At 41.7% G+C, this 115343-nt stretch carries 94 protein-coding genes, 1 riboswitch and 3 other annotated features (1 of these 98 only partly in view); of the genes, 15 read left to right on the plus strand and 79 right to left on the minus strand.

Annotated features, from left to right (window positions below):
* The 13 genes from NST81_RS12955 to zapA all read right to left on the minus strand — a co-directional run.
* On the minus strand, window positions 1–390 hold the beginning of the coding sequence (locus NST81_RS12955) for an aspartate kinase (protein ID WP_048623792.1). Its footprint begins 846 nt before the window's first position; the window shows 390 of its 1236 coding nt (coding positions 1–390); it begins with the start codon at window positions 388–390; the stop codon falls past the left edge of the window.
* A gap of 101 nt (window positions 391–491) precedes the next feature.
* Window positions 492–671: riboswitch (Lysine riboswitch) on the minus strand.
* A 69-nt stretch (window positions 672–740) separates the two neighbouring features.
* The gene (gene uvrC, locus NST81_RS12960; RefSeq protein WP_048623793.1) at window positions 741–2510 is read right to left on the minus strand and encodes an excinuclease ABC subunit UvrC; all 1770 of its coding nucleotides are present in this window, start codon (window positions 2508–2510) and stop codon (window positions 741–743) included.
* A gap of 133 nt (window positions 2511–2643) precedes the next feature.
* Window positions 2644–2814: a hypothetical protein gene (locus tag NST81_RS12965; RefSeq protein WP_156179253.1), complete on the minus strand. Its 171-nt coding sequence runs from the start codon at window positions 2812–2814 to the stop codon at window positions 2644–2646.
* 300 nt (window positions 2815–3114) lie between these two features.
* The gene (trxA, locus tag NST81_RS12970) at window positions 3115–3429 is read right to left on the minus strand and encodes a thioredoxin (RefSeq protein ID WP_003355576.1); all 315 of its coding nucleotides are present in this window, start codon (window positions 3427–3429) and stop codon (window positions 3115–3117) included.
* Between the two features lie 213 nt (window positions 3430–3642).
* Window positions 3643–4623, minus strand: coding sequence for an electron transfer flavoprotein subunit alpha/FixB family protein (locus NST81_RS12975; protein ID WP_048623794.1), 981 nt, complete (start codon window positions 4621–4623; stop codon window positions 3643–3645).
* A 32-nt stretch (window positions 4624–4655) separates the two neighbouring features.
* Window positions 4656–5429, minus strand: a complete 774-nt coding sequence (locus tag NST81_RS12980; protein ID WP_048623795.1) for an electron transfer flavoprotein subunit beta/FixA family protein — start codon at window positions 5427–5429, stop codon at window positions 4656–4658.
* A 68-nt stretch (window positions 5430–5497) separates the two neighbouring features.
* Complete coding sequence (locus NST81_RS12985; RefSeq protein ID WP_003355580.1) at window positions 5498–6271, minus strand: enoyl-CoA hydratase; 774 nt, start codon at window positions 6269–6271, stop codon at window positions 5498–5500.
* A 30-nt stretch (window positions 6272–6301) separates the two neighbouring features.
* Window positions 6302–6889, minus strand: coding sequence for a TetR/AcrR family transcriptional regulator (locus tag NST81_RS12990; RefSeq protein ID WP_328203637.1), 588 nt, complete (start codon window positions 6887–6889; stop codon window positions 6302–6304).
* A gap of 117 nt (window positions 6890–7006) precedes the next feature.
* Window positions 7007–8701: a long-chain-fatty-acid--CoA ligase gene (locus NST81_RS12995; protein WP_048623797.1), complete on the minus strand. Its 1695-nt coding sequence runs from the start codon at window positions 8699–8701 to the stop codon at window positions 7007–7009.
* A gap of 288 nt (window positions 8702–8989) precedes the next feature.
* Window positions 8990–11344, minus strand: a complete 2355-nt coding sequence (locus tag NST81_RS13000) for an endonuclease MutS2 (protein ID WP_341030051.1) — start codon at window positions 11342–11344, stop codon at window positions 8990–8992.
* A gap of 112 nt (window positions 11345–11456) precedes the next feature.
* Complete coding sequence (gene polX / locus NST81_RS13005) at window positions 11457–13172, minus strand: DNA polymerase/3'-5' exonuclease PolX (RefSeq protein WP_341030052.1); 1716 nt, start codon at window positions 13170–13172, stop codon at window positions 11457–11459.
* Between the two features lie 151 nt (window positions 13173–13323).
* Window positions 13324–13875, minus strand: a complete 552-nt coding sequence (locus tag NST81_RS13010; RefSeq protein WP_341030053.1) for a CvpA family protein — start codon at window positions 13873–13875, stop codon at window positions 13324–13326.
* Window positions 13868–14140: a cell division protein ZapA gene (zapA, locus tag NST81_RS13015; RefSeq protein ID WP_048623800.1), complete on the minus strand. Its 273-nt coding sequence runs from the start codon at window positions 14138–14140 to the stop codon at window positions 13868–13870. Before zapA ends, NST81_RS13010 begins: the two co-directional genes overlap by 8 nt.
* 84 nt (window positions 14141–14224) lie before the next feature.
* Here zapA and rnhC point away from each other — a divergent pair, with 84 nt between their 5' ends.
* The gene (rnhC, locus tag NST81_RS13020) at window positions 14225–15148 is read left to right on the plus strand and encodes a ribonuclease HIII (RefSeq protein WP_341030054.1); all 924 of its coding nucleotides are present in this window, start codon (window positions 14225–14227) and stop codon (window positions 15146–15148) included.
* Between the two features lie 851 nt (window positions 15149–15999).
* Here rnhC and pheT read toward each other — a convergent pair.
* From pheT to NST81_RS13040, 4 genes are all read right to left on the minus strand, one after another.
* Complete coding sequence (pheT, locus tag NST81_RS13025) at window positions 16000–18414, minus strand: phenylalanine--tRNA ligase subunit beta (protein ID WP_341030055.1); 2415 nt, start codon at window positions 18412–18414, stop codon at window positions 16000–16002.
* Window positions 18415–18513: 99 nt separating this feature from the next.
* Window positions 18514–19554, minus strand: coding sequence for a phenylalanine--tRNA ligase subunit alpha (gene pheS / locus NST81_RS13030; protein ID WP_003355591.1), 1041 nt, complete (start codon window positions 19552–19554; stop codon window positions 18514–18516).
* Between the two features lie 53 nt (window positions 19555–19607).
* Window positions 19608–19848: a binding site (T-box leader), on the minus strand.
* Between the two features lie 138 nt (window positions 19849–19986).
* On the minus strand, window positions 19987–20757 hold the full coding sequence (locus NST81_RS13035; RefSeq protein WP_341030056.1) for a TrmH family RNA methyltransferase: 771 nt from the start codon (window positions 20755–20757) through the stop codon (window positions 19987–19989).
* A gap of 230 nt (window positions 20758–20987) precedes the next feature.
* Window positions 20988–22355 (minus strand): ISLre2 family transposase, encoded by a 1368-nt coding sequence (locus tag NST81_RS13040; protein ID WP_003355652.1) that lies wholly within the window; start codon window positions 22353–22355, stop codon window positions 20988–20990.
* A gap of 385 nt (window positions 22356–22740) precedes the next feature.
* Between NST81_RS13040 and sspI the strand changes: the two genes are divergently transcribed.
* Window positions 22741–22947: a small acid-soluble spore protein SspI gene (gene sspI, locus NST81_RS13045; RefSeq protein WP_048623804.1), complete on the plus strand. Its 207-nt coding sequence runs from the start codon at window positions 22741–22743 to the stop codon at window positions 22945–22947.
* Window positions 22948–23208: 261 nt separating this feature from the next.
* Here sspI and NST81_RS13050 read toward each other — a convergent pair whose 3' ends face one another.
* From NST81_RS13050 to NST81_RS13150, 21 genes are all read right to left on the minus strand, one after another.
* Window positions 23209–24294 (minus strand): M42 family metallopeptidase, encoded by a 1086-nt coding sequence (locus tag NST81_RS13050; RefSeq protein WP_003355594.1) that lies wholly within the window; start codon window positions 24292–24294, stop codon window positions 23209–23211.
* Window positions 24295–24368: 74 nt separating this feature from the next.
* On the minus strand, window positions 24369–24860 hold the full coding sequence (locus NST81_RS13055; protein ID WP_003355595.1) for a dUTP diphosphatase: 492 nt from the start codon (window positions 24858–24860) through the stop codon (window positions 24369–24371).
* Window positions 24861–25713: 853 nt separating this feature from the next.
* Entirely contained in the window at window positions 25714–26073 is a 360-nt protein-coding gene (gene rplT, locus NST81_RS13060; RefSeq protein WP_003355596.1) for a 50S ribosomal protein L20, read from the minus strand.
* A 31-nt stretch (window positions 26074–26104) separates the two neighbouring features.
* Complete coding sequence (gene rpmI / locus NST81_RS13065) at window positions 26105–26305, minus strand: 50S ribosomal protein L35 (RefSeq protein WP_048623805.1); 201 nt, start codon at window positions 26303–26305, stop codon at window positions 26105–26107.
* 23 nt (window positions 26306–26328) lie between these two features.
* Window positions 26329–26847 (minus strand): translation initiation factor IF-3, encoded by a 519-nt coding sequence (gene infC, locus NST81_RS13070; RefSeq protein WP_169799153.1) that lies wholly within the window; start codon window positions 26845–26847, stop codon window positions 26329–26331.
* A 73-nt stretch (window positions 26848–26920) separates the two neighbouring features.
* Window positions 26921–27060 (minus strand) — a sequence feature (ribosomal protein L20 leader region).
* Window positions 27061–27255: 195 nt separating this feature from the next.
* On the minus strand, window positions 27256–29199 hold the full coding sequence (thrS, locus tag NST81_RS13075; RefSeq protein WP_341030057.1) for a threonine--tRNA ligase: 1944 nt from the start codon (window positions 29197–29199) through the stop codon (window positions 27256–27258).
* Window positions 29200–29741: 542 nt separating this feature from the next.
* Window positions 29742–30602 (minus strand): putative sporulation protein YtxC, encoded by an 861-nt coding sequence (locus NST81_RS13080; RefSeq protein ID WP_048623808.1) that lies wholly within the window; start codon window positions 30600–30602, stop codon window positions 29742–29744.
* Window positions 30603–30899: 297 nt separating this feature from the next.
* Complete coding sequence (dnaI, locus tag NST81_RS13085; protein WP_003355602.1) at window positions 30900–31832, minus strand: primosomal protein DnaI; 933 nt, start codon at window positions 31830–31832, stop codon at window positions 30900–30902.
* The gene (locus NST81_RS13090; RefSeq protein ID WP_048623809.1) at window positions 31829–33238 is read right to left on the minus strand and encodes a replication initiation and membrane attachment family protein; all 1410 of its coding nucleotides are present in this window, start codon (window positions 33236–33238) and stop codon (window positions 31829–31831) included. Before NST81_RS13090 ends, dnaI begins: the two co-directional genes overlap by 4 nt.
* A gap of 143 nt (window positions 33239–33381) precedes the next feature.
* Window positions 33382–33840, minus strand: a complete 459-nt coding sequence (nrdR, locus tag NST81_RS13095; RefSeq protein WP_003355604.1) for a transcriptional regulator NrdR — start codon at window positions 33838–33840, stop codon at window positions 33382–33384.
* A gap of 149 nt (window positions 33841–33989) precedes the next feature.
* Window positions 33990–34370, minus strand: a complete 381-nt coding sequence (gene speD / locus NST81_RS13100; RefSeq protein WP_003355605.1) for an adenosylmethionine decarboxylase — start codon at window positions 34368–34370, stop codon at window positions 33990–33992.
* A 498-nt stretch (window positions 34371–34868) separates the two neighbouring features.
* On the minus strand, window positions 34869–35900 hold the full coding sequence (locus NST81_RS13105) for a glyceraldehyde-3-phosphate dehydrogenase (protein WP_040342004.1): 1032 nt from the start codon (window positions 35898–35900) through the stop codon (window positions 34869–34871).
* Between the two features lie 185 nt (window positions 35901–36085).
* A complete protein-coding gene (coaE, locus tag NST81_RS13110; protein WP_003355608.1) occupies window positions 36086–36688 on the minus strand; it encodes a dephospho-CoA kinase in 603 nt (200 codons plus the stop codon).
* Between the two features lie 53 nt (window positions 36689–36741).
* Window positions 36742–37446, minus strand: coding sequence for a sporulation membrane protein YtaF (gene ytaF, locus NST81_RS13115; RefSeq protein WP_255287949.1), 705 nt, complete (start codon window positions 37444–37446; stop codon window positions 36742–36744).
* Between the two features lie 23 nt (window positions 37447–37469).
* Entirely contained in the window at window positions 37470–38288 is an 819-nt protein-coding gene (gene mutM / locus NST81_RS13120; protein ID WP_003355610.1) for a DNA-formamidopyrimidine glycosylase, read from the minus strand.
* Window positions 38289–38309: 21 nt separating this feature from the next.
* Window positions 38310–40940 (minus strand): DNA polymerase I, encoded by a 2631-nt coding sequence (gene polA / locus NST81_RS13125; protein ID WP_003355611.1) that lies wholly within the window; start codon window positions 40938–40940, stop codon window positions 38310–38312.
* A gap of 326 nt (window positions 40941–41266) precedes the next feature.
* Window positions 41267–41977 carry a response regulator transcription factor gene (locus tag NST81_RS13130; RefSeq protein ID WP_003355612.1) on the minus strand — a complete coding sequence of 237 codons (711 nt, stop codon included), beginning with the start codon at window positions 41975–41977 and terminating at the stop codon, window positions 41267–41269.
* Between the two features lie 197 nt (window positions 41978–42174).
* Window positions 42175–43113 (minus strand): malate dehydrogenase, encoded by a 939-nt coding sequence (gene mdh, locus NST81_RS13135; protein WP_003355613.1) that lies wholly within the window; start codon window positions 43111–43113, stop codon window positions 42175–42177.
* 85 nt (window positions 43114–43198) lie between these two features.
* The gene (gene icd, locus NST81_RS13140) at window positions 43199–44470 is read right to left on the minus strand and encodes an NADP-dependent isocitrate dehydrogenase (RefSeq protein WP_048623814.1); all 1272 of its coding nucleotides are present in this window, start codon (window positions 44468–44470) and stop codon (window positions 43199–43201) included.
* A gap of 182 nt (window positions 44471–44652) precedes the next feature.
* Complete coding sequence (citZ, locus tag NST81_RS13145; protein ID WP_327824337.1) at window positions 44653–45768, minus strand: citrate synthase; 1116 nt, start codon at window positions 45766–45768, stop codon at window positions 44653–44655.
* Between the two features lie 257 nt (window positions 45769–46025).
* Complete coding sequence (locus tag NST81_RS13150; protein WP_048623816.1) at window positions 46026–46487, minus strand: DUF441 domain-containing protein; 462 nt, start codon at window positions 46485–46487, stop codon at window positions 46026–46028.
* Between the two features lie 250 nt (window positions 46488–46737).
* On the opposite strand from NST81_RS13150, the gene ytvI reads away from it, so the two are divergent.
* On the plus strand, window positions 46738–47871 hold the full coding sequence (gene ytvI, locus NST81_RS13155) for a sporulation integral membrane protein YtvI (RefSeq protein ID WP_048623817.1): 1134 nt from the start codon (window positions 46738–46740) through the stop codon (window positions 47869–47871).
* A gap of 908 nt (window positions 47872–48779) precedes the next feature.
* On the opposite strand, the gene pyk is transcribed toward ytvI, so the two are convergent.
* The 7 genes from pyk to dnaE all read right to left on the minus strand — a co-directional run bounded on the left by pyk (window position 48780) and on the right by dnaE (window position 59591).
* Window positions 48780–50540: a pyruvate kinase gene (pyk, locus tag NST81_RS13160; protein ID WP_048623818.1), complete on the minus strand. Its 1761-nt coding sequence runs from the start codon at window positions 50538–50540 to the stop codon at window positions 48780–48782.
* Between the two features lie 24 nt (window positions 50541–50564).
* Window positions 50565–51524, minus strand: a complete 960-nt coding sequence (gene pfkA / locus NST81_RS13165; protein WP_048623819.1) for a 6-phosphofructokinase — start codon at window positions 51522–51524, stop codon at window positions 50565–50567.
* Window positions 51525–52019: 495 nt separating this feature from the next.
* A complete protein-coding gene (gene accA, locus NST81_RS13170) occupies window positions 52020–53000 on the minus strand; it encodes an acetyl-CoA carboxylase carboxyl transferase subunit alpha (protein WP_003355621.1) in 981 nt (326 codons plus the stop codon).
* Window positions 52994–53863, minus strand: a complete 870-nt coding sequence (gene accD, locus NST81_RS13175; protein WP_003355622.1) for an acetyl-CoA carboxylase, carboxyltransferase subunit beta — start codon at window positions 53861–53863, stop codon at window positions 52994–52996. The genes accA and accD overlap by 7 nt, the downstream gene beginning before the upstream one ends.
* A gap of 83 nt (window positions 53864–53946) precedes the next feature.
* Window positions 53947–54591 (minus strand): FadR/GntR family transcriptional regulator, encoded by a 645-nt coding sequence (locus NST81_RS13180; protein WP_003355623.1) that lies wholly within the window; start codon window positions 54589–54591, stop codon window positions 53947–53949.
* Entirely contained in the window at window positions 54588–55826 is a 1239-nt protein-coding gene (locus NST81_RS13185; protein ID WP_048623820.1) for an NAD(P)-dependent malic enzyme, read from the minus strand. Before NST81_RS13185 ends, NST81_RS13180 begins: the two co-directional genes overlap by 4 nt.
* Window positions 55827–56174: 348 nt before the next feature.
* Window positions 56175–59591: a DNA polymerase III subunit alpha gene (gene dnaE, locus NST81_RS13190; protein ID WP_341030494.1), complete on the minus strand. Its 3417-nt coding sequence runs from the start codon at window positions 59589–59591 to the stop codon at window positions 56175–56177.
* Between the two features lie 170 nt (window positions 59592–59761).
* Here dnaE and NST81_RS13195 point away from each other — a divergent pair, with 170 nt between their 5' ends.
* Entirely contained in the window at window positions 59762–60091 is a 330-nt protein-coding gene (locus tag NST81_RS13195) for a YtrH family sporulation protein (protein ID WP_003355629.1), read from the plus strand.
* A gap of 3 nt (window positions 60092–60094) precedes the next feature.
* On the plus strand, window positions 60095–60601 hold the full coding sequence (gene ytrI / locus NST81_RS13200) for a sporulation membrane protein YtrI (protein WP_328203480.1): 507 nt from the start codon (window positions 60095–60097) through the stop codon (window positions 60599–60601).
* 31 nt (window positions 60602–60632) lie between these two features.
* Here ytrI and NST81_RS13205 read toward each other — a convergent pair whose 3' ends face one another.
* Complete coding sequence (locus tag NST81_RS13205) at window positions 60633–61568, minus strand: DHH family phosphoesterase (protein WP_048624511.1); 936 nt, start codon at window positions 61566–61568, stop codon at window positions 60633–60635.
* A gap of 92 nt (window positions 61569–61660) precedes the next feature.
* On the opposite strand from NST81_RS13205, the gene NST81_RS13210 reads away from it, so the two are divergent.
* On the plus strand, window positions 61661–61969 hold the full coding sequence (locus NST81_RS13210; RefSeq protein WP_003355632.1) for a YtpI family protein: 309 nt from the start codon (window positions 61661–61663) through the stop codon (window positions 61967–61969).
* Between the two features lie 38 nt (window positions 61970–62007).
* On the opposite strand, the gene NST81_RS13215 is transcribed toward NST81_RS13210, so the two are convergent.
* Window positions 62008–63324 (minus strand): DRTGG domain-containing protein, encoded by a 1317-nt coding sequence (locus NST81_RS13215; protein ID WP_040341853.1) that lies wholly within the window; start codon window positions 63322–63324, stop codon window positions 62008–62010.
* Window positions 63325–63482: 158 nt separating this feature from the next.
* Complete coding sequence (locus NST81_RS13220; RefSeq protein ID WP_003355634.1) at window positions 63483–64163, minus strand: metal-dependent hydrolase; 681 nt, start codon at window positions 64161–64163, stop codon at window positions 63483–63485.
* A gap of 226 nt (window positions 64164–64389) precedes the next feature.
* Between NST81_RS13220 and NST81_RS13225 the strand changes: the two genes are divergently transcribed.
* Both NST81_RS13225 and NST81_RS13230 read left to right on the plus strand, forming a co-directional pair.
* On the plus strand, window positions 64390–65487 hold the full coding sequence (locus NST81_RS13225; protein WP_003355635.1) for a M24 family metallopeptidase: 1098 nt from the start codon (window positions 64390–64392) through the stop codon (window positions 65485–65487).
* A 1060-nt stretch (window positions 65488–66547) separates the two neighbouring features.
* Entirely contained in the window at window positions 66548–66994 is a 447-nt protein-coding gene (locus NST81_RS13230; RefSeq protein WP_003355638.1) for a universal stress protein, read from the plus strand.
* A 113-nt stretch (window positions 66995–67107) separates the two neighbouring features.
* On the opposite strand, the gene argH is transcribed toward NST81_RS13230, so the two are convergent.
* The 12 genes from argH to sppA all read right to left on the minus strand — a co-directional run bounded on the left by argH (window position 67108) and on the right by sppA (window position 80183).
* Window positions 67108–68523, minus strand: a complete 1416-nt coding sequence (gene argH, locus NST81_RS13235; protein ID WP_048623821.1) for an argininosuccinate lyase — start codon at window positions 68521–68523, stop codon at window positions 67108–67110.
* Entirely contained in the window at window positions 68520–69731 is a 1212-nt protein-coding gene (locus NST81_RS13240) for an argininosuccinate synthase (RefSeq protein WP_048623822.1), read from the minus strand. Before NST81_RS13240 ends, argH begins: the two co-directional genes overlap by 4 nt.
* Before the next feature lie 122 nt (window positions 69732–69853).
* The gene (locus NST81_RS13245) at window positions 69854–71215 is read right to left on the minus strand and encodes an IS4 family transposase (protein WP_003353499.1); all 1362 of its coding nucleotides are present in this window, start codon (window positions 71213–71215) and stop codon (window positions 69854–69856) included.
* 266 nt (window positions 71216–71481) lie between these two features.
* Entirely contained in the window at window positions 71482–72849 is a 1368-nt protein-coding gene (locus NST81_RS13250) for an ISLre2 family transposase (protein WP_003355652.1), read from the minus strand.
* A gap of 807 nt (window positions 72850–73656) precedes the next feature.
* The gene (locus tag NST81_RS13255) at window positions 73657–74175 is read right to left on the minus strand and encodes a MogA/MoaB family molybdenum cofactor biosynthesis protein (RefSeq protein ID WP_327824332.1); all 519 of its coding nucleotides are present in this window, start codon (window positions 74173–74175) and stop codon (window positions 73657–73659) included.
* Window positions 74172–75017 (minus strand): EcsC family protein, encoded by an 846-nt coding sequence (locus NST81_RS13260; protein WP_234395503.1) that lies wholly within the window; start codon window positions 75015–75017, stop codon window positions 74172–74174. Before NST81_RS13260 ends, NST81_RS13255 begins: the two co-directional genes overlap by 4 nt.
* A 370-nt stretch (window positions 75018–75387) precedes the next feature.
* Window positions 75388–76368 carry a class I SAM-dependent methyltransferase gene (locus NST81_RS13265; RefSeq protein ID WP_341030496.1) on the minus strand — a complete coding sequence of 327 codons (981 nt, stop codon included), beginning with the start codon at window positions 76366–76368 and terminating at the stop codon, window positions 75388–75390.
* Between the two features lie 302 nt (window positions 76369–76670).
* The gene (tpx, locus tag NST81_RS13270; protein WP_048623825.1) at window positions 76671–77171 is read right to left on the minus strand and encodes a thiol peroxidase; all 501 of its coding nucleotides are present in this window, start codon (window positions 77169–77171) and stop codon (window positions 76671–76673) included.
* A 198-nt stretch (window positions 77172–77369) separates the two neighbouring features.
* Window positions 77370–77852, minus strand: coding sequence for a GerW family sporulation protein (ytfJ, locus tag NST81_RS13275; RefSeq protein ID WP_341030058.1), 483 nt, complete (start codon window positions 77850–77852; stop codon window positions 77370–77372).
* Between the two features lie 17 nt (window positions 77853–77869).
* Window positions 77870–78565 carry a DUF2953 domain-containing protein gene (locus NST81_RS13280; RefSeq protein WP_341030059.1) on the minus strand — a complete coding sequence of 232 codons (696 nt, stop codon included), beginning with the start codon at window positions 78563–78565 and terminating at the stop codon, window positions 77870–77872.
* 59 nt (window positions 78566–78624) lie between these two features.
* A complete protein-coding gene (locus NST81_RS13285) occupies window positions 78625–79170 on the minus strand; it encodes an RDD family protein (RefSeq protein WP_048623828.1) in 546 nt (181 codons plus the stop codon).
* Complete coding sequence (gene sppA / locus NST81_RS13290; RefSeq protein ID WP_048623829.1) at window positions 79167–80183, minus strand: signal peptide peptidase SppA; 1017 nt, start codon at window positions 80181–80183, stop codon at window positions 79167–79169. Before sppA ends, NST81_RS13285 begins: the two co-directional genes overlap by 4 nt.
* Window positions 80184–80420: 237 nt before the next feature.
* Here sppA and NST81_RS13295 point away from each other — a divergent pair, with 237 nt between their 5' ends.
* Window positions 80421–81617: an MFS transporter gene (locus NST81_RS13295; RefSeq protein ID WP_341030060.1), complete on the plus strand. Its 1197-nt coding sequence runs from the start codon at window positions 80421–80423 to the stop codon at window positions 81615–81617.
* A gap of 1009 nt (window positions 81618–82626) precedes the next feature.
* Here the strand turns inward: NST81_RS13295 and rarD are convergent.
* The 7 genes from rarD to ezrA form a co-directional block, all read right to left on the minus strand.
* Window positions 82627–83562, minus strand: coding sequence for an EamA family transporter RarD (gene rarD / locus NST81_RS13300; RefSeq protein WP_327824324.1), 936 nt, complete (start codon window positions 83560–83562; stop codon window positions 82627–82629).
* Between the two features lie 129 nt (window positions 83563–83691).
* On the minus strand, window positions 83692–85263 hold the full coding sequence (locus NST81_RS13305) for an amidohydrolase (protein WP_341030061.1): 1572 nt from the start codon (window positions 85261–85263) through the stop codon (window positions 83692–83694).
* 66 nt (window positions 85264–85329) lie between these two features.
* A complete protein-coding gene (gene mbcS, locus NST81_RS13310; RefSeq protein WP_327824322.1) occupies window positions 85330–86916 on the minus strand; it encodes an acyl-CoA synthetase MbcS in 1587 nt (528 codons plus the stop codon).
* Between the two features lie 382 nt (window positions 86917–87298).
* A complete protein-coding gene (locus NST81_RS13315) occupies window positions 87299–87502 on the minus strand; it encodes an alpha/beta-type small acid-soluble spore protein (RefSeq protein WP_003355662.1) in 204 nt (67 codons plus the stop codon).
* Window positions 87503–87576: 74 nt separating this feature from the next.
* Window positions 87577–88779, minus strand: coding sequence for a tRNA uracil 4-sulfurtransferase ThiI (gene thiI / locus NST81_RS13320; RefSeq protein WP_048623834.1), 1203 nt, complete (start codon window positions 88777–88779; stop codon window positions 87577–87579).
* Between the two features lie 2 nt (window positions 88780–88781).
* Window positions 88782–89924, minus strand: coding sequence for a cysteine desulfurase family protein (locus NST81_RS13325; RefSeq protein WP_341030062.1), 1143 nt, complete (start codon window positions 89922–89924; stop codon window positions 88782–88784).
* Window positions 89925–90136: 212 nt separating this feature from the next.
* Complete coding sequence (ezrA, locus tag NST81_RS13330) at window positions 90137–91834, minus strand: septation ring formation regulator EzrA (protein WP_341030063.1); 1698 nt, start codon at window positions 91832–91834, stop codon at window positions 90137–90139.
* Window positions 91835–92483: 649 nt separating this feature from the next.
* Here ezrA and hisJ point away from each other — a divergent pair.
* A complete protein-coding gene (gene hisJ, locus NST81_RS13335) occupies window positions 92484–93311 on the plus strand; it encodes a histidinol-phosphatase HisJ (protein WP_341030064.1) in 828 nt (275 codons plus the stop codon).
* Here hisJ and refZ read toward each other — a convergent pair.
* Window positions 93304–93951 (minus strand): forespore capture DNA-binding protein RefZ, encoded by a 648-nt coding sequence (refZ, locus tag NST81_RS13340; RefSeq protein WP_003355667.1) that lies wholly within the window; start codon window positions 93949–93951, stop codon window positions 93304–93306. The genes hisJ and refZ overlap by 8 nt on opposite strands.
* Window positions 93952–94263: 312 nt before the next feature.
* On the opposite strand from refZ, the gene NST81_RS13345 reads away from it, so the two are divergent.
* Window positions 94264–94749, plus strand: a complete 486-nt coding sequence (locus tag NST81_RS13345) for a GAF domain-containing protein (protein WP_341030497.1) — start codon at window positions 94264–94266, stop codon at window positions 94747–94749.
* Window positions 94750–94821: 72 nt separating this feature from the next.
* On the opposite strand, the gene NST81_RS13350 is transcribed toward NST81_RS13345, so the two are convergent.
* On the minus strand, window positions 94822–96651 hold the full coding sequence (locus NST81_RS13350) for a sensor domain-containing diguanylate cyclase (RefSeq protein WP_341030065.1): 1830 nt from the start codon (window positions 96649–96651) through the stop codon (window positions 94822–94824).
* A 980-nt stretch (window positions 96652–97631) separates the two neighbouring features.
* Here NST81_RS13350 and rpsD point away from each other — a divergent pair.
* Window positions 97632–98234, plus strand: coding sequence for a 30S ribosomal protein S4 (gene rpsD, locus NST81_RS13355; RefSeq protein ID WP_003355671.1), 603 nt, complete (start codon window positions 97632–97634; stop codon window positions 98232–98234).
* A 176-nt stretch (window positions 98235–98410) separates the two neighbouring features.
* Here the strand turns inward: rpsD and tyrS are convergent, their stop codons facing one another.
* Both tyrS and acsA read right to left on the minus strand, forming a co-directional pair.
* Window positions 98411–99667: a tyrosine--tRNA ligase gene (gene tyrS, locus NST81_RS13360; RefSeq protein WP_327797785.1), complete on the minus strand. Its 1257-nt coding sequence runs from the start codon at window positions 99665–99667 to the stop codon at window positions 98411–98413.
* A 59-nt stretch (window positions 99668–99726) separates the two neighbouring features.
* Window positions 99727–99937 (minus strand) — a binding site (T-box leader).
* A gap of 301 nt (window positions 99938–100238) precedes the next feature.
* Entirely contained in the window at window positions 100239–101957 is a 1719-nt protein-coding gene (gene acsA, locus NST81_RS13365) for an acetate--CoA ligase (protein ID WP_048623841.1), read from the minus strand.
* Between the two features lie 257 nt (window positions 101958–102214).
* Here acsA and NST81_RS13370 point away from each other — a divergent pair, with 257 nt between their 5' ends.
* Genes NST81_RS13370 through NST81_RS13380 form a run of 3 tightly spaced genes read left to right on the plus strand, consistent with a single transcriptional unit; the run spans window position 102215 to window position 104682 of the window.
* Window positions 102215–102847 carry a GNAT family N-acetyltransferase gene (locus tag NST81_RS13370; protein ID WP_048623842.1) on the plus strand — a complete coding sequence of 211 codons (633 nt, stop codon included), beginning with the start codon at window positions 102215–102217 and terminating at the stop codon, window positions 102845–102847.
* A gap of 33 nt (window positions 102848–102880) precedes the next feature.
* On the plus strand, window positions 102881–103528 hold the full coding sequence (locus tag NST81_RS13375) for an acetoin utilization AcuB family protein (protein ID WP_040342025.1): 648 nt from the start codon (window positions 102881–102883) through the stop codon (window positions 103526–103528).
* Window positions 103525–104682, plus strand: coding sequence for an acetoin utilization protein AcuC (locus NST81_RS13380; RefSeq protein WP_341030066.1), 1158 nt, complete (start codon window positions 103525–103527; stop codon window positions 104680–104682). The genes NST81_RS13375 and NST81_RS13380 overlap by 4 nt, the downstream gene beginning before the upstream one ends.
* Window positions 104683–104949: 267 nt before the next feature.
* On the opposite strand, the gene ccpA is transcribed toward NST81_RS13380, so the two are convergent.
* The 8 genes from ccpA to NST81_RS13420 form a co-directional block, all read right to left on the minus strand.
* The gene (gene ccpA, locus NST81_RS13385) at window positions 104950–105948 is read right to left on the minus strand and encodes a catabolite control protein A (RefSeq protein WP_327797784.1); all 999 of its coding nucleotides are present in this window, start codon (window positions 105946–105948) and stop codon (window positions 104950–104952) included.
* Window positions 105949–106393: 445 nt separating this feature from the next.
* The gene (locus NST81_RS13390; RefSeq protein WP_048623844.1) at window positions 106394–107470 is read right to left on the minus strand and encodes a bifunctional 3-deoxy-7-phosphoheptulonate synthase/chorismate mutase; all 1077 of its coding nucleotides are present in this window, start codon (window positions 107468–107470) and stop codon (window positions 106394–106396) included.
* Between the two features lie 405 nt (window positions 107471–107875).
* The gene (gene ytxJ / locus NST81_RS13395; RefSeq protein ID WP_082142326.1) at window positions 107876–108190 is read right to left on the minus strand and encodes a bacillithiol system redox-active protein YtxJ; all 315 of its coding nucleotides are present in this window, start codon (window positions 108188–108190) and stop codon (window positions 107876–107878) included.
* A gap of 172 nt (window positions 108191–108362) precedes the next feature.
* Entirely contained in the window at window positions 108363–108842 is a 480-nt protein-coding gene (locus NST81_RS13400; RefSeq protein WP_048623845.1) for a YtxH domain-containing protein, read from the minus strand.
* 43 nt (window positions 108843–108885) lie between these two features.
* The gene (locus NST81_RS13405) at window positions 108886–109368 is read right to left on the minus strand and encodes a DUF948 domain-containing protein (protein ID WP_048623846.1); all 483 of its coding nucleotides are present in this window, start codon (window positions 109366–109368) and stop codon (window positions 108886–108888) included.
* A gap of 767 nt (window positions 109369–110135) precedes the next feature.
* A complete protein-coding gene (gene fadH / locus NST81_RS13410; RefSeq protein ID WP_174521046.1) occupies window positions 110136–110927 on the minus strand; it encodes a 2,4-dienoyl-CoA reductase in 792 nt (263 codons plus the stop codon).
* A 206-nt stretch (window positions 110928–111133) separates the two neighbouring features.
* Complete coding sequence (gene murC / locus NST81_RS13415) at window positions 111134–112447, minus strand: UDP-N-acetylmuramate--L-alanine ligase (RefSeq protein WP_003355686.1); 1314 nt, start codon at window positions 112445–112447, stop codon at window positions 111134–111136.
* Window positions 112448–112707: 260 nt separating this feature from the next.
* Window positions 112708–115167, minus strand: coding sequence for a DNA translocase FtsK (locus NST81_RS13420; protein WP_341030067.1), 2460 nt, complete (start codon window positions 115165–115167; stop codon window positions 112708–112710).
* Window positions 115168–115343 lie beyond the last annotated feature (176 nt).

The raw sequence follows: 115343 nt of genomic DNA on the forward strand, positions 1-115343 counted from the left end.
TATCTTTCCTTCTTCAAGCAAACTAGTCAGCTTTTTTGTTTCAATATTGAGTATACGCGCATTCCCGTGAAGTTTTTCCGTCTGAATGCCGGCTTGCCATCCAGTGAATGAAATGGCCTCAAACCCTTTTTTGATCAAAGCAGTTGTCAAAAGCGAAATCGTCACCTGTTCTCCAGTCGACAGCAACATATCCATTTCCCTTTTGGGAGGATGATCATCGATGGCCTTAGCGAGTTGGACAAGCTGGTCGGTCGTTTTCCCCATTGCGGAAACGACTACCACCACATCATTTCCTCTCTTTTTTTCTTCGATTACACGATTGGCCACATTGAAAATTCTGTCTATATCACCGACAGATGTTCCTCCAAATTTTTGAACAATGAGTCCCAACAAAGATCCCCTGCCTTTTCATTGATTCACTTCTAAAACGCAAACAGGCAATGAGAACCAAATCTCATTGCCTGTGAAGATGTAATAAGAAAATACATCAAGCGTGAGATAGCTCTCCAAGACGATACCATCTTGACAGTTCTGCATTTCTTAAACACAGAACCAGCAGAAAAAGGAATGAGCCTTTCACTGCTTCGGCGGCCGTCCCCTTTCCAAACTTTTCATGGAAGCTCATTCTTCTCCAAGCTTGTACTCTTGAACTCCGCGCCTCTATCATCACTTTTACGTATGAAAGTGATTTTATTTAATTTTAGGATATTATAGCATAATGGGATTTTTATGACAACGCGCTATTTCAACTTTTTCTTAATGTTGCGGGCGATCTTTTCGGGAATACCGATTTTCGTAAACTCTTCTAATTCTGCTTCTTTCATTCTTTTTAATGATCCGAAATGTTTTAGCAGAAGTTTTTTCCTTTTCGGTCCGACTCCCTCAATATCATCAAGTGCGGATCGAAAAGCTGTTTTTCCCCTCAGCTGCCGATGAAAGGTAATGGCAAAACGATGCACTTCATCCTGAATTCTTTGCAGCAAATAAAACTCTTGACTGTTCCGCTCTAATGGGACAATCTGCAGAGGATCGCCAAATAATAACTCTGATGTGCGGTGCTTTTCATCTTTAGCAAGCCCTGCAACCGGTATCGACAAATTGAGTTCATTTTCCAATACATCTTTTGCGGCTTCGACTTGCCCTTTTCCACCATCGATCAAAATTAAATCGGGAAGCGGCAATTGTTCCTTTAATACCCTTGTATATCGTCTTCGAACCACTTCTCGCATTGATTCATAATCGTCCGGACCTTGAACAGATTTAATCTTATATTTGCGATACTCCTTCTTTTCAGGTTTTCCATCGATAAAAACAACCATGGCGGAAACAGGATCCGTGCCTTGAATATTCGAATTATCAAATGCTTCAATTCGCAATGGGGTGGATATTCCCATCGCTGCCCCTAGTTTTTCAACAGCTTTGATCGTTCTTTCTTCGTCTCTTTCGATAAGCGAGAATTTTTCTTGAAGAGCGATCGCCGCATTTTTTACCGCCATCTTAACTAATTCTTTTTTTTGCCCTTTTTTCGGCTGAATCATTTTGACTTGAATCAGTTGTTCCGCCAACTCGATGTCCACGTTTTCAGGCAGCAAAATTTCTTTCGGTTTTATATGATGGGCTTTGGAATAAAATTGTCCGAGAAAGGTTAAAAATTCTTCCTCATCTTCATTGTAAATGGGGAACATCGAAACATCTCTTTCGATCAGCTTCCCCTGTCTGACGAAAAAGACTTGAACACACATCCAGCCTTTGTCAACGGCATAACCGAATACATCACGATCCGTAAAGTCGTTTGTTGTTATTTTTTGTTTTTCCATCGTCGCCTCGATATGGGCAATTTGATCCCGATATTCTTTTGCTCGTTCAAATTCGAGATTTTCCGCCGCTTCAGACATCTTTTTCATCAATTCATCTTTAATCTCTTGATAGCCGCCATTTAAGAAACGGGTAATTTCCTCCGTCATTTTTTTGTATGTTTCTTCTGGGACATGATTGACACAAGGAGCTAGACATTGGCCCAAATGATAATATAAGCAGACTCGATCGGGAAGAGTGGAACATTTTCGCAAAGGGTATAGCCTATCGAGCAGCTTTTTCGTATCATTCGCCGCTCCCACATTGGGATATGGTCCAAAATATTTGCCTTTATCTTTTTTTACCTTTCTTGTTGTAATCAGGCGAGGATGCCGTTCCGCCGTCAATTTTATATAAGGATAGCTTTTGTCATCCTTGAGCATGACATTATATTTCGGATCATGCTTCTTTATTAAATTCATTTCCAATATTAACGCTTCAATGTTAGAAGAGGTTACAATATATTCAAAGTCTTCAATCTCGTTGACCAGCCGCTGGGTTTTCCCGTCATGAGACCCGGTGAAATAAGAGCGCACCCGATTTTTCAACACTTTTGCTTTTCCGACGTAAATGATCGTTCCATGACGGTCTTTCATTAAATAGCAGCCAGGCTGGTCGGGAAGAAGAGCTAATTTATGCTTGATTATATCGTTCATGATCGCCACCTCCTGGACCACCTGGTGAACCAATCTCACTTTCATCTGTTTGTAGTGAGAGCTTCTTTAAAGACTCGTATATTTTAGCTGAACGATTGCCTATATACAAGAACCATTTTATGTTTTCCCATGTTCAAAAACGTTCATGTTCATACATTGGATCGCCGACACCATTTTCGTTTCTTCTGTATTGATTCGTTTCACCGTGAAAATGGGAGACTTCTCGCAAACGAATGGAGAAAACAATCACGCACCCGCTTTTTTCTTGCTTTGGCTGTTTTGGCATGCATACTCGGCGATTCACCCGCCATTCTTCTCATTTTAAGAAGGCTACCCTTTCCAAATGAAACGGGTCACCCTATTTCATTTGGAAAAAGTAAAACAGTCATTTTCAAGAAAACGGTTGTCATCGTCCTGTTGAGACACTCGTTAATATTCCTTTCATTGAAAAAAGTTAAGTCTTTTCCATTTCATAAAAAACCAAAATCATGCTGATCCAAAATAAAAAGGCAAGCCCTCAACTCAATAACATTGAGATGCTTACCTTCGATTTTACCGCATTCCTCGAAATGACGGAGAAGAATTATGAGTGCGGCAACATTCATTAAGCGTGTTTATTAATGAGTTCAGTTAACGCTTCTTTCGGTTGATATCCGATGACTTTATCCACTATTTCTCCATCTTTAAACAAGAATAAAGTCGGGATACTCATAACACCGAATTTTCTGGCCGTTTCTTGGTTTTCATCCACGTCCAGTTTCACGATCTTTAATTTATCATTCATTTCTGCATCAATTTCTTCCAAAACTGGAGCAATCATTTTACAAGGTCCGCACCACGGAGCCCAAAAATCAGCTAAAACAAGACCGCTGCTTGTTTCAGAATCAAATGTTTGATCAGTAGCTTTAACAATAGCCATTATTACCAATCCTCCTTATTTCCTTTCAGGTACTAGGGACAGTATACCATCCTTTAAATTGGAATGCTAATTTTTTGTTTGCAATTTGCATTTTCCCCGATCTACTTGAATTCTATTCTTTATCTCTATTACAAAAGCAGCGGACGAACGTTTTTAATCAAACATCCAATCAAAAAACGGCCTCGACAAATCCATGGCCGTTTTTTGATTGGATTACGAAGAAGCTATCTTTAATTTTTTGAATTCTTCTGTCAATATCGGCACTACTTGAAACAAGTCTCCAACGATTCCGTAGTCGGCTACGCTGAAAATATTTGCTTCCGGATCTTTATTAATGGCTACAATCACTTTTGAGTTGGACATCCCGGCCAAATGCTGAATGGCTCCCGATATGCCGCAAGCAATATAAAGATCAGGCGTAACCACTTTTCCCGTTTGTCCAATTTGCATAGAGTAGTCGCAATATCCCGCATCACACGCTCCTCGAGAAGCTCCCACCGCACCGCCAAGGACATCCGCCAGTTCTTTCAGCACTTTAAAGCCCTCTGCGCTTTTTACGCCGCGTCCCCCGGAAACAATCACTTTAGCTTCCGTTAAATCTACTCCTTCGCTCGCTTTCCGCACCACTTCTTTTACCACGGTGCGTATGTCTTTAATATCGGCTTGAACAGATGTGACTTCGCCGGTCCGGGATTCATCTTTTTCAAGAGGTATAATATTATTCGGGCGGACTGTAGCAAAAACGATTCCATCCGTGACTATTTTCTTTTCAAACGCTTTTCCCGAATATATCGGGCGAGTAAAGACGATGTTTCCCCCTGCAATTTCGACCGCCGTCGCGTCGGAAATCAGCCCTGTATTCAGTTTGCTGGCGATCTTAGGGGACAAATCTTTCCCCAGTGCCGTATGGCCAAAAACAATGCCATCTGGCTTTTCTGATTCGACCACTGCCAAAAAAGCTTGAGCATATCCATCTGGTGTATATTGTTTTAATTGTTCATTCTCAACCACAACCACTCGATCCGCTCCGTAATGGATGAGCTGTTCCCCTAAGTTTTTTATCGAATCACCTATGATGACGCCAACTACTTCTCCGCCTTCCGCTATTGTTTTACCCGCAGACAAAGCTTCAAACGAAATGTTTCTGAGTGCTCCTTCACGAACTTCTCCTAATACCAACACTTTTCGTGCCATATTCGACCCTCCTGTTTCTTGTTCCCTTTCCATTACACTACTTTTGCTTCCGTATGCAGCAATTGAACCAGCTCTTTTACTTGATCACTTAAATCGCCTTCCAATATTTTTCCTGTTTCTTTTTTTGGAGGCAGAAACACTTCAATCGTTTTCGTTTTTGGTTCAACATCCTCTTCTTCAAGATCCAAATCATCCAGTTCTAATTCATCAAGCGGCTTTTTCTTCGCTTTCATGATTCCGGGAAGCGACGGATAACGAGGTTCGTTTAATCCTTGCTGTGCCGTTACGAGCAACGGCAGGGAAGTTTCAATGACTTCCGAATCCCCTTCCACATCACGGATCAATTTTGCTTGCGTCCCCTTTATTTCAATCTCAGTGATCGTTGTCACATATGGAATGCCTAATAGTTCTGCTACACGCGGCCCCACTTGCCCGCTGCCGCCGTCTATCGCCACATTCCCCGCTAAAATCACATCCGCCTCTTTATCTTTTAAAAATTCAGCCAAAATTTTCGCCGTTGTAAATTGGTCCCCGTCTTCTAAATCGTCTTCAACATTGATTAAAACCGCTTTGTCAGCTCCCATCGCAAGAGCAGTGCGCAGTTGTTTTTCACTTTCTTCGCCTCCGACGGTTACAACAGTCACTTCTCCGCCGTGAGCATCACGGATTTGAATAGCTTCTTCAACGGCGTATTCATCATATGGATTGATGATGAATTCCGCACCCTCTTCATCAATGGATCCATTGGTAATCGTGATTTTTTCTTCCGTGTCAAACGTTCTTTTTAACAACACAAAGATGTTCATTCGTCTCCCTCCAATATCATAATATTCATCCTTTTAATAATGTTCGGATAATTAAATGGACAAAATGTCTACTCTCCTTTAAAAACAGGAGCTCGTTTTTCGATAAAAGCTTTTATCCCCTCTTGCCCATCTTTCGATTCAAAAACTTTGCCGAACCATTCAGCTTCTTTCTCCATCCCTTTTTGAAAATCGCCTTGCTTGGAATAATTTAATAGTTCAATAGCCGCTTTCAGTGAAAGCGGACTCTTCTTCGCAATTTTTGCTGCTAATTCCCGTGCCCGCGGTAGAAGTTCTTCCTCCTTGCAAACATCGTTGGCAAGCCCCCATTGAACCGCTTCACTTCCCGAAATCGGTTCACTTGTAAAAAGCATCTCGGCTGCCTTTCCGGTACCGACATAACGAGGCAGTCGCTGGGAGCCGGCAAAACCAGGGACTAACCCAAGGCTAAGCTCCGGTAAACCTAATTTGCTATTTTCCGTCACAAGGCGAATGTGGCAGCTCATGGCTAATTCCAAACCTCCGCCCAATGCCGCTCCATGAATAGCGGCAATTACAGGTTTGGAGAAATGTTCAATGCGATTAAACACTTGCTGCCCATGAGAAGCGAGAGAAGAAAATTTTTTGCCATCTTTGACAGTTGCAAATTCCTTAATATCCGCTCCCGCGGAAAAAAATCTCCCTTTTCCGTAAATAAGTACCACTCGGACATTCTGCTCGTTCTCCAATTCATCCAAGAGCAAATCCAATTCTGAAATGACCTCATTCGCTAAAGCGTTTGCAGGCGGGCGATCCAAAATCACTTCCGCCACATTTCCTTGTCGTTGCCATGAAAGATATTCCATTTCCTTACCATCCCCTTATACAACGGAAAATCATTTTTCTCCTAAAAACCCCTTTAATAACAGTTTGGCTACAGTTGGTGTGAGAGCCACAAGGTCATATTTTTGTTTGTTCATGACCCATGTTGTAGCGATTTCATCGATCGTCCCAAACAGCATTTGACGAGCTATGCGAGTATCAAGATCAGGAGCAAATTCCCCGCTTTCCACTCCTTCGTGAAGAATTTGCTCTATAAAATCTAAATATTCTTTCAACACATTATTGATGCGTCGGCGTAATTCTTGATTGGACTGCCTTAGTTCCAGCTGCGTTACTACTGCCAATTTCGGGTTTTGAGAAAGAATTCGAAAATGATTTTCTATCATCATGAATATTTTCTCTGCAGCCGTTTGTTTCCCTGCTATGACTTCTTTAATTTTTTCGATGAAATTCGCCATTTTTTCTTGAAACAATGAAATTAAAATGTCTTCTTTATTTTTAAAATACAAGTAAATGGTGCCGTCGGCTATTCCCGCCTGCTTGGCGATCTTTGAAACTTGTGTTTGATGATAACCGTTTTCGGCAATCGTAATCACGGCCGCGTCAATGATTTGATGGTATTTCGGTTTGTTTCTTCTCAAGACAATCCCCTTTCAAACTACACATCATCATTTATGAATGATCATTCATTCATAAATGAATCTTATCTTTTTTCTCCCATACTGTCAATAGAAAGGTTCATCATTATTTTTTCTTATTCAGCTTTCTTTTTCGTTTTTGCCTAAATTTTCTTTTTCTTCTTCTGTAAGAGCACGCCGCAATATTTTTCCCATTGCGGTTTTCGGCAATTCTTCCCGAAACTCGTAAATTCGTGGTACTTTGTAGGCTGCCAAACGTTTTCTGACAAAAGCATCCAACTCTTTTTCCGTTGCAACCGCGCCTTTTTTCAGTACAACATAGGCCTTGACAGTTTCCCCACGGTAAGGATCCGGAACCCCGGCTACGACAGCTTCCTGAACCGCTTCATGTTCGTACAGAACTTCTTCCACCTCGCGAGGATAAATATTATAGCCTCCTGCAATAATGATATCTTTCTTGCGGTCGACGATGTAAAAAAATCCTTCTTCGTCCATGTAACCGATATCCCCTGTCAAAAGCCAGCCGTTTCGCAAAACGGCCGCTGTCTCCTCGGGACGATTCCAGTACCCTTTCATCACTTGCGGCCCCTTTACAGCCAACTCGCCAATTTCATGAGGGGGAAGCGGATCTCCGGTTTCCAGCGATAAAATAGCTGCATCTGTATCCGGCCAAGGGAGCCCTATGCTTCCTTCCGCCTTTCTGCCCCACAGTAAATTGGCATGGGTAACAGGAGAAGATTCGCTTAATCCGTAACCTTCCACTAATTTTCCGCCTGTCACTTCTTCAAATTTTTTCTGGACTTCTAACGGCAATGGAGCCGATCCGCTAATACAGCATTTAATGGAGGAAAGATCATATTTGCTGATATCAGGATGGTTGAGCAAACCAATGTACATCGTTGGCGCACCGGGAAACAAAGTGGGACGTTCTTTTTCAATCGTCTTTAGTGTCGTTTTGACATTAAATTTCGGCAATATAATCATTTTATAAGCTTGCATAACGGATAAAATCATGACAGCCGTCATTCCATAAACATGGAAAAATGGGAGCAGCGCCAATACCGATTCTTCCCCTTTGCGGCACTTGTACAGCCAAGCGTCAATCATGGAAGCGTTTGCAACAAGGTTTTTATGAGTCAGCATGACCCCTTTTGGGAATCCCGTTGTTCCCCCCGTGTACTGCAAAAGAGCAAGATCTTCTTCAAAATCGAAATCTTCATCGATTTCATTCGCCGTTTCGTTTTTCAAAACCACATCAAATAAATGAATATTCCCTCTATGATGCACTTTTACCAATATTCCTGTTTGTTTTTTTTGCATTTGAGAATAGATAGTATTTTTAGGAAAGGGTAAATAATCTTTGATAGCTGTGACAATGACATGTTCAATGTCCGTCTTGTCCATGATCTTCGCCACTCGAGGGTAAAGAACATCCAGCGTAAAAATCACTTTTGCACCTGAATCCTCCATTTGGTATGCCAATTCTCTTTCCATATAGAGCGGATTTGTCTGTACGACGACGCCACCAGCGTATAGTACACCGAAGTATCCGATCACGCTTTGGGGACAATTAGGAAGCATGATCGCCACTCTGTCTCCTTTTTGCACGCCAATTTTGCGCAAATATCCCGCTAACTTTAAAGCAGATTCATACACTTCTAGAAAGGTCATTTTCTTCCCCATAAACTGGATGGCCGTGTTCTCGGCATATTCTTCGGCTGCTCGAGTTAAATAGGATTGAATCGGAATAGGCTCATATGAAAGTGTAGCAGGAATTTCCTCCGGATAATGTTTAAGCCATGGTTTATCCGTCATCGAACTCCCCCTTCGATATTTTTTGGAAAATTTAAAATATTATATACGAATTATACAATATATTTATCCTATTTACAATCAAAGAAAAAAGATCGAACCTCCCTCCAAAATCGAAAGAGGTTCGACCTTTTTAAGCAAAAAAGACTAAATATATGATTCCAAGAATAAAAAATGCTCCGCAGCAAACAAGCAGCACTTTGGCCAATTTTTCCATTGTTTCATCTCCCCAATACGTTGTGGAGCTTGTTTAAAGAGAAGGAAAAAGGTGAAGACTTGCCAATATGGATTTTACTTCAGTTCAACCACTGTGACGCCGCTGCCGCCTTCCCCCGCTTCTCCGAGACGGATGCTTTTCACTGATCGATGACGCTTCAACAGCTCTTGTACTCCTTTTCTTAAAGCCCCTGTTCCTTTCCCGTGAATAATGGAAACACGCGGATATCCGGCCAATACGGCATCGTCAATGTATTTTTCTACTTTTATCAAAGCATCTTCATAGCGTTCCCCGCGCAAATCCAGTTCTAAGCCCACATGATAATCTTTTCCCTTTACGGTAGCCAACGGTTTCGGATCGACCTTTTTTTGCAAAGGAATGTATTCAAGATCCGATTCATTGACATTCATTTTTAAAATGCCGACTTGAACGAGCCATTCGTTCCCGTCGACTTTTTCGAGTATCGTTCCTTTTTGACCGAAGGACAACACTTTTACTTCATCTCCCGGCATAAAGGAACGGCTCCTTTTCGCTTTTGGTTGCGGTGTTTTTTTGTCTATCTCCGGCATGGCATCAGACAACCGCTTTCTCGCTTCGATCAATTCATGCTCTTTTACTTCTGCATTCTTTTCCAAGCGCAGTTTTCTTAAATGGCGAATGATTTCTTCCGCTTCTTCTTTCGCCTTTTCGACAATTTTGGAGGCTTCTCTTTCAGCGCGGCTGTACATTTCTTCTTTTTTCTCATAAAACTCTTGCATCTGGTTTTGCAAATCTTTTAAAAGCTTTTCAGCCGATTTTAAATAATCTCTTGCCTCTTGTTCTTCTTTTTCGGCCAATTTTCTGCTTCTCTCTAAAGAAGCAATCATATTTTCTACTTCGTTTGTATCGTCACCCGTATATTGTCTTGCCCGTTCAATGATCTTATGATTTAATCCTAAACGCTCGGAAATTTCAAAAGCGTTGCTGCGTCCGGGAACGCCGATGAGCAAACGATAAGTTGGGCTTAATGTTTCCACATTAAACTCAACACTGGCATTGATGACTCCGTCTCGGTTGTATCCATAGGCTTTCAATTCAGGATAGTGGGTGGTTGCCACTACCCTGGCCCCTACTTCAAGCACTTCATCCAGGATCGAAATGGCCAGAGCCGCTCCTTCCTGCGGATCAGTTCCTGCCCCGAGTTCATCAAACAGAACCAAGCTCTCCCCCGTCACTTCCTTTAAAATATCTACAATATTCACCATATGGGAAGAAAACGTACTTAAGCTCTGTTCAATGGATTGTTCATCCCCGATATCGGCAAATACGGAATGAAAAACGGCCATTTCCGAACCTTCCTGAGCCGGTATTTGCAGACCAGATTGTGCCATTAACGTTAAAAGACCGATGGTTTTCAGCGTAACGGTTTTTCCTCCGGTATTCGGTCCGGTAATGACGATCGCTGTATAATCTTTCCCCAGTTCAATATCGTTGGGTACGGCTTCCTCTATCGGCAGCAAGGGATGACGCGCTTGATGAATCCTTATATATCCTTCTCGATTCATCAACGGTTTAGAAGCTTTCATGCTCTTGGCCAATTTCGCTTTGGCAAAAATAAAATCCAAATCACCCATCACTTGAACAATGACCAGCAGTTCATCGGCATTTTCCTGTACTTTCGCCGACAACTCTCTTAAAATTTTTTCGATTTCTTCCTGTTCTTTCAGCTTCAATTGCTTTAATTGGTTATTTAATTGAACAATCGATTCCGGTTCAATAAAGAGAGTTTGTCCTGAAGATGACTGATCATGGACAATCCCGCCATAGTGGTGGCGATATTCTTGTTTCACCGGGATGACGTAGCGATCATTCCGAATCGTAACGATGGCATCCGAAAGCATTTTCTGCGCATTTTTGGATCGAATCATGCTTTCCAGACGTTCGCGAATTCTTCCTTCATGAATCCTGATTTGACTACGGACCTCTCTTAATGTCGAACTGGCAGAATCCAAAATCTCTCCGTTTTCATCAACAGCGCGTTTAATGTCATGCTCCAACTCCGTCAACACAGGAATCTGTTCTGTTTGTTCTGACAAAATAGGTAACTGTTCCCCGTTCTCAACCAGTTCGGCGATAAACTTTTTCATCATTCGTCCTGAGTATATCGTTCCAGCAATTTGAATCAACTCTTCGCCATTGAGCAATCCCCCGATTTTGGCTCTTTGCACGTGTGGACGGATATTATGCAGCCCATCTAGAGGAGCATGTCCTGCTACTCGTAAAACGGTTGCCGCTTCATCCGTTTCCTCCTGCCAGTGAACCACTTCAGAAAAATCAGCAGAAGGAAAGAGAGCGTCGATTTTTTCAATTCCCAATGAAGAAGAGGCGTGCTGTTCCAATTGTTGCTTAATTTTATCAAATTCTAACGTTGCCAATACTTTCTTATTCAATGAGCAATCTCTCCCATCAAGCATCATTCGATTTGTATAAGGCTATGCTGAAAAAGGTTGATGGATCTCATACCATAAGTATTCTCCAAAATGAACCATCCAAATGACAATATTAAGGGATCTGTAAAAAGCGTTTCATCTGTTTTGCATCCAATGTATTCAATATATTTTCCCGTTTGATCCAGCCCTTTCTTGCCGCTTTCACTCCGATTTCCATAAACCGCAATTGGTCAACGGCATGGGCATCCGTGTTGATAAAAAATTTCACACCTGCTTCTTGAGCTTTTCGCAAATGATCCGCAGATAAATCCAAACGGTGCGGATTGGCATTCAATTCTAAAGCCGTATTCGTTTCTTTCGCCCATTCAATCAATAAATCGATGTCGACATCATATCCTTGTCTTCTGCCAATCAGTCGGCCAGTCGGATGAGCAATTAATCGGACATACGGATTTTCCAAAGCCGTCCGCAGCCTTTTCATAATAGTAGAACGGGATTGGGAAAAATGCGAATGAATGGATGCAATGACGAAATCCAGCTGCGATAATAATTCATCGTCGAAATCTAGCGTTCCATCCGGTAAAATATCCATTTCAATACCGGAAAAAACTTCAATATCCGTATATTTTTCGTTTAATTTTTTGATTTCTTCTATTTGTCTCTTGAGCCGATCAGGCGTTAAACCGTTTGCCACTTTTAAATATTGGGAATGGTCGGTAATGGCCATATATTGATACCCTTTCTTTCTGCACGCTTCCACCATATCCTCCAAGGAATAAGCCCCGTCCGACCACGTAGTGTGCATATGCATATCGCCTTTCAAATCTTCCATTCTCACTAGATCCAAGCTTTCACGATAATGGTCGACTTCGGTTCCGTCCTCTCGAATTTCAGGAGGAATCCAAGGCAAGCCAAAATGGCGGTAGAAGTCCTCTTCTGTAGAAAAGGTCACAGTTTCTCCTGTTTCCTTGTTTTCGATGCCATATTCGCTAATTCGTTCTCCTCGTTGTTTGGCAAGCTGTCTCATCCGAACGTTGTGATCTTTTGAACCTGTAAAGTGATGAAGCGCCGTGGCAAATTGTTCCGGTTCCACAATTCGGAAATCAACCGAAACACCATATGAATCCTCAAGCACAACCGACACTTTCGTTTTTCCGGCTGCTGTTACTTCTTTGATTCCCGGAAGATGGATCAGTGCATCCGCAACCTTTTGTGGATCAGCCGCAGCGATGATAAAATCCAAATCTTTCACCATTTCCCGTAACCTGCGAATGCTTCCGGCACGGGAAAATTGTAGGATTCCATCGATGTTTGCAAGGTTCTTCTCGATTTGTTCGCACAGTTCAAGCATATGCCAGATGGGTAGTCGTTCCGGTCGATCGCCAACTTGCTTTATGGCCGCTAAAATTTTTTCTTCCGTTTTTTTCCCGAATCCAGGAAGATTTTGCACCTCCCCTTTTTCACAAGCGGTCTTTAGTTCCTCCGCATTCGTAATCCCAAGCTCTTGATAAAGTTTGGAAATTTTTTTGCCTCCAAGACCCGGAATCTGCAAAAGAGGAATTAAACCTTTCGGCACTTCCTGCTGCAATTGTTCCAAAACAGAGGAGGTTCCCGTTTCTATAAATTCCTCGATGACACTGGAAGTAGCCTTTCCAATGCCGGGGATTGATGTAAAGTCTTTTATCTCATTTAAACCGCGTTCATCTTTTTCAAGGGCGGCCGCGGCCTTTCGAAAAGCGGACACTTTAAAGGAATTTTCCCCTTTCAGCTCCATATAGATCGCAATATTTTCCAGAAGCCGAACAACGCTTTTTTTATTGTTGATCATCCATTCTCACCCGCAATTTGGAAAAAATCGATAAATATTTCATCTATCGGCTGTACATATCATGCCATTATGTCTATTGAAAACTTGGTATTCTTCCTATATACTATCAGAAACACAGGAAATGAAAAACTTCTCCTATTCAGAGAAGTTTTTACAACGTTGTTGGGTTGAATGCAATCAGCTGTTTCACATAGTCCGAAACAATCGGCGTATGGTTGATCATCGCTCCGGCAATGACAGATTGCTGCAGCTGAGCTTGAATACTGTCAACCGGGAGGAATGTGCCTAGAACGATGAGCACAAGCAAAACAACATATATTTCTAAAAAACCGAGGATTCCCCCGCCGATCATGTTGAACTGACGAATAACGGGCAGATTGGCCACAATGCTGAGCATGGAAGCTAAAAAGGAAAGAGCGATTTTGACAGCAACAAAAATAATCACAAAGGCAATGGCTCCATAAAATAATTTATCCACGTTGACAGCATGGGCAAAAAAGAGAAGGCCGCTGCTGCCGTTTCCATCCAATGAAGGAGCAGGAAATAATCCGGAAAGCCTTGCTGCGACAGCATCATGCGCAGCATAAGCCGCGATTAGAGCGAGAATCGAACTGGTCATATGGAAAAGCTGGCTAATCAACCCGCGTTTTAAGCCGATCACAATACCGCTGATGAGAAAAAAAGCCAGAAGCAAATCAAGCATTGTCATCACCCTTTAACTTATTGAATTCTTCTTTCAAACGGAGATATTCTTCTTGGAGTTTTACATAATCATGTATGGCATTAACGGCTGTTAAAACCGCTAATTTACTAGTGTCAAGGGAAGGATTCTTGGAGTTGATTTCGCGCATTTTTTCATCGACCAGCTCTGCGACATGCCGAATATGACTGGCTGATTCCTCGCCAACAATGACGTACTGCTGTCCATATATGTCAACGGTAATTCGGTTTTTTTTCCTTTCAGACAATGTAGAATGCCTCCATTCTAAAAGAATCCTAACCTTTATATTAACATCAACATTCATCATTTGAAAAGAAAAAGGAGAATTATGTTGTCGAATATAGTACTGAAAGTATCTCATTCTGTTCTTTCGTCCATGAAAACACACTATGCAGACGATTTAACCGCAAAACTGCCGACAGGTGCTGTTTTTTGCGCTAAACGAAATGGATGCACAATCACCGCTTACAAAAGCGGAAAAGTCCTTTTTCAAGGAAACAGCGCCGAGCAAGAATCCAAAAAGTGGGAACAAGACTCCCTTCCATCTGAAAAAAAATCATCCATGAGCAAAAGTTCTGTCTTGCCTTCCGGTTTTTCATCGCTTTCCGTTATCGGCAGTGATGAAGTCGGTACAGGGGACTATTTTGGCCCGATCACTGTTGTTGCGGCCTTTGTCCGAAAAGATAAGATCCTTGATCTTAAACATTTAGGTGTGCAAGATTCGAAACAGCTCAGCGATCAGCGTATTATCGATATCGCAAAACAATTGGTCCACACCATTCCATACAGTTTATTGGTGTTGCATAACGAAAAATATAATGAGCTTCAGAAAAACGGAATGTCCCAAGGCAAAATGAAAGCTCTTCTTCACAATCGCGCCCTTTTAAATGTATTGCACAAAATTTCTCCTGAAAAACCAGACGCCATACTGGTCGATCAATTTGCGGAAGAGCCTCTTTACTTCCGATATTTAGAAAAAGAAAAAGAAATTTGCAAGGAAAACGTCTATTTTCAAACGAAAGGTGAAAACGTCCATATTGCTGTGGCTGCCGCTTCCATTCTCGCCCGCTTTGCATTTTTAAGAGAAATAGAAAAATTATCAAAGGAAGCTGGCTTCACCCTTCCAAAAGGCGCCGGTTCCATCGTCGATGAAGCAGCCGCTCGACTCATCGCCGAAAAAGGCGAAGAAAGCTTAAATTATTTTGCCAAAAGGCATTTTGCAAATACGGAAAAGGCTTTGCGGTTGATAAAATAAGCGAAACTTCTGTCATCGATAAGAGAATATCCGCTAATAGAAGTTCGCTTTTTTATTTTTCAGGCTGTTGTTTTTCTCGGCGGTGAAATCTTAACTCCTCCGCTTTCAATGCATGATTTTACGCTAACAAGAGAAAATCCTTCCTTAATCGAGTAGGAGGGAGCGATTAACTCCCGTCCTCTCACACCACCGTACGTACGGTTCCGTATACGGCGGTTCAATTAAGATAATTGACGCAAGTCTTTATAACTTCCGTGAATAGCTGTTCTCTTTATGCCAGTGGTCACTCCACCCTCCAAGAGGTCTCCCACGGGATTCACCGCTTCCTCCCTCAAGTGAGGTACTACGTTTTCTGTGTTCATCATGACTCACTGAATACCAAGGGCTATTCTCTCTTAATTGTTCGGTCCTTCTTAGTTGTTCTAGACCAACTAATACTATGACCTCTGCTGACTTCTGACGGTTCAGCTACTTATCACTAAGTAGGTTATGAAGAGTACTTCACATATCCGCCAGACCTCCCCGGGTAAGTACATGCACTTTCACACCATCTATCCGCCTCATTTACTCGATATGACCTTCGACAGAAAGAGCTTTGTTTTGTTATGCAAACTCACTCAATCATACCTAGCCTTATATGAGGTTCGTGTTCCTCGGACCGGTGTTTTGCCTCCAGCTTCCTTCAGATTCCGCGTCACCACGGACACCCTTGCTCTTGGCTAACCTCTACTTCTGTCTTCGGGGTTCGGGACTTACACCCTATAGTTCATGTACATGCCGGGCGCACATAAAAGCAGACTCAACATCCAAAGAAACGGTGATGTTGAGTCTGTTTTCATGTAATGATCCTTTTAACTTCTTAATTCTGCTCCTGTTTTTTCTTTTACGGCAGCAAGCACCTTTTCATGGACATTCATGACTTCTTCATCTGTTAACGTTTTATCCGGATCATAGTATTTAAGAGAAAAAGCAATCGACTTCTTGCCTGGTTGTAAATGTTCCCCTTCATATAAGTCAAAAATGCGGACTTCCTTCAGCAGTTTTCCACCTGCTTGCCAAATGATTTGTTGCAATTTTCCAGCTTCCGTGTCTTTGTCCACCACTAAGGCAATATCGCGTGTAATCGAAGGGAAGCGAGGGATCGGATCGTATTGCAGTTCCAGCGCTTGTTCATTTAACAAGATGCTCGCTTTTAATTCAAAAACATAGGTTTCTTTTAAGTCTAATTGTTTTTGCTTTTGAGGATGCACTTGACCAATAAAACCTAGTCTTTTGCCATTTAAAAAGATTTCAGCAGTCCGTCCCGGATGCATATCAGGGAGTTCTGCTTTTTTCCATTCAACGGCATCGCCAAGGCCAAGTTTTGCGAACAGCCCTTCTAATATTCCTTTTAAAACAAAAAAGTCTGCCAGTTTTTGTTCTCCTTGCCACTCGTTCGCTTCCCACACACCGGTAATGGCTCCGGCAATATGTTCATCTTCCTGCGGCAGTTCTTGGCCGATTTGTTTCAGAAAAACCGACCCGATCTCATATAACCCGATTGAATCATTTTGGCGAGCGACATTATAGGATACTGCTTCCAACAAATGAGGAACCAAGCTTTGGCGAAGAAGACTTCTTTCCTCGCTCATAGGCATGGCGATTTCGACCGGTTCCGTTTTATCCAGTACAAATTGATGAACCATATCCCGACTGGTCAAAGAATAAGTGATGGCCTGATACAGCCCCGCTCCTTCCAGAAACTTGCGCACGACGCGACGCTTCTGTTGATAAGGGGTTAAACCTCCCGGAGAGGCAGCTCCTACCGGCAACGTTTTTGGCAATTCGTCATATCCATATAAACGAGCTACTTCTTCGATCAAATCTTCTTCAATCGTAATGTCCCCTCTTCGAGTCGGAACGGTGACAGTGAACAAGTCGTCGCTAGTTTCGACAGTGAAACGGAGTCTCCGGAAAATATCGACAACATCTTGACTCGAAAGATTGGTGCCCAAAACGCGGTTGATTTTGGAAAGCGATATCGTTATTTTTTTCGGTTCTGCCTCTAAATCTCCGGCGACAACCGTTTCTCGCAGCACTTCCGCACCAGCATATTTTTCCAGAAGTTCAACAGCTCTTTCCGCCGCAGCTTTGACCCTGTTTGGATCGACACCTTTTTCGTAGCGGGCGCTCGCTTCACTGCGCAAGCTGTGATCCTTAGATGCCTTTCGAATAGTTGTTCCGTTGAAGTAAGCAGATTCGATTAAGACGGTTGTCGTATCCTGCTGAACTTCGGAATTGGCTCCCCCCATCACTCCAGCCAATGCTACGGGTTTGGAACCGTTCGTGATCACGAGATGTTCCGGCGTCAAAGTACGTTTTACATCATCTAATGTCACGATTTCTTCTCCATCATAAGCGCGTCTTACCAGAATTTCTTTAGAACCAAGGCGATCGTAGTCAAACGCATGGAGAGGCTGTCCGTATTCCAGCATGATATAGTTCGTAATATCTACCACATTGTTGTGTGGACGAATACCAGCTGCCATAAGCCGTGCCTGCATCCATAATGGAGAAGGGCCTATTTTTACGTTTTTAACCACTTTGGCGACATAGAACGGATTATCTTCTTTTGCTTCCACTGTCACTTTTATGTAATCACTGGCTTTTTCTGTACTTTCATGGTAAACGGGATGAGGCAGTTTCACATCACGATCCAAAATGGCCGCCACTTCGTAAGCGACACCGAGCATGCTTAAGCAGTCGGAGCGGTTCGGCGTTAATCCTAGTTCGATGATACAATCGTCCAAGTTCAACGCTGTGATCGCATCCGCCCCCACTTCAGCATCATCCGGAAACACAAAGATCCCTTCGGCAAATTCTTTTGGCACCAATTTTCCTTCAATACCGAGTTCTTGTAGAGAACAAATCATGCCGTTCGATTCTTCGCCGCGCAGTTTGGCCTTTTTAATTTTTATGCCTCCCGGAAGGCGAGCACCTGGTTTGGCTACTGCCACTTTTTGGCCTGCAGCTACATTCGGTGCACCGCAAATAATTTGAACCGGTTCTCCTTCACCGATATCTACCAAACATTTGTTCAATTTGTCGGCAGCCGGGTGTTTTTCGCATTTTAATACATGGCCGATCACTACATTTTTAATATGTTCTCCCGGTATTTCCACGCTTTCTACCTCAATGCCGGATCGGGTTATTTTTTCCGCCAGATCCTTCGCGGAAATTCCCGAAAGATCCACGTAATCTTGAAGCCATTTCAGTGAAACCAACATATTCAGAATACCTCCTTTTCTCAATGAACCATGTTGCCTTTTTACAGGCAATCGTTATCCGTTTATGTACAAGTGCTTTTAAAGCAACAGCACCTTGCGTTAAGATTCGTGGATGGAAAATTGTTTTAAAAAGCGAATATCGTTCGTATAGAAATGACGAATATCATCTATTCCGTATTTAAGCATAGCAATTCTTTCCGGACCCATTCCGAAAGCAAAGCCCGTATATTTTTTCGAATCGAAACCGGCCATTTCCAACACATTCGGGTGAACCATACCGGCTCCTAATATTTCAATCCATCCAGTGCCTTTACATACGCTGCATCCTTTGCCATGGCAAATTTTACAGGAAATATCCATTTCCACCGAAGGTTCGGTAAACGGGAAAAAGCTCGGACGCAAACGAATTTCCCGATCCTCGCCGAAAAACCGTTTAGCAAACACTTCAAGCGTTCCTTTTAAATCACTCATGCGTATGTTTTCATCGACCACAAGACCTTCAATTTGAGTAAATTGATGAGAATGAGTCGCATCGTCGTTATCGCGGCGGTAAACTTTTCCTGGACAAATAATTTTAACCGGGCCTTTTCCTTTGTGTTTTTCCATTGTCCGTGCTTGAATAGGGGAAGTATGCGTGCGAAGCAAAATTTCCTCCGTTATATAAAACGAATCCTGCATATCGCGGGCTGGGTGATCCTTCGGCAAATTAAGCGCTTCAAAGTTATAGTAGTCTGTTTCCACTTCTTGTCCTTCCGCTACTTGATACCCCATGCTGATAAACAAATCTTCTATTTCTTCTATTATTTTGGTCAATGGATGGGCATTGCCGTTTTTGACAGGACGTCCCGGCAATGTAACATCGATCGCTTCTTCTTTTAATTGCTTTTCTATGGCCGCTTCTTCCAGCTGTTTTTGCTTTTTCTCGATTTGCTCGGCAATTTCAGCCCTCACTTGGTTGGCCAAAGCCCCGATTTTTGGACGTTCTTCTGCAGACAGCTTCCCCATTCCACGCAAAACCTCTGTAATGGGGCCTTTTTTACCTAAATAGCTGACACGAATGTCATTTAATTCTTTTAAGTCTTGAGCACTTGCCACTTTTGACAACGCTTCTTGAGCCAATTCTTTTAACTTCTGCTCCACTGTCATGCTCCTCCTTTTACATTATTTTTCCAAACGAAAACCTCGCCCCAAAGGAAAGGGACGAGGTTGGATCGCGGTACCACCCTTTTTAGCATGCCGAACCGTTCGCGGCATACTCTCTTCATACAAATAACGGCTATTGAACCGGGGCGTCTTTACATTTCCTCGGAAATGGTCCAAACGCCGACTCGAGAGGTGAACTTCGTTTGCTCTTCACATAAAAATGCTTTCAGTCACGGCATTTTCTCCCTGAATGGAAGGAAGCAAACTACTTTTCTCTGTCATTGTCTTTAACCCTATTTAAATTTGATTGGTTTCTTCTGAATGAAGTCCTTTAAAAGGATTCGTCTCTCAAAAAAGCGTTATTTTCTCTCCGCCCATTTAAGCTAAGTTCGTATTATAGGTATCATTATAGCAATTTCATTGGCAATTTCAAACCCCTTTTGTCGAATCCTGAAAGTGATACAGCAAAATGCCGGCTGCAACTGCTACGTTTAGCGATTCACTTTTCCCGTAAATCGGTACATATACATTGTGATCGGTTAATGATAATAACTCTTGCGAAACGCCGCTGCCTTCGTTGCCGACCAATACAGCAAATCCTTTAGAAGGCTGGATATCCCGATAATTTTCTGCATTTTGCAAAGTCGTCCCATAAACAGATACACCCTTTTTTTGAATCAAGCTGATCGCTTCTTCTAAAGGTGACTGTACGATGTCGACATGAAAATGGCTTCCTTGGGCAGCTCTTAATACCTTCGGATTATAGGGATCGGCGCTTCCTTTTCCTAGTACGACCGCATCGATTCCCGCTGCGTCCGCTGTCCGTATCATCGTCCCGATATTTCCGGGATCTTGAACACGGTCAATCAGCAAAAAGGTCGTACCTTGTTCAAGAGCGTTTTTTGAATCCCGTTTTTTGCAAACGGCAAAAATCCCTTGCGTCGTTTCCGTCTCAGCCAGAGATTTCGCCACTTCTGCTGTCACAATCGTGATCGGAATACCGTCCATATTCCATTTTGCAGGCAAAACAATGTTTTCCTCCATAATGATTTCTTCTATCTCATTTTTATAGGAAAGTGCCTCTTCAACTAAATGGAATCCTTCCATCATATATCGCCCGGTTTTATCTCGTTCTTTTCTCGTCGCCAGCTTCCTCCACTGCTTGACTTGTGGATTTTTAACGGATTGGATCACTTTCACTTTTTTCTCACCTTTCGACCATAGAATTCAATTACATCATTATAGCATAATGTCCGCGACGCCGCGCATTGATCCACGATCAGGAGTCAGTCAAGACTTTGTGGGAATTTTTTTGGTTCGCTGAAAATAGATGTAAGTCATAGGTTAGCGAACCATTTTTTTGAATTTCATCCGTAAGCGCTTTCGGACTCTCATCCCTTGCCATGACAGACGAATATGTATACCTTTTTTTACCATCCCTTGAATTCAGACAGGGCATGATAGATCGGAGTCCCGGACGATTGCTGTAAATATGGCACGTTATTCCGCGTTACCTCTGGAAGAAGACGGCGGATGCGTTGTTTCGCCTTGTTCACGATCGTCTGTTTGGTAGATGCCGTTTCCTCCGCCGGATGCGACGATTCTTCTCCTAAACGATGTCCGAAAAGACGAATCCCATCCATCCGGGCAATCATTGCCTTGAAAAACGCCCTGAGTCCCTTGTCTGTCCAACTGCGGCGGTATTTCACCCGATACGCCAGCTGGCTCATCACGCTTTCAGCCCTCCCCATCGGATACATGCCCGTTGTGTCCACTCCTTGCTCCTTCAGCCATTCCCGGTAATCACGGATGCATCCCGGCATCGATTCGATCCGGTGGATCAAGGCAGCCAGCTGTTGTTCTTTCGCTTCGTCCCCCAGCGTGCCGAGGGCGCTGTTCAGTTCCACAAGCAGCTTCTCTTCATCCTGCTTCGCCAGCTTTTGCCGAATCGCCTGCCACCGTGGATGGCCCGAGAGGCATTGGCGCAACTCACGCGCCACGTGGAATCGATCCAATTGGAAGCAGACCCGTCCTTTGAAATACTCCCGGCACGCGGTAATCCATGGAGCGCCGTCCCCGTTGATGACAAGAAGATCCCGACACGGATCATAGGCATATTCGTTCATCAAAAATTCCTCGAAGCCTTCCCACACCTCCCCCTTGCCTTCATGGACGTAATGGCGCTGATTCACGAATTCGATCCGTGAGCCGTTACGCTTCCATCCTTCGTGAACGGTCAGGATTTTGTCTTCCTTGGCCCGTTTTCCCTTCCCTTGGAGAGAGACAAACAGTCCATCGGCCTCCACAAACAGCACCCGTCCATATCGCTGGTCAACCGGGCAGTGCAGCGGAACTTCAGCCTCGAGCACCAACTGGCGGATCGTCTCATGGCTCATCACCGGATACCCGACCATCTGGGCAAGCGTATGAGCCGCTTTGCGATAGGAAGAGCACTCCACAGCCAATCCCATCGCCGTTTCTTCTAGACAAGGGCTGATTGACTGCGATCCATCAAACGCTAAAAAGGAATCAAGCAAAAACGTGTAACGGTTTTGTTCTCGGTCTAAATAGTAGTTTCGCTCAAAGGTAACTTCGCCAAACAAGGTTTGAATCGTGGTGCGTCGTTTGTCTTTCAAGTGGTACCGGCGCTTGTCCCGGGTTTCCGCCAATTGTCGGTCGATGTCCTCCAACAGAGCCGTAAACAGCTCGGTGAAGGCGTTTTGCAAGGCTCGAAACAAATCAAGTTCGATCTCTTTCCATGTCAACGAATTTGTGGTAAGATGTTGTTGAATATTCATGGGACTCTCTCCTCCTGTTTGATGGTGTGAACAATGATCATCTTACCAGGGAGAGAGTCCTTTTTTCATGTTTCCTGCTTGGGATCCTACCGCGCTTTGCTTGGTGGCCCCGATGAGGGGGATTGCGAACCTACGTTCCCAACCCCCTCATCGGGGAATTCTAAGAATTTCTCCCACAAACATTTTACTCACACCACGATCAGCTAGATATGATTTTTGCCAATCAACCGCTTTGAAAAGAGAGGACTCCCTTCTTTTCCTATAATCAAATGAAAAGGAACTTACCTTTCAAATGGGCTTTTGGCAGAATGATTTATTTTTCTTACATAGCCTAAGCAATGAAGGGGAAAATAGACATGAAAGTATGTGAAAGGAGAGGAAATGCATGAATTTGGATTTGCGAAAGGCCATCCTTCATAATGTTTCCGGCAATACGCCTGATCAGTTGGAAGATACCATCGTGGATGCCATTCAAAGCGGAGAGGAAAAAATGCTCCCCGGACTCGGTGTACTATTTGAAGTCATTTGGAAAAACGCCAGTGAAAAAGAAAAGCAGATGATGCTCGATACTTTATCCGCGGGACTAAAATAAAACAAAGCAAAAAAACTTTACGGGATTTTCCTTATGGCTCATGATCGCCAATCATTCCCAGGGATCCATCTCACTATATTACTCGCTCATTTTCATTGGAACTTAAACATTCTTCTTTTGTGTTCATGCTTGGCTTCCAATTGAATCTGAATCGTCTTATCCTTTCATCGCTTATTTCATGATGAAAGCAGCCACCTTTCTAGCAGAAAGGTGGCTGTTTTGCCACTTATACGATCATTTTCTGTCAAATTGATAAAAAGATTAATCAAATGTGATTTTATTGACAGCCTCGCGGTCGAGACGAAGAATCACTTCTCCAATCAACTTCACAGCATTTTCATAATCATCTCGATGCAGAAGCGCGGCATGGGAATGAATATAACGGGTCGCGATCGTAACCGATAACGTCGGTACTCCTTGTCCGGTAAGATGAATCGATCCGGAATCGGTGCCGCCGCCGGCAATGGCATCAAATTGATAAGGGATATTTAATTCATCTGCTACATTGGTGACAAAATCGCGCAATCCTTTATGGGAGACCATGGAAGCATCGTATAAAATGATTTGCGGTCCTTTTCCCATTTTGCTTTGTGCTTCTTTTTCCGAAACGCCCGGAGTGTCTCCGGCAATGCCGACATCAACACCGAAAGCAATATCGGGCTGGATTTTTTGAGCGGCTGTTTTCGCACCGCGCAAACCTACTTCTTCTTGTACCGTACCTACTCCATACACGATATTTTCATGTTTTTTATCTTTTAAATATTTTAGCACTCCTATGGCAATGGCAAGGCCGATGCGATTATCCCAAGCTTTGGCAAGAAGCATTTTTTCATTGTTCATCACGGTGAATTCAAAATAAGGAACCACCATATCTCCGGGGCGAACCCCCCACTCCATTGCTTCTTCGCGGCTTGAGGCGCCAATATCAATAAACATGTCTTTGATTTCGACCGGTTTTTTCCTCGCTTCCGGCGATAAAATATGCGGCGGTTTGGACCCGATAATGCCGGTAATGTCGCCTTTATTTGTCACTACCGTCACCCGTTGGGCAAGCATGACTTGGGACCACCAGCCACCGACTGTTTGAAAGCGCAAAAAACCTTTCTCGTCAATTTGCGTCACCATAAAACCGACTTCATCTAAGTGGCCCGCAACCATAATTTTAGGGCCTTTCTCGTTTCCCACTTTTTTCGCAATTAAGCTTCCAAGATGATCAGTGGTAATTTCATCCGATAATGGCTCTATGTATTTTCTCATGACTTCGCGTACTTCCCGTTCATTTCCCGGGATCCCTTTCGCGTCAGTCAGCTCTTTTAGCATAATTAACGTTTCATCCAATTTCGGCATGAGACGCCCTCCTTTTTCATAAGCTTTATTCTTTAAATTATATAGAAAAATGGAAAACAATACAAAACTTTTACCTAATATCCTTCGCGCTGCCTTTTATAATTTACTTCATTTTTCTCAATGTATGCACGTTCTATATCTTCTGTTGAAAAGCCTAACATGTTTGCCAACAGAACGTATTCCTCCCACGCTTTTTCATAAGAAGACAATGTTTTTTCCTTTTTCAGATGATGGAAAGCTTCGTAAACTGCCAGAAATTGGTCCGTTAAATCATTGGAAGTAGAAGTGGGATCCTTGATTTGTGTAAAAGAATCAAACTTGAGCTCCAAGCCGATCGATAGCAGAAAATGAATCCCGTCTACATATTCTTCTAAAATGATCTCTTTTTCACTCGGCCCTTTTTTGCTCCAAAATTTAAAACATCTCGTCTCATTTGCAAGCTCTCCCAATTCGACTAAAAGGGCAAGCAGTTTGTGGCTGAGCAAGTTTTCATTCGCGACATGATTTTCTTGTTCAATGTATTCGTCCAGAGCTCTTTGCATGTCATATAATTTTGACAGGTTCATCGTCTGACCCCTTTCTTTTTCTCTTCTTCGCCATTATATCAAAGAAGTGAGTCTGGCAGCATTTTCGTTTCCAAGCGGAAAGATTGTCTTCTATCCATAGAACAAACGAAAAAGGCTTCATTAAGGGCAACATTCGACATTTTGTCGGTAAAAACAATAACAATCGAGTAGGAGGGAGCGATTAACTCCCGTCCTCTCACACCACCGTACGTACGGTTCCGTATACGGCGGTTCAATTAAGATAATTGACGCAAGTCTTTATAACTTCCGTGAATAGCTGTTCTCTTTATGCCAGTGGTCACTCCACCCTCCAAGAGGTCTCCCACGGGATTCACCGCTTCCTCCCTCAAGTGAGGTACTACGTTTTCTGTGTTCATCATGACTCACTGAATACCAAGGGCTATTCTCTCTTAATTGTTCGGTCCTTCTTAGTTGTTCTAGACCAACTAATACTATGACCTCTGCTGACTTCTGACGGTTCAGCTACTTATCACTAAGTAGGTTATGAAGAGTACTTCACATATCCGCCAGACCTCCCCGGGTAAGTACATGCACTTTCACACCATCTATCCGCCTCATTTACTCGATATGACCTTCGACAGAAAGAGCTTTGTTTTGTTATGCAAACTCACTCAATCATACCTAGCCTTATATGAGGTTCGTGTTCCTCGGACCGGTGTTTTGCCTCCAGCTTCCTTCAGATTCCGCGTCACCACGGACACCCTTGCTCTTGGCTAACCTCTACTTCTGTCTTCGGGGTTCGGGACTTACACCCTATAGTTCATGTACATGCCGGGCGCACATAAACAAAACACCCATTCTTTTTTCAGAATGGGTGTTGAATGTTTTTTTCTTATTTTTGAAGTTGTGCTTTAGCAGTATCCGCTAATTGAGCAAATGCTTTTTCATCGTTTACTGCAAGGTCAGCTAGCATTTTGCGGTTTACTTCAATGCCGGCAAGTTTTAAGCCATGCATTAAACGGCTGTAAGAAAGTCCGTTCAATCTTGCAGCAGCGTTGATACGCGTAATCCATAGCTTACGGAAGTCGCGTTTTCTTTGACGACGATCCCGGTAAGCATACATATAGGATTTCATTACTTGTTGATTAGCAACTTTATATAAAGTGTGCTTTGCACCATAATAACCTTTTGCCAGTTTTAGAATTTTTTTGCGACGTTTGCGAGTTACTGTACCGCCTTTTACGCGTGCCATATTATTTCCCTCCTAAAAATTCTTGTCAATCTTATTTAAGGTTGTCAAGCATATGACGAATCCGTTTAAAATCTCCGCTTGATACAATAGCAGATTTGCGAAGTTTCCGTTTTTGTTTCGTAGATTTATTTGCAAATAAGTGGCTAGTGTAAGCATGAGAACGTTTTAATTTCCCAGAACCAGTCTTTTTGAAACGCTTTGCAGCGCCGCGGTGAGTTTTCATTTTTGGCATTGTGAATTCCTCCTATCAAGTTGTTACTTTTCAGATTTTGGCGCCAGAACAATAAACATGCTTCTGCCGTCCATTTTCGGCTTAGTTTCGACTGTCGCCACATCATCGCAGGCTTCAGCAAAACGATCAAGCACCTTTTGTCCCAGCTCTTTATGCGTGATGGCGCGCCCTTTAAAACGAATGGACGCTTTCACTTTATCGCCCTTTTCTAAAAACTTGCGGGCATTGCGAAGCTTCGTATTAAAATCATGTTCTTCAATCGTCGGGCTTAGGCGCACTTCCTTGACGTTGATAACCTTTTGTTTCTTGCGGGCTTCTTTCTCTTTTTTCTGCTGCTCAAATTTGTACTTGCCGTAATCCATAATTCGGGCAACAGGCGGTTTGGCATTAGGGGCAACCAAGACTAAGTCGAGATTGGCGCGGGCCGCAATTTCCAAAGCTTCATTTTTTGATTTAATGCCCAATTGCTCGCCGTTTTGGTCGATGAGACGGACTTCACGAGAACGAATGCCCTCGTTTACGATCATGTCTTTGCTAATAATGAGCCACCTCCAAAAATTTTTCAGGGAATACACCTTGCAAAAACAAGCTACAGAAAGGGCTTAGGAGTCGGGAAAGCATAAAAAAATGCGGGTATACAGAAAACCCGCATAAAAATGGATCAAGCCATATGATTTCGATTGACTCCGTTTAACCTGCCAACAGCTTATAGGCGTCAGTTCAGGTGAGAAGCGGGCTTGCTTCTGCTTGTTCTTCACGTGTATTCTATTCCATTGTCGCTTCAAAATATATCATATCTTTAAATATTGGTCAAATTATTTACAAATCAATCACGAACTCCATAATAACAAAGACCTTTCACAAAAGCAAGCTTTTTTCAAACAAACAAGAAAAAACGCTCAACTAGAGCTTATGTCGAAGCGGAGGATGCTCCGCTTCGTTTGATGCCATTATTTAGCTGAACGTCGGCTAACCTCTTCTTTAATCATTTGAACGAATTGCTCAAACGGGATGGTTTCAGATTGTTTTTCACCGTATTTGCGGACGTTAACGGTTTTGTTTTCGATTTCTTGATCGCCGACTACGAGCATATACGGAATTTTATGGACTTGCGCTTCCCGAATTTTATAGCCTACTTTTTCATCACGGTCGTCTATTTCCGCACGAATTCCTTCTGCCCGAAGTTTTTCTTGAACGGTTTTAGCATATTCAAAATGCGCATCAGCCGCAACCGGAATCACTTTTACTTGGACAGGTGCGAGCCAAGTTGGGAATGCCCCTTTGTATTCTTCTATTAAAAAGGCGACAAAGCGCTCCATCGTTGAAACGACGCCGCGGTGGATGACAACAGGTCGATGCGGCTTGCCGTCTTCCCCGACATATGTTAAATCAAAGCGTTCCGGCAGCAAGAAATCGAGCTGAACAGTAGAAAGAGTTTCATCTTTGCCTAGTGCAGTTCGAACTTGGACATCCAATTTCGGACCATAGAAAGCAGCTTCTCCTTCTGCTTCATAATAATCCAGACCAAGCTCATCCATTGCTTCCTTCAGCATGCCTTGGGCTTTTTCCCACATTTCGTCATCATCATAATATTTTTCTGTATCCTCAGGGTCGCGGTACGACAGCCGGAAAGAATACTCATTCAGGCCGAAATCTTTATAAACTTCAAGAATGAGGCGAACGACACGTTTAAATTCATCTTTAATTTGATCAGGGCGGACGAAAATATGAGCGTCATTCAATGTCATTCCGCGCACGCGCTGTAAACCGCTCAGCGCACCTGAAAGTTCATAGCGATGCATCGTTCCAAGTTCCGCAATCCGGATCGGCAACTCTCGATAACTGTGAATGCCGTTTTTGAAAATCATCATATGATGAGGACAGTTCATCGGACGAAGGACTAACTCTTCATTGTCCATTTTCATGACAGGAAACATATTTTCTTGATAATGATCCCAGTGTCCGCTTGTTTTATAAAGATCCACACTGCCTAACACAGGAGTGTATACATGCTGGTAGCCCAGACTTTCTTCCTTGTCTACAATATAGCGCTCTATTACGCGTCGGATCGTCGCACCGTTAGGAAGCCACAACGGTAAGCCTTGTCCCACTTTTTGGGAATTCATAAACAGATCCAATTCTTTACCTAGCTTGCGGTGATCGCGTTCTTTCGCTTCTTCCAACATTTGAAGATGATGTTCCAAATCTTCTTTTTTGAAAAAGGCAGTTCCATAAATACGCTGCAGCATTTTATTGTTGCTGTCACCGCGCCAGTACGCTCCGGCAATGCTTAAGAGTTTAAATTCTTTGATTTTCCCGGTGGAAGGAACATGGACACCGCGACAGAGATCAAAAAATTCCCCTTGTTCATAAATGGTAACCGTTTCTCCTTCCGGAATGGCATCAATTAACTCTAGTTTATACTCATCGCCAATTTCTTCGTAAATTCGTTTCGCTTCTTCCCGTGTGACTTCTTTGCGGACAATCTCCAAGTTTTCTTTCACAATTTTCTTCATTTCTTTTTCAATTTTTGGCAAGTCTTCAGGAGTCAGCAGCTCTTCCAAATCGACATCGTAATAGAATCCGTCTTCGATAACAGGGCCAACGCCTAATTTCACATTTTTATATAGTCGTTTAATCGCTTGCGCCATTAAGTGTGCTGTGCTATGGCGAAGAATATCCAGCGCTTCCTTCTGATCAGGAGTAATGATTTCAATAGCACCGCTCGTTTTGATCGGTGTACGCAAATCCAAATGCTTCCCGTTCAGCTTGCCGGCGATGGCTTTCTTTTTGAGTCCAGGGCTGATGGAAGCGGCGATCTCTTCCGTTGTAATTCCTTCTGGAAACTCCTTTACAGCCCCATCAGGAAATGTAATTTTCAACATGTTTGACATTTGTCCATTCACTCCTTATTCCCATGATATTTTTTACTAGGATGATTCCATGTACCGTATTCATTCTCGTTCATACGGGACGAATGAACGGAGAACATCGGCTTGCTCCTACATTCATTATCCGCGATTTGACTTTTATCCATATCAAGCCGGTGAAAAACGTTCGTCATCAGGCTCAAGCGCCAAAAGATTTTTTTGGCCAACAAAAAACCCCGTCCCTCTCATGAGGGGCGAGGTTGTTCATCGCGGTTCCACCCTGCTTTCCCGAATTTTTGCCGTTATGACTGCAAAAATTCGGCTCCAGATCAGATAACGGCTGCGGCCGTCAAGCCAATACTGAGCAATCTTATTGCCGTTCCTGGCTGCGGTTTAAAGGCGGTAAGCATTCCATTCGTGTTGGAAAAGTTTCAGCCTCGCTTTTCCTCTCTGATAAACCGTAATAGAACGCTCATGTCCTTATCATTACCTTGTGCAGTATGTTCTTGTATGTACAATATTATAGGGGTTTTTCCCGACAAAATCAAGATCTGGATGGTAAATTATTAATTGGCGGCATCTTTTGATCCAATCTTCCATTGCTCTTCCCAAAATTGACGAGCAGGAAGCAAGGTCACTCTCTCTTCAAAAATATTTTGAATCGTTCTGGAAAGCCCTGATTCCCCTTCATCCGTATACAGTCGGATGTGGCCGGGGGCAAGCGATAATAACGGCACCAATGTAAAGCAATCTACCGTCAGCGGACGGTTCACTAATAACCGTTTATCCAAAACTCTTAATAAATCATCTTGATGGAGCCTTTGAAAGCTTTCATCGTAAAAGATCGGTTCGTTTTCGTGTAAATACACTCTTAACATGGGGATTTGCTGTTCTTTCTTCCGCAAAAATTCTCGTTGCATATGAATGAATACTTGATATTCCTGCTCCATTTTAAATTCATCAATAGCCAGTTCCACGTATTTGCCCACTCGATCCCAAAACGGTTTAAGCCGAAATTTAGCGAATCCTTCAAAATGAACATGGGACTCATTCTCCGGCAAAGAAAGAAAAGAATCCCGCAAGAACGGTACTTCAGGAAACTCTTCCAGCAGTTGGATCAGTTCCTTTCTTTCACCGGAAAACATCTCGCAAATAATCTCCAGAATTCGTTGGCTTTCTTCTTTATCCTTGTACCAATAAGACGTTTCTAATAATTGTTTTGCCCATTGGATTCGTTTCCATTCCAACATAAATTCTATAAACACCGTGCAAATCGAACTCGAATTCCATGTCTTTTGCGGATGGCGAACGAAATACGGAGCGGTTGAAAATCGCTTTTGCTGCAGCTCAACTTTCACATGATTCTTTTTCGAGAACTCGCTCCATTTGAAAGCATCAAGCTGGTTGGAAAATAAAATTTCAATCAAGATGGCCCCCCCTTGTCCGTAAACTTTATATTTCATATATATGGGGGACCCAATGGTTTTAGAATAGACTTTCTTGCTTTGATGTTAGTACCAAATAGACAGAGCTTTGTTTTGGACATTCATTCCTTTCATAAGCATATCTAGCGAGGGGTATAGTTCATTTAGAAAAAAAGAAACCACAAGAAGGAAAGCTCCTTTGCAGCTTGTGGCTTTAAGAAGATGATTATTTGAGAGAGGAAACAAAGCTTGCATCGTTTCTTTTAAAGAGAGATGCCTACGCTTGTCAAAAAATCGTTCCTACCTTTCTCTTCTATTAGGACCATCCAATTTTACAGCGATGGTCAAAAATTTGATTCGTTCCATAATTCTGGCGGCCTTCAACTTCTCTTCTTCTCCTCTTTGCGAATGAGAAAAATGAAACTCCAGTTCATCATAATCAAAATTGGAGCTGAAAAAAGTAGGCAGTCTTTCCAAGCTGCGGTATTGAAGAATGGGGCCCAGAATATCATCTCGCATCCAGCTGGACACGGATTCTGCACCGACATCGTCCAGCATAAGAACCGGTGTTTTTTTAATCATATCGAGTTTTTCATTGATGGAATGGTCGTTTAATGACTGCTTCATTTCTCTTACAAACTCAGGAAAATAAACAATATACGAGGGAACACCGACATTTGCCAACTCGTTGGCGATTGCTCCTAATAAATAAGATTTTCCAACGCCAAAATGCCCGTACAAATATAAACCCCTCTGTTGCTTTTGAGTATGATAGCCCGCAACAAATTCTTCGGCATATTTGAGCGCTTTAATTCTCCCAGGAGTATTGAAATCGAACGTCTCAAATGAAGCCTTCAACACTTCTTTCGGAACATAGATGCTTTGAATCAATTTTTCTGTTTTCCGCTGCTCATCAAAGATGATTTTTCTTTGGCAGCGTCTGTATTCGATATCAATACTGCCCTTTCGCATGACCAGCACAGGTTCATACCCCTGCATCATATTTCTGCATTGGCTTAAATCGGGGCAGCCTTGACAACCTTTACTTTGGGTTATATATTCATATAATTTTCCTAAACTTTTATCCAAAACTTCCGAGTCCACTTCGTCTCGATGCTTTTCCAAAAAGTCGGAAACATCCGGATTTCCCAAGATATCCTTGCGCACCGCCTGGTATCTTTTGTGAAAATCGGGCGAACTAAGCCGTTTTAGCGAATCTTGGATACGTTTCATTTATGTTCACCTCCCGCCGTTTTTCTTTTCTTTAATTTTTCTTCCAACTTCCGTTTTTCCGCCTCAAAGTCAAAATCTTCGTCCTCTTCCTTCGAGGCTGATTTTTTCGATTCGTATTCTTGAAACCAATCAGGCAGCTTTTCGATACGGACGGGCTTTTTTTTCATTTGGTTCGTTTGGTTCGTTGTCTTTTTCTGATTCGCCCACTCCAAATATTGGCGATGCTCTTTTTTGGCCAATTCCAACGCTTCTTTTACCGTCTTTATCTTCTTTCGTGCCCAATGTGCGGCCACTTTCTCCAAGTAAGCCTTTGACAATTTCATATCTGTTTTTAACAATACGTATTGGATCAAAACATTAACGACACCCGGCGAGAGCTTTTGCTGGAACATAATCTCTTCAATCGCCTGCAAATCAGCTTTAGAAGGCATACTTCCCGATATGTCAATCAACAGCTGTCGTGGAGAAGTCGTTTCCAAGTATACAATCAGTTCATCTTCAGGGCTGTCTCCTTTTGTTTGGCTTCGCAATACGGGAGGCTGCACTAAATCCACTAGTTCCGGAAGTTCAGGATTTACCTTTAACTGGTACCAATCTCTGGCTGATTTTCGTAATTGATCAATATCCACCTCATCGTTCTCATCCAATGCGCTTAAAAGAATATTCTTCATTTCCAATTCATTGATGCCATATAGATGGGATAACTTCAAAATCGTTTCTTTCACTTGCGGAGTAAGCGTTTGTTTCGGCACCATGACACTTTTCAATCCGCTTTCCAAAAGCTGAAAATCGAATTGTTCGTCATTCAGTGTAAGTCCGGGATTTTCCGGTCTTTTTAAAAATTCTTCCCCCGTTTCAGATTGGCTATCGGAAAGTGCTTCCGAATCCATAACGGCAGACGGCGAAGAAGAGAACACCTCCGGCCATGATCTTGTCACTTCTTTATAAGATTCATGTTCAATCGTTTCATTTGAAAAAAATTTCTTCAATCGCAAAAATTGAGAACGACCGATTTTGCGATATAAAAAGACGTTCAGCATCCCATCTTGAAAAAACTGTTCCGGCGTCAGCGGCGGCAATAACTCATAAATATAGCTTCGGGAGTCTCCCATTTCTTTTACATATGTTTTTAACAATCCGATTCCTTCTAATTTTAATCGTTCATGATAAATCGTTTTTAAATTCATATTTAAAAAATTCATCAACCCATAATGATTGGAAGTTTTGGACCAAAGCCGATTTTCCTCCGCTTGGGCCCAAAGCGTCATATATAAACTAAAACAAGCAGAGCCGATTAACGGTTGATACAGAAAGGTAAGAATTTTTCGATCGGTGTCATGAAGGATTCCGCTTAATTTGACCGAATACTCATCCACTGGTTGCAATTCATTCCAAAACGGTTTCATTTTAATCGAACCTTTCTAAACTCATTCATGTTTACGTACAGGAATTATGCGTATCTGGGGTCTCTTTTAGCTGCAGGCCGAAACGGAATGTATGCACGAGGCTAGAAGAAAAAAAGCCAGAGATTTGTTCAAACTCCAGCTTTTTATTTTTCTTTTTTGATCAGTTCTTTCAATTCTTCTAAAAATACATTTATATCCTTGAATTGACGATAAACGGAAGCAAAGCGGACATATGAGACTTCATCCACTTTCGCCAAACGATCCATCACCATTTCACCGATTTTCTCTGAATGAACTTCTGATACACCTTCATTTCGGATTTCTTTTTCGATATCGAGCGTGATCTGTTCCAGCTGCTCAAGAGAGACCGGACGCTTCTCGCAAGCTTTAATGAGACCGCGTAATATTTTTTCTCGGCTGAATTCTTCCCGAGTATTTTCTTTTTTGATCACGATCAGCGGCAGCTCTTCCACACGTTCAAACGTGGTAAATCGATAGGAACAGCTTTCGCATTCGCGCCTTCTGCGTATCGATCTTCCTTCATCGACCGGCCTTGAATCCACCACGCGGGTGCCGTTGTGCTGACATGCTGGACATCTCATAAAATCACTCCGTCTCATCTCAATATTCCCGCATTCTACCTAGAATGATTATATAATAATGGAGTTTTTGAACGCAATTTTTCTTTCAAAAGAAGCGACATTGCCAGAGATAAGTAAAAGGGTGCATGATTGCCATGCACCCTTGAATTTTACAATGCTTTTATATTTTGAGACTTCACTTGTACCGGGCCCATCCCTCTCGGCAATTCAATGGTTTCACGAGTCTGGGCACCTAATGCTTCAGCTATATAATCAGCAGCAATATTCGGATTCAAATCGCCGCATGTATAAACGTCAATGCTTGCATATCCGTGCTCTGGGAAGCTATGAATCGTTAAATGTGATTCTGATATAATCACTACCCCGCTTACGCCTTGAGGAGCAAATTTATGAAATGCTACCTCTCTGATTTCTGCACCAGATTTCAATGCGGCTTCCACGAAGATTTTTTCAATTTGTTCCACATCGTTCAGTTTTTCAAATTCACAGCCCCAAAGTTCAGAAATGACATGACGACCCATTGTTTCCATTGATCGTTTCCCCCTTTTACAAAATTTTTTTCGATCAAAAGAATATTTTTAAAAGTTTTATAACTACCACGGGGGAAAGTTAGTCCGAAGAGGTCCTAACCCTTTAAGTAGTTATGATTCCATTATAAGAAGTTCACGAATCATAGTATACTTGGTTTAATATCTTTTTGCAATAATGTTTTTGTCGAATGCAGGCAAAAATCGTTTGTACCGTTAAGAAGGACCAACCCGGTTAAATAAAAAAGCTCCATATGGCATGATTTTCAGTCTCAATGGGATAGAACCTTTCGCTGGATTAAGCTCATCCATATCACAATAAAGCTAAACGTATCCCATAAAAAAAGAGGCTGACTTTATAGGTCGCCCCTCTCCTAAGCACAAAGAGGGAGCCTGGCCCAGTCAACCTCTGTAAAACAACAGTTTCTAGCTGGAAAACATATGCGAAGCTATGGTGCATCTTGTTAAACACGAAAACTAGCTTTTTTCAGTTTTTACGTTTCAACCAATTTTCATTTCAGCTTTTTTTTCCATTTCTTGCGCGACAAAAGTGGCCAACTCCACTACACGGCAGGAATAACCCCATTCATTGTCATACCAAGCCAACACTTTTGCCTTTTTTCCGCCGATGACGATCGTGGATAATCCATCGATTATGGCAGAACGTGAATCGGTATTAAAATCGATGGAAACAAGCGGTTCGGTAGTGAATCCAAGTTTTCCTTTTAAAGGACCTTGGCTGGCGGCAATAAACGCTTGATTAATTTCATCGGCCGTAACTTCCCGTCGCAAATCCACCACTAAATCCACTAAAGACACGTTCGGAGTCGGCACGCGCAGCGCCATCCCATGCAGTTTTCCTTTCAATTGCGGCAGCACAAGCGCCAGCGCTTTAGCCGCCCCTGTAGTGGTCGGTATGATGGACTGGCCGCAGCTGCGGGCTCTTCGCAAATCTTTGTGAGGATTATCAATATTTTTCTGATCATTTGTATAAGCATGAACGGTTGTCATCAACCCATTTTCGATGCCGAATTCTTCATCCAGCACTTTCGCTACCGGCGCCAGACAGTTGGTGGTACAAGAAGCATTGGAAATAATATGATGCTTTTCTATGTTTAAATCGCTTTCATTCACGCCCATGACAATCGTAACATCCTCATTTTTGCCGGGCGCCGTCAAAATGACTTTTTTCGCTCCGGCCTCAAGGTGAAGAGACGCTTTTTCACGGGAATTAAATTTGCCAGTTGCTTCAATCACGATATCTATTTGAAGATCTCCCCAAGGAAGCTCTGCTGGATTTCGGTTGTTTAATAATTGAATTTTTTTGTTGTTGACAATAATGGCGTTGTCTTCTGCTTCGACCTCTCCTTCAAACTTTCCATGATTGGAGTCATATTTAATGAGATGAGCTAAAGTAGCAGCAGGGTAGCTTGCATTAATGGCTACAATATCTAATTTTTCTTCTAAAATGGCTCTTCGTAAAAACATCCTTCCTATGCGGCCAAAGCCATTGATTGCTATTCTCGCCTTCATCATTCCGGCTCCTCCTATATGTTATACTTTTAAGGGAATTAACTAAAATTAGTATAACATATTTCATTTTTAATGGAATGATTATTTTGCATATTTTTTTGACCATCCCTTTTTATACCATCACAAAAGTTCACCATGCTATCCATAAAACAAAAAGGCTGTCCAATCTTCAGACAGCCTTTTGTTTACGGGCGGAGGGCCCATATTTCGATGATATGTTCCAACTGTTTTTTTGTTTCGGTAATGGTCCCATTGTTATTGATCACTGCATCCGCTTTACTGGCTTTTTCTTCAAGAGGCATTTGTGCCGAGATTCGAATCTCGGCAGCCTCTTTATCTAAACCGTTTCGTTTCATCAGTCGTTGAAGCTGTATGTTTTCATCTACATAGACCACGATGGTTTTATCCACCATCCATGTCAGTCCGCTTTCAAAAAGAAGCGGAATATCTAAAAAAATCGTTTGCTTTCCATTCCGAATGGCCTGCTCTTTTTCCAAAAGCATCTGTTTTCGAACAGCCGGATGTACAATAGCGTTCAGTTGAAGTCTTTTCTGCTCGTCGCGAAATACGAGGTCGCCAAGCTTAGGTCGGTTAATTTCCCCATTCTCCAACAGAATGTCTTTTCCGAATGTCTCCACTATTTTTTTATAAGCCTCTTCTCCAGGTTGAACGACAATCCTTGCGGCAACGTCGGCATCAATCACTGTAAAGCCCTTTTCTTTCAAAAGACTTGATACCGTGCTTTTTCCACTGGCGATGCCGCCGGTTAAACCGATAATGGCAGCCATTTACGTCCCCCCTTTTCCATTCTTGTCATCGTATGAAAGATACTAGGTCTCTTTTAACCAATTTTCCAAAATCCAATTAACATTAACAGCAATCCGGGGAGATACGTTAATCTTTGCACCCATTGCCTCTTGGAAAATACGGACCCCATCTTCAGCCCGGCAGAAACAAATATTAGACTCATAATGGCAACGGATGCGGATAAAAAAACGGGAGAATAGCCAAGCATGGCCGCTCCCAATCCGGCTCCGAAAGCATCAAGGGATAAAGCAATTCCAAGCATGACCGCTTCCAGGCCCGTAATCGTTCCCGATCGATCAAAATCCGCTTTTGTCGGCGTCTTTAAAATACTAATCACTAAACCGACGGACTTTAATTCCAATTTAAAAATCATCTTTTCATGCGGAAGCTCTTCTTCATCTTTTTGATGGCTGCGAAAAAGCGGAAAAAGCGCCCATGCTCCCAAACCGATCAAAATAATGCCGCCAATCAGCGATGCCAAATGCGGGGACAATATCTGGCCGAATAAGCGGCCGATCATCATTGCCAGCAGCAAAGCCACACCTGAACAGCAAGAAAGAATCACGACAGACTTCAAAGGGAGTTTCATTTGTTTGATGCCGTAGGCAAGTCCCGTACTGAAATTATCAAGACTAACCGCAAACGCAAGTAAGAGTAAAGAAAAGAATGATCCCATTTGTGCAATCTCCTTCCTATCTGCCTGAAAATAATATATGGAAGGAGCTCGCCCATTGTTCATTCGTTTTCAAACGGCCGACAATGTCAATGCTGACAGTTTGAGCAAAAATGTGTGCCGCGGCCAGCGACTTTTATTTTTTCAATAGGACGCCCACAGATCCGGCAAGGCTCCCCGTTTCTCGCATACACGAACAGTTGCAGCTGGTACGTCCCTTTCTTTCCTTGTGAATTCACATACGAGCGGACCGTGCTTCCGCCTTTATCGATGGCCTCTTTCAACGTAGTGATGATCTCCGCTCTTAGCTTTTCTATTTCCTTATCATTCAAATCCTGTGCTTTCCGCTCCGGATGAATCCCGGAACGAAACAACACTTCATCGACATAAATATTGCCGAGTCCAACCACTACTTTTTGATCCAGCAGAACAGCTTTAATCAATCTGCTGGTTTTTTTCAGTTGTTCTTTTAAAAAGGCGAATGTGAATGCATCAGAAAAAGGCTCCGGACCTAAGTGCGATAAAGGAGGAGCAAAAAATTCTTCTCCCTTTGGAAACAAATGAAACGTTCCAAATTTCCGTACATCTCTGTACAACAGATGCGTACCGTCAGTAAAGTGGAACACTAAATGGGTATGAGGATCCGGCTCTATCTTTTCTTCCACACGATAGCGACCTTCCATCCGCAAATGCGATACAACAGAATAGTCATCAAAATGGAAAATCAAGAATTTCCCTCGTCTGGATATATCATGGATCGTCTGTCCGTTCAACGTTTTTCGAAAAGTGTCTGCGTCTGTATTTTGAATCATTTTCGGCCAACGGATCGTCACGTCTTTTATCGTTTTCCTCGTGGTTAAAGGAAGCAATGTTCGCCGAACGATTTCTACTTCCGGCATTTCAGGCAAAACCTATCACCTCCAAACCGCCTATTTAGCATCATACCAAGTGGGGCCATAGGCATAATCCACTTTTAGCGGAACTTTCAATTCAACCGCATGTTCCATTACATCTGGTACGATTTTTTTCATCGTTTCTATCTCATCGGGAGGAACTTCAAAAATCAATTCATCATGCACTTGAAGAAGCATTCTCGATTTAAGCTGTTCTTTCTTCAATCGTTCTGCCATATCAATCATTGCTTTTTTAATAATATCAGCAGCGCTTCCTTGTATTGGCGTATTCATGGCCGTCCGCTCTGCAAAGCTGCGTACATTGAAATTTCGGCTTGTAATCTCCGGCAAATATCGTCTTCTATGAAGCAATGTGGTTACATAACCTTTTCGTTTCGCTTCTCTAACAATCTCATCCATATATTCTTTTACATCCGGATAAGAAGCAAAATAACGTTCAATAAACTGACCGGCTTCCTTTCTCGTAATCCCTAAATTTTGTGAGAGTCCATAATCGCTGATTCCATAGACAATCCCAAAATTAACGGCTTTCGCCTGTCTCCTCATATTGGATGTCACTTCTTCTTTTTGTACATGAAAAACATCCATGGCCGTTTTGGTGTGGATATCCATATCCTCTCGGAAGGCTTCAATAAGCTTTTGATCACCGGATATATGAGCGAGAACCCGCAATTCGATTTGTGAATAATCCGCTGAAAAGATGACCCAATCTTTTTCAGACGGGACAAAAGCTTGGCGGATTTTCCTTCCTTCTTCGAGTCTGATCGGGATGTTTTGCAAATTAGGATCTGCGGAACTCAGTCTGCCTGTCTGTGTAAGAGCTTGATTAAAGCGAGTATGCACTTTATGAGTATTTTGGTGAACGACTTTCAACAGCCCATCTATATAAGTGGATTGCAATTTTCCTAGCTGGCGGTACTCCAAAATGTAGCGAACGATTTCATGACTGCTTTCCAATTTTTCCAATACATCGGCGGATGTGGAATAACCTGTTTTCGTTTTCTTTATCACCGGCAGCCCCATTTTTTCAAATAAAATATGCCCTAGTTGTTTAGGAGAGTTAATGTTAAACTCTTGTCCGGCCAATTCATAGATTTCCTTTTCGATTTCCTGCAGCCTGTTGTGAAGTTCGTCACCCATTTCTGTCAACCGATCCACGTCCACCTTTACGCCTGTCCATTCCATATCGGCCAAAATCAAAGCAAGCGGCATTTCTAAATCGTAAAAAAGAGAGAGCTGATCATTTTCTTTCAGAACATCTCGACATGTTTCCGCCAATTTAGTAAGCCCCACCGCTTTTCTTGCAATATGCTCCTCATAAATTTCTCTGTCCGGGAGCTTTAATTTCGCCCCTTTTCCGTAGACCGCTTCGTCGGATTGCACTTCATTAAAACCATGAAGCTTAGCTACATCGGCAAAATCGGAAGGGGATTCAGACGGGTTAATTAAATAAGAAGCTAGCAGTAAATCAAATTCAATCCCTTTCAGTTCAATTCCATGCCTCCGCAAGGCAATAACCGTACGCTTAGCATCAAACACCGTTTTCTTTTTCGTTTCGTCTTCAGCCCATTTTTTAAAAACAGGAGATTTTAAAGTTGATTCTGTCGGCAAATAAAAAATTCCTTTTTCATTTTGAACAGCCATACCGACAATGTCGCTAATGAAATAATTTTCACCAATCATCTCTAAATAAAAAGAATTTTCCTGTTCGAACAAATCCTCCGTGATTTCTTCGACAGTTTGATACTCCAATTTTTCTAATGGCTGCACTTCTGTTTCCTGAGTTTGATCTATTTTCTCCAGCAGAGACTGGAATCCAAGTTCCTTATAAATGCTCTGAACTTTTTCCCAGTCCGGTCCTTGATACTCAAGTTCTTCAACCGTAATCCCTAAAGGAGCATCTCTTTTAATGGTTGCTAGTTCTTTGCTCATTAAAGCTTGTTGTTTATGTTCTTGAAGCCGTTCTTTTAGCTTTTTTCCGCTGATTTCATCAATAGAATCGACTACCTTTTCAACGGTTTCAAATTCTTTTAACAGTTTAATCGCCGTTTTTTCGCCGATTCCAGGGACTCCAGGAATATTATCCGAAGAGTCTCCCATCAAACCTTTCATGTCGATAATTTGTTGAGGGGTAAGACCGTATTTTTCTTTTACATGTTCCGGAGTGTATTCTTCAATATCGGTAATTCCCTTTCGACAGAGACAAACCGTTGTTTTCTCCGAAGCCAATTGGGTCAAATCTTTGTCTCCGCTGTAAATTTTGATTTCAAAATCTTTTTTCTCCGCTTCTAATGAAAGGGTACCAATGATATCATCCGCTTCATAATTTTCTAGTTCAAATTGCGGAATGTGAAAAGACTTTAATAAATCGCGGATAAACGGAAATTGTTCCGATAGTTCCGGAGGCGTTTTTTGCCTGCCGCCTTTATATTCCTTGAATGTTTCATGTCGAAAAGTCGTTTTGCCGGCATCAAATGCCACCAACATATGGGTTGGCTTTTCTTCCTCTAATATTTTGTTCAGCATCATCGTAAAGCCGTAAATCGCATTGGTGTGAATACCTTTTTCATTATTTAATAACGGAAGGGCGAAAAAAGCACGGTATGCAATGTTGTTTCCATCTATCAAAATCAGTTTCTTCTTCACTAGGCAACCTCCCTTTGTCTTCTCCTACTTGTTATTCTACCATGCAAAGAACCGAAAAGAAAAAAGCGGTTTTCCACCCGCTTTTTCTTTATGGAGGCCCCTTCGATCATGAAAATGCGCCATTTCTCACTAATCGGGTACCAAGGACGTTCCACCATTTAACAAAACTATTTTATATGACAAAAGCTTGTTTTCCAATTGGATTCAATGAGCTGATTTCAAGCGGAGAGATCTATCAGAGGGCGATAAGCGGCCGTCCATCCTTTTTACGATCTTTATGACTTTTATAATGAAATCCGGATAGCAGCTTTTGTTAAACTAATTGTTTATTTTGGCTCTTCAAATTTATAGCCGATTCCTCTGATGGTCTTAATATATTGGGGTTTTTTCGTATTATTTTCGATTTTTTCACGCAAATGGCTAATATGAACATCTACAATTCGCGTATCGCCGGCAAAATCATAATTCCAAACCGCATTTAGAAGCTGGTCTCTTGATAAAACTCGGCCTTTGTTTTTAATTAAATATAGGAGCAGCTCAAATTCTTTTGGCGTCAATTCCAAAAGTTGATCTTTATAATAAGCCTCGTACAGATGTTGATAAATGGTCACATCGCCGACTTGCAGAAAATCAGGTTCTTGCGACTGTTCACTTTGTGGTTCCGTAAGAAACTGCTGTCTTCTTAAGATCGCTTTCACCCTGGCCATCAATTCACGAGGGCTGAATGGCTTCGTCATATAATCATCAGCACCAAGTTCCAATCCAAGAACTTTATCCACTTCTTCATCTTTGGCGGTCAACATCAAAATGGGGGTCATGATTTTTTGCTGTCGAAGCTGTTTGCAAACCTCCATGCCATCCAATTTTGGAAGCATCCAATCCAATATAATCAAATCCGGTTTCTCATTGAATACTTTTTGCAGAGCCTCTTCACCGTCATACGCAGAACTTGTTTGGAACCCCGCTTGCTCTAAATTATATTGGATCAATGTAACGATAGATGATTCATCATCGACAATCAAAATGTTTTTTTTCATGGATATGAATCCCGCCCTCTTTTCATTTTTGCTTCTTCTCTTCCATTATATTAGTAATCGTTCGCTGTCAAAAGCTCTTTTCACGATTATTTGCAAGAGATAAAGGGATTGATTGAAAAAAGGCAAAAAGAAAAGCTCTATGAGAACGATTCGGTAAACGATCGCGCTTCATAGAGCTTTTCCTAACGAATGAAAGTTTATACTAAAGAAGCCATGACGTTGCGTACGGAATCTGCCGATTTAGCTAGTGCAGCTTTTTCTTCTTCCGTCAGCTCCAATTCGATCACTTTTTCAATTCCGTTTGCGCCAAGAATGGTCGGAACTCCAAGATAGATTCCTTCAAATCCGTATTCACCCTCTAAATAGGCAATGGCCGGAAGAATGCGGCGTTGGTCTTTCACGATGGCTTCCACCATTTCTACCAAAGAGGCTGCAGGTGCGTAATAAGCAGACCCATTGCCAAGGAGATTGACAATTTCACCGCCGCCTTTGCGAGTGCGTTCCACAATGGCATCTAAGCGATCTTTCGGAATTAACGTTTCAAGCGGAATTCCCCCGGCATAAGAGTAGCGCACAAGCGGAACCATATCGTCGCCATGCCCGCCCAGAACAAAACCAGTGACATCTTTTACGGAAACATTCAATTCCTGCGCGACAAAAGTACGGAAACGAGCAGTATCGAGCACCCCTGATTGACCAATGACACGGTTTTTAGGGAATCCGGATTCTTTAAAAACCGTATATGTCATGGCATCGACAGGATTTGTCAGCACAATGATGTAGCAGTTTGGAGAATATTTCACCACTTCTTTCGTAACGGCTTTCATTATCTTTTGGTTTGTTTGTACAAGATCATCGCGGCTCATACCAGGCTTACGGGCAATTCCAGCTGTGATGACCACAACGTCTGAATCTTTTGTTTCTTCGTAATTGGAAGTACCCGTAATATTGGCATCGAACCCTTGGACAGGACTAGCTTCCAGCATATCTAAAGCTTTCCCTTTTGTAGGATTTTCCATGTTAGGAATATCGACCAAAACGACATCTCCAAGTTCTTTTTGAGCAAGTAAAAACGCTGTAGTTGCTCCCGTAAAACCGCCACCGATTACAGAGATTTTTTTACGCTTCAACGCCAAGAGAAGTTCCTCCTTATTATGGATTTATATAAAGAAGCAGGCTCTCAACGATTTAAGAGCCCGACTTCTATCCAACAAATGGACATTATTCCATATTCGCAATTAATTGTGACCCAAATTCGGATGTTTTGACTTCTTTAGCCCCTTCCATCAAGCGCGCAAAATCATATGTGACCACTTTGGAAGCAATGGTCTTTTCCATCGATTTGACAATTAAGTTGGCCGCTTCATTCCAACCTAAATGTTCAAGCATTAATACGCCGGACAAAATAACGGATGATGGATTCACCTTGTCCAAATTAGCATATTTTGGAGCCGTACCATGTGTTGCTTCAAAAATAGCATGTCCAGTTTCATAGTTAATATTAGCCCCTGGAGCAATACCGATTCCGCCTACTTGAGCAGCAAGAGCATCAGAAATGTAGTCTCCATTTAAATTCATAGTGGCCACTACATCAAATTCACGCGGACGTGTTAAAATTTGTTGCAAGAAAATATCCGCAATCGCATCTTTTACAATAATTTTTCCGGCTGCTTCTGCCTCTTGTTGAGCTTTATTGGCAGCTTCTGTTCCTTGTTCTTCTTTGATGCGGTCATATTGAGCCCACGTGAATACTTTATCGCCGAATTCTTCTTCCGCCAATTCGTATCCCCAATTTTTGAAGGCACCTTCTGTAAACTTCATAATATTTCCTTTATGTACTAATGTAACAGATTTTCTGCCTTCTTTAATTGCATAGTTAATAGCCGCTCTTATAAGACGCTTAGATCCTTCTTCCGAAACCGGTTTAATGCCGATTCCAGAAGTTTCTGGGAAGCGGATTTTTTTGACGCCCATTTCATTTTGAAGAAAATCAATGACTTTTTTCACTTCAGGAGTGCCTTTTTGATATTCAATTCCAGCGTAAATATCTTCCGTATTTTCACGGAAAATGACCATATCGGTATCTTGCGGGCGTTTTACCGGTGAAGGTACTCCTTCAAAATAACGTACTGGACGCAGGCACACAAAAAGATCGAGTTCTTGTCGTAAAGCAACATTTAAAGAACGAATTCCACCGCCTACCGGAGTTGTTAAAGGCCCTTTAATCGCAATGAGATATTCTCGGATGACATCCAATGTTTCTTGCGGAAGCCATTCACCTGTTTTATTGAAAGCTTTTTCGCCGGCATATACTTCTTTCCAAACGATTTTTCTTTCGCCTTTATAAGCTTTTTCCACCGCCGCATCTAAAACGCGTGAAGCTGCTCTCCAAATATCAGGGCCTGTTCCATCCCCTTCAATAAATGGAATAATCGGATTATTAGGTACTTTTAAAACTCCGTTCTGTACTGTGATTTTTTCCCCTTGTGACATGCTCTTATACCTCCAATTTCAGAATCAAAGGTTAGAAGCCATCTGCATCTAACCTTTGTGCAACTATTCTTATTACACCAATAATTCGCGCATTTGTAAACAATAGATTCACGAACTTGCTTTCCCCAAGCAAGCGCTACCAATCGTTCAACGAACGACGTTAAACCACTTATAGCCTGTTATCAACGATCTTCCAGCGGAACATACACTTGTTTGGAAGGACCGATGTATTCAGCCCGCGGACGAATTAAACGGTTGTTGTCATACTGTTCTAATATATGGGCAATCCATCCTGAAACACGGCTGACGGCAAAGATTGGCGTGAAAAGATCATGATCAATTCCCAAGCTGTGGTAAACAGATGCAGAATAGAAATCGACATTCGGCGGCAAACCTTTTTCAGACGTCACAATTTCTTCAATTCGAGTAGAGATTTCAAACCACTTTGGTTCTCCTCTGAGAGCTGTTAATTTTCGGGACATTTCTTTTAAATGTTTTGCACGAGGGTCACCTTTGCGGTATACTCTGTGACCAAATCCCATTATCTTTTCTTTGTTGGCCAGTTTTTTCCGAATATATGGTTCCACGTTTTCAACGGAATCGATTTCCGTCAACATTTTCATTACTTGCTCGTTTGCACCGCCATGAAGAGGTCCTTTTAAAGCACCGATCGCTGAGGTAATACCAGAATAAATATCTGACAAGGTGGCTACACATACACGCGCAGTAAAAGTAGAAGCATTCAATTCATGGTCGGCATGTAAAATCAATGCTTTATTAAATGCTTCTTCTTCAATACTTTCCGGTTCTTTTCCGTTCAGCATGTAAAGAAAATTCGCTGCAAAGCTTAAATTTTTGTTTGGCGGAATTGGTTCAAGCCCTTTACGAATGCGGGCAAATGTTGTGACCAATGCAGGCATTTTTGCTTGCAGACGGATTGCTTTTCGATAATTCGCTTCCTCGCTCATATCGTCAGCTTCTTCGTCATACAATCCTAAAAAAGATACTGCAGTGCGAAGCGCGGCCATGGGATGGACTTTATCAATTGGATACATTTTAAAATGGTCAATAATTTCTGGAGGAATTTCATAGTTTTCAGAAAGCTGATTTTTTAATTCGTCTAATTCCGTTTTTGTCGGCAAACGGCGATGCCACAGCAGATATATCACTTCTTCAAACGAAGCATTTTCCGCTAAGTCATCAATGTTATAACCCACATATGTAAGGGTATCATCAATAATAGAACTTACAGAAGTAGAAGCGGCAACTACTCCTTCCAGACCACGAGTTGCAGTCATACCCATCTCTCCTTTGTCTTAAATTTCCCCATTACCCACTTTTTTTGCAAATAATGAATAAATAGTAAAAAAATTTTCTTATGCGCTCGCTTATTTGCGGACAAATTCCTTTATATTCAATCCATACTAAAGGATGCGCTTACACGTCTTATTATAACTAATTATCTGACTTTTGTGAACCAAAAGCGCTTAAAATTAAAAAAATTATTTTTTTAGAAAAATGACTTTCTTTATTGAAAATAGTCGGATATTTTTTTCTAGTGAAAAAAACTAAAGATTCTCATTGCTGTATAAGCTATTCCTGCCCCAATAAGAGGACCGACAGCCACTCCTTTAAAGAGGGCAATCGCCAAAACCGTCCCCAACACAAGTGACGTCGTGATATGAGGAGATTCGGCCAGTAAAGATACCCCATGCTTTCCTAAAATGGCAACGATAATACCGGAAATTAACGCAATCCATGCATAAGGAGATTTTAAGGATTCCGTTAAATCTTTGAAACCGATCTCGCCTGTTGCAATAGGCACCAGGACAGCCACTGTAATGATGGTCACTCCCCAATTGATTCCTTTTGAGTGGATCAATGAAAAAATTTTATCATCCGTACCGATGACTTTTAAAACTAATAATACAGCTATCGCCACCATTAAAGATTGGTTTTTGGAAATAAAACCGATCGCTAATAGGAGCAGTAAAAATAAAAAGGGTTGTTGTGACATCATGATGCATTCCTTTCTTTAAGATTTAATTCAGGAAAAGAATCATTTTCCATGTCCATATGGAATGAATGGTATTCTGCCATCCTCTCTTTGATTAAAAAATCGACTGTTATTCATCCGAATCATGCAAAGGGGCCTTTATGGATTCTAACACGCTATAAAAAAAGATAACACTTTTATTCTCACGGGGTAACTGCTACAATACAAATAGATTGCAAGATCTTATTTGGTATAAGGAGAGAAAAGTCGATTGAATCCTGAAAAGCTATATCGTGTTTTGCGCTTTTTTATTGTGGTTGGAGCTGTTTTGCTGTTGTTGTACGCGCTCTTTGTCGTGTCAAAAGTAACTTATCCGTTCATTATTGCGCTGGCGATCGCTTTTTTGATTAACCCACTCGTGAATGTCCTCGAAAAGCGCCTGAAGTTTCCGAGACCCGTTGCGGTAATTGCCTCAATCCTTATTATTTTTGCTATTTTTATCGGCATCATTTCCTTGCTGATAACAGAAATTGTAGCGGGCGCGAATTATTTGGCAAACGTAGTCCCGGGACATGTGGAAACGATTGTCAAGTACACGGAAAATTTTATTGCCGGCCAAATCATCCCGTTATATGATCAAGCTTCAAAACTGTTCAAAAATTTGGGCGCCAACCAACAAGAAACCATTTTGAACAATATTCAAAATGTCGGCCAAAAAATTGCTACAAGTGCCGGAGAGTTTTTAAAAAATTTCTTCTTAAAGCTTCCTGATCTAATTTCTTGGATTCCTAATGCAGCTACTGTTCTAATCTTTTCATTGCTAGCCACTTTTTTTATCAGCAAAGATTGGGACAGACTAAAAGATCGATTTGAAAAATATATGCCCAAAAAGGCACGTTCAAGCAGCGAGCGGGTATTTGTGGACCTCAAAAAAGCACTTTTTGGTTTTGTCCGTGCCCAACTCACACTCATTTCGATGACGGCCGTGATCGTGTTAATTGGATTGCTTATTTTGAGGGTTAAATACGCCATCACGATTGCATTAGTCACAGGACTCGTGGATCTTATGCCATACCTTGGAACGGGAGTCGTTTTTGTCCCATGGATTATTTATGAATTTATTTCCGGGGAAGTTTCGCTCGGAATCGGTCTTTCGGTTCTTTATATAATCGTCATTGCGCAGCGACAATTCATGGAACCAAAAGTTCTTTCTTCCAGCATTGGCTTGGATCCTTTAGCCACATTGATCGCCTTATTTGTCGGCTTCAAAGTCGTCGGATTTCTTGGCCTCATATTAGGGCCGGTCGTTCTTGTCATCATCAAGACCCTCCACCAAGCCAATGTATTTCAAGATTTATGGAACTATATCATCAAAGGAAGCTCCACAGACAAAAATGTCAGCTGATAAAGCTGACATTTTTTTATGATAGGACGGATCGTTCCATCTTTCTTCTATTCACAAAAGACGATTCTTAACATTTTCCCGCTAAAAACGAAATGAAAACTTGAACGTAATTCACCAAGAGCGAAGCGTCACCAGATAAACGAAAAATTCATTGGTTTTTTTAAAGACTCCAATCGAAAAAATTTCTGCATCACGTTGATCTTTGACTTTAACCCATGACCATATAATCGAGTAGGAGGGAGCGATTAACTCCCGTCCTCTCACACCACCGTACGTACGGTTCCGTATACGGCGGTTCAATTAAGATAATTGACGCAAGTCTTTATAACTTCCGTGAATAGCTGTTCTCTTTATGCCAGTGGTCACTCCACCCTCCAAGAGGTCTCCCACGGGATTCACCGCTTCCTCCCTCAAGTGAGGTACTACGTTTTCTGTGTTCATCATGACTCACTGAATACCAAGGGCTATTCTCTCTTAATTGTTCGGTCCTTCTTAGTTGTTCTAGACCAACTAATACTATGACCTCTGCTGACTTCTGACGGTTCAGCTACTTATCACTAAGTAGGTTATGAAGAGTACTTCACATATCCGCCAGACCTCCCCGGGTAAGTACATGCACTTTCACACCATCTATCCGCCTCATTTACTCGATATGACCTTCGACAGAAAGAGCTTTGTTTTGTTATGCAAACTCACTCAATCATACCTAGCCTTATATGAGGTTCGTGTTCCTCGGACCGGTGTTTTGCCTCCAGCTTCCTTCAGATTCCGCGTCACCACGGACACCCTTGCTCTTGGCTAACCTCTACTTCTGTCTTCGGGGTTCGGGACTTACACCCTATAGTTCATGTACATGCCGGGCGCACATAAGAAGAGAAGAAGCTGGGAACCCAGCTTCTTCTTATTCGTTAAAGCACGCTGGCACGTCCGTTATAAACCACACCGCAGGCGGCATCGACGGTGACTTCCTGTCCTTCTTTTAAATTTTTCATGGCATCTTCTACTCCCACTATAACAGGAATCCCTAAATTCAATCCTACAACAGCCCCGTGGCTGGTTATTCCGCCTTCTTCCGTTATAAGTGCCGCACATTTTTCAATAGCTGGAACCATGTCTTTATCCGTTCCTATTGTGACTAAAATGGAATTCTCTTGCACTTTTTCTAATGCTTCTTTTGCATTTTTGGCGATGACTACTTTCCCTACAGCTGATTTTCTTCCAATTCCTTGCCCTTTTACAAGGATATCTCCCACAACGTGGATTTTCATTAAATTGGTCGTACCGGATTCACCTACAGGAACCCCAGCCGTAATCACAACCAAGTCTCCTTGTTTGATCATGCCGGAATCTAATCCTGCAAGAACGGCCAACTCCAACATTTCATCAGTGGATTCAGCTGCTTTACTTTTTTGCGGATAAACTCCCCACACAAGGGCAAGACTGCGGCAAACTTGCTCACTAGAAGTAACCGCAATAATCGGCGCTTTCGTTCTGTAGCGTGAAATCATTTTGGCTGTATGGCCGCTTACGGTTGGTGCGATAATCGCATGAACATCTAAATTAAGAGCCGTATAGGCAACGGACTGTCCAATGGCATTGGTCATATTATGTCCTGTGTTCTTGCTTCTTTCGGTCAAGATGGCAGGATAGTTCAGAGCTTTTTCCGCTCGTGAAGCAATCCGGTGCATCGTTTGTACGGCCTCAAGCGGATACGCTCCCGCTGCGGTTTCTCCTGACAACATGATCGCATCGGTACCATCAAAGATGGCATTGGCCACGTCACTAGCTTCCGCACGCGTAGGACGCGGATTTCTTTGCATGGAATCCAGCATCTGTGTCGCAGTAATAACCGGTTTCCCCATCTCGTTGCATTTTTTGATCAGTTCTTTTTGGACAAGCGGAACTTCTTCAGCTGGAATTTCCACTCCCAAATCGCCTCTTGCCACCATTAACCCATCGGATACTTCCAAGATTTCATCGATGTTTTCAACGCCCTCTTGGTTTTCGATTTTAGGAATGATTTGAATATGTGTCGCATTATGTTCCTCAAGAATTTGTCGGATTTCCAAGACATCGGACGCTCTTCTTACAAAGGAAGCAGCAATGAAATCAATCCCTTGCTGGATTCCAAAAATGATATCTTTTGCATCCTTTTCGGTAATACCAGGCAAATTAACCGAAACGCCAGGAACATTTACTCCTTTTTTATTCTTAAGAATACCGCTGTTTAATACTTTCGTATGAATTTCTCCATTTTCTTTGTCGATAGAAACAACTTCCAATCCTATCAAACCGTCATCCAGCAAGATTCTCGATCCTATTTCTACATCATCGATTAAGTTTGGATAATTAACCGAAAATTTTTCTGCCGTTCCAGTTACTTCTTTCATTGAAACAATGACATTTGTGCCTTTTTTCAGTTCGACAGCACCGTTCTCCATATTATGCGTGCGAATTTCCGGTCCTTTTGTATCCAGCAAAATGCCTACCGTTTTGCCGGTTTGTTTAGCAGCCTCACGAATATTTCGAATCCGAACAGCATGTTCTTCATGATCTCCATGAGAGAAATTTAATCGAGCGACGTTCATTCCGGCTTCCATTAATTTTGCCAACATTTCTACGCTTTCGCTTGCTGGCCCAATCGTACATACAATTTTCGTTTTTCTCACGGTTTACCACCCCATATCCACAAATTAAATAGAAAGTTCTTTTGAAAGCTTGTACATGTTTAGATCCAATTGATGCTTTCTGCCAAGTGCTTCTATAATGTCATAATCGACAAGTTGATTTTTTTCAATACCGACTGCTCGTCCGCCTTTTCCTTCGATCAACAATTCCACTGCTCTGGCTCCTAGGCGGCTAGCCAACACACGGTCTGTAGCTGTCGGCGATCCTCCACGCTGAATGTGTCCGAGCACAGAAACCCTAACTTCTATATCACATTCTTTTTGGATCAATTTCGCAAACTCTGTCCCGCTCATAACACCTTCCGCTACTACGATAATACTATGCTTTTTGTCGCGTTTTTGACCATTCTTTAACCGTTCGATGATTTCATCCATATTGAAAGGTTCTTCCGGAATCACAATCGTTTCAGCTCCGCCGGCCAATCCAGCCCACAACGCTAAATCACCGGCATCTCTTCCCATTACTTCAATAATAAAGGTTCTTTCATGGGAACTTGCCGTATCTCTGATTTTGTCAATAGCATCAATCACTGTATTGAGAGCCGTGTCAAAACCGATCGTAAATTCCGTTCCCGGGATATCATTGTCAATCGTTCCCGGAACTCCGATGCATGGAAAACCAAGTTCCGTTAAAGCTTTTGCCCCGCGATAAGAACCGTCTCCGCCAATCACAACCAAACCGTCGATCCCATGTTTTCTTAACTGTTCCACCCCTTTTTTCTGACCTTCCGGGGTTTTAAATTCCGGGCAGCGTGCTGATCGTAAAATCGTTCCTCCGCGATGAACAATATCACCAACAGAACCTAATTCAAGTTTTTCAATATGTCCGTTAATTAAACCAGTATAGCCTTGATAAATCCCAAAAACTTCTAAATTATGAAAAATTCCCTTCCTTACGACCGCCCGAATCGCGGCATTCATTCCCGGAGCATCGCCCCCGCTTGTTAAAACGCCGATTCTTTTCATCATCATCACCTCTACAAAGTAATTTGCACTGCCACTCATTTTATTCTGTTTTCTAAAGTCCAAGTGTAGAAATCCTGTTTCCTCATGCGGGCAATCCTCTATTTTTGATCGAGGTCTACAGCATTTCTACAGTTCTGCTAGCAATATCCCTCTTTAAAATACCACGAAGGAAAGGTGTTCACAATATACCTAACAATCCTTTCAAAAAGACAAAATTGTCGGTGAACTGGAAGCGTTTTTTATTCTCTCCGACAAACAAAATCATTTCAATTTATTTCCTAATAAAGGACTTAAGATACATAATGAGAAAAAATTACCATACCATCGAATGTTTATTCTTTCCAATTTCAGAAACAATTCCAAACGCTGATCTGATCATACCTGCAAAAATCGAGCGGCCAATCATAGAAAGGTTCATGCTCAGGAGGATGACACCAAAAGGAAAATCCGAGGATGGATGTATATGAAAAAACGCGCTCCGTTAAGAGAAGCGCGTTATTTATGAGTTCCTATATATTCGTTTAAAACGGTGTATTCACCAATAGCTCTATATTTTTCGTAGCGCTGATTCACCAATTCTTCCTCGCTCAACGAAATGAGCTGTTTTAAAGAACGTTTCAGCGTTTCGTCAATAAATTCGGCTTGTTTTTTAGGATCGCGATGCGCGCCGCCGCGCACTTCTTTAATCACATCATCAATAACTCCCAATTCTTTCAAATCTGGAGCCGTAATTTTCATCGTTTCGGCTGCCAATTTTGCTTTTGAAGCATCCTTCCATAAAAGAGCTGCTGCTCCTTCAGGCGAGATGACAGAATACGTAGAGTTCTCAAGCATAAATAAATGATTGCCGATCCCTAAAGCTAGAGCACCCCCGCTTCCGCCTTCACCGATCACGATGCAGACAATCGGCACTCTTAATCCGGCCATTTCAAACAAATTTCTGGCTATCGCTTCGCTTTGTCCGCGTTCCTCTGCCGCTTTACCCGGATAAGCTCCTTTTGTATCAATAAAACAAATGATGGGACGGTGAAATTTTTCCGCTTGCTTCATAAGACGAAGAGCCTTTCGGTATCCTTCCGGATGAGGCATGCCAAAATTCCGACGGATGTTTTCTTTCGTATCTTTTCCGCGTTGGTGTCCAATTACCGTAACCGGCAGACCGTAATATTTGGCCACTCCGCCGACAATGGCTTCATCCTCCCCAAAAAGGCGGTCTCCATGAAGCTCGATAAAATCTGTAAATAAATGTTCAATATAATCAAGGGTAGTTGGCCGTTGCGGGTGTCTGGCCATTTGCACACGATCCCAAGGTTTTAAATTGTCATAAATATGCTTTTCCAATTTTTCCAGCCGATTCTCCAACGTTTCAATTTCATCTGATAAATCCACATCCGATTTGGCCGTGAATTCTTTCAATTCCGCGATTTTCTCCCGTAGTTCAATAATCGGCTTTTCAAATTCAAGACTGTTTACCACGCCAGCTCACCCCTTGGCTGATGAATATCTAAAAGGACAGTTAATTTATCCTTCAGTTCATTTCTTGGAATGACGTCATCCAGTTGTCCATGTTTCAACAAAAACTCCGCTGTTTGAAAATCTTCCGGAAGCTCTTCCCGAATGGTTTGCTCGATGATTCGGCGCCCGGCAAATCCAATCAGCGCACCAGGTTCCGCAAAATTGTAATCTCCTAAGGAAGCGAAACTAGCAGAAACCCCTCCGGTCGTTGGGTGGGTCATCACGGAAATGAAAAGCCCACCGTTGTCACTGAATCGCTTCAAGGCAGCACTCGTCTTCGCCATTTGCATAAGAGATACTATACCTTCTTGCATTCGTGCACCGCCAGAAGCAGTGAAGATGATAAACGGAATCCCTAAACGATCGGCTTCTTCTACCGTTCTGACGATTTTTTCCCCGACAACGGATCCCATGCTTCCCATGCGAAATTTAGCATCCATTACCGCAATAGCAGTCTTATATCCGTTTATTTCTCCAATACCCGTCACAACAGCCTCATTTAATTTTGATTTTTGGCGGTCTTTTTCAATTTTTTCCAGGTAATGAGGAAAGTTCAAAGGATTTTCTGTCATAAGTTCGGCATTGATTTCTGTAAAAGTTCCCTCATCTATCAACGACTCAATCCGTTCATAAGCAGACATTTGATGATGATATCCGCAATGAAGGCATATATGGAGATTTTTTTTCAACTCTTTCGTATACATAATTTTCTTGCACTGGGGGCATTTTGTCATAATTCCTTCCGGTACGTCATGCTTCGGTGCATCAGAAGGAACGGTGACATATTTTCGCTTCTTTGGCTTATTAAAGAAATCTTTAATCAAGGTGAATCCTCCCTTGTTAGGCTTCGCTTCTAAAGATTGTCTCCACTTTACACAAATTTTTTTAAAAAATACGCAAAAGTTTGTCACCTTCCATTCGACAACTTTTGAATTTCCTGATAAACACGATAGCAAGCAAAGAAATCTTGTTTTTCCATTGCTTCTAAAAGCTTTAAATAATAGGGTTTGTATTTTTCAATTGTCCAATGTTGATTTTGAATGGAAGTTGCATAGTCTGAGACAATCAGCCAAATCTTTTTTAATAAATGATTTTCTCCTAAATCCAAAATAAAAGAAAAAAAGTCATATTCCGACCATTCTTCCTTTTCAAGACTTTCCCGAGCCTTTTTTATCTTTTCATGGAGAGATCGATGTTGAAGAGCCAATGACAGCCCTCCGACTTCCATGATTTCTTTTGCTTTCACGACATCGTCTTGTATCTTTGGATCTTGCAATATAAACATGCCAAGAAGTTCAACAAGACGATGGTCATGGAAATGACGCAAAAAAGTTCCCTCTCCCCTTCTTGTTTCAATCAATCCCAGAAGTTCGAGGGCTCTCAGCGCTTCCCGGACGGAGGAACGCCCAACGTCCAGGTGTTCCGACAATTCCCGTTCAGATGGAATTTTGTCTCCGGGAAGCAGCCCATCTTTTTCAATCATCTTTCTAATTTCTTGTACGATTTCCACAAACTTGGATTTTGGAAGAGCGTCTTTCACAGCTCGTTTCACTCACCTTTTCCAATAGCCGCCAATCTCATGGTCCGTTCATATACTTCTTCAGGATCTACCTTTCTTCTTGCCACTCCTGTTTCCATCGCCGCTTTGGCGACCGCCGCCGCTACCCGCGGTGCAACTCTCGGATCAAAAGGACCGGGGATACAATAGCTTGTATCAAGTTCTTCATCTGAAATGAGACTCGCAATGGCTTCCACCGCTGCTTGTTTCATCTTTTCATTTATATGAGTAGCTCGCACATCCAACGCTCCCCGAAAAATACCCGGGAAAGCCAACACATTATTCACTTGGTTTGGAAAATCGGATCGGCCTGTCCCGACAACCATCGCTCCGGCCTCTTTCGCTTCATCCGGCATAATTTCCGGAACAGGATTCGCCATCGCAAAAATAATCGGTTGATCGTTCATGGAACGAACCATTTCTTTTGTCAGTGCACCGGCAACGGAAACTCCTATAAATACATCAGCGCCTTTTATCACATCTGCCAAACTTCCCTTTTTGTGCTCGCGGTTGGTGTACTTGGCTACCTCTTCTTTTACCTTATTCATGCCTTCCGGACGGCCTTCATAGATGGCTCCTTTGGAATCGCACATGATAATGTCCCTTACACCATAATGATACAAAAGTTTAATAATAGCAATTCCAGCAGCTCCCGCACCGTTTGCCACTACTTTAATCTCTGTCATTTTTTTATTGACAATTTTAAGGGCATTCAGCAAGCCGGCAACGGTCACGATCGCCGTTCCATGTTGATCATCATGAAATACCGGAATATTGGTCTCTTTTTTCAGTCGTTCTTCAATGATAAAACAATTCGGGGCCGCAATATCTTCTAAATTAACGCCCCCAAATGTCGGCTCCAATAGCTTCACTGTCTCGACAATTTTTTCCACATCATTCGTATTTAAACAAATTGGAAAAGCATCAACGCCGGCAAAACTTTTAAACAGCACTGCTTTTCCTTCCATTACGGGAAGAGCCGCCTCCGGACCAATATTTCCCAATCCAAGAACCGCCGTTCCATCGGAAACGACGGCTACTGTGTTCCCTTTCATTGTGTAATCATAAACCGTTTCCGGCTTTTCGTAGATCTCTTTACACGGCTCAGCCACTCCAGGAGAATAGGCAAGACTTAAGTCTTTTTGATTCATGACTTGAACTTTTGCCACGGTTTCCAATTTTCCTTGATTCAACTTATGCATGTGCAAAGCTTCTTCTCTTAATGACAAAATATTCACTCCTTCATCCGTACTACGCCGGCATTCCATCGATTGGAGAAAGGGGTTCGTCATTTGTATTCTCTCGGCTGTTGAACCTTCGTTGAACCGTCTCCTACTTTTCCGCCTGGCCGTGACTTCTTTTCCGAAGCGCCATCTCCATTCTGGCAAGGCCAGCTATAAACGATGGCGCTATCGTCTGTATTGTCTAACCTTTTGTTCCATGATCTGTCCTAAACAGCGAACTAGCTCTCTTATTCTTTGAACCAATGTTGTAATTCTCAAATGCATGATTTTTTGTGGTCAGACCAATTTTTAATGTCTATTTACCACTATACCATAAGTCAGTTGGTTGGAAAACTATATTCTTTTTAATACAACGTTTTCGCTTCCCAATACCGTTTTAAGCTCCGCTATGCAAGCTTCTGTCGGATTGACCCAGCGATCCTTAAGAAGCTGAATCGTCCGATGCTCATCCTCATAATGAACCCATACCGCCGTTTCCCCTTTGTATTTTTTTAAAATGCGATACACAGCTTGAAGCGTTTCTTTCTCTTTTTTTTCTTTTGTAATTTTTAAGTAAAGGCGCTGATTCATTCTAGCGGCCAGTTCTTCTGCTTCTTCTATTCCGTATACGTTTGAGACAATAAATTGTTCATTTCCGTTTCTTTCTTCATTTGTCCCTTCCATTAAGACAACGGTCCCTTTTTCGCATATTCCGAAAAATTTACGGTAGATTTCAGGAAACAAAACGGCTTCCATTTCTCCGCTTTCATCCGAAATGCTCAAAAAGGCCATTTTTTCTCCTTTTTTCGTTCGAATCACTCGAAATTCATGGATATAGACACCGATGATCATTTTTTTCCTTTGGCTTTTCAAATAAGCGATATCGACGACTCCAAGCTTTTGAAACAATGACTTATGCACAGAGACCGGATGGCTGGATAAATACAGGCCAAGCACTTCTTTTTCATATTTCAGGCGCATATCATCCGGCATTGGTTCCACTTCTGTATATTTAGGTTTTGGAAAAAAACTCTCATCTGCAAACAATTCGAAATGGCCGTTTTCATCTGGATCAGGTCTCATAAATTCCGCATGGTCTATCGCTGCATCCACACTTGCAAGCAATGTCGCGCGGTCTTTTCCAAAATCATCAAATGCCCCTGCTAAAATAAGAGATTCTATCGTCCTGCGATTCACAGCCTGCGGTGAAACACGCAGACAAAAATCAAACAAATCTTCAAACATCTTTTCCTTGCGGGCTCTTAAAATTTCCTTAACGGCGGCCGCCCCCACTCCTTTAATCGCAGCAAGACCGAAGCGAATTCCTTCTTTTTCGGCTTTGAAAAAAAATTGACTGCTCTGAATCGAAGGCCTCAAAATCTGAATTCCCATTTCTTTTGCTTCTCTCACATATTGGGCTATTTTTTTTTCGCTCCCAATCACCGATGTCAAAAGGGCGGCCATAAAGTACAACGGATAATGCGCTTTTAAATAAGCGAGCTGATAAGCGATCTTGCTGTAGGCGACCGCATGGCTGCGATTAAAACCATAATTGGCAAATCGCACAATTAAATCGTAAATTTGATCGGCCGTTTCCTTGCTGTAGCCGTTTCGAACAGCGCCCTCAATAAAATGTTTTCTTTCTTCCGCCAACACTTCTTTTTTCTTTTTCCCGACAGCTCGACGCAGCAAATCGGCTTCTCCTAAAGAAAATCCCGCCATTTTGGAAGCGATTTGCATAATTTGCTCTTGATAAATGAGAACGCCATATGTTTGTTTTAAAATTCCTTCCAAGTCGGGGTGGGGATACGCGATTTTTTTCAACCCGTGCTTCCGTTCAATATAAAGAGGGATATTTTCCATTGGTCCCGGACGATACAAAGCATTAACGGCCACAATATCTTCAAAATCGCTCGGCTTCAGCCGCATGAGCACTTTGCGCATCCCCTCCGATTCCAATTGAAAAACACCCGTTGTTTGTCCTTTGCCAAGCAGTTCAAACGTTTTGCGATCATTGAGCGGAATCTCGCTGAGCTCCATTTTCTCACCTGACGAGTATTGAATCGACTCTAAAATTCTTTCTAAAATCGTTAAATTACGGAGCCCGAGAAAATCAATTTTCAAAAGGCCTAATTCTTCTAAAATATCCATTGTAAATTGTGTCATATACATTTCATCATGACCTTGTTGAATGGGGATCAATTCCACAAGCGGCTGTTCCGTGATCACCACGCCGGCTGCATGGGTGGACGCATGCCGCGGCAGCCCTTCAAGTTTTAATGCCGTTTCAAAAATTTGTTTATGCACCGGATCACTTTCTACCCATGTTCTTAACATCGAAGAATCCTTGTAAGCATCCAATAAAGTCAGGCCGAGGCGAGACGGTAGCATTTTGGAAATTCGATCCAATTCTTTCGTTTGAAATCCGAACACTCTTGCAATATCCCTTATAACCGCTTTCGCCGACAATGTTCCGAATGTGATGATTTGAGCGACATGAATGTTTCCATATTTCTTGGCGACATACCGTATGACCTCATCCCTTCGATGATCCGGAAAATCAAGATCAATATCCGGCATTGTCACCCTTTCCGGATTTAAAAACCTTTCAAATAATAACCCGTATTTTAATGGATCAATATCCGTTATTTCCAACAAATAAGCCACCAGCGAGCCAGCTGCAGACCCCCGTCCAGGCCCCGTCAAAATAGCTTGTGATCTTGCAAACTTCATAAAATCCCAGACAATCAAAAAATAATCGTTAAATCCCATTTTATCGATCACCGCTAATTCATAGGAGAGCCGTTCCAAATAATGAGGATCTTCTTTCTTGCCTTTTTTTTCAAGACCTTGCATACACAGCCGGTAAAGAACCTCTTTGGCATTTTCATTGTCCGGAAGCGGATATTTAGGAAGCAGCTGCTGGTGAAAATGAATTTCAACCGTACATTGCTCCACAATCTTCAGCGTATTTTCCAGTGCATCAGGATATCCGGAAAAACGCTTATACATTTCGGCAGGCGGCTTTAAATCATATTCATCAGTGGCAAGCGTCTTCCGATTTTCATCTGCCAGTTTGGCTCCGTCTCGTATCGCCAACAAACATTCATGAGAAAAAGAATCGCCTTTATCCAAATATTGGACATCGTGAGTGACGATACAGGAGATCTCCATTTCTTTGCTTAAAGCCGTCAAACCGGCGCGAATTTCTTCTTCCTGGGAGAGCAAATGGTCTTGAAGCGAAAAATAAAAGCTTTCCTGTTCGAAAATGTTCTTGAAAACGTGGGCGACTTGGCCCGCTTTTTCAAATTCTCCGTTCAGAATGAGCTGTTCAATTTCACCTTCCATCCCCGGAGTAAAAGCGAAAAGTCCTTTTGAATAAGCTTTTAGCCACTTGATAGGAAGTCCTTGAGGCGACTTTGTTTGGATCAAGCTGGAAATCTTCAGCAAATTTTGATAGCCGGTATTATGTTTTGCGAGAAGGACAAGCGGAAACGATCGTCCTTGTCCAATAGGAGATTGGATGTCAGCCGTCAAACCGATAATCGGTTTAATTCCGTTTGCTTTGCATGCTTTATAAAATGGAACGGCTGCGTACATGACGTTATGGTCCGTCAATGCCAGCGCTTTTAGTCCTAGTTTTTTACCGTACTCCGCTAATTTGTCAGGCATAATGGTGCTTGATAACAAACTGTAACCCGTTTTAATTTGCAAATGGGCAAACAACAGCTTGTCCCTCCTTTCTGACCTGTTTCCCGCTTCTTTTTCCATCCTCAACGCGTACCTCCAAGAATGGATATTGCCTTACAGCTTATTATATAGGGAAAATTCCATACGAACAATTGTACGGATGAAAAGGAAACCATCGATGTTTTACATACATGAATCGGTATGTCCATATACATAATGTAGCAAACTTTTAATAGCGGGAGAGGATAAACGTGAATGAAGCATTTTTCCCGGAATTTTTCAAATGTTTTTTTATTGCTCTTGGTGTTCTATTAGGGGGATCCTTGATTGGCGGTTTTGCGTCCTTTATAACTGGTAAACCACCCATGACGGAAATCTATAATATTTCCAACAATGTCCGTATATGGGCGATCATCGCTGCGATCGGCGGAACATTTGACACTTTGTACAGCTTTGAAAAAGGCTTTTTGCAAGGTGAAACAAAAGAACTCATCCGTCAATTTCTTTTGATTTTGTCCGCAATGGGCGGGGCTCAGACCGGCGCTGCCATTATCCAATGGTTGACCCAGGAGCATATTTAAACGATGAGAATTCCGCCTCTTTATCACAAAAAGAATTGGCAAATATTTATAGCAGGAACCGCCATCGGAGCATGCGTCGGCTGGCTTGTTTTTTTGTACATGTTCGGCTCTCTTCAAGAAAAACAAACGAATACGATTGAAAGGCAAAAAGAAGAGATCAGCGATTTGAACGATCACCTTTCCATTTGGCAGGAAGAGTTTAAGAAGCTGAACAAGAAAAATCAAGAAATGCTAACCGTACAAAACATTGATGTAGAAATCATAAATTTCGAAAAATATGGAATCAAAGATTCACATAGTCAATTTGAAGCGGAAGAGCTAATCAAAAAAGATTTGGACGCCTTATTAGCCAAAAACTTAGAAACCGTTTTCGCCAATAAGCAAATCATTAAGGAGCTTATCGAAAACAAGATGTTAAAAATTCAAAATAAAAGATTTCATCTAAAAGTAAAAGAAGTGTATTTTTACACGACCGTTGAAATCTACTTGGAATTGGAACTGGTCAAATAAGAATCGGCGCCTTTTAAGCGCCGATTTATGCTTATTTTCTGCACAGTTCATCCAAATCTTCAATCACTTGTTCCACATCGTCCCATGAATAAACGGAAGCTCCCGCAGCCAGCGGATGGCCGCCACCTTTGTACTTTTTCGCCAATCCATTGATAACGGGGCCCTTCGAACGCAATCGCACTCTGATTTGATCTCCCTCTTCAATAAAGAAAGCCCACGCTTTGATTCCCTTTACGTCTCCCAAAACGCTCACCAGTTGTGAAGCTTCGGAAACGCTGACTTGGAATTGCTCCAAGAGATCTTTTTTAATGATGACACTGCCGGCGCCGCTCGGACGGAGTTCAAAGTTTTGCAAGATAAATCCTTTTAATTTTAATAAGTTGAAATCCATTTCATACAACTGTGTATAAAGCAAGCTGCGGTTAAATCCATATTGAATCAACTCGGCAGCGTATCGAAACGTTTTTTCCGTCGTGCTTGGATAAAGGAATCTACCCGTATCTCCGACAATGCCGGCATAAATAAGTCGAGCGGCATCGTTGGTCATCTTTAATCCTTCGTCTTTGCATTCCAAGTAAAATTCGTAGATCATTTCACTGACCGAACTGGCCGACGTGTCCACCCAAAGCAAATCGCCATAAGGATCTTCATTAGGATGATGGTCGATTTTAATGATAAAATCTCCGAGTTGATAACGTTCATCACTGATTCTTTCACGATTGGCCGTGTCGCAAACGATGACAAGCGCTCCGTTATAAACTTGATCTTCAATTTGATCCATGCGGTTTAAAAAGTGCAAAGAAGGATCTTCTTGTCCGACCGTATAGATATGTTTATCCGTAAAGGAAGCGCGCAAAATTTCCGCTAATCCTCCTTGAGATCCGTATGCATCGGGATCGGGGCGAATATGCCGGTGGATAATAATGGTTTCGTACTGTTTGATTTTTTCTAGTATCTCTTTTTTCATCATAAATTCCCTTCTTTATTCACGATATTTCCTTTTTTTTCCGTTCGTAATTCGATACAATGGAATGAGAATGTACTAGTGGAGGAATGCAAATGCCCGTTTTTGTTTTTTTCATTGTTTTATCGCTGGCTTTTTATCTTTTCTATAAAATTCAGTACGTAAGAAGCAACCGTCCAATGGAAAGAAAATGGCTCTCCGCAAAATCAAGCATGATGCTGGGTCTTTTTGTAGGTTTGTTCGGCATCAACACGTTTTTCGTTCAGCAATCGACAGTGGCCTACGCGATAGCGACGATCTTTATAGTTCTTGGATTTTCCAGCGTATGGGCCGGCTTCAAAGCTTACCGTCATTTTACCCCGTATGTCAAACAAGAAGCAGCAGAATGGGACAAATCCTCTTGAAATTTCTTTCGACAGCTGCTCGTTTTGGCGGACAGCTGTCATCTATCGATCATTTGAACCATCAACAGAGCTTTTCCGACCAGTTTGTTCTCATTGAATACTTCAATATCAATTTTCCCAAATTTTCTTCCAGCCTCTAATACTTTCGGATGGATTTCGATCATGCTTTCTAATTGGACAGGCTTAAAGTAGTAAATCGTCATATTTTCCACAACGTGATCGCCTTTTTTTTGCGCTTTTAATGCCCGATTGGCTGCTTCCGTCACTAATGTTGTAAAAACTCCATAGGAGATAGTACCCAGCTGGTTTGTCATTTGGGGGGTGACCTCAAATTTATACACGTTCGACTGTTCTTGATTGGAAGTGGAAATATCGAATTGCTTCGTAATCAGATCATCAATCGTTTCCCCTACTTGAGGTTGGCGCGAATTCATCTGCAGGGCCTTCAATACATCTTGTCTGCTGATAATCCCTTGCAGCTTATTCTGATCATCGACGACCGGCAATACTTCGATTCCCTCCCAAATCATCATATGGGCAGCCGAAGCGACACTCGTCCGTTGGCTTACGGTCAAAGGCTTTTTCGTCATGACTTTTTCAATCGATACATCCGATTCATATCCCATAATATCTTTCGTTGTGACAATGCCTACCACTTTCAATTGTTGATCCACAACAGGAAACCGTCCGTGGCCTGTTTTCTTATTCTTTTCATGATAGTCGCCAACGGTGTCGGATAACGTTAAGTACGCTGTTTTTTCAACGGGAGTCAAAGTATCTCCAACTAAAATAATTTCCTTTTTGATCAGCTGGTCGTAAATAGCACGGTTGATCATGGTAGCCACCGTAAATGTATCGTAACTGGTCGATATAATCGGCAGTTCTAATTCATCAGCTAATTTTTTCACATGGTCTTCTGTGTCAAATCCTCCGGTAATCAGTACGCCTGCCCCCGCCCGCAGCGCCAATTCATGAGCTTGGGTGCGATTGCCGACAATCAACAGATTGCCCGCTCCCGTATACCGCATCATGGCATCCAGCTTCATCGCTCCGATTACAAATTTGTTCAACGTTTTATACAACCCGGCACGACCGCCCAGCACTTGACCGTCAATAATATTGACTACTTCCGCATAGGTAAGTTTCTCGATATTTTCTTTCTTCTTTTTCTCGATGCGAATGGTTCCTACCCTTTCAATGGCGCTGACGAATCCTTTCGTTTCCGCATCTTTAATAGCCCGATAAGCCGTTCCTTCGCTTACATTTAACGCTTTGGCAATTTGTCTTACAGAAATCTTTTCACCTATAGGAAGTCCTTCTATATACTCTAAAATCTGCTCATGTTTGGTCGCCAAGTTTTTCACCTTTCCCTTTCATCATCTATTCCCATTATAAAGTGAAAAACAGAGCGATTCAATTAGCATGGAGACCGTTAAGAAAACCATCTAAAAAGAGCTGAACCGAAACAAGGTAGGCATTTCCCTTGATCAGCCAGCTCCTTACTGTCATTTGATTACAGCTCGATGCTGTCACCCGGCTCCAGAATTTTGCCGTTTTGATCTTCCAGCAATTCAATAAAGCGAGCGGGATCTTGTTTAATAACCGGGAACGTGTTGTAATGAATCGGTACGACAGTCTTAGCTCCCAAAAATTTAGCTGCAATCGCCGCATCTTCCGGTCCCATCGTAAAGTTATCTCCAATGGGCAAAAACGCAATATCGATCGGATGTCTTTCGCCGATCAGTTTCAAATCAGAAAATAACCCGGTGTCTCCCGCATGGAAAATCGTTTTTCCTTCAGCCATGACCAGTACGCCTGCCGGCATCCCCATATAAAGGATCTGTCCATCTTTTGTTTCAAACCCGGTTCCGTGAAACGCTTGTGTGAATTTGACTTTTCCAAAATCAAATTCATAAGCTCCCCCAATGCTCATGCCATGAGTGTTCAGTCCTTGCTTTCCTAAATAAACAGCCAGTTCATTAATGGCGATCACTTGGGAATGATTTCTTTTGGCAATCTCAACCGTATCTCCTACATGATCCGAATGACCATGCGTTAAAATAATCGCATCCGCTTTTACCTCGTCAGCCTTCAAGTCCGTTAATTCGTTTCCGGTGATAAATGGATCAATCAGAATCGTCTTTCCATTTGTTTCAATTTTAACGATAGAGTGGCCGTGGTAAGAAATTTTCATATTTCAATCTCCTTTCTTACACTATTTATATTTCTCATTTTTGCATATTTCGTTGGCAACGTCCAAAAATCCTGCCTTATAAGATTTCTTTTTGAGATTCCATCATTTACTGTATTGTCAAAATTGCCCAAATTTTATCAAAAAACACTCTGCCTACATCTTTGTTTACTTTCCTATATTTTGCTGTTACGCTTATATTTAAGGAATCAATGAGGGGGATATAACCATGAACAGCCGATTGAGAAATTTGATAGATTGGATGAAAGAAACAGAGATTGACTTTTCTTTCATTACATTGCCTGATAATGTTTTTTATTTTACGAATTATAGAAGCGATCCTCACGAACGTGTTTTAGCCGTTGGCGTTTTTCAACGGGAGGAACCTTTTTTGATTTGTCCGCAGATGGAAGCGAAAGAAGCGAAAAAGGCCGGCTGGGAGCATGAAATCATCGGCTACAGCGACATTGTGAATCCGTGGGAAGAAATCGAAAAAGCCGTCAAGTCACGGCTCAATTCCGTACGAAAAATCGCGCTGGAAAAGGAACATTTAAATATTAGCCGATATGAACAACTGGCTTCCCGATTCTCTGATGCGTCCTTTACTGGATTGGATGATACATTAAACCAACTGCGAATGATCAAAGATGTGGAAGAAATACAGCTGATGAGAAAAGCGGCAGAATATGCTGATTACGCTGTTCAAGTGGGAGTTTCAGAATTAAAAGAGGGAAAAACCGAGCTTGAGATCATCGCCGCGATTGAATATGAACTCAAGAAAAAAGGAATTTCGGAAATGTCATTCGCTACGATGGTCTTAACAGGAAAAAATGCTTCATCCCCGCATGGAACTCCTGGAGCGTCTAAAGTGAAAAAAGGCGATTTAGTATTGTTTGACTTAGGTGTTGTTTATAAAGGATATTGCTCAGACATTACACGAACCGTCGCCTACGGGGACATAACAGATGAACAAGAAACCATTTACCAAACGGTTTTAACAGCCCAGCAAACGGCAGTCCGAGCGGTCAAACCGGGCGTTCCATTGAAAGAACTGGATTTGACAGCGAGAAATATCATTTCACAAGCTGGATACGGAGAATATTTTTCCCATCGCCTCGGTCACGGATTAGGAATCAGCGTCCACGAATATCCGTATGTGACGGAGACAAACGATTTAGCCTTAAAAAAAGGCATGGTCTTCACGATTGAACCTGGCATTTATGTCCAAGAAAAAGCCGGTGTCCGAATCGAAGATGATGTTGTCGTGACTGACAAAGGTGTGGAAGTGCTGACGAAATATCCGAAAGAATTGCAAATTATTAAGTAAATAGGGAAAGCGGAATAAAAGCAATACATTCGGGGATTAGAGTGACAAAGTCTTTCTCTTAACAGACTGGCTGCAGTCGCACGAGAGCCGGCTTTGCGCTTCCCCTGAGATTCCGCGATGTCGCCTCCATCCTGTAAATCGAGTAGGAGGGAGCGATTAACTCTCGTCCTCTCACACCACCGTACGTACGGTTCCGTATACGGCGGTTCAATTAAGATAATTGACGCAAGTCTTTATAACTTCCGTGAATAGCTGTTCTCTTTATGCCAGTGGTCACTCCACCCTCCAAGAGGTCTCCCACGGGATTCACCGCTTCCTCCCTCAAGTGAGGTACTACGTTTTCTGTGTTCATCATGACTCACTGAATACCAAGGGCTATTCTCTCTTAATTGTTCGGTCCTTCTTAGTTGTTCTAGACCAACTAATACTATGACCTCTGCTGACTTCTGACGGTTCAGCTACTTATCACTAAGTAGGTTATGAAGAGTACTTCACATATCCGCCAGACCTCCCCGGGTAAGTACATGCACTTTCACACCATCTATCCGCCTCATTTACTCGATATGACCTTCGACAGAAAGAGCTTTGTTTTGTTATGCAAACTCACTCAATCATACCTAGCCTTATATGAGGTTCGTGTTCCTCGGACCGGTGTTTTGCCTCCAGCTTCCTTCAGATTCCGCGTCACCACGGACACCCTTGCTCTTGGCTAACCTCTACTTCTGTCTTCGGGGTTCGGGACTTACGCCCTATAGTTCATGTACATGCCGGGCGCACATAAAAGAACTTGTCCGTTTTATAGACAAGTTCTTTTTCACTAAGAAAAAAGACTGATAAAAAGGATTTTTCAATGATAACTCTTCTGTAGCGGCCTGCTCTTCCACTTTATGAGAAATTCGTTTTAGGCTCCCCTGACTTTCGACCTTGCCAAAAAAGATTTTCAAATGTACATTTTCTCCTTTTTCACACATATGATAATGATATTGCTACATTTTTCGAAAAAATTCCACACATATATACTCCTATTTGTTTTACAATGAAGAAAAAGGAGGTATAAGAAATGGATACCCAATATAAACATATTCTGGTAGCAGTCGACGGTTCTCAAGAGGCGGAATGGGCCTTTAAAAAATCCATCGAAATCGCCAAGCGCAATGAAGCCACCATCTACTTGGTTCATGTCATCGACACCCGAGTATTTGCAGGCGTTGAAGCCTATGACTACACTATCACCGCACAAGCTGAAAAATACGGACAGGAGCTTCTGGAAGACTACAAAAAGAAAGCCGAAAAAGCGGGTGTAAAAAATATCGTTACGTTTTTAGAACACGGTTCTCCTAAAGCGGTCATTCCCAGAGATGTCGCTAAAAAAGTCGAAGCGGACTTGATTATTTGTGGAGCCACAGGTATGAATGCTGTTGAACGATTCTTGATTGGAAGCGTTTCCGAACATATCGCACGATCAGCCCGATGCGACGTTTTAATTGTCCGCACAAACAAATCATAATCGGCAAAACTTTTCAAAGATTTGCTTGACCGATATCTGCGCTAAAAAAGCATGCTTAAAGCATGCTTTTTTAGCGCAGTCACCGTATTCAGCCTTTAGTAGAAATGAAGCCTTTACACCGGGAGATCCATTTGTCTTTTATCATTAGATAACGGTTGTGAAAGAAGCTCTTTCGCATATTGTATTTGCTGCTTCACTTGTTCAAACCCGGTCCCGCCTAAAGAATTTCTTCTTTTGACTGCTTGGTAGGGTGAGAGAATTTGATAAATATCCTCCTCAATGACCGGAGAGGCTTCCTTCAAATCTTCCAATGACAAATCGGCCAAATAACATTTCTTTTGGATGCAATGGAGAACTAGTTTTCCGACAATTTCATGCGCCTCTCGAAAAGGGATTCCTTTTGCCGCCAAATAATCGGCGAGTTCCGTCGCATTCGAAAAATCATGATGGACAGATTCCGTCAGCTTCGATTCATTCACCTTCATCGTCCGTACCATTCCGTTAAAGATTTTCAATGAACCCATAACCGTATGGACAACGTCAAACATTCCTTCCTTATCTTCCTGCATATCTTTGTTATAAGCTAACGGCAATCCTTTTAATACCGTCAACAAAGAAATTAAATGCCCGTAGACTCTGCCCGTTTTACCACGAATCAATTCAGCCATATCCGGATTTTTCTTTTGAGGCATGATGCTGCTGCCGGTTGAAAACGCATCATCCAATTCAATGAATTGAAACTCTTGGCTTGACCATAAAATAAGCTCTTCTGCAAATCGCGAAAGATGCATCATTAAAATAGAGGAATCATTTAAAAATTCGATGATAAAATCGCGATCGCTTACTGCATCCAAGCTATTTTGATAAATGCTTGAAAATCCCAATAAGGCGGCCGAATATTCCCGATCAATAGGAAAGGTGGTCCCGGCAAGCGCCCCGGCCCCCAACGGAGAAACGTCAATACGTTTTAACGATTCTTGATATCGTTTTTTGTCCCGCTCAAGCATCCAAAAATATGCCATCAAATGGTGAGCAAAAGAAATCGGCTGCGCCCTCTGTAAATGTGTGTACCCGGGCGCCACTGTTTCCACATGCCTCTCCGCTTTTTCAATAATCGTTTCTTGGAAAGAAGTAATCAATTGGATAATCGACTGAACTTGTTTTTTTAAATAAAGATGCATATCGGTGGCCACTTGGTCATTTCGGCTCCGCCCGGTATGAAGTTTTCCACCAACAGGTCCGATTTCTTCGATCAGCATTTTTTCTAAATTTAAATGGATATCTTCTTCGGAAATCGAAAAGGTGAGTTCGTCTCTTTCCGCTTTTTCTTTTAAGCGGAGCAACCCTTCTTTGATTTTATCCGTCTCTTCTTGGGAAAGGATGCCGCACTTTCCGAGCATGGTGACATGTGCAAGGCTTCCTTCTATGTCTTCAAGAACGAGCTCTTGGTCGAACGAAATGGATGCGCCAAATTCGTCTACCCATTCTTCTGCTGATTTTTGGAAGCGCCCGCCCCATAATTTTTTCATGCTTGAACCTTCTCCTTTTCTTGATGAACCATCGCATTTACTTTCGTCGGCAAGCCGAACAATTTAATGAAGCCGACTGCTGCTTGATGATCAAATTCGTCTTCAACCGTATACGTTGCCAGTTTTTCGTTGTAAAGAGAATAATTTGATTTTCTTCCTTCTACAATGGCATGGCCTTTAAACAGTTTGACACGGACAGTGCCGGTGACAAATTTTTGCGTTTCTTGCAAAAAGGCCTTTAATGCGTCTTTAATGGGGGAAAACCATAAGCCTTCATAAATGACTTCCGTTAGTTTCTTTTCAATGACAGGTTTAAAATGAGCCAATTCTTTTACAAGCGTTAAATCTTCCAATTCTTTATGGGCTAAAATTAATGTCATCGCGCCTGGGCATTCATACACTTCTCTTGATTTGATTCCGACAAGTCGGTTTTCAACGTGATCAATACGTCCCACTCCATGCTTTCCTGCGATTTTGTTTAATTCCAAAATCAGTTCCGAAAGCGCGTAACGCTTGCCGTTTAAAGCTACAGGCACTCCCTTTTCAAAATCGATTTCTATGATTTCCGGAGTATCCGGCGTAAACTCAATACTTGTGGTCAATTCATATGCTTCTTCCGGCGGAGCAGCCCAAGGATCTTCCAATATCCCGCATTCATTGCTTCTTCCCCATAAGTTCTTGTCAATGGAAAAAGGACTGTCTAAATCAACCGGAATAGGAATTCCTTTTTGTTTGGCATATTCAATTTCTTCTTCACGCGACCAGCTCCATTCACGGACAGGAGCCAACACTTCAAGATCCGGATTTAAAGCGTTGATCGAAAGTTCAAAGCGAACTTGGTCATTCCCTTTGCCCGTGCAGCCATGCGCCACCGCCACGGCACCTTCTTTTTCAGCTATTTCCACCAATTTTTTGGAAATGAGCGGTCTTGACAGAGCTGAAACCAGCGGATATTTTCCTTCATAAAGAGCATGAGCTTGTAAAGCCAACAGAGCGTATTCATTAGCAAATTCTTCTTTTACATCGAGGACATAGCTTTCCACAGCTCCGACTTTCAACGCTTTTTCTTGAATAAATTTCAAATCTTTTCCTTCCCCTACATCAAGGCAGCAGGCAACAACATCATACCCTTGATCTTTCAGCCATTGGATGGCCACCGATGTATCTAAACCGCCCGAATAAGCGAGCACAACTTTTTTACCCATCATGGATCCCCCTTTTGGTCGTATAAATATTCATCAATAGTTATTTTTATTCCTTTTTTATATGTCTATAAGAATATCATTTTCCGTTTCTTCTTTCAAGGGCCATTGAATAAAAATTTTCTAACTCAACTTTCGCACACAGAAATATGGAGACAGTCCTTGATATAACGAGGTAAAGAAGTAATCCAATTGGACAGTTGACACTGAAAAATGTCCATACTCAAATAAACCTTAGCTTCAGCCAAAGTTTGGAAAAGAGAAATCAATTGTAGTAAAGCCGTTTTAAAGTCCATCTCCTTTACTTCGTCACATAGAAACAAGAATAAGTTGCCCATGGTCTTCGGATCCTCTTCTTTCCGAAGTTGCCAAGCAATCAAGATATACCGAGTGAAGACAATGGTAGTATGGCTAATCATCATGTCATAGGAACGACCTTGAAACTCTTTGGCTAAATGTAAAAACGATTTACTGAATTTAAAAAAGGTTTCAATGTCCCAACGCATCCCATAGATTCGAACGATTTCTTCATTAGACAGCGTGGTATCTGTACTCAAAATGGCTAGCCATTCACTTTGGTTGTTTCGATTCCGCACAAACACGATTTTCACTGGTAAACCCGTATGAAGGGTTGCGTGAATCGAGCCGAGTGTTTCTTTTTTGCCAATGTCTCGTTTCGCTTTTCGATACAGTTGTTCCAAGGTTAAACGTTCTCCGTTGAAAAGATACCGTTGTTTCAGCTGTTTGACCATACCAATGACAAAAAGGCCTTTGGAGTGAATCTTCTCCACCAACGGGGCATGAGTAAACCATGTATCCATGAGCACATAATCAGCGAAAATTCCTTTATCCAATGCATGTTCTACTAATTTCAACACCATGTTTGGTTTTGCTTCCAATGCCTCGAGCCGTCGTTTGTAGCCTGTGGTTCGTTTATCAATGGACGAATGGATTTCGTTCAAGCGATTCTTTTGGTTCGCTGAACTCAAAAGAGCGAAATCGATAGGTACAAATGTAAAGCCATCGGACCATCCGAGCGTTAATAGTTGAAAACCATTGACAAACTGACGAGTGGAATGATCGAATACTTTAGCTAGAAGCTCAACCGATTTACTACGGTTACGAGAATAAATCGAATCGTCTACAATAAACACGGTAACACGGCGCTTCGAAATCGTTTGTTTCACACGACGAATCACTTCGGAGCTCAGAGATAGTAAAAAGGTTCTCCAGTTATACGTAGACGAGTTCAAAAAACGATAAATGGTATCTTTTCCTGGTAAATCGGCAGCCTTTTTGCTTTGTAAGGCGTGGTACCAGTTTCTGTATTGAAAAACAAGAAGAAATAATAGTTGAAAAATCGATAAACAAGAATAACCACAAGCCTTGATAATTCCTGCTTTTCTTAAATGATTACCAATTTGTAATTCAGAAAATCCGTCTTTTATTTCTTTTGGTAATTGCGCAAAATACTCTTTTTTCGTTATCATAATGGTGACACCTTTCTTTCTTTGGTTTTTGGTTTGGTCACCAATAGTTTACCAAAAGAAAGAGGTGTCTTTTTGTTTTTTAGACGAATTTTTTCAGTGTCAAGTGAATATGAGATACCGAGTCAGTCAAGACTTTGTGGGAATTTTTTTGGTTCGCTGAAAATAGATGTAAGTCATAGGTTAGCGAACCATTTTTTTGAATTTCATCCGTAAGCGCTTTCGGACTCTCATCCCTTGCCATGACAGACGAATATGTATACCTTTTTTTACCATCCCTTGAATTCAGACAGGGCATGATAGATCGGAGTCCCGGACGATTGCTGTAAATATGGCACGTTATTCCGCGTTACCTCTGGAAGAAGACGGCGGATGCGTTGTTTCGCCTTGTTCACGATCGTCTGTTTGGTAGATGCCGTTTCCTCCGCCGGATGCGACGATTCTTCTCCTAAACGATGTCCGAAAAGACGAATCCCATCCATCCGGGCAATCATTGCCTTGAAAAACGCCCTGAGTCCCTTGTCTGTCCAACTGCGGCGGTATTTCACCCGATACGCCAGCTGGCTCATCACGCTTTCAGCCCTCCCCATCGGATACATGCCCGTTGTGTCCACTCCTTGCTCCTTCAGCCATTCCCGGTAATCACGGATGCATCCCGGCATCGATTCGATCCGGTGGATCAAGGCAGCCAGCTGTTGTTCTTTCGCTTCGTCCCCCAGCGTGCCGAGGGCGCTGTTCAGTTCCACAAGCAGCTTCTCTTCATCCTGCTTCGCCAGCTTTTGCCGAATCGCCTGCCACCGTGGATGGCCCGAGAGGCATTGGCGCAACTCACGCGCCACGTGGAATCGATCCAATTGGAAGCAGACCCGTCCTTTGAAATACTCCCGGCACGCGGTAATCCATGGAGCGCCGTCCCCGTTGATGACAAGAAGATCCCGACACGGATCATAGGCATATTCGTTCATCAAAAATTCCTCGAAGCCTTCCCACACCTCCCCCTTGCCTTCATGGACGTAATGGCGCTGATTCACGAATTCGATCCGTGAGCCGTTACGCTTCCATCCTTCGTGAACGGTCAGGATTTTGTCTTCCTTGGCCCGTTTTCCCTTCCCTTGGAGAGAGACAAACAGTCCATCGGCCTCCACAAACAGCACCCGTCCATATCGCTGGTCAACCGGGCAGTGCAGCGGAACTTCAGCCTCGAGCACCAACTGGCGGATCGTCTCATGGCTCATCACCGGATACCCGACCATCTGGGCAAGCGTATGAGCCGCTTTGCGATAGGAAGAGCACTCCACAGCCAATCCCATCGCCGTTTCTTCTAGACAAGGGCTGATTGACTGCGATCCATCAAACGCTAAAAAGGAATCAAGCAAAAACGTGTAACGGTTTTGTTCTCGGTCTAAATAGTAGTTTCGCTCAAAGGTAACTTCGCCAAACAAGGTTTGAATCGTGGTGCGTCGTTTGTCTTTCAAGTGGTACCGGCGCTTGTCCCGGGTTTCCGCCAATTGTCGGTCGATGTCCTCCAACAGAGCCGTAAACAGCTCGGTGAAGGCGTTTTGCAAGGCTCGAAACAAATCAAGTTCGATCTCTTTCCATGTCAACGAATTTGTGGTAAGATGTTGTTGAATATTCATGGGACTCTCTCCTCCTGTTTGATGGTGTGAACAATGATCATCTTACCAGGGAGAGAGTCCTTTTTTCATGTTTCCTGCTTGGGATCCTACCGCGCTTTGCTTGGTGGCCCCGATGAGGGGGATTGCGAACCTACGTTCCCAACCCCCTCATCGGGGAATTCTAAGAATTTCTCCCACAAACATTTTACTCACACTGAGATACCCAAAGAAACCTATCAAATCAAGGATTATTCATAAATTTTTCACTGCGAAAGTTGAGTTTTCTAATTTTATTTTTTATTCAATACTTTTTCAAACAATGCTTTGTTTTAGCGAACACTGGCTGTATACAATAAATATCTTATTGAAAAGAAGGAAGAACGTTCGGGATTGAAAAAATATTTTCGCGACCAAATGGAGGTGTATAAGAATACGAGCATATTGAAAACAAAAAAGGGATTGTTTCAAAATGACATAGGTGCTTTCCGCGGCCGATCCGCAAACCTCCTCGCTCGTCTCTCGCTGCGGGGTCCGCCTGGCTCCCTTTTCCCGCAGGAGTCTCGCCGGTTTCAAGATCATCACCTAAAATTTCACGTAGTCCGGTGCAAAAAATCGTCCTTTCATTATCATGTAATCGCCAAGCTGACATTGAATGAAGTGATTCTTTCAAGTCACTTTTCAGCTGCTTTGATTAAATACAACATGGGACCGACTAAGGCAACGATCGAATTAGGGTCAATTGCCATCGCCCATAACTTTTTGATACAAAGAAACCCCGACAAGATACATTGTTTTATCTCGTCGAGGTTTCTTGTTTAAAAGGAGCTTTTAGGACAGCCCCTGCTTGCGAATTTCATTTACAATATGGCGAATTTCAGGTAAGATCAATTTTTCCATCGCCAGCTTCACCGCCCCGGTCGATCCAGGCATGGAGAAAATAGCGACACCGCCGGATACACCTGCTGCTGCTCTCGATAAAATAGCCGCAGAACCGATGTCCTCTGTGTAGCTGAGCATTCGAAACAATTCTCCAAAACCTGCCAATTCCTTTTCAAATAGCGGCTTAACGGTTTCAATTGTTACGTCTCTCTTTGAAATACCGGTACCTCCATTTAAAAGAATACAATCCGCTATTTTTTTGCGAATAATTTCCGTTACAAGACGGCGAATGGATAGACTGTCATCTTTGACGATTTCATATTGAACCACTTCATGATGATGTTCCAGCAATAGTTTTTGAATAAGCGCTCCGCTTTTGTCGTTTTCTTGAGTCCGAGTATCGCTGACGGTAATGACAGCAGCCTTCACATGTTGAGGCCCTCCCTTTTTATGGTCTGACGCACTCATTTCATATCTCCTTTCTTATCCAACAACAAGCGGTATTGGTAGTACTTCTCTGCATACTCCGTTACTTTTTTTGTGAATTGATAATTGAAATTGGCACCGATGGCCATCCGGATGAGAGGAAATTTGTCATTTTGCTTCTTTTTAAACATGTTGATGGCCATCAGCTTCATCAGCTGTTTCACGATTTCATTCAACCACAGGGGGTCCGCAAGTTGTTCAGAATCATCGTAAAAATAAACATCTTGTTTGTTTTCCAGATCTTCCAATAATTTTTTCCATCCGTAAATTTGAACCTGTTTCGGCAACACTGCTGCATGGAAGACTTTTAAGGAGATCATCGTTTCATAAGGAGATTGAACATCGAATCCGTAAGTCATAGCCGTTAGTTGAACAGCCCGAACATTAATGGCAATAAGAATGGGAAAATCGGAAACGGCCGACAAAAAGCCGCCTTTTCCGGTCATTCCTCCTTGAATAAACGAATACAAACGGTGCCGAGCCGAATGTTGTCTGTTTAAATAATGGAGCTGATCAATCGTCAATTTCCGCAAATCCGGAATATCCACGACGGAATCATCAAAAGCGCGAGCTGAAACGAGGATTCTTTCCCGAGCTTCTTCTTGAATTTGCGATCCTTGAAGCAGCGATTGAACTTGAAACATCCATTGATCCAGTTTGGTTAAAAACGCTTCCTGCCACTCCTCAGGAAAAGAGGCAAAGGTACGTTCAAGCCATTTTATGTACGTTGTTTGGAGGTCATTTCCTTCATATTCCAATAATGTTTGTTCCCATTTCAGAATTTCTTCCCAAACGGCTTCGTCTCGCTCGGTCCAATTCATCATTATTCGCACAGGGGACTCCAACTTTATGCATCCAAGAAGATGATGAAAGAAAAACATGTCCAAAACGAAATGATTTTCATTCATCATCTTTTTTCCCTAGACACATGGACAATGTAAACCACCGTATACCGTCCGGCGATGGTATACCCCATTGTCCCAACACACGCTAGCCATTGAACCCCTATGCTCCCTCCTTTCGAATTTTTATAGGAGCGCTAAATGCTGATGTTGGCCTTAAACAGGCAAATGTCAGTCTTGAAACAAAACATGGTAAAAGTTTGATCTTAACATGATTCTATTGCAGCCAATAAGGGGGGATTTGAACGGCATCGCTTCTGCAAGCCCTCTCCTTCTGAACGAAATCAGCTTATTATTGACCGCGTTTTTTCTCTAAAAACCAGCTTTCAATTTTCGCGATCATTCCTTCCATCGCTTTTTTATTGGTCAAAGATGGCAAGTCTGCTAATAACACTTGTTCAGGTGCTTTTACATCTTCGCTTTTCTTCTGCAAAATCAAAATGCTTTTGGCCGCATTTTTATTTTTAAAAACGGAAAGAGGGAGCTGTATCACTGCCTGTATATATACTTCATCTTTCAAAAAGCCTCTCAATTGATCAGCCTGAGGCGATTCAAAAAGAAAATTTGGAATCAAAAAAAACAAAAATCCGGCGGGTTTTGTATAGCGGATACTTTGCTCGATAAAAAGATGGTGAGCATAGGAATGGCCTTCCTTCGCTTTTAACCGATAATTTTGGGCTTGATCGTCATTTGGATAATAGCCGACAGGCAAATCGCACACCACTGCATCTGCCAAATCAACGAAAAGCGGTTCCAAAGCGTCCTGATTATAAAATTGAATCGGATGCTTTAACAGATTGGCCCCTGCATAGGCAAGCTTTATTAATAAATCATCTACATCAATTCCGGTTGCATGGATGTTTTGATCAGATTGCTGATTCAAGATGGTCGTCAGCAAATTTCCGGTTCCGACCGCAGGATCCAAAAGACTGTATTGATCGTAGTCTGCCATAAATTTTTGCATGAGATAACTGACAAACAAACCAATGGAGTCCGGCGTCATTTGGTGATTTGGCTGAATGTTTTTTTTCATTCCTTTTAGGATGGCCAGTTGATAAGCTTTTCGAATATGTTCTTTTGGCATCGAATCTAATGAAATACGATCGTATTGCGTTTGAAGCTCCTTTTTTGTCTTTTCGCTGATTTCTTCTTGCAGCACCATACCTTGAAACAAGTTGTCGGCACTTTCCGCAAGAGCTTCCAGATAGGTGCAAGAAAGAGCCTTTTGCAGCATGTCCGTTGTTTGATCTAAAACATAGAATAACGATTCCATGGAAGATGTTGTATTGGTACTCACCGACATACCTCCTTTATCTCTCATTAAAATACAGAGCCCATTCAATAAAAAACCGAACAGAGATCGCATCCCTATTCGGCATGTTTTTTCCGTTTCTTCCTGATTAGCGTCCGTAAAAGCTGCATTCCGTTTCGGACGATCGGCAAAATTTCAACTGTTTGCTCACAAAAGCATGATACCTTTTCACAGGCCATCATGTCGTTTTGTTTTTTATGCAATGAACATTGTATGATGAACGTCCTATTTGGGAGATACTCTTTCGCTAAAGACGTTAGCCATTATTTTGCTTCCTTAGCAGCCTGAATGGCAGCTTCGTAATCAGGATGATTGGTTCCTTCGCTCACATATTCAACATAGGTAATTTTATCATTACTGTCAACCACAAAGACAGCCCGTGCTAAGAGACGAAGTTCTTTCATCACGACTCCGTAGGCATTGCCGAAGGAAAGGTCGCGGTGGTCGGAAAGCGTAATCACATCTTCCAATCCACTTGAAGCACACCAACGTTTTTGGGCAAATGGCAGATCCGCTGATATCGTTAAAACTTTCACTCCATCCAATTTGGCTGCTTCTTCATTAAAACGGCGGGTTTGAGCATCGCATACTCCCGTATCCAAAGATGGAACAGAGCTTAAAATCCGCACGCTTCCTTTATAGTCGGATAATTTGACTTCTGACAAATCATTGGCAAGTACGGTAAAGTCCGGCGCTTGATCTCCTACTTTTACTTCATTTCCTAAAAGAGTAACGGGATTTCCCTTAAATGTAATTTTCGCCATATCTTTTCCTCCTATTTAAGGTCTACAACTTCATCATAAAGAAATTCGGCAAAGAAATGCAAATTTCCTGTTTTTTATCCCCTATTTTTCGAACAGGGCTGCCTTATATAGGAAGATGGATTTCATTCATTTTATAAGATGAGGCAGGCCTCATCACAAAAAAGGCAGCTTCCACGTAGAAAGCTCCCCTTTGTTCCTTTAAATATTAAAGTCCAAATTTTGTGATTGCTGTCCATTATTTTGACCGTTGTTTTGACTATTCGTTTGGCTGTTGTTTTGGTTTGCGCTTCCCCCATCTTTGTTTTTAAACATCCCTTGGATTTTCTCCATTGCATTGGGCGCTACATCCAAAATCCGCTCCATTAAATGGGTGTTTTCATCTACATGAAGCATCTTGTAGCCTTGGGAGTTGACGATTAAAAAAGCGATGGGTGTGATGGAAACACCGCCGCCGCTTCCCCCTCCAAAAGGAAGGCTCTCTTCTTGGCTGTTTTGCTCATTTTGATCCAGTTTGAATTCACTTCCTCCTGCCGCAAAACCAAATCCAACTTTTGAAACTGTCAATATGACACTGCCGTCCGGTGTTTCAACAGGATCTCCGATAATGGTATTCACGTCAATCATTTCTTTTAAATTTTCCATAGCTGTTGTCATTAAACCTTTAATCGGATGTTCCGACATGGGAATCCAACCTCCTGTTAGATAGAATGATGTTTATTGTTTGCGAAAGAAGACTCACGTTCTGATGGTTTTCCCTTCCAAAAACGGACTATTTTCAATCCGGCAATAATAGCATATCCTATTCGAAAATGAAGCATACACTCAAGTCGTGTCTTTGTGTAAGGAGATTGAAAAGTAGGAACAACATTTAATCTCGGCATCGTCTTTAATCGTATCCACTTACTCAATAAACCGATGAATTCACCTTTGGCTGCCCATAGTGTTCCCGTTAACATGCCGGTCCATGCAGCGTTTTTTACACCGATAGCCGATTCCCACATCAATGAATCAACTGATATATGACGGCAAAAGTGTTTCATAATCTCCTGGAGATCCTTTACTTTTTTTAAAAATTCTCTTCCCTTATGTATCATTTGTACCAGTTCTTCAGGAGTCAAGTTGTTTCGGGAGTGGTACTTCGTCCTTTTTTGATTTTCAGAAGAGACGTTGGTTTCATATTGTAAATTCCATTCATTATTTTCGGGGTTTTTTACCAACTTTAAAAACGGCACTTTAATCGTATATCTTATAAGGCCAAACCAAATCTTGAATTGGATCTGAACGTAGTCATTTTCTTTCTCATGGCAAAAAACGATGTTGATATGAAGCACCGTTGCCGAAATAACGACGATCAATACGACGATCGAGATCAGTATTGTCATGACAATTGCCATACTGCAGCCCCCTTGCCTTTCCACCATTATCGACAAAACCCCAAAAAAATAAACCTGCTTTATGAAGCAGGTTTTAAAGCTTCCACCGTTTTCTCATGAATAACGGCTGTATCAGCGAAATAATCGTGCAATCCTTGTTTTTTCGGCATAAAAGCAACCATTAAATACAGAATGACAATAGTGGTTACAATAAAGCGCCCGATCAATTCCCGAAACAAAACAACAGTCCAAGTTAAACGTTCTTCTGTCAGCGGGACGACTTTTAAGCCAAATACCATTTTTCCAATCGTTTGTCCGGTGAATTTCGTGAATAGAAGAAAATAGCCGTAAAAGAGAACGGCACTCGCCACATGGATGGGGGCAAACAGTTCATGGGCAAAAACGGGTAGATCAAGCCAGCGGAAAACCGGCAAAATCAATATCCGTTTAAGACTTCCAATCACGATTAAGTCAAGTAAATACGCCCAAAAACGCATCCAAAAGCCAGCATAGTGAGGGCCGTACAAAAAAGACTTTGCGCCCTCATGATATCCGTCATCCGCCTCTTTTTTCGTTTCAGCGGCTATTGGCTTTTCTAATTCAGGATCGTGCCTTGATTCATTCATAACGATCCCTCCTCAGAATATAAATACATGAGCCGCGGAGACTGTGAGTGAGTCAAAAGATTCATCAGCACGTTCCATTCGCCGTCCTTTTGAAACATTTTTTGCGCGCTGGCTGCAAAAAAGGAAGAAAGCCCGCTGTTCGTTTCATAACGAAATACTTCGGCACCGCTCAAATGTTTATCTTTTTTCAATTGTTTGATTGTATCATCCAAATAACCGAATTCATCAATTAAGTGAAGCTGCTTCGCCTGCCTGCCATCGTACACACGACCGTCAGCGATTTTTCTGACTTGTTCTTCCGGAATATGCCGCCCCTCTGAAATCACTTTTACAAATTGTTGATAAGAGTTGTTAATCATCGTTTGCAAAATTTGTTTCTCTTTCTCTGTCATCGGGCGGGTAGAACTGCCGATATCCTTGAAAGGACCGCTTTTAACAGTCACAAAATCCACACCGAACTTTTGCGCCAATTTGGAGTAATTCACAGTGTTCATAATCACTCCTAAAGAGCCCGTTAAAGTTTCAGGACTGGCAAAAATTTTATCTCCGGCAGTTGAAATATAATAGCCACCTGAAGCCGCCGTCGGGCCCATAGAAACATAAATCGGTTTTTTTGCCTTTTGCTTAATCTCCATTAATTTATCATGGATTTCTGCACTTTCGGCCACCCCGCCGCCCGGGGAATTGACTCTCAATATAATCGCTTTGATGCTCTTATCATGCTCCACTTTATCAAGCATTTTCATAAAATTTTCGTGGTTGTATCCCGTCTCAAAAAATGAGGCAGTCGAACCCGTATCTTGAATCACGCCATTTACTTCCAAAACCGCAATTTTCTTCAATGTGTTTCCTTTCTCGATGACATCTTCATTGAAATTTCCATCTTGGTTTGTCAGTCCTTCAAAAAGGTTTTCAACGTCTGCAGTCAGCGTGATGCTGGCTAAATTGACAATGACAGAAACTGCGAACAATATAGCCGCAATAGCCAAAGCTATTATTCTTTTCCTATTCATCCATCCTGTCCTCCAATTCTAAAATAAAGAAATTCCATTCCTGTCAATTATTGTAGCAAACCACTTGAACCTACCAAAAGCCTTTTTTGCTTTTTCGCCCCATACAGCCTTTCGTCCATTTCACTGAATTTGCCAACACATAAATCTGAGTTTACGGATTTTATGAAGCTTTTATGCATCGTTTCATTTAAAATAGTACACATCAGGGAATAATTAGAATAGAAAGAAGGAATCACAATGGATCATCAGTCCTCAAAATTGTGGACAAAACAATTTATCGTCATCTTATTAATGGCATTTCTCTTTTTTATTTGCCTCCAAATGCTGACAGCAGGCTATCCCGCCTTCATTTCGGATATTAAACATAACCCTGCACAAGGAGGCTTGATGACCACTGCCTTTATGGCAGCGGCGATTGTAACACGCCCGTTTATCGGAATACTGATGCATAAACTGAATGTGAAGCGGATGGCGATTTTTTCGCTCATCTTCGTCCTGTTGGCAATCGCATTAAGCTATAAATTGGAATCCGTTCCGATCCTTCTCCTTTTGAGAGTTTTCCATGGCATCGGTTTTGGAATCATCACAACTCTGTTGTCCACCATGGCAACCAATATTATTCCGAATCATCGTCTTGGAGAAGGGATTGGCTACTACGGGCTTTCCACCAGCCTAGGAACAAGTTTGGGACCTATGCTGGCATTGTCATTGATGGCAGCCTTCTCATTTCATGTTCTTATCTTTTTATCTGTGTTGTTTACAGCCATTATTCTCATTCTCAGCTTTTCAATCAAAAGCTCTTCAAAGACGGACGGCAAACCGACAAATAGCCAAGCACAGTCACTTATTCAATATGCTTTCGACAAACAAGCCCTTTTGCCTTGTTTATTAATTGTTTGTTACTTTATTTCTCTTGGCGGTGTCGTGAGTTTCATGAATGAATTAGGAAAAGAAGCGAATCTGGGTGGAACGGTTTCTCTTTTCTTTCTGACCAATGCCATCGTTATGACTGTGATACGTCCCATTTCGGGCCGCCTGTATGATCATTTTGGACATAAAGTACTTATTTATCCTGCCGCAATGGCAGGCATTATCGGTCTAATGTTATTATATTTCACTTATAATACGGCGACCTTATTAATAGCAGGTTTCTTTTACGGCCTTGGATATGGAGTTATTCAGCCTTCCCTCCAAGCACTGGCTGTAAGCAGAGTGGCGCAAGACAAAAAAGGGACTGCCAACGCCATGTTCTTCTCTTCCATGGATCTTGGTATAGCGATTGGCTCCTCCGGATTAGGGGTTGTGGCCAACTCAACCGGATACCACACCATGTATGCATATAGTGTTCTTCCTATACTTTTGTTAATCATGATATATACATTTACTTTTGTCATAAACAAACATAAGGATAAAACCATCAAAAAAGCTTCCTGAACGATAAAGCCAATTTCACAACGTAATCAAAGAGCGCTGAAAAAATTCCTATCGCTGTTTGAACCATATTGGTTAAAAATTCTTCTTAGACCTTTTATCGAGTAGGAGGGAGCGATTAACTCCCGTCCTCTCACACCACCGTACGTACGGTTCCGTATACGGCGGTTCAATTAAGATAATTGACGCAAGTCTTTATAACTTCCGTGAATAGCTGTTCTCTTTATGCCAGTGGTCACTCCACCCTCCAAGAGGTCTCCCACGGGATTCACCGCTTCCTCCCTCAAGTGAGGTACTACGTTTTCTGTGTTCATCATGACTCACTGAATACCAAGGGCTATTCTCTCTTAATTGTTCGGTCCTTCTTAGTTGTTCTAGACCAACTAATACTATGACCTCTGCTGACTTCTGACGGTTCAGCTACTTATCACTAAGTAGGTTATGAAGAGTACTTCACATATCCGCCAGACCTCCCCGGGTAAGTACATGCACTTTCACACCATCTATCCGCCTCATTTACTCGATATGACCTTCGACAGAAAGAGCTTTGTTTTGTTATGCAAACTCACTCAATCATACCTAGCCTTATATGAGGTTCGTGTTCCTCGGACCGGTGTTTTGCCTCCAGCTTCCTTCAGATTCCGCGTCACCACGGACACCCTTGCTCTTGGCTAACCTCTACTTCTGTCTTCGGGGTTCGGGACTTACACCCTATAGTTCATGTACATGCCGGGCGCACATAAAAAGGATTGGCCAAGAGTCACCAATCCCTTTTGCGTGATCACTTTTCCAAGAAGAAAAAATTGAATAGAACAAGAGTTGGAATCTTTTCGGTCCATCCTCCTGACTGATCATACCTTCTCATGATGTTCCTTTGTTCCGTTCTTTTTAAAAAAGTTCTTTCGACATAGTCGAAAGAACTTTTGGATTTTATACGAAAATGTAGACTTCCCTATTTAATACTTAGATGAATGTCAAAAAAGAAGAGCCAAGGCTCTCCTTCATTGATTTTCTAGTTTTCAACAGGAATCTCACTTTTTCTTTTTGGATTCTTTCCATTTCTATGAAAGAAGCGAATTTGTGATAATGAAAAAACAAAAAGCGCCGCCCATATGAATGTAAAGGAAATGAATTTGATCGTCGAAAATGGTTCATGATAAATAAAAATCCCTATCAACAGAGACATTGTGGGCGTAACGTATTGCAAAAATCCAATCATATATAAAGGAATCCGCTGAGCACCTTTGGCAAAATACAAAAGAGGAACTGCCGTGACAATTCCACCGCCAATAAGCAAAAGATCGGTCGCCACACTTTGGTGGAATAGCATCAATTCACCATTGCTATTTAAATACAGTAAAAATAGCAGCGAAAATGGAGTAATCAACAGCGTTTCAAGCGTTAACCCCGTTGCGGATTCGACTTTGACTACTTTTTTGGCCAAACCATACAATCCAAAGGTGACAGCCAACCCAAGGGCCACCCATGGAAATTTTCCATACGAAATCGTAAGGATTAAAACGCCAGTAAGCGCCAAAAGAAAAGATACTACTTGAGCTTTTGACAGTTTTTCTTTTAATATCAAAACGCCTAACAGTACGCTCACAAGCGGGTTAATGTAGTACCCTAAACTTGTTTCAATGATATGATTTTGATTGACGGCCCAAATGTATAAAAACCAATTGGCACTGATCAGCACGGATGCGAAAAATAATGTCAGCCCCATTTTTGGCTGTTGAATAAGCTGCCGGAACGTTTGACGAAACAACGACCATTTCTTTGTGACCAATAGAAAAACAAGCATAAATAGAAAAGACCAAAAAATCCGGTTCGCTAAAATTTCATAAGCGGGAACTTGCTTCAGCAATTTCCAATAAAGAGGGAACAATCCCCATAGCAAGTACGAAAGCCCTGCGTATACAATCCCCAATTTCTCGTCTTTTTTCATCCCTGTCTCCCCCTTCTGTCCAATGATATAATATCGATGTTTATTTTCCCAACTGATAAATTTCCTAACAAGACTTGGGCGAATCAGTTGATTTTCACTAAAAAGCCGTTCACCCGTTTGAATATAGGTCTAGTAAGCAGTATAAACGATCTCATCGTCTATCACCGTCATTACTGCTTTCGTTTTTGAAATCTCCTCTTGAGAAATATGGAATACATCACGATCCACAATGGTAAAATCAGCTTTGTATCCTCTTTGTATCTTGCCTCGATCGTGTTCGTGATGACAAGCAAAAGCACTTCCTTTTGTGTAAAGCGAGATGGCTTCATAGACAGTTAGATTCTCATCCGTACGGCCATCGGCTCTTTCTACGACAGCGCCAATGTGCTTAAAAGGATTCACGTCTTCAATAGGAGCATCCGAGCCGCCGGCACAATGTATCCCTTCTGTTAAGATCGTTTTCCACGGAGATACGTACTGCTGCAGACATTCCGGCAAACGTCCTGTATAGGAAACATCGGAACGAATAAAACCAGGCTGAATATCGAGTATAAGATGGTTTTGTTGTTTTAGTCTTGCGATTAAATCATGTCGCAAAATATTTGCATGAATAATCCTGTCTCTTTTTCCTTTCGCCGATGGATATTGTTCCACTACATCCAATACCCGCTCCACAGCTAAGTCGCCAATGGCATGAACAGCAACCGGCAGCCCCATTTCTCGCGCTTTTTTTACCATTTCGACCAACTGGCCATTAGGATGGATTTCCAAACCGTTCGTTTCCGGATCGTCTTGATATGGCGAACTTAATAAAGCGGTTCGGCTGCCCAAAGAGCCATCAGCAAAAATTTTCATAGCTCCGAATTCCAAAAATGGAGTGCCAAATAAAAAGTCAAATCCCGCTTTCCTCCATACATCTATAACTTCATGATGCACTAATAAATGGGTCCGGAATTTCCGGTTGCTTCGATGAATCACGTGCTCAAAAGCGCGATACGTCCGCCAAAAATCTCCATAATAATTCAAGTCTTCCGTGTGGGCTCCTGTCAATCCATTCTCCCAACAATGTTGAATCCCTGTTTCGAGAATTTTCTTCAAGTCGTCATTTGTATACTCGGGAAGCGTCTGAAACATTCTGTCAATGGCGCGATCTTTTAAGATTCCTGTTAATCGTCCGTCCTCATCCCGTTCGATTTTCCCACCTTCAGGATCAACAGATGTTTCATCAATCCCCGCTTTCTTTAAAGCTGGGGTATTCGCTACAACCGTGTGTCGGCACACCTTTTTTAAAAGAATTGGAATCGTGTCTGAAATTTGATCAAGATCGTCTTTTGTCAATATTTCGCCTGTCGACCAGCGACTTTCATCCCATCCTTCACCGATCAGCCATTCGCCTTCTTTTAGAGAAGAAATTTTTTCTTTGACAGCAGCTAAAACGTCTCTCTTGGATTTCATCTCGGTGAAATCCAGTCGATCGAGTTTTTCTCCCAGACCCAGCAAATGCATATGGCTATCGACAAATCCCGGAAACATTACGGCACCATCCAGTGAAATGGTGCGGTCAAAAGGGGCATGACACAACTCCGCTTCCTTCTTTGAACCGGCAAATAAGATCGTTCCATTTTCTGTCACAACTGCTTCACATGTTTCGTTTTCTTTATTCATCGTAAAAATCTTTCCATTATGCCAAAGGGTTTTCATATCGGATTCCTTCCTTTTGAACAAAATGGAAAACAGGCAGCTTGTGCCGCCTGTTTTTCTTCAAGCTTAGCTCAATGCTTGTAGCTCTTTGTTTCTTAACTCCACCCGTCTGATCTTGCCTGAAGCCGTTTTAGGCAGTTCATCCACAAATTCAATTTTTCTCGGATATTTGTATGGAGCCGTCACTTTTTTCACGTGTTCTTGCAACCGGGGAATTAAGTTAGGATCGTTTTTGTCCACTCCTTCTTTTAAGATGACAAAAGCTTTTACTACATTCCCTCTTACCTCGTCAGGACTCGCCACAACAGCGCATTCTTTGACATACGGATGCTTAACGAGAGCATCTTCCACTTCAAACGGGCCAATGGTATAGCCGGAACTGATAATAATGTCATCGCCGCGACCCTCGAACCAAAAATATCCATCCTCGTCTTTTTTGGCTCTGTCCCCGGTAATATAGTACTCGCCTCGAAAATGCTTAGCCGTTCTTTCCGGATCTTTATAATATTGTTTAAACAAAGCCGGAGTTGACACATGGACGGCAATATCGCCTACTACGCCAGGTGGACAAGGATTCCCGTCGTCATCAATAATTTCCACGTGGTTTCCAGGCGTTGGTTTTCCCATGGATCCCGGACGAATCTCCATGTCCTTCGTCACACCGACGAGAAGAGTGCTCTCCGTTTGTCCATAACCATCGCGGACATAAATTCCAAATTGTTTTTTAAAGATATCAATGACTTTTCTGTTCAAAGGCTCTCCTGCAGAAACAGCACTGTGTAGATGATCAAGACGATAATCGCCCAAATTGTCGACTTTCGCCATTAATCGATACTCAGTCGGTGTACAACATAGCACATTGACTTTATATTTTTCCAAAAGGTGTAAAAATTTCTTCGGATTGAATCGGCCATTATAGACAAGTCCTGTTGCTCCTGACCCAAGAACGGACAAAAATGGGCTCCAAATCCACTTTTGCCAGCCCGGTCCAGCTGTAGCCCATACGATATCGTCTTTTCCAATGCACAGCCAATTAGGAGCTGCCGTTTTTAAATGCGCATAGCCCCATCCATGAGTATGAACAACCCCTTTAGGATTTCCGGTCGTTCCCGAAGTATAAGGCAAAAAGGCCATATCATCACTTCGTGTATCGGCCATTTCCAATGAATCAGACTGTTTTTCCGCTTCTTCTTCTAAAGACAGCCATCCTTCGCGTTTTCCGCCAAATACAAACGGCAGCAATTTTCCCTCTATAAACTTCTCTGTTTTTTCAAATTCCCCGACAAGGGAATGATAAGAAACAACGGCTTTTACATCTCCATGTTCAATACGATAGTTCAAATCTTTCGTTCTTAGCATTTCCGAACAAGGAACCACGACTAATCCCGTCTTTAGAGCAGCCGTATAAATTTCATAAGCTTCAATTAAGCGTGGGGTCATGACTAAAATAATGTCCCCTTTTTTCAAGCCTCGACTCAAAAAGGCATTTCCAATTCGATTGGCGTTTTGAATCAATTGTCTATATGTAATTTCTCTTGTATCTCCATTTTCATTTTCCCATTTGATCGCCACTTTTTTTGGATCGGAAGCATATTTTTCGAATTCCATTACGATATTGTATTTTTCTGGCGCCAACAAATCCTCTCTTTTCATCCAGAGATCCCTCCTTAATCTTGCTAGCTACTCCCGGCTTTCGCCTTTTTAGGAGCGGGGCATAATCATGAGGCCTTTCGCCAGAAGTATTTGGCAGGCTCGCATTCGCCTCGCTTTTTCATGAAGAGCTCCTTTCACGATAAACACTTACGTATAAAAAAAGACCCTTCTAAAGTACCTATCACTGCTTGTCTTTTCACATAGATCCATTATATCAAAATGATCCACACAATTTGAATCAAATTTTCGATCGGGTATTGTAAACTGACTGCAAAGTTTCGAACAGAAAGAAGCAAGGGTTTCCCCTTGCTTCTAAAGTTTGACGCTTCCATTTATTTATGGCTCTTATTGAAAAATCATTTTATCGAAGGAAATAGTATCTTTATCTTGATAAACCGTTTAACTGCTGTTCTGCCATTTGGATTAATCGTTTTGTCATTTCTCCACCGACAGAACCGTTGGCGCGTGCTGTTGCATCCGGCCCAAGCTGCACACCAAATTCTTGCGCGATTTCTGCCTTCATTTGTTCAAGAGCATTTTCTACACCGGGAACTAAAAGCTGGTTAGACCGATTATTTCTAGCCATCCATTTTCACCTCCCTGTATTCATTAAAATGTGCATAATCGGTCCGCTTTATTCCCGATGCAGTTCACAATACGTCAAAATAGGTCTTGAAACTCTTTCGATTCAAACTCTTCGCTGATCAAGAGCGTTTCTGTTTTTTCAACCGCTTCTCTTACATAAGGTTCAAAATCAAAAAAGCTTTCGTAGTGTTCCACCCTTTCCAATTTTGGTTTTGTCTTTGGAGAAGGCGGTGTAAAAATAGTGCAACAATCTTCATAAGGAAGAATGGATATATCATGCGTTCCAATTTTTCGAGAGATTTCAATAATTTCCAGTTTATCCATGGCAATGAGCGGTCTTAGAACGGGTGTACTGGTCACATCATTGATGGCCAGCATACTTTCCATTGTTTGACTGGCTACTTGTCCCAAGCTTTCCCCAGTGACAAGTGCAAGTCCGCCGTTTTTCTTCCGGATTTCATCCGCAATGGTTAACATAAATCTTCTTGTCGAAGTCATCGTGTAATTAGCCGGAACCGTTTCATGGATTTTTTGCTGGATTTCTGTAAACGGAACAATATGAAGTTTAATGGTTCCACCAAAGGATGTTAATTTTTTCGCCAAATCAATGACTTTTTGCTTAGCTCGTTCGCTTGTGTAAGGAGGACTAAAAAAGTGAACAGCCTCTATTTCTACTCCCCGTTTCATCATCATGTAACCTGCAACAGGGCTGTCAATTCCCCCCGACAACAGCAACATTGCTTTTCCGCTTACACCGGCCGGAAGTCCTCCAGCTCCTTTGACCCACTCGCAGGATAAAAATACGCCCTCTTTTCGAACCTCTACTAAAAGTTCAATATCAGGATGCTTCACGTCGACCTTAATTCCGTCTATGTTTTTTAAAATGTGAGCCCCCAAAACAGAGTTCATTTCCTGGGAATCGATTTCAAACGTCTTATCCGAACGTCTTGCATTAATTTTAAACGTATTCCCAGGCGAAAAATTGGCTTTAACGAGCGTAAGCGCTGCTTCTTTGACTTTTTCGATGTTCTTCTCCGTCCGTACTACCGGGCTAAACGATTGAATTCCGAAAACATTCGATAGTTTTTCTTTGATTCTTTCATAGGAAGCCTCATTTAGAAGAAGATACATGCGGTCTCTTCCTGCCTGAATTTGGATATTCCCTTCATTTTTCATGATATCTTTTATATTTTTTTTCAGTTTCGTCACAAAAACATTTCGGTTTCTGCCTTTTGTCGACAGCTCCCCGTATCGAATTAACACGCGATCGTAAATCATGGTCATCTCCTCTTTGTTTTCGTAATCGTAGGCAATAATTCTTTTAACGTCGTGATAAATTCTTTTGCCTCTTCCATTGTGTTTTCATACGATAAACTGATGCGAACGCTGAAATCTGCCTCTTTTTCCGGTACTCCCATAGCCAGTAATGTACGGCTCGGCTGATTTTGCCGCGAAGAACAAGCACTTGTAGTCGACAGAAAGATCCCTTTTGATTCCAGCGCATGAACGAGCACTTCGCCTCGAACACCGGATATGGCAAAATTAATGATATGAGGCGCCCCGGAATCCGGAGAATAAATCGTGACGTCTTCTATAGAGCGCAAACTCTTGAATAAATAACGGCGAATATTTTCCATTTCTTTCAAAGCCGTCTTTTGCTTTTCCATGGTCATTCGCAAAGCTTTTGCCATGGCAACAATCCCACCGGTGTTTTCAGTTCCGCTTCGCACATTTTTTTCTTGGCTTCCTCCTGAAAATAGCGGCGAAATTCGAATGCCTTCTTTTATATAAAGAATGCCGGTTCCTTTTAAACCGTGGAATTTGTGTGCGGAAATAGAACAGAAATCAATGATTCCGTCAGACAGAGGCAAAGGAATTTTCCCCGCTCCTTGAACATGGTCAACATGGAAGAAAATTTTCGGGAAATTTTTCAATATTTTTCCAATTTCTTCGACCGGTTGTATAGACCCAATTTCATTGTTGACATGCATAACGGAAACGAGAATGGTTTCCGGCCGAATCGCTTTTTCCACATCTTCCACTCGAACCATTCCTTTTTTATCCACAGGCAAATAAGTGACTTCAAAGCCAAGATCCTCCAACTGCTTGCATGCATTGTGCACGGAAGGATGCTCAATCGAAGTCGTGATAATATGGTTTCCTCGATGGCGGTATTGCAACGCAGTCCCCTTAATCGCCAAATTATTCGATTCTGTTCCGCCGGAAGTGAAAAACACTTCACTTGGTTTGCAACGAAGCAAAGAAGCAATCTGCTTTCTCGCTTCAGTCAATAATTTTTCCGCTTGTCCTCCAAAAGAATGGAGGGAAGACGGATTCGCATAAAAATTCTCATTTATTTTTAAAAATGACTCCATTACTTCCTTATATGGTTTTGTTGTGGCACTGTTATCGAAGTAAATCATAATTCACACCTTCTCTGTGAATGATTTCTCACACTCAAATACTAATAATAACATAGCCTGAAATAGGGAACAATCAGAAAGAAAGCAGCTTATCATTCTAAAAGACAGAAAAAAAGAAAGCAGACGATTCAAAGTAAGATTCGAACTCTTCCCCACAATCTAAGCCTGTTCTTAAATGGGGAGGCCAAATCCATTTGAATCAGCCGCTTTCTTTAGTCTTTACCATCCATATTCAATAGATCCGATAGTTTTTTCAAAAATTGAGGATCCACTTTTTCCACTGCAGCTGCAGCTTGCTCAAGCGCCTCGCTGAATTCATAATTTCTAAAAGCTTTTTCCGCTTCTATCAGTTTTTCCCGAACGTTCGGATATTGGCTCCGATAACGATTACCATACTGGATGACTTTTTCCGCCAAAAACACCTGTTCAATCAATTCATCTGTTTTTTGATTGAGAACTTCCACCGCTTCCACAGCCAGTTCCAGCTTGTCTTGAACTTGGTTCATGTTCAACGGCTTCATTTGAAGGCACTGAATGACCTCATTGATTCGTTCTGATGCATCCTCCATCAATGATTTATAGGAATCCGGCAAGCCGGGCACATTGCTTTTCGCCACTTTACGATGGGATTCGTGAATCATTCTTCTCAATTCTTTCAATTTATCTCTAGCGGCTAATTCATCTTTTCGCAAGTTCCCTAAAAACTCCACAAATCTCTCCTGCTCTTCTTGAAGCGATTCAATGCTTTTTCGAATCTCCATTAAATCATCGTTCAACAGCGAATAAGCAGACTGTTTGGCAAATATTTTACTGGACACGATTTCATACCGTTTCTCCAACAGAGACAATTCTTTATCTAATTTCTTTGGCACATCAATTTGTTCGTCTACTAAATGATAACTTTCTTGAACAAGTTGGGTTTCTTCTTTCAGTTTTCTGTTGTTTTTTTTCAGTTTTTGCAGTAGCTCAAATGTTTGGTTGTTGTTTTGGATTATGTCATGCTTTGCTTTCACTTCTTTTTCCAACAATTCATACAGAAGGTCAATATTTTCCCTCGTCTCGTTCAACGAATCTTCTACTTCTTGAATTTCGGTTTTCGCGATTAAATCTTTATAAAGATCCAGCTCTTTCCGGATTCTCGCAATTTCTTTATCAAGCTGCAAATGATTAAGAATATACCCTTGCTCTTCCATTTCTTTATATCCTTCTTCAAGCTCATCCAGCTGGGAAGGAAGCAAGCTTGTGCATTCCGGAATCAGCACCGGTATACGCTCCATCTTATGCAGCAAATCCGCCATTTCTTCTTTCAGATTCAATACAAGCTCTCTTGCTTCCAAATAGTTCCCCTCAGCGGTCAGTTCTTCAAATTGATCGAATTGAGAGGACAGACTATCAAGCTTTATTTCCAATATAGGTGCGGTTTTTCCGTATGTATGACGATGAGCAAGCAGTCTTTTTCGAGCGGAACGATATTTTTCTTTTATCTCTTCCATATCTCTGCGGTTCTTTTCTTCACTGCCTACTAGTTCATTCAGCTCTTGCAATAAATTATCAATTTTCTCCTCTGCACTGTCCAAATTTTCTTCAATTTGTCTCATGATTTCTTGTGCTTTTCGAAAACGGTATTTGTCAATGCAACTCTCGGCATCTATCAGCTTTTCATCGATTGCCGGCAACTCCGTCGTAATGATTTCATCCCATGTTTGACGCCACCGTTCAAATAATTCTTCCGTTTGTCCAGTCATATTTAATTTTTTTACTTTTTTCAATTCATCCGCTACAGGTCGATTCATAATTTCGATTTTGCGTTTGTCCAATTGATCTACAACTTGATACTTTTTTCTTTTCATTAAGAAACCTATTGTGACCATTATGATGATCAATAAGAATGTGCCGATGACGAACTCCATCGTAAGCCCCCTGTTCCACATATGCCGTACTTTCTCTAAATAAACCCCGCTTTATTGTCCATAATTTCCCGCCTGTAAAAGAGGGGGACGGACTAATCCAGTTGTGGCTCCCAGGTGCTCGAGGTCAACCCCCATCTTGTTGTGGTGGTTGAAACACCGCCACCTCGCAAGCTGTCTTGTGCTTGTCGCACCTTCAGTCGCCTCACTTTTTTATTAATCCTTCTGCGGCTTAAGCCTCTGTTACAAAATCCCTTCCGGCTCTCTGCCTTCCGCCAAATCCCGCCGTGAGATATTTTGATTCAAAGGCAAACGCTGCTCTTATATGTATATAACTTATCCTTGTCCCTTCACCCAACAAGGATCCGTTACGGATAGTTCATCGTTTTATCGTAAAAATATCTTAATGTAAATATGATACCATGTGAATGATCTTTTTTGACAAATAAATTCTAATTTTTTACCAGGAAACTCAAAAATTTGATACACTTTTATTCATACGAAAGAAATATCTTTTCATCGAGGATCCGACTTTCGATTCTCTCATTAAAATTGACTTTGCCGATCAATTATAATAAAGGTTTCGTTTCTAATCTTTATTTTAGCTTATTTCCATCATAAATTCGAGCATTTGAAAGGAGAAATACTATTTATGAGGGTCGATGGTCATATTCACACTCCTTATTGCCCGCACGGAACCAATGATTCTTTCGAGTCGTACATAGAAACAGCCATTTCTCTTGGCTTTGAAAAAATAACCTTTACCGAACACGCCCCGCTTCCGGACGGATTTATTGATACGACTCCGACGAAAGACAGCGGTATGGATCCCGGCCAAATCGATGATTACATAGAAGAAGTTTCCGAATGGAAAAAGAAATATAAAGGGATCATTGATATCCAAATTGGACTGGAAGTGGATTACATCGAGGGGTACGAGCAAAAAACAAAAGAATTTTTGAATCGATACGGGCCGCTTTTGGATGATGCCATTTTATCCGTCCACTTTCTAAAAAAAGGGAATGAGTGGTACTGCCTTGACTACAGCGCTGAGCTCTTTGGAAAGATCGTTGATGTTTTCGGCTCCGTTGAAAAGACATATGAATGCTATTACGAGACGGTATTAAAATCCACAGCGGCAGATCTTGGCCCATATCGCCCGGCAAGAATCGGCCATGTCACGCTTGTTCGCAAATTTCAAAACAAATTTCCTTGCCGAAAATCTTTTGACCATATGATTGAATCGATTTTATCGGCTGTAAAGAAAAATAGCTTTTCCTTAGATTACAACGGTGCAGGCGTCCACAAACCGGATTGTCTGGAACCATACCCGTCGAATGACATCGCTTTGAAAGCAGCTGAAATGGGCATCCCTCTTATTTATGGATCAGACGCCCATCAAGCAAAGGATCTTGGCCAAGGCAGAAAAAAGATGATCTTTTCTCTTCTTGAGGACGGCTCCGGCAAAACAGTCAAATAATTTTTCTGTCAAAATGACGCGTTTCTTGCAAGGAGCATAACGTTGAGTCGATCCAACGCTCGATCATGATCATGTATTTTTCAACAAAATATTTTTCTTGAGGGAATGTGTGCCAAACCTCCCGCAAATATTGACTTTGTAAAAACGGCATCGTCAGCAGCGATTTTAATTGAATGATCACTAAACTTTCCGGCAGATTGGCGAAAATTCCCTCTTTGATTCCTTGTTCCAGAATCAAATGAAAAAGATATTTTTCCTTCACTAAATAGGATGCAATAATTTCACGTGAGATTTGGGAGTCAATAGACACTTCCCTCCAGACAAAACGAGTCAATAAATGATTTTCTCTTTGAAACGAAAGTATGCTTTTCAAGCCTTGTTTTAAACATTCATCCGGGGGCGCCATTTCAAGTAAAAATACTTTTTCTTCCAGACAAGACAAATAGCCTTCAAAAAATTGGGTTAAACACGCTTCCAATAATCCTTGTTTTCCTTTAAAATAATAGGAGATATTCGCTGGGTTCACTTTCGCTTTTTTGGCTATGTCCCTTACCCCGGTTCCGTCATAGCCTTTTGTATTAAAAAGAACAATGGCTGCGTCCATAATTAATTCTTTCGTTTCCTTTAATGTTGCGTTCATTTTCTTCCCTCTTCTCTCCTTAATTGATCGCGATGTTTAGGACAAAACAAAAACTGGGATTTTTGATTTCATTGATCGATCAGAATTTTCTGTTTTTTGACTGTTTGCCTTTCCCGTTTGAGAAATCGGGGATTCTCTTTGTTGCAAGGATGCGAATGACGGTGACGTGCCCATTGATTATGTCTGCAACCTATCAAAGCTGTAAAACTTATTCTTTATCAAATTTCGGATTCATACGTAAAAATCCTTTATAATTTTATCGACATTTTCTTTCAGAATCGACGTGAATTTTCAGAGAGAAGGGTGATCATGATGTTTCAAGCAGAAACGTACAAAGGCTCTAAAGAAGAGCAGTATCAACTCGTCATCAAACAATTGAAAGCCTTGATGGAGTCCGAAACGAACAGAATCGCCAATTTAAGCAATGCTTCCGCTTTATTAAATCAATTTCTTAAAGAAATAAATTGGGTCGGTTTTTATTTATATGAACAAGAAAAAAATGAACTTGTCCTCGGACCGTTTCAAGGACTGCCGGCCTGCGTCCGCATCCCGCTCGGAAAAGGGGTTTGCGGAACAGTCGCAGCAGAACGAAAAACCATCCGCGTAGAAGATGTCCATCAATTTCCCGGCCATATCGCCTGTGATGCCGCTTCCCAATCGGAAATAGTCGTTCCGATGATTAAAGCGGGACAGTTAATCGGTGTTCTCGATATCGACAGTCCGATTATCAATCGTTTTGATGAGATCGATCAAAGCATGTTGGAACAATTTGTTCATGCTTTAGTGGAATTTTTATAAGAAAGGCTTGTTTGCTTTCAAAAAAAGAGGCGGATTCTAAATTTTATTTGGAATCCGCCTCATCCCGACTTGTTATGAAAAAGGCATTTTGCTGTCGTTTTCACTATGATAACTAATGGTCATTTTGTTTTTGCCGGTTGCTTTCGAAACGTACAGTGCTTGGTCGGCTTTTTTAAACAACGATTCTACGTCTTCTCCACTTCCTTTGTACCATCGAGACATTCCGCAAGAAACCGTCACTTTCGGATTCGTCTTTTCTTCCACTTCTACTACTATCCTTTGTGAAAGTTTCTCTGCTTCATTCACAGTCAAATGAGGAAAATAGATAGACAGCTCCTCTCCGCCCCATCTTGCAGCTATTCCTTTTTGACCGGAGACAGATTGAATAATTTTGGCCACTTGAACGATGACCTCATCCCCTACTTGATGTCCGTACGTGTCATTGATTTTTTTAAAATCATCAATATCGATCAGAAGAAAGCTCCCTTGTTCGTCGTTCTGCAGCGACTCGCTCATCTTTGACTCCAAATAGTTTCGGGAATATAAATTCGTTAAATAATCGGTAATCACAAGACGTTCAAGTTCCTCTCTTAAAAGAGAATTGGTCAAAGCCAATGTGGAATGATAAATCAAGGACTGCAGCAATTTATACATATCAAACGTAAATCCATAGGCGCTGTCTTTCAATACAATGCAAAATCCTTTTAGCATGTCGCTTTCAAACATGGGGACAGCCATTAATGAACGATATGGAAATTTTCTATCCGTTATTTTTCTGGCTATGTCCCCAATAAATATCGAATCTTTTTCTTCTTCCATTCTCTTTCCTACATACGATATGTACATTTTTCCCGATTCATCCAAAAAAATCGGGGAGCTTCCTTCCAATACTTTATAGCCATCTTTTTCTATAAAAATGAATCCGCAAGCAGAAGCTCCAAAGGAGGAAAGGATTTTGGACTGCAAAAACAATATAGTATCGGAAAAGCGCAAATTGGAATTCAACTGCCGCGATGTTTCGTTGATAAGCTGCAAATCGGCAATAAATCGTCTCGATTGCTGATAAAGCTTGGCATTTTCCAAAGCGCTTCCACCTGTTTCCACAAGCAGCCGAATAAACTCAATTCTTTCGTTGTTCAATTGAAAAAGCGGACAATCGACTTTTAAAAGTCCGTACACCCCTTGCTTTCCTTTTATAGGGACATATAAAACACTTTTGTTTGCTTGCGTTAAGTGCTCCACTTTTACTTCGCCGCTTACATACGCTTCCATCGCCATAGAGCGAGTATTTTCCATTTCAAATAAATGGACGGGCAATTCTATGTCATTTTTATCAATGGTAAGATTTAACGAATAAAAATAATGAGGAAAAACGCGTTTGAGGGTGTCCACCATTTCGTTTAATACACATTCAATATTCATTGAAGAATGAAATCTTTTTGTTGCTTGAAACAATTCTTTATAAAATTTTTCCCCATTCGAGATGGAAGAAACAAAGGCATAACGTTGAAAAAAACGATGGCTTTCTTCCGTAAATTCTTTTAAAAACCTTTCGGTGATTTTTTCTTCCAAAGGAGTTTTTACAAATAAACAGCCATAGACTTCATGTTCACAAAGAAACTGGACGCCAAACGAATATTCGGAATAGCAGCGACTGACATCCAGGATATCCCGTTGTACCCATCGTTTATTTTCAAACAGATGCTCGATCTCTTTCCGCTGTTCATTTGAAACGGTTTGCATCGAACTTTTGCCCAAAAAATGGAATTTTTCTGACTTTAAAATGTCAGAAACAGATTTCAGCCATTTTTGTTGAACATTTTGTTCATCCGGGTCCACGATAAGCTCATATAGTTTCGCTTTGTACAAAGTCATCATATTTTTCAAAAAGATTTCGTCCATCCTTTAATCACCTGTGTTTCCCATCCAATTGATTTTGCAGCGGCTGCAAAGCTCCACACAGCTCTGCACGCTTAAAAGGAAGGATTCCCGGTTTCCATTTCAATCATGTTGCGTCAACTGACGTAAAGGTTTTGAAACTCGTACCTTCCAACTATAAAATTTTCCTCATTTAGATCCATGTCAATCATACAAAACGATTTTTAATTAAATATTTTTCGGAATATTAAATAAATTTAATCACCTTGCATTATTTTCAAATCAATCCTTTATAGTATAGCATAGAAAAAAAGATTATTATATATATTATTCAAACTTTTTCCATTGTCCTGATTTATTATTTTTTTACTACCTTAATTCCATAAATATGAAAAAAGAAATGACTATTTCACTAATAAATAAGTTTTATCTTCCTCTCGAATTTTAATTAAGACAATAAAAATAGTTAGTCGGGGATGCAAAAACAGAAAAGAGAAACAGGAGGAATAAAAAATTCATTGATCAGATTCAAGCAAGCAGTTTGGCAGTCTTTCTCATTTTCATATTAGAAACACTCATTTCAGCACAGCTGCTTATGAAATCATTGTTTCGATTTTAATGATACTCCAAGTTCATTTCGCAGGCTGATCCTATCCTTTTGAAGCAAACTTTTGATGATTCCGTTTCAATGCCTTATTCTGAAATCAGTGCTCCCACTTTCTTTTCGCCATCCATCAACTTTCACCTTTTTCTTAAAACGCCCTTGACTCACACAACAAGACGACATATAATGAGGTTTGTGTAAAATAAAGTAAGCAGCCTTTGTGAACACATTTTTGCGTTCATTTTGTTCCTCACATCCAATGAGAATAAATCTTGGATGAGGTGCATCGCGTAACCCTTAGCTGCTGGGGCGATGGTGCATGAAAACAAAATGGCCAAAATTGCTGTCTCACGCCTGTTTTTTATTTTACAACAAAATAAAATAAAGGAGGAGTTTTTCCATGGCTCGTTACACTGGCCCTACATGGAAAATTTCCCGTCGCCTTGGCATTTCCTTAAGCGGAACGGGGAAAGAATTAGAAAAACGCCCATATGCTCCTGGACAACATGGTCCAAACCAACGTAGAAAACTTTCCGAATATGGTCTTCAATTGCAAGAAAAACAAAAATTACGCCATATGTACGGAGTAAATGAACGTCAATTCCGTAATCTGTTCGTAAAAGCTGGCAAAATGAAAGGGGTTCACGGTGAAAACTTCATGATTTTGCTGGAATCCCGTCTTGACAATCTTGTTTATCGTCTCGGTTTAGCGCGTACTCGCCGCCAAGCTCGTCAGCTTGTTAACCACGGTCATATTCTTGTAGATGGAAGCCGCGTAGATATTCCATCTTACCAAGTTCGTCCGGGGCAAACCATCGGTGTTCGCGAAAAATCTCGCAACCTTGACATTATTAAAGAATCCGTGGAAGCTAACAACTACGTTCCTGAATATTTAACTTTTGATGCTGATAAATTAGAAGGAACTTATACTCGTCTTCCAGAACGTTCTGAGCTTCCTGCTGAAATTAACGAATCTCTTATCGTTGAGTTCTACTCTCGTTAATCAATTTAAAAAGAGCCTGTTTAGGCTCTTTTTTCATTTCTTCGCTCGTCGGTTCCCCGTTTTTTTCGATTCCTCAATGAAAGAATCTCTTCTCTTTTGAGGAAAAAAGCTTTTAACATCCGTATTCATATAACAGAAACAGCGTCCCATGACTTTTTAGGACGCTGTTTTTATTCTTAGTATTTAATTAAAAAGTATTTCTTTTTCCCTCTGCGGACAATCGTAAACTGGCCCTCAATACGGTCATTTTCCGTTAATTGATAGCTTGTATCCGTGACTCTTTCTCCGTTGATATAGATGGCTCCATTTTGAATATCTTCGCGAGCCTGGCGTTTCGATGGAGAAATTTTTGCTTGGACTAATAAATCAACCAAACCCAGTTCTTGAGTTTCCTTCACTTCATAGGAAGGGACATCTTTAAATCCTTGTTTAATCTCTTCTGCTGATAATTGTTTAATATCTCCGCTGAATAACGATTCTGAAATGCGAATCGCTTGATTGAGCGCCTCTTGGCCATGAATAAGGCGGGTCATTTCTTCCGCAAGCGCTTTTTGAGCTTTGCGCAAATGCGGCTCTTTTTTCAATGATTGTTCCAAATCCTCAATTTCTTCTTTTGTCAGGAACGTAAAGTATTTTAAGTATTTCACTACATCTTCATCCGCTGTGTTAATCCAAAATTGATAGAATTCATAAGGAGAGGTCTTTTCCGGATCCAGCCAAACTGCACCGTTTTCTGTTTTCCCGAATTTTGTGCCATCTGCTTTCGTCACAAGCGGGATCGTTAAACCATACGCTTTTGCTCCGTCATGAATCTTTCGGATTAATTCCAATCCGGTTGTAATGTTGCCCCATTGGTCGCTTCCGCCGATTTGTAATTTACATTGATACTCATCGAACAAATGCAAAAAGTCGATCCCTTGCAAAATCGTGTAGCTGAACTCTGTAAACGAAATACCGGTTTCTAGGCGGGAAGCGATCGTATCTTTTGCCAGCATGTAATTGATGCCGATGTATTTTCCATAATCACGCAAGAACGTAATGACGTTCATCGTACTTGTCCAGTCATAATTATTGACGAGCACCGCTCCGTTGGATCCATCAAAATCAAAAATTTTCTCTAATTGTTTTTTCAACCCTTTTACATTTTCTTGAACCGTTTCAATCGTTTGAAGTTTGCGTTCTTCTTTTTTCCCGCTTGGATCGCCAATCATCCCCGTTGCTCCACCGATCAGCACAATCGGTCGGTGCCCGTGCTGTTGAAAACGACGAAGTGTCAAAAACGGAAGCAAATGTCCAATATGCAGACTGTCGGCCGTTGGATCCACTCCGCAATATAGCGAAATCTTTTCGTTTTCAAGAAGCTCCTTAATATCCTGTTCATCTGTTTGTTGGTAAATGATCCCTCTCCACTGTAATTCTTCCAGTAAATTCACCGTTGTTCCTCCTTTGATCAAGAAATTTTTTCCAAACGCAAAAAAGTCCCTGCTAAAAAAGCAGGGACGCTGTTCGCGCGGTACCACCCAAATTGAGAATTGCTTCTCCACTCATTGATTGCTAACGGTTTAGACCGTTTGCCGCTACTCTCCTTTTCACGGCAAAAGCTCCGGGAGGTAATTCGTTCAACTGCATGTATCGGTTTGCACCATCCACCGACTCTCTGAAAGCAAAGACAGCGAACTACTGATTCCCTTCACGGCTTTTCCACGATTCATTTGTCATTCTACATTCGTTCATATATGAATTTTTATCACAGTTATATAGGATTGTCAATGCGACGTAAAAATTTAGGCAAAGTCATTTGCCATTCAAGCCGCTTATTGGATCACTTGGATCGAAGAAATCTCGGCATTAGCTATGACAACGACCTTAATGTCAATCATTCTCTTATGAGCAAAAGCAAAAAACAGGGCTGACTAAGCAAACAGTCAGCCCTTTTCACAAAAGGAAGGAAAAGACCTCTTCACTTCGTTTTGTACATGCAGACAATGAAACAACGATTTCGAACTAGTCTTCCATTGTGGATAAGTCGCCAGTCGGCAAGTCTAGTTCCCAAGCTTTTAAGACGCGGCGCATAATTTTTCCGCTTCGTGTTTTCGGTAGTTTGTCGCGGAATTCAATTTCCCTCGGAGCGGCATGAGCCGCCAAGCCTTTCTTAATAAATTGGCGAATGTCTTCCTTCAGTTCATCAGAAGGTTCATATCCTTCCCTTAACGCAACAAACGCTTTAATAATTTCCCCGCGTACAGGGTCCGGCTTCCCGATGACCCCCGCTTCGGCAACTGCGGGATGCTCTACCAATTTGCTTTCTACCTCAAAAGGTCCTACTCGTTCACCCGATGTCATAATCACATCATCCACACGTCCCTGGAACCAAAAATATCCATCTTCATCCTTATATGCGGAATCCCCCGATACGTACCAATCTCCGGCTAAAAAGTAAGATTCATATTTCTCTTTATTTTTCCAAATCGTATACATCATGGAAGGCCAACCTTTTTTGATGGCCAAATTCCCCATCCGATTAGGAGGGAGTTCGTTTCCTCTGTCATCCACAATGGCGGCTTTCACGCCGGGAAGCGGTTTGCCCATGGATCCTGGTTTAATCTCCATGCATGGATAATTGCAAATCATAATGGCTCCTGTTTCCGTCATCCACCACGTATCATGGATGCGAACATCAAAAACTTTCTTTCCCCATCGCACCACTTCAGGATTCAACGGTTCACCAACGCTCAATATATGGCGGAGCGAACTTAAATCGAACTGTTTCACGAGTTCATCTCCTGCTCCCATGAGCATGCGAAAAGCAGTTGGAGCACTGTACCAAACGGTAATCTCGAACTCTTCAATCGTCTTATACCAATGTTCAGGATTAAAACGTCCGCCCACAATCACGTTTGATGCTCCCATTAACCAAGGTCCGAATATTCCATAAGACGTCCCCGTTACCCAGCCCGGATCCGCTGTGCACCAATAAACATCGTCTTCTTTCAAATCGAGCACCCACTTGGCTGTTTGATAATGCTGGATCATCGCATTATGAACATGAAGGACACCTTTTGGCTTTCCCGTAGACCCTGAAGTATAATGAAGGATCAAACCATCGTTTCGATCGACCCACTCGATATCAAACCGTTTGCTGGCGTTTTTCAGTTTGGCCAAAAAGTCGATATGTGTCTCATCTTCTTGAATATCTTTCCCAACCAGAAAAATCTTTTTCAAAGCGGGAAGATCTTGTTTGGGCACCCTGTGCAGAAGCTCCGTTGTAGTGATCAGCACCTTTGCCTCACTATCTTGAAGCCGGTCTCTTACCGCCCCTTCCATAAAGGCCTCAAATAATGGACCGACGATGGCACCGGTCTTGATTGTCCCTAAAAGGGCAAAATACAGTTCAGGCGAACGGGGCATGAAAATAAACACCCTGTCTCCTTTTTGAACGTCTCCATACTCCTTCAAAACGTTTGCTGCCCGATTTGTCCATTCTTTCATTTCTTTAAACGTATATTTTTCATTTCTTTCAGCGTCTTTATAATAGAGAGCCACTTTATTTTTGCGAAAAGTCTCAACATGGCGGTCAATGGCTTCATAAGCCAAATTGACTTTTCCCGTTTCGTACCAAGAAAAATGTTTTTCAGCTTCTTTCCAATCAAACGACTGATAAGTTTCCTCATAATTTTTTAAATTGAAATCCCCTTCGACGACTGGTAACGCTTCCAACCTCATTTGACCGATTCCCCCTTTCAATATGACAATTTTATTATACTATATTTATTATTTTTTCTCAATTTTTTAAAAATTTCATATGTTGCATGATTCTGCCATCCCGTCATTTCCCTCTTTTCATCGTTGCCTTTCCATCTTATCTTGATTATACCATTTTTGTCAAAAAAACAAAAATAATCCGAAAAGTTTGCAAAAATAGTTTACCGGTATAGTGCTTATATAAGATAATGAAAGTAAGATTTCAAGGTGGTGACCAGATGGAACATAAAAAAACGTATCATTCTCTTAAAATGGAAACTCCAAAAGGAGAACTAATCATTGAAGGCCCGATTTCCTCAAACACGCTGGCAAACTTAGAGTTTCACAAAGATCTTGTCGCTTTTCGCCAGCCTTCAAAGCAGCATAAAGCGCTGATCGAAATTGCCGATCTCCCCGAAGGAAGAATTATCATCGCCCGGGAACGTCAAACCATAGTCGGTTATGTAACCTTTCTATATCCTGATCCTCTAGAACGCTGGTCAGAAGGAAACATGGAAGATCTTATTGAATTAGGAGCCATTGAAGTAATTCCCGAATATCGGGGATTCGGAGTAGGAAAGAATCTTTTGCGAGTCTCCATGATGGATGATGCCATGGAAGACTATATTATTATAACGACGGAATATTATTGGCATTGGGACTTAAAAGGCACCGGTTTAAATGTTTGGGAATATCGAAAAGTGATGGAAAAAATGATGAATGCCGGCGGTCTTGTTTGGTATGCAACCGATGATCCGGAAATCAGTTCTCACCCTGCCAACTGTTTGATGGCAAGGATAGGAAAAAGGGTCAGCCCCCAATCCATTGAGAAATTCGATCAGCTTCGTTTCATGAACCGCTTTATGTATTAAAGTTTGTGTCAAAGGATAAGGAGGCAAATGATGATGATCGTAGAAGAAATTATGAATAAGGAAGTCTATACCCTTCCCCCCGATGCTTCAATTCGAGATGCACTTCAATTGTTAAAATCTAAAAAAATCCGCCATATTCCGGTTGTGGATGAAAAACAACATTTAGTTGGTCTTGTAACCGAGCGGGATTTAAAAAATATCACATCTTCCATTTTTCAAAAAGAAATAAGGGAAGAAATTCTGAAAAAACCCCTTCATTCCTTTATGATCAAAAAAGTGGTGACAGGTCATCCTCTAGACTTTGTAGAAGAAGTTGCTTATCTTTTCTACGACAATCAAATTGGCTGTTTGCCCATTGTCCAAGACGGCAAACTTGTGGGCATCCTTTCCGAGACAGAAGTCCTCCATACATTCGTGGAATTGACGGGAGCCAATCAGCCGGGGTCCCAAATTGAAGTAAAAGTCCCTGATAAAACAGGCATTCTGTACGAAGTCGTGACCGTGATTCATAAACAGAAGGCCAATGTTTTGAGCGTTCTTGTATATCCCGACAAAAAGGATGAACGATATAAAATTCTTGTTTTTCGCGTTCAAACGATGAATCCTCTCGAACTCATCCATGCATTAAAGAAGGAAGGGCATACGGTTTTATGGCCAAATATGCCCGGGATTTCCATATGAAAAAAAAGGCCGTATTTATTTATTCAGACGATCTATTAACTTATAAATTCCATAATCAGCATCCGTTCAATCAATTTAGAATCACTTTGACAATAGATTTATTGCAAAGCATTGACGCCTTAAAAGAAGAACATATCATTCCGCCGCGGATCGCCACCGAAAAAGAGCTTACCCTCATCCACGATCCCTCTTATATTCAAGCGGTAAAAAAAGCCGGAGAAGGACAACTATCCCCGGATATTGCCGAAGGATATGGGCTCGGCACGGAGGATACTCCCATTTTTAAAGGCATGCATGAAGCAAGCGCTCTGTTGGTAGGAGGAACATTAACAGCCGTTGATTGGGTCATGACCGACAAAGCCGAACATGCCGTTCACTTAGGCGGAGGGCTGCATCATGGATTTCGCGGAAAAGCTTCCGGTTTTTGCATCTACAATGATAGTTCTGTCGCTATCCAGTATTTGCTGGAAAAATATCATGCCAGGGTTTTGTATGTAGACACCGATGCTCATCATGGCGATGGTGTGCAATGGTCTTTTTATGATGATCCAAATGTTTGTACGTTGTCCATCCACGAAACGGGAAGGTATTTATTCCCGGGCACTGGAAATATCAACGAGAGGGGAAACGGAAAAGGCTACGGCTATTCCTTCAACATCCCTTTGGATGCTTTCACTGAAGATGAATCTTGGCTCCATGCGTATGAAACAGCCATTTGGGAAGTCGCGGCCTATTTTAAACCGGATGTGATTTTGACACAAAACGGTGCGGATGCCCACTATTATGATCCTTTGACCCACTTATCCACTACCATGAAAATTTATGAACGCATTCCTAAAATAGCCCACGCCATTGCCCATCAATATTGCGACGGCCGCTGGATTGCCGTAGGGGGTGGGGGATATGATATTTGGAGAGTCGTTCCCCGGGCATGGTCCCGAATTTGGCTGGAGATGACCGACAATAATCATTTTAACGGTCCTTTACCAGAAAAATGGATATCGAAGTGGTCGAAAAAATCGCCTGTTCCATTGCCTGCTGCTTGGGAAGACCCTGAAGGAATCTACAAACCCATTCCCCGCAAACAGGAAATTACGGAAAAAAACCGCCTAACCGTAGAAAAAGCACTTTACCCGCTGCGGCATGAACATTAAACGAAACCGTCAGTTGATAAAAAATATTATTCGAATTTTCATTTTTTAAACAAGAACCAATCAAAAACCCCTATCCGACTGGCTGAACAAGTGCTATGTTTCTTCTTATGAGCATTAGATCACTATTTTATTTGTCTCTTGTGAATGGAGTTGAATATGGTCCCTGCTTTCCTCTTGATTGAAAGAAGCAAGGGGAAATTATATTCCTAAATGCAATAGGTCCAACAATAACCAGCGACGGAGATCGTGGCTGGTTATTGTTGGACCTTATTTTGTAGAATTCCGTTTTTCAATTCGGTGTGGCAGTATAACAATATGGTCTTTCACTTCCTCTTTGTTCATATATTTTGTCAGCAGCCTCATCGCAACAGCTCCGATGTCGTAAAGCGGCTGTACGACAGCTGTTAATTTCGGTCGAACCATCACCGATAGCTTTGTACTTTCGAAACTAACGATTTCCAGATCATCCGGAATATGAACACCGTCATCTTGCGCTCCATGAACAACGCCTAATGCCATTTCATCGTTGCTGACAAAAATAGCGGTCGGCTTTTCTGCATTTTCCCGGAATTTTCCCCAAGCTTCCATTCCGGAGTCATATGTGTAGTCCCCTTCAAACAGCCATTCTTCTTTCCAAGAAATACCGGCATCTTTCAAGGCCTCTTTATAACCTTCGAATATAAATTCCTTGCTGATGGTGTTGTTGAAAGGTGCAGCCACAAAACCGATACGTTTATGCCCTTTTTTCGTCAGCATTTCAACGGCTTCATAAGCGGCCCGTTTATAGTCGATATTAACAGAAGGGATTTGATTGGATTGTTCAACGGATCCCGCCAGAACGATCGGTACAGACGAACGTTCAAATTCCTTTACATGTTCTTCTGTGATGGTCCCGCTCATAAACACGATCCCATCCACTTGTTTGCCAAGCATCGTGTTTAAAAGACGAATCTCTTTCTCTTTATTTTGATCGGAATTGCTCAAAATAATGTTGTAATTATACATGGTGGCAATATCTTCAATTCCTCGGGCCAGTTCCGCATAAAAAATATGGGAAATGTCGGGAATGATCACACCGACTGTTGTCGTTTTTTTGCTGGCCAGCCCTCTAGCTACCGCATTCGGACGATAGCCCAATCTTTCGATCACTTCCAACACTTTTTTTCTTGTCGTTGGTTTCACGTTGGGATTTCCGTTCACCACCCTTGAAACCGTCGCCATGGAAACATTCGCTTCTCTTGCTACATCATATATCGTAACAGTCACTGCATTTCCCACTCCTTCATACTTTTCCTCTTATTTCTATTATATTAAAACCTAGGAAATAAAAAGCTTTTCTTGTAAAAAACTTTGTGAAATTGTTTACGAACTGGTCTCGTTCTCCTATAATACCTTAAATTCCTCTCATTATGCAATGAAAAGTAAAGCGATTTTTCCGCAAAGTCCATTCAAGAAACTCTTATCGCTATAGTTGAATGCATGATCCCGACAATCATCCAGCCTTTCCTCTCTAGTGTTTTGTAATATCTCCATTTCATCTTCATTATAGCCTTTTCTTTTCTCCCTTTCTTATTATTTTTCCAAAAACGACATATTCTAATAAAAAAGTCTGATTCAACATGGTATGTCCTACCAGTTGAATCAGACTGCTGTACGCTTATTCTAGTCTAAGTGCCATCGTTTTCCTCTGCAAATAAGAAAGGTCTACTTTCTATGCTTTGACAGGAACGGCTTTTAAAATTTCATTGTAAAATTCGTCGAATTGTTTTAAATCCATTTGTTGAGCGGAATCAGACAACGCCACTGCCGGATCTGGATGAACTTCCGCCATCACACCGTCTGCTCCAATGGCTAAAGCTGCTTTTGCAGCCGGAAGCAAGAGGTCGCGCCGGCCCGTAGAATGAGTTACGTCTACAAAGACCGGCAAGTGCGTTTCTTGTTTTAATATTGGCACTGCCGTAATATCTAATGTATTGCGAGTCGCTCTTTCATAAGTGCGAATTCCGCGTTCACAGAGTATAATTTGTTCGTTTCCTCTCGACATTATATATTCTGCTGCATACATGAACTCTTGCAAAGTAGCGGAAAGCCCGCGTTTTAGTAGAACCGGTTTTTTCACAGAGCCTGCCGCTTTCAAAAGTTCAAAGTTTTGCATATTGCGGGCTCCGATTTGAATGACGTCCACGTAATCTAGCGCCATTTCAATATGAGCCGGATTGACGATTTCTGTGACGACTGCCAGTTGAAATTCGTCTGCGATTTGCTTTAATATTTTTAATCCATCTAACCCAAGTCCTTGGAAATCATATGGAGAAGTGCGTGGTTTAAACGCCCCTCCACGAATAAGCTTTAATCCTTTGTTCTTTATGGATTGAGCCACTTCCGCTACTTGCTCATACGATTCAACGGCACATGGACCGAATACAAACGTCGGCTGACCCGTGCCTACTAATTCACCGTTAATTTCAATAACCGTATCTTCCGGTTTTTTCTTACGTGAAACAAGCAAAGCTTTCCGATGATCATCTTCCTGCAGTTCCAAGCTCGCTTTAAAAATTTCTTTAAAAATATGCTCGATAGTAGAGTTTTCAAACGGTCCGTCATTTCGCTCAATAATCGTGTTCAACATTTTTCTTTCGCGAACCGGATCGTATTTGTTCACCCCTTGCGGCAATTTCGCACGTCCAATTTCTTGAACAATTTTGGCACGTTCATTAATCAATTCGAGCAATTTTAAATTAATTTCATCCACTCTTTGTCTTAATTGTTCGAGCTCTTGATTTCCCACGACCTTCAATCCCTTCTCAATTTGCTGAATATTTTTTAGTTTATGATGACACCTAGCAAAAGTGAATTCCCAGCCCTTCACTGGTATAAGTTTTATCACCGGCGATAATTTAGTGATAATTATAAATCATATATTTTAAATTGTCACGAAAAATTTGCTTCAACAATTAAACGCTTTTAAGCGATAAAGTATTCTGTATAAAAACTGGATAATACGCCTTTATTGATAAAAACTTTTAACCGTTAGAGATAAACTACGATTATCGGCAGCTCTCTTACGGTCCAAAACGAAGCTGGACACCCCCGCTGCTAACGACAAAATGCCAGGTTTATTTATGAATATTATGAAAATAACGGCCAGCATGCTCATGACCGCAGCAAAAACAGACTGGAAATTCCACTGAATCTAAATTTTTGCCAATGTGTCAGCCGTGATTTGGTAGTGAGAATCATACCATACCGGACGCTGATTAATGAAAAGGAAGGCTTGTGGCGACTCATGTTGGATTCCAAATTTTCGAGCGATGTAATTGGATAGCTCCCGGGATTCTTGGACAGCTAAAAAATACCCCTTTTCTCTTGGATGTTCGCGCAAAAATTGGTCCATTTCTCGATAAGCATGAGCACTTATGGGACACGTCAGACTATGCTTTAAAAAGAACACGCGTGGTTCCCTTGTCAGCAATTGTTCAAACTGTTCAATGGTTTCTATTTTATTCATAATCATCACCTTTGCAATCATTATTGGAAGGCAGCCAGCCTTTTTATACAAAGAAAGCCGATCACATGAATTTTAAATACCGTCATCACTTGATAGACTCATATAACAAAAAACTAGTTTGACAAAAAAAGAGGGTGAAAACATCATACCATTTCACCGCTCCCACATCAAATTAATCGTTTTTATTAACCGATTTTTCAGTTTTTTCAAACGCCTGTTTCGTTTCTTCCAGTTTTTTGCTTACTTCGTCTAAAGTTTGGCCATTCTGCGATTGAAATCGTTGGCTCACTTTATCTGCCATCTGAATCGTTTTTTCTTTCGCATTGGATGTGATCGTTTGAATTTTGCCTGCCATTTCACCGGATTTTGATTGCACCGTTTTGGATAAATGTTCCGCCTTATCTTTTGTAGCTGAAGCTAATTCACTGCTTTTTTCTTTTGCTGAACATGTCCATTGTATTCCTTTTTCTTTGGCTAATTCTACCCAACTAGACGCTTTTTCTTTAAAAACATCTGCTTGTCCGGTTAAATTCCTTCTTAATTCTCTTCCGGATTTGGGGGCGAGAATCAAGGCGGCTGCAGCTCCAATGACTCCTCCGACAAATGCACCGGCTAAAAATCCGCATGAGTTTCTTTTTTCTTTATTTTCCACATTCCTCACTCCTTTTCATATTGCAGGATGGAAAAAGCGGGCATTAATTTCTAGCCCTCTCTATCGAACCGCGGCTTTCAGATACGGTGTTATTCTGTGTTTGGGCAGCCGGCGACTCTTCTTTACGCTTCCATTTATCCAATACTTGTTTGACGACTTGACTCCATTGGACCGCCTGTGAAATTTTATTCTGATTCTTTTCTAATTGCGACCCTACCGTCGTTGTGATTTTTTTCAAAGATTGATTGAACGTCTCAATCGAACTGCCAATGCCTTTCACTGCGTAAACGACCGAATTCAGTTCTTTCGTTTTTTCCCCAATATTCTCAGCCAACTCATTTGTTTTATGTAAAAGTTCAGCCGTTTCTTGGGTGACTCCTTTCAACTGGCTTTCCAAGCCATCCAACATTTTTGATACACTGTTTAAAGTACTGTCAACCGACCTTAATGTTCTGGATACACTAAGAGCCAAAATAAGAAATGCAACAGCGATCACCGCCACACTTACGTACAAAATGACAATCACTTTAAACACCTCCTCAACTTATTGTTCATTGAATTTCGGCGAAAAAATGAAACTTCTAAAATATACTTCTTTTTCGCGAATCCTTCATAAATTTTACTATTTCTTTTAGGGAGGCGTCAATTTCATCATCAAGATTCGCTATAATCTGATGACCATTCTATTTTATGGATTTTATGAGACTATAAAGTAGAGTCGAGCCTTATCCAATGAATAAATCGAGGAGTTTTTCCAATGTTGCATCCACCTATATCAAGCTGCAGCGTAAGTGTGGCCGGAACTTGTAACAGATTATTACGAAACCGATGTTTTTAAACAAACGGACTCATCGTTTTTTAGAAGAATGAAGAAAAATCTACAGATGGCAACAAAAGGGATATGCACTGGAGAAACATGCAAGTCCATATCATACTGCATTTCGAAGAGGATATTTGCCACATCATTCAATGAAACATGCAAAATAGAAGTTTTCAAACGGAAAACGATTTCTTTTTATGTTTGAATGGGCTTCAATTCCATTACTGACAAGAATAAAAACGCATCTTTTAGCGAGAAATAAATGTTCAAAATCCCTTTTTAAAAAGCGCCGGCTTTCTTCGGCAGCCATACTACAAACAATTCTCCTATCAGCGGTCGAAAAACGGTGTGATAGAATTTCAATTTACATGGTCTATAATAGAGTACCGGCCAACCCCTGCGTGGGGAAGTCCCTTGCTTTTTCTTGTCAAAATTCTTACGAAAGTCTTCTTGCTTTTCTAAAAACATTCAAGCTAATTTGACTCGTCAAATAAAAACACCGGCTGCTTCAACCACTGCCCCCCGTCTAAAGATATGCATTCTCCATTTAAATAAGAAGCTTTGTCTGAAACCATAAAAGCAGCCAAAGCAGCGATTTCTTCCGGCGTTCCTAATCGTTTCAACGGCACGCTGTCGATAACCTTTCTTTCCGTCTCCTCAGAATCCAACAGCTTGTCTGCTCCTCCTGTTCGTTCAATAGGACCGGGAGCTATGGCATTTACCCGAATGCCGTATTTGGTGCCCCACTCTACCGCAAGCGTTCTAGTGAGCGAGAGAACCCCGGCCTTCGCCGCAGCGGAATGAACCACCCCTGGGCCTGCCTGCCAAGCGTAATTCGCAACCATATTCAGAACATTACCTTTGCTGTTCGTTTCGATCCAATATTTTCCTACCGCTCTTGTACAATAAAAGGTTCCATTTAAGACAATATCCACCACCGCTTTCCAGCCATTGACGGATAATTTTTCTGCCGGACAAATGAAATTTCCTGCGGCATTGTTCACTAAAACATCAATTCTTCCAAACTTTTGATCCGTTTCTCGGACCATTTTATCTACATCATCCGGATTTCTGACATCCATGGCAATCGTCAATATCTCACTATTTCCCTGTGATTCTATCTCTTTTTTTGCCTGCTCCAGCCTTTCAACATTTCTTCCTGTAATAACGACTTTCGCTCCTTCTTGAAAAAAATGTTTCGCCATATATTTTCCCATCCCATTTGATCCGCCTGTTATGATCACAACACGATCTTTCAACTCTATCCCCCCTTGTTTAAATAGAAAGAATAATCAGATAATTTTTATTTTACCATACTTTAAAATGAACTGAAAGGCCGATCATCTAAAAAAAGAGCAGACTTAAAGCCTGCCGCCTCCTAACGCCATCCCAGCGTGGAGAAAAGGCCGGGCTCTAAGTCAGCTCTAAAACATTCAGACTTCCTAATCGATGACTATCATGACATCATTGTCTATTTTTTCAAAGTGTTGCTTAGCAGCTTTTCATAGGCAAGCTGGAATTTTTGAATATCTCCCGCTCCCATAAAGATGAGAACCGCATTTTCATGCTTTAAGAGCGGAGACGTGTCTTCTTCTTCAATAATTTGCGCTCCTGAAATCCGCTCTTGAAGATCTTTTACAGACAGTTTGCCATGGTTTTCACGTGCTGAACCGAAAATTTCGCATAAATAAACAGAATCAGCTTCATTAAGGCTTTGAGCAAAATCATTTAAGAAGGCCTGAGTTCTTGAAAACGTATGAGGCTGAAAAATGGCCACAATTTCCCGATCAGGATATTTTTGACGTGCAGCATGAATCGTTGCCTTGATTTCCGTTGGATGGTGTGCATAGTCATCAATAATGATTTGCGTTCCCATTTTTTTCTCGGTGAATCTTCTTTTGACCCCTTCAAAAGTAAGAAGCCGTTCTTTGACGATTTCCGTATCAATATTTTCATATTGGCAAACAGCTATTACTCCTAGAGCATTTAAAACGTTATGGTCGCCAAACAAGGGAATTTCAAAAGAGCCATAAAACGTATTTCTAACAAATACATCAAATGTCGTACCATTTTTTGTATGCTTAATATTTCGAGCTTGGAAGTCGTTCTCTTCGCCAAAGCCATAATACACAACGGGAACTTTCGCTTGAATTTTTTGTAACAGTTCATCATCACCGTAAGCAAAAATGGCTTTATTCACTTGCATCGCCATTTGCTGGAAGGCAGAAAAAACATCATCGATATTCGCAAAATAATCAGGATGGTCAAAATCGATATTGGTCATAATGGCGTAGTCGGGATAATAGGATAAGAAATGGCGCCGATACTCACAAGCTTCAAAAACAAAATATTCGGCGTCCTTAACGCCTTTCCCAGTACCATCACCGATTAAATAAGAAGTAGGTTTTGCCCCGCCAATGACATGCGCCATTAACCCTGTCGTCGATGTTTTCCCGTGAGCGCCTGCCACAGCAATGCTTGTAAACTTGCGGGCAAATTCCCCTAAAAATTTATGGTAACGGATTACCGGCAATCCAAGTTTTAACGCTTCTTGAATTTCTTCATGTGTGTCAGGAAATGCATTTCCTGCTATAACCGTTAAACCAGGTTTAATGTTGTCTTTACTGAAGGGATAAATCGGAATTCCGGCATCTTCCAGAGCTTTTTGAGTAAAAAAGTATTTTTCAATGTCAGAACCCTGCACCTTATAGCCCTTATCGAACAAAATTTGGGCGAGGGCGCTCATCCCCGATCCTTTAATTCCTACAAAGTGATATGTTGTCATAACAGACCCTCCAACAATCGTCTATCAATAAGCATTATATGTAATTTTGGTTCCCTTTGCTCAAAATGGATAATGAGCTTTTCATATTGAAACATTATAGCACTTTTTCAGGCTCGTGACTATTAATAGGATTTTTCCTTTTTTCTTGTCTTTGTTTCAATCCATTTTCACGACCTTAATTTTCAAAAAGAATGTTTCATGGCTCATTCAAGATTTAAAATCATCGCAAATGAGCCGCTTTTTTGTTTTGAAAGCACGCATTAGAATTGGCTGGATTCCTTTAAATCCTCAAAATCTTCTACCGTGATTAAAACGTCTCTGGGCTTGCCGGGTTTTTGTTCCGAAATGATTCCTTGTTCTTCCATCATTTCAATCAGCCGAGCCGCGCGATTATAGCCGATGCGAAAATGTCTTTGCAATAAAGAAGCGGAAGCACCGCCATGGCGGACGACAAACTCACAGGCCAGCTTAAACAAGTCATCTTCATCTTGCAGAAAGTTGGCTTTTTGAACAAGTTCTTCTTGAACAAACAAGTAATCGGATTCCCACTGTTCTTTCACGAAGGAAACCACTCTTTCGATTTCCCCATCAGAAACAAAGCTGCCTTGAAGCCGCACCGTCTTTGATGTTCCGTTGTCCAAAAATAACATATCGCCTTTTCCTAACAATTTTTCAGCTCCCCCGGCATCCAAAATCGTTCGTGAATCCGCTTGAGAGGAAACGGAAAAGGCAATTCTGGTAGGAATATTGGCTTTAATTAACCCGGTGATCACATCGACGGACGGCCGCTGAGTAGCTACCAATAAGTGGATGCCGCATGCCCGCGCTTTTTGGGCAATTCGGCAAATCGCTTCCTCGACATCAGCGGGAGACATCATCATTAAATCAGCCAATTCATCAATCACAATGACGATATAAGGCATACGCTTTTCTTTTGCTTCCAACGCTTTTTGATTGAACCGTTCAATATTTCGAACACCAGCATGAGCAAATAATTCATACCGCCTTTCCATTTCATCCACCGCCCATTTTAACGCCTGGGTAGCTGCTTTTACATCCGTAATAACCGGGCTGACCAAATGTCCAATGCCGTTGTACGGCGCGAGTTCAACCATTTTCGGATCAATCAATAGCAGTTTCAATTCTTCAGGAGTCGTTTTATACAAAAGGCTGATCAATATGGAATTGATGCAGACGCTTTTTCCAGAGCCGGTTGCGCCGGCGATCAATCCATGGGGCATTTTCTTTAAATCAGCCACAACCGCTTGGCCGGAAATATCCAGTCCCATCGCAATCGTGAGAGGAGATTGGCTGTTTTGGAATGAAGGGCTCATAATAATTTCGCTTAAGTATACGGGGCGGCTTTCTTTATTCGGAACCTCAATTCCGATTGTATGTTTTCCCGGGATAGGCGCCTCTATCCGAATATCTTTGGCCGCCAAGCTCAACTTAATATCATCCGACAAGTTCGTAATTTTATTCACTTTCACCCCTGGTTCAGGCTGTACTTCAAATCTGGTGACAGACGGTCCTTCCGTGACATTCACCACCTTAGCGCGTACACGGAAGTTTTTCAGCGTATCGTTTAATAATTGAATTTGCTGTTGTATCCATGCTTCATTCGTTTTTTTTTCAGCCGGCGGAGTCAAAAAACGGATATCGGGCAGCTGATGGTCAGTTTCTTTTTCGATGTTCTCCTCCGCTTGTCCCTTTTCCACTTTATGGATATGAGGAGCCATGTCCGGCTGTTTCCGATTGTTCGCGATATTTTTCTTCTCTAAATTCCGTTTGTCCTGCTTAAGCATTAGCACATTAAAGGGGAGATGCGGACGTGATTTATTCGATTTGTCTGCGTCTGCCCTTTCAGAAACAGTTTCCGATCGCTGTTCTTGATTCGAATCCTTACTAGTGTCCAATTCCCGGACAACAGAATTCTGTTCCTCGACTGGTTCCATTTTTCTTACATTTTCATGCTCGTCTGTTACCGCTTCTTCTACCGTAGGAAAATCGTTTTCTTGTGATGATTGTTTCGTTGATAATGAGGAGTCTTCCGAATGAGAAAATTCATTGGAAGCCGCTTCGTCTTTCAGATGGTTCTCTTCAAGGATTACCTGTTCTTTTTCTGCCGCCACCTGTTCTTTTCCGGAAGGTTCGGCCTGTTTTTCTTCGTTTTTAAACGGAACAGCCAAAGTCTGATTTCGTTCTTTCTGCTCTTCAAAATTCTCATTCTTTCTTTTTAGCGTCTCTGTGTGACCTGACACTTCTCCTTCCACAAAAGAATTTTTCAACTCGTACTCTACAACTTCGCTTTGGCTTGCTTCTGACGGACGTTTATACCCGTAAATAGGAGACGGAATATTCGTTGGTCGAAAAGGACGGTTGCCTTTCCGTTCGCTCGACACATGATAAGAAGCACTCTTTAAGTTTTCCGTTGTTGGTTTTGGTTCCGGTTTGATCGGCTCATTTCTCCGATGCCGGTTATGTCGTTCAAGCGTTTTTCTTTCTGTTTTTTCCGACGCAGTAGACAAAGATAGGGGTTTTTGCGGATAATGGTAAGCAATTCTCGTTTTCAATTCCCGCACCGGCTTTGTTGGATTTTTTTTCAGATTGTCTGTTCGTTCCTTTGGTACCTGCCGCGGTACATGCGGAGAATCGCTCTCTTCAATTTCTACTACTTCTTCATCTATAAAAAGTTTCATAAATCGTTTCAGCCAGCTCAAAGTTTACCACTCTTTCTTTATTTAAGAATCATTTCTATTTTAACAGTTAAATAGAAAAATTCGAGAGGAAAATAGGCTGAAAATGCAAGAACAACAAATATTCTTAAGCCTCTTTTCATCGATGAAGGCTTTGGGCTTTTCTCCCTAAGGGAATGGCAAACCAGCCAGAACAGACT

Source organism: Bacillus sp. FSL W8-0223 (genome assembly GCF_038006805.1).
GTDB classification, from domain to species: Bacteria; Bacillota; Bacilli; order Bacillales; family DSM-4216; genus Bacillus_O; species Bacillus_O smithii.

What these genes read in the sequence shown, in the direction of transcription:
- NST81_RS13150 (WP_048623816.1), bottom strand. Translation starts at nt 46,487, where the DNA reads ATGTCACAACAACCCTTTTTATTTTTACTGCTCCTATTAGCGATCGGT.
- rpmI (WP_048623805.1), bottom strand. Translation starts at nt 26,305, where the DNA reads ATGCCAAAAATGAAAACTCACCGCGGCGCTGCAAAGCGTTTCAAAAAG.
- NST81_RS12975 (WP_048623794.1), bottom strand. Translation starts at nt 4,623, where the DNA reads ATGGCACGAAAAGTGTTGGTATTAGGAGAAGTTCGTGAAGGAGCACTC.
- NST81_RS13305 (WP_341030061.1), bottom strand. Translation starts at nt 85,263, where the DNA reads ATGAAAACCCTTTGGCATAATGGAAAGATTTTTACGATGAATAAAGAA.
- icd (WP_048623814.1), bottom strand. Translation starts at nt 44,470, where the DNA reads ATGTCACAAGGGGAAAAAATCACAGTACAGAACGGAGTTTTAAAAGTA.
- thiI (WP_048623834.1), bottom strand. Translation starts at nt 88,779, where the DNA reads ATGATTTACGATCGCGTGTTAATTCGATACGGGGAGCTGTCGACAAAA.
- thrS (WP_341030057.1), bottom strand. Translation starts at nt 29,199, where the DNA reads ATGTCAAACATGTTGAAAATTACATTTCCTGATGGGGCTGTAAAGGAG.
- NST81_RS13345 (WP_341030497.1), top strand. Translation starts at nt 94,264, where the DNA reads ATGTTTCAAGCAGAAACGTACAAAGGCTCTAAAGAAGAGCAGTATCAA.
- NST81_RS13350 (WP_341030065.1), bottom strand. Translation starts at nt 96,651, where the DNA reads ATGGACGAAATCTTTTTGAAAAATATGATGACTTTGTACAAAGCGAAA.
- polX (WP_341030052.1), bottom strand. Translation starts at nt 13,172, where the DNA reads ATGATCAACAATAAAAAAAGCGTTGTTCGGCTTCTGGAAAATATTGCG.
- uvrC (WP_048623793.1), bottom strand. Translation starts at nt 2,510, where the DNA reads ATGAACGATATAATCAAGCATAAATTAGCTCTTCTTCCCGACCAGCCT.
- sppA (WP_048623829.1), bottom strand. Translation starts at nt 80,183, where the DNA reads ATGAATAGGAAAAGAATAATAGCTTTGGCTATTGCGGCTATATTGTTC.
- sspI (WP_048623804.1), top strand. Translation starts at nt 22,741, where the DNA reads ATGAATTTGGATTTGCGAAAGGCCATCCTTCATAATGTTTCCGGCAAT.
- NST81_RS13285 (WP_048623828.1), bottom strand. Translation starts at nt 79,170, where the DNA reads ATGAATGAATCAAGGCACGATCCTGAATTAGAAAAGCCAATAGCCGCT.
- ytaF (WP_255287949.1), bottom strand. Translation starts at nt 37,446, where the DNA reads ATGAACAATGGGCGAGCTCCTTCCATATATTATTTTCAGGCAGATAGG.
- murC (WP_003355686.1), bottom strand. Translation starts at nt 112,447, where the DNA reads ATGACAACATATCACTTTGTAGGAATTAAAGGATCGGGGATGAGCGCC.
- NST81_RS13250 (WP_003355652.1), bottom strand. Translation starts at nt 72,849, where the DNA reads ATGAATATTCAACAACATCTTACCACAAATTCGTTGACATGGAAAGAG.
- NST81_RS12995 (WP_048623797.1), bottom strand. Translation starts at nt 8,701, where the DNA reads ATGACGGATAAACCATGGCTTAAACATTATCCGGAGGAAATTCCTGCT.
- rarD (WP_327824324.1), bottom strand. Translation starts at nt 83,562, where the DNA reads ATGAAAAAAGACGAGAAATTGGGGATTGTATACGCAGGGCTTTCGTAC.
- refZ (WP_003355667.1), bottom strand. Translation starts at nt 93,951, where the DNA reads ATGAACGCAACATTAAAGGAAACGAAAGAATTAATTATGGACGCAGCC.
- NST81_RS13325 (WP_341030062.1), bottom strand. Translation starts at nt 89,924, where the DNA reads ATGATTTACTTCGATAACAGTGCCACAACAAAACCATATAAGGAAGTA.
- pfkA (WP_048623819.1), bottom strand. Translation starts at nt 51,524, where the DNA reads ATGAAAAGAATCGGCGTTTTAACAAGCGGGGGCGATGCTCCGGGAATG.
- NST81_RS12980 (WP_048623795.1), bottom strand. Translation starts at nt 5,429, where the DNA reads ATGAACATCTTTGTGTTGTTAAAAAGAACGTTTGACACGGAAGAAAAA.
- NST81_RS13050 (WP_003355594.1), bottom strand. Translation starts at nt 24,294, where the DNA reads ATGCCGAAATTGGATGAAACGTTAATTATGCTAAAAGAGCTGACTGAC.
- NST81_RS13380 (WP_341030066.1), top strand. Translation starts at nt 103,525, where the DNA reads ATGAAAAAAAAGGCCGTATTTATTTATTCAGACGATCTATTAACTTAT.
- ytxJ (WP_082142326.1), bottom strand. Translation starts at nt 108,190, where the DNA reads ATGAATAAAATAGAAACCATTGAACAGTTTGAACAATTGCTGACAAGG.
- NST81_RS13220 (WP_003355634.1), bottom strand. Translation starts at nt 64,163, where the DNA reads ATGAAAATTTCTTACCACGGCCACTCTATCGTTAAAATTGAAACAAAT.
- rplT (WP_003355596.1), bottom strand. Translation starts at nt 26,073, where the DNA reads ATGGCACGCGTAAAAGGCGGTACAGTAACTCGCAAACGTCGCAAAAAA.
- ytrI (WP_328203480.1), top strand. Translation starts at nt 60,095, where the DNA reads ATGAGAATTCCGCCTCTTTATCACAAAAAGAATTGGCAAATATTTATA.
- NST81_RS13260 (WP_234395503.1), bottom strand. Translation starts at nt 75,017, where the DNA reads ATGATGAATTGGACCGAGCGAGACGAAGCCGTTTGGGAAGAAATTCTG.
- nrdR (WP_003355604.1), bottom strand. Translation starts at nt 33,840, where the DNA reads ATGAGATGTCCAGCATGTCAGCACAACGGCACCCGCGTGGTGGATTCA.
- NST81_RS13255 (WP_327824332.1), bottom strand. Translation starts at nt 74,175, where the DNA reads ATGAGTGCGTCAGACCATAAAAAGGGAGGGCCTCAACATGTGAAGGCT.
- NST81_RS12985 (WP_003355580.1), bottom strand. Translation starts at nt 6,271, where the DNA reads ATGGAATATCTTTCATGGCAACGACAAGGAAATGTGGCGGAAGTGATT.
- NST81_RS13040 (WP_003355652.1), bottom strand. Translation starts at nt 22,355, where the DNA reads ATGAATATTCAACAACATCTTACCACAAATTCGTTGACATGGAAAGAG.
- acsA (WP_048623841.1), bottom strand. Translation starts at nt 101,957, where the DNA reads ATGAGGTTGGAAGCGTTACCAGTCGTCGAAGGGGATTTCAATTTAAAA.
- citZ (WP_327824337.1), bottom strand. Translation starts at nt 45,768, where the DNA reads ATGACTGCAACTCGTGGTCTGGAAGGAGTAGTTGCCGCTTCTACTTCT.
- rpsD (WP_003355671.1), top strand. Translation starts at nt 97,632, where the DNA reads ATGGCTCGTTACACTGGCCCTACATGGAAAATTTCCCGTCGCCTTGGC.
- argH (WP_048623821.1), bottom strand. Translation starts at nt 68,523, where the DNA reads ATGAAAAAATTATGGGGCGGGCGCTTCCAAAAATCAGCAGAAGAATGG.
- coaE (WP_003355608.1), bottom strand. Translation starts at nt 36,688, where the DNA reads ATGGCTGCCATTATCGGTTTAACCGGCGGCATCGCCAGTGGAAAAAGC.
- NST81_RS13265 (WP_341030496.1), bottom strand. Translation starts at nt 76,368, where the DNA reads ATGGAATCGTTATTCTATGTTTTAGATCAAACAACGGACATGCTGCAA.
- NST81_RS13205 (WP_048624511.1), bottom strand. Translation starts at nt 61,568, where the DNA reads ATGAAAAAAGAGATACTAGAAAAAATCAAACAGTACGAAACCATTATT.
- NST81_RS13315 (WP_003355662.1), bottom strand. Translation starts at nt 87,502, where the DNA reads ATGGCTAGAAATAATCGGTCTAACCAGCTTTTAGTTCCCGGTGTAGAA.
- pheT (WP_341030055.1), bottom strand. Translation starts at nt 18,414, where the DNA reads ATGTTGGTTTCACTGAAATGGCTTCAAGATTACGTGGATCTTTCGGGA.
- NST81_RS13055 (WP_003355595.1), bottom strand. Translation starts at nt 24,860, where the DNA reads ATGAACCTGTCAAAATTATATGACATGCAAAGAGCTCTGGACGAATAC.
- ezrA (WP_341030063.1), bottom strand. Translation starts at nt 91,834, where the DNA reads ATGGAGTTCGTCATCGGCACATTCTTATTGATCATCATAATGGTCACA.
- NST81_RS13105 (WP_040342004.1), bottom strand. Translation starts at nt 35,900, where the DNA reads ATGAAGGCGAGAATAGCAATCAATGGCTTTGGCCGCATAGGAAGGATG.
- NST81_RS13295 (WP_341030060.1), top strand. Translation starts at nt 80,421, where the DNA reads ATGGATCATCAGTCCTCAAAATTGTGGACAAAACAATTTATCGTCATC.
- NST81_RS13010 (WP_341030053.1), bottom strand. Translation starts at nt 13,875, where the DNA reads ATGCTTGATTTGCTTCTGGCTTTTTTTCTCATCAGCGGTATTGTGATC.
- NST81_RS13280 (WP_341030059.1), bottom strand. Translation starts at nt 78,565, where the DNA reads ATGGCAATTGTCATGACAATACTGATCTCGATCGTCGTATTGATCGTC.
- NST81_RS13090 (WP_048623809.1), bottom strand. Translation starts at nt 33,238, where the DNA reads ATGAAACCGTTTTGGAATGAATTGCAACCAGTGGATGAGTATTCGGTC.
- NST81_RS13245 (WP_003353499.1), bottom strand. Translation starts at nt 71,215, where the DNA reads ATGATAACGAAAAAAGAGTATTTTGCGCAATTACCAAAAGAAATAAAA.
- speD (WP_003355605.1), bottom strand. Translation starts at nt 34,370, where the DNA reads ATGGAAACAATGGGTCGTCATGTCATTTCTGAACTTTGGGGCTGTGAA.
- dnaE (WP_341030494.1), bottom strand. Translation starts at nt 59,591, where the DNA reads ATGGAAAAAGAAGCGGGAAACAGGTCAGAAAGGAGGGACAAGCTGTTG.
- mbcS (WP_327824322.1), bottom strand. Translation starts at nt 86,916, where the DNA reads ATGAAAAGAGAGGATTTGTTGGCGCCAGAAAAATACAATATCGTAATG.
- NST81_RS13225 (WP_003355635.1), top strand. Translation starts at nt 64,390, where the DNA reads ATGAACAGCCGATTGAGAAATTTGATAGATTGGATGAAAGAAACAGAG.
- NST81_RS13240 (WP_048623822.1), bottom strand. Translation starts at nt 69,731, where the DNA reads ATGATGGGTAAAAAAGTTGTGCTCGCTTATTCGGGCGGTTTAGATACA.
- tpx (WP_048623825.1), bottom strand. Translation starts at nt 77,171, where the DNA reads ATGGCGAAAATTACATTTAAGGGAAATCCCGTTACTCTTTTAGGAAAT.
- NST81_RS13230 (WP_003355638.1), top strand. Translation starts at nt 66,548, where the DNA reads ATGGATACCCAATATAAACATATTCTGGTAGCAGTCGACGGTTCTCAA.
- trxA (WP_003355576.1), bottom strand. Translation starts at nt 3,429, where the DNA reads ATGGCTATTGTTAAAGCTACTGATCAAACATTTGATTCTGAAACAAGC.
- NST81_RS13370 (WP_048623842.1), top strand. Translation starts at nt 102,215, where the DNA reads ATGGAACATAAAAAAACGTATCATTCTCTTAAAATGGAAACTCCAAAA.
- NST81_RS13375 (WP_040342025.1), top strand. Translation starts at nt 102,881, where the DNA reads ATGATCGTAGAAGAAATTATGAATAAGGAAGTCTATACCCTTCCCCCC.
- ytfJ (WP_341030058.1), bottom strand. Translation starts at nt 77,852, where the DNA reads ATGTCGGAACATCCGATTAAAGGTTTAATGACAACAGCTATGGAAAAT.
- dnaI (WP_003355602.1), bottom strand. Translation starts at nt 31,832, where the DNA reads ATGAAACGTATCCAAGATTCGCTAAAACGGCTTAGTTCGCCCGATTTT.
- NST81_RS13210 (WP_003355632.1), top strand. Translation starts at nt 61,661, where the DNA reads ATGCCCGTTTTTGTTTTTTTCATTGTTTTATCGCTGGCTTTTTATCTT.
- hisJ (WP_341030064.1), top strand. Translation starts at nt 92,484, where the DNA reads ATGAGGGTCGATGGTCATATTCACACTCCTTATTGCCCGCACGGAACC.
- NST81_RS13130 (WP_003355612.1), bottom strand. Translation starts at nt 41,977, where the DNA reads ATGAAAAAAAACATTTTGATTGTCGATGATGAATCATCTATCGTTACA.